This window comes from Okeania sp. SIO2C2 (assembly GCF_010692625.1).
In the GTDB taxonomy this organism is placed as follows: Bacteria; Cyanobacteriota; Cyanobacteriia; order Cyanobacteriales; family Microcoleaceae; genus Okeania; species Okeania hirsuta.
On sequence record NZ_JAAHGM010000011.1, the window covers coordinates 257,922 to 373,264 of the forward strand.

Below are 115,343 nucleotides of genomic sequence, written 5' to 3' on the forward strand. Positions count from 1 at the left end.
TCAAGGGTGTAGGTTTAGTTTTGTCTAAATCTTCTACATAATGAACTGGATACCAAACTTCTTGCCAATCAAAATATTCTGGGTCAGTTCCACCTGCACTTAAAGAGGTATTGTGGGAATTTTTTACAGCGTTAGTAATCATCAGAATGTTAATTGATTTAGTTGAACTACTTAGTTTGACACTCCATGGGTTGAAAACCTTGTGGATTCTTAAATTGACTAATAGAGGGGTATGGAGATTAATGTAAAATTGTGCTTTATCATCCATCAAAAGTACTGTAGCAATACCGTACTCTTATTGTTAGGAGTCAGTAGAGGCAATTCATGTTTGCGGAGCATTCCTCCAGAAATTGCCAGTACAGGAGTTAGGAGGAGAGCAAATATCTGAATAGTTTTGCAGATTATTTTACTATAACTATCTTTTTTGAATTTGGTATAAATTCTGAGAAAAATGTTAACAAATACAATTCTTTCTCTTCCTTGTTCGCTACTTAAAAATGTTAAATTAATTTGGCACAGGTATTTATCAGTATATAATTTTAGGAAAAGACAATGAATTATACAGCAACAATACTTGAAACAAAAATTGCTTTTAAATAAGCTTTGAATAAATATCAAGGAGATGTTAAACACCAGAATGTTAAGGAAAAAATAGAGCAACTTTCTCAACTTAATCCTATAGTAGAACCTACCCATAGCTCCCTTCTAGAATCTCAAGATTGGCTATTAATTAGTGCCCCTTCTTTTCCTCAAGGAGAAAAACTTTCTAATGGTAAATATGCTTATACTCTGGGAAGGTTAGCATTTAATATGTTTGAACCTACCAATTTAAAGTTAGTTATTGATTCTGTTAGACAACCTGTTGTCTTGTTAGGAGAAGGGAAAAAACGTAGCCATGATATTGTAGTTGAGTTTAGTATTATTGATGAATTATTCCCACCATTAAAAGGTATTGTTCGTAATTTAGGTGTTTGTTATCCTGCCGATAATAAAACCTTACAAGTCGAATTTACTGGAGGAACTTTAGCTCCACAAAAGGGTGAAAATTTGTCAATTTGGAAAGATATATTTGGTCAACGATAAATTATCAAAGAAAGGGTTGAAAGAACAATTAATGTCTGTATTTTTAAAGTTGATATTTGGGTTAGTGCCACCCAAAGGCATGAATACAGAAACAGGAGAAATTTCTGTTACAATGAAGCGATCGCCTAAAGGTCGTTTAGAAGTACTTTATTTAGATGAAGAACTTCGCATTACACGGGGAGAAAAGGGAACTGTTCTAGTTTGTGAGCGACAGCATAAATAGTCGATCAAAGCTCAAATTTGAGTATTTAATTTATGAAGATGTCTAATAGATATAGCGCTGCGCGCAGGCAACAGGCAATAGGCAACAGGCAACAGGCAACAGCTCATCTGGGGGAATAAAAAACCGTTTGCGCAAGCATTCCGTAGGAATCATATAAGACTTTTAGCTATTGGACACCTCCTGCAATTTGTAAATATGCCAGCGCACATTGCTATATCTCCACAAAAGAGGGAGTGGTAGGGACGTTCCATGCAACGTCCGTACAGAGTAGGGGGAAAGAATTAATAATTTCTGTGCGATAATTGATTTGATTTTTTATGATTGGAGATGTCTATTGATATAGTCAAAACTCCAGCAACATTTACCGAAAAATTCAGGTATAAAGCCTCTCCTTTAAAGAAGAAACAAGCGGTCGTTTGCGGAGCATTCCCTTAGGATGGGATGGCGAGGAAACCTGCGCCATATCCAATCGACCAAGAGAAGAAAAAATTTTCCCTTTTGCATCAATCCTCTTCTTTTCAAGGAGAGGTAATTGTTAATTATTAATTATTAATTATTAATTGTTGAACTATCCCACTTTTTCACTATTCTGCTTAATCTCTTCAATTAACTGTGACACTTTAGCAGGTTTCATCGCTGCTATTTCTGGTGCTATAGCAGACGGCCAAGCCTTTTTTAATTCTGTCATATTTGCTTGTATGTCCGCACCAATATCAGAATATTTACTCGCCATTTCATCCTCATCTGCAGGGGGACGAGAGTTGGGAGGGTCAACAATAAACATACCGTACAACCCTTTGCTGACATGACGAGTTACTGGAGTAATATGGCAATGATAGAGATGAACGCCAAAAGGTTGAGCGTCAAATTCATAAATGGTTGTTTTCCCATGACGCACTGGACGCACTCCATCTACTTCTGCTGGATGAATGCCATGGAAGTGCATTGTGTGGGCATGACCACCTTCGTTCTCGAAAATTATTCTGACTCTTTCCCCTTCTGTTGCTCTTAATGTTGGCCCAGGCACCCGACCATTATAGTTCCAACTAATAAAGGATACTGCTTGATTTAGTTGTAATTTAGAATTAATTGCTTTAATCTGAAATTCTCGGATTTGACGACCGTTTTCTTGTTTGATAATTCCATAATCAAATTCTCTTAGGGTATTTGTAGGATTTAATTCTATAGTATTGATGGCTGCCCTAGCTTCGAGTGATGATGACAATTTAGGTAGAATATGTTGAGTGGTAATGCCAGCTAAAGTTACTCCACTACCGACTAAACCTAGCTTTAGGAATTGCCGTCTGTTCCAAATTACTGATTTTTCTGGCTCTAGGGGATTAGCCATAATTGTAGAAAATTATTGACAGTTTTTATTAATAAGTTAATAATTACAATATAGTTATTTTCTATTTTTGTCAATAAGTAGGGATAACAGTAATTCTGCTTACCTATATTTATTGATGGATGTCTGCTTGAGGGGATGAGGAGGAATTTTATATAAATAATTATTGGTTAAGCAATGTTATTTTCTAAGGTTGATGGGGAGAGGTAACAAACCTACCCCATCTCTGGTGTTGCTCAGAAAAGCTATTTAGTGCGATCGCATCAAAAAAAATTAGGTTTATAAAAACCGATGCTTAGTTTCTAGAAACCGTTACGACCCCAAACTACCATAGAAATAGAGAAGCCAAACACAACTAAAAGTGAAACCCAGCCTAATGATAAAATATCCATAACCGCATTTAGAAAAAGGTAAACATTTACTGCTTCATAAAACTGATACAAAGCGTCACATAACGTGACAATTTGATGTTTACTTCCTGCTTCTTGTGAGGCCGTCGGCGGTTACTCATCCACAGGCATTGACGGTCAAGCCAACCGCAGATCTAAACTCTATACCTACATTTAAGTCTTTGTCAATCAACATCACAAAAAAGTCTTCAAACCCTGACTGCGTCGTTCCTTGTAGGGAGCGGGATTTCTTCTGAGGTCTATGTCTATATAGATAGACTGCCAGAAATGTTTCAGCCGCGATTAGTGCAGAAGATACAAAGCGTCACCCTCGTTACTACTTGCCTGTGAGAACTAGCGTATTATATCGCGCTCCGTATCGCAAATTGTTAACTAAGTCGAAACTCCAAATCTTATAATATTTGATTTAGGCTATTTTGACTATCAAAAGTATCAAACAGAATAATAATATTAAGTTTATCGCAATTTGCGTATCAATTCAAGTATCTTAACCAGTCTTGAAAACAATAGTAAGATAAGTGAGACAAAAAACTGATGGTTGATACCCTTCGGTGGTAATCAATAATATGATATATGGTCAAATACTCATCAAATTTTACCTTTGCTGAAAGAATAGAATCTCTAAAAGCAGGAACTATAGCTGGTATTTCCCTATTTTTAACCTCTGGGGCGATCGCTTTCGGCAACAGCCTATTTTTGGCCCATAAGTTTGAGTTATTGGCAGATTTAGAAATTATAGCTCTAGGCTGGAATTTTTTGTTTCAGGGCGCGATCGCTTTTATTAGTGGATTTCTGTTTGGCGTGACTTATCGTTATATTATCCGTCAGGATAGCAACCCCCATCTAAAATCTGGAGCAGTTGTGGCCTTTGGCAGTGTCAGGGGTTTGGGAGAAATTGATGTGGGATTAAGTTATGAGGATAGGTTTCTTGATTTATGGCCTTTAATGGTCTTGGGTATAGAAAGTGTAGTGGCTTTTGCTGTGGCTGGCCTTGTTTTGGATTGGAGTATTAATCAAAAGTGGATAAAATCTTTTCCTTCTGTTCCTTCTCTACCTAATGAAGATGAATAAATATTTAGGGCGTTGGTGAATTATTGTATGATATTAACCTTAATTACTTAGGGCTTGCTGATTAAATATAAAAGCATTGACATATAAAGACAAGTGCCTTTTTGGGAACGAAAAAAGTGCGCCTGTTTCAGTCTAAAACGCTCAAAAAGGAGCGTATTTTAGGCGCATAGTTGGGCAGAAAAATCATTCTTACAATTCTTACTCCTACTTCCTCGCTCCCGGTCCATTTCTCCTGTCTCCAGTATAGCTGTCTCCTGTCTCCTACCCCTACTAAAATACTTTTTCAGCAAACCCTACTTAGGAGTCAGGAGGACCGAGTCAGGAGAAAGAAATGTGCTTTTCGGTCAATTCAGTAAAGACAATATCTAATCTTGCCATTCAAATAATTACTCTTAATTTACCTAAATTACTGATTTCATACCTCCAATCACCAATGGCATATTTAGCAATAAAAAAGCGGATAATTTTTGGTAAATAATCACAAAATTTTTATCAAAATAGTTGATATTTTTTCTTTGGTATTAGGAAAAAATTAAGCAATCCGATTGCTCTTTCTTTAATCCTAAATAATATGTAATTTCTGGGCAGATATTCACATTTTTTAGACGGATTGCTATGATGATTTTAGAGATTTATTCTAAGTTAAATTAATCAACTGTAGTCACGCAACATTTTTTTTATTTCCATGTTATGTAACTCTTCTTGACCAATCATGGTGCGAGCATATTCTTCTAAATATATACTTGCGTTTTCTACAATTTGTAAGAAGCTTTTATATAGTTCTAAAGCTTTGGCTTCATGGTTAAGACTTTCCTTTAAAAGGTCTGGTACTGAATGTTGATTTGTTTCTTCAATTGGAGCTACTTTTAATGTGGGATGACCTTCTAAACCTGTTAATATTTCTCCTGCTTGTTGAGCATGAAGTAAAGATTCATTTGCTTGGGCTTGAAAAAATTGTACAATTGGTATGCGATTAGGTCCTGTTACCATTAGGGAGTAGTGAGTATAGCGCACCACCCCTGCTAGTTCAAATTCCATAATAGAGTTTAATAACTCTACAGCTTTTTCTGTATTAAGTTCTATCATTTTACTGTCTCAATTATTAATTTTTTCAGCTTAATTGTCACTTTTGAATTATATACATTTAATCAATAAAATATATTATTTTAACTTTTATTTAAAGAAGCACTCAGCAGTTAGCAATCAGCAATCAGCAGATTTTTTTTGAGACGTTGATAAGGTTGCTTTTACCTTCCCCAAAATTAATTGCTGATAGCTAATAGCTGATGGCTGTTTGCGCAGCATTCCCTGGGAAATGCTTACATTAATTGTCTTCTTCTTCTTCTTCTGGTGATGGGCTGGGTTTTGCAACAGTTATATCATTCTTCACAAAGTCTAATTGTTGAGGACTAATAACTTCTTTGACCGCCAGTTCATTAATATCTTTGTAAGGACGATTTTCCTTAATTTTTTCTGGTAGCTCCGGTATGTTTAACTTGATTGCTAATTTTTTTAAGTCTGAGTCTGAAGCATCATTTATATCTATTTTGCTCATGTTGTCAGTAGCAGTAGATACTGATGAATTTAAACTATTAGGACTAGCGTTAGGATCTACAGTTGGAGTAGTTGTATTTGCACAGGAACTCATGGCAATTAAACTAGCAATGATTCCAGATAAGGATAGAAAACGAAAGTGATTCATCATATTAGTTAAGTAAGTTTTTTGGCTAGTGCTAAGACAATTAAATATTGTAAGGGGTCTCAAAAATATTGACAATTTTTTACATATTAGTTTTTTTTATTTTATCTTTATTAAAGTCATAATCCTATCATCTTATTTTTGATAGTAATAGTTATTAACTCAAAGTTTAAAAGCAATTTTAAATCTTTAAAAGATAAATAATGACAGAGGTGGCTAAAAGTGAATAACGAATGGGTGTGCTATTTGATTTCTCTGGCGTTGCTACTATAACCATCTCTCCACCCTGCAATACTTCTAAGACTTATGGGTAAGGGATAGCTTTGAAAGGGGGAATGCCTTCTGCCTTATTCAAAAAAAATTTTAAAACTTAATTATTATTTTGTCCACATATAGCACTACACAAATAGGTTGGGGAAATTATAAACACTCAAACTCAGTCAGGGATTCCTTCTGACTTCTGACTTCTGACTTCTGACTTCTGACTTGCGCTATATTATTATTTTGTCCACATATAGCACTACACAAATAGGTTGGGGAAATTATAAACACTCAAACTCAGTCAGGGATTCCTTTTGACTTCTGACTTCTTACTTCTGACTTCTGACTTGCGCGTAGCGCTATAATGCCCTCCCCAGGGATTGTTAATTTTTGTAAAAAAGTGTTTACTAAATAACAGAGATATGTAGGTCATTAAGGCCAAAAAAGTCAGCAATATTTGAGAAAAATGGTCACTGGTGTCCTTGAAGAAGGCAGAAGGCAGAAGGTCTAATTGCTTATGGATAGTCTTCGACACGCCACTTGGTGTCTTATATAGCAGAAGGCAGAAGGAAAAATCTGGCGTTGTCTAAGTTTTCAGCTTTTGATCTGTCCTCACCTTTCCTTCAACTGCTATAACCCCGTTGACGGTGGGGTATTAAACCCGCCACAGAAAAGATAATTCTCTGTAAATCAAAATGCCATACCTAAAATTTGCTTACTTTCAAAATCCTATCTGTACAACTCCCGTACAACTGTAAAAGCAATGAAGATGAGAAAACAGCTTTTAATATGGTCAACATTGGCCTTTGTAATCCCTAGCGTTTTACTGAGCAGTTGTCAAACCCAAACAACTGACAATACTCCAGGTACTCTCAAACTTCGTGCCAACGGAGAAGACTTTGTCAGAGAAGGTTTCGTGACTAAAGATGGGTGGAAAGTGACATTTGACCAACTTTACGCGAATTTAGTGGAAGTCACTGCTTACCAAACAGACCCACCCTATAATGCTGAAACGGGAGGAAAACCAGAGGCAAAAGAAAAGGTCATTCTTGCTCAAACTAAAACAGTAGACTTAGCAGAGGGGGATGAAACTGCGGAAGCTATTTTGGTAAGTGAGGTATCTGCACCTCCTGGTCGCTACAATGCCATCTCTTGGAAAATGCCCAAAGCAACGGTTGGCCCTGCTCAGGGTTATTCTCTATTAATTAATGGCACAGCAACTAAAGATGGTCAGACTATACCTTTTACCCTCAAAATTGACCAGGAGCTAGAATTTACCTGTGGAGATTTTGTTGGAGATGAGCGTAAAGGTATTCTCCAAGGTGGAGATACCGCAGAATTGGAGGCAACATTCCATTTTGACCATCTTTTCGGTGATGGTAGTGCCGCCTCAGATGATGAAATTAATACAGGAGCATTAGGTTTTGCACCTCTAGCAGCGATCGCCGAAGGAGGAAAAGTTGAAGCAGATATGGCTACATTGAAAAGCAAACTTTCCCCTGCTGACTATCAAAAGTTAATGGCAATTTTACCCAGTTTGGGTCATGTCGGTGAAGGCCATTGCCATGAGTCATTAGTAAGTCAAAATTAAAAAGTCAAAGATAATTTTTGTCTATTGCCGCTACGCGGAAGTTAAAAGTCAAAAGTCATGCATCGAGTGTGTAATTCTGAGGACACCTCAGAATGTAAGACGCACTCAATAAAGTCAAAAGTATTGATTGGTAAGGCTTTTAGGATTTTGTAACTGGTTAGTTATTTCTGCCATCCTGCACTAGTAATTTATTGGACTTTTAGCCTTGTAAGAAATCTCTTGAAGAAGGAGACAGGAGACAGGAGACAGGAGACAGGAGGAAAATTACATGGGGATTCGCTCCCCCAAGTAATTTTGAACACCCCCGTTGACGGTGGGGTATTAAACCCACAAAGAAATCTCATAAATTAAATTGGGTAATTTAGTAATTCGGGATTTTCTATAAAATAAATCCTATTTTATTATAAATAATGGCAAGATTGCTAAGGTAAAAATTATACATAGGTGAAATATGAAATGGCAATTTGCTATTCCTTTAATATTTTTATCTTCAGTAAGTTTACAGGGAAAAGCCATCGCTCATGGAGTGAAAATTCAACACCAAATTACTCAGGCAATTAAGATTAATGCTACTTACGATACTGGCGCTCCTTTACCTAATGCTTCTGTCACAGTTTATGCTCCTATCGAACCAAATAAAGTTTGGTTAAAAGGCACAACTGATGAGCAAGGAAATTTTATTTTTCACCCTGATTCTTCTCTGTCTGGAACTTGGGAAATTAAGGTGCGTCAAGCTGGTCATGGTGGGCTGGTTAGTATTCCTTTTCAAGTAGATAAATCTAACAATTATCATCATCATAATGTCAGCAAAAATCACAAGTATTTAGCCAATATTTCTAATGATTATAATCCGCTACAAAAAGGATTAATGATCGGTTGTACTATGTGGGGTTTTGTGGGAACTACTTTATTTTTCTGGCGATTTAAAACTCAATATCGACCACAAGAAGAACATTAGAATAATGGTAAGCATTTCCTGCGGAATGCTGCGCAAACAGCTATCAGCAGTCAGCTATCAGCAATTAGTAATGAATAATTATTTCTCAGGTTTGTTTCTGGGACTTTAGCAGTAACTTTTTATTCTTTTTCAATTTCAAAGGTTGCTTTTTTGTTCCTGGGACTTTGGCAGTAACTTTTTATTCTTTTTCAATTTCAAAGGTTGCTTTTACGCAGACCCAAAATTACTAGCTGATAGCTAATAGCTGACGGCTGAATGCTTATAATATTTGACCTTTGTCAGGATAATTTTAAATCTTTAATAATGCACATTTCAGAAGGTATTTTGCCTGCTCAACTATGTATTAGTGGCTATGGGATTACTTCTTTAATTACCTGGTATTCTCTACGCCAAATTAATCGTTTACCAAATCCTAAAGCTAGTATTCCTAAAGCTTCTTTATTAACAGCAGCTTTTTTTGTGGCTTCTAGTATTCATATTCCTATTCCACCAGCTAGCGTTCATTTAGTATTAAATGGTTTGTTAGGAACTGTTTTGGGTTATTATGCTTTTCCAGCTATCCTGGTTGGTCTATTTTTTCAAGCAATAATGTTTGGACATGGTGGTTTAACTACTTTAGGAATTAATGCTTTAATTATGGGAATACCTGCACTTTTGGCTTATCAAATATTTCAGCTACGTCATATTTTAGGAAATGGAATTAAGGAAAATTTATCTATGAGTATTTTTGGATTTATTGCTGGAGCTAGTGCTATTGGAGTTTCTAGTTTAATATTTTTTACGATAATTATTACAAATGTACCTTCTGGGTTTGATACTGTCTTAGAGCAGAGAGTAATTTATGGATTAATGATTTCTCATATTCCTTTGATGGGAATAGAAGGTATTTTGACTGCAATGATTATTAGTTTTTTGCGTCGAGTTATGCCAGAGCTTTTACCTTCTTAGGACTGTTGTTCAGAAATCTATAAAAAGTCAGAGGATACTGGTTTTTAAATTTGAAAATTATGGGTTGAAACTCTTACTAGAGAAGATGATTATGGAAAATAGGTAAGGGAGAAAATTTCACAGGTTATAGCAGAAGGAAGAAGACATAAGTAATAAGGAAAAATCTGGCGTTGTCTGAGTTTTAAGTTTTTGATATGTCCTCACCTTTCCTTCGACTACTATATCCTTCAAATCAATCTTGAATAACTATTAGTTAGTCATTTCAGTTATCAGTTATCAGTACCGACCGCTGTTTGCGCATCATGACCTAGGAAAGCAAGAAGCTTGAAATCTGAAATATTCTCTTTCTCTTGGTCGATTTGATATGGCGAGGAGACCCGTTCTTACAGACCCGCTCCCCTGTTAGCGTTTGCGGTAGCATTCCGGAACGGAAAGCTTTGCGGTAGCAAACGCCATCCCAACCTACGGGAAGCTCCGAAGATAGAACTCCGTTCCGCTGTCGCGAACGACCGCTGTCTTGGTTGATTGGATATGGCGAGGGGACCTCGCCATCCCTCAACCGCTTTTTATCCCCTTAAAAGGGGATACTTGAGGTCAGGACTTTTCGGTGATAGTTAGTCAAATTTTTAACTACAACTTTCTTTTGTTATTTGTTCCTTTGTTTTCAAAGTTAGGTGTTAGATTGAGCAGTAAACTTTTCTCGTCTACAGCTAATAGTAGTTACCATAAGGTATTAGGTAATACCAAGCGTGGAAAAAGCAATGCTATAAAAAAACTGAAAATTATGCCTAAAAAAAACTTCTCCAATCCTATAATTTACCTATTTCGATTTTTTTCTCATTTGTTTATTATACCAAGCGTGAAAAAAGAATACTTAACTTAGGTGACACTTCAATTATTAAGTAATTAACGCAGACTGAATAACTTTTTTGATAATTAGCACGCCAGTTATTGTTAATCATTCTTATGTTTACTACTCCCCCTATTCCACTCCTGGGAGGGGGAGGGGTTAGGGGTGGGTCGCCTACTGCCCCGCTCAAAAAGGAGAGGAGACAATAATTATTAATTGTGGAAAATCTACTACCTAATACCTACTATAGTAATGAAATTTGCTCTAGATGAATATGCCAATTTAAACTCTCCAATACATCGGTGGGATGTGAGATATAAACTTATTGGTTTAATGGCATTAATGTTTGCTTTTGCTACTGTTAAGAATTGGTATTTAATTCCATTAATGCTCTTAGTAACCATTCTGCTTTATGGAGTTTCAAACCTACCTTTATCATTTTTAATTAGTCGATTACGTTATCCAGGGTTTTTTTTGTTAGGAGTAATCGTATTATTACCTTTTTTATCTGGTCAAACAATTATTTGGCAATACGGATTTTTGACAATTCGTCAGGAAGGATGTCTGGCAGTTATATTAATTGTTAGTCGTTTTTTTGCCATTATGACTACTTGTTTAATTTTATTCGGTACAAGTTCGTTTTTAACAACAATAAAAGGGATGAGGCAGTTAGGAATTTCTCCCATTATTACCGATATACTGTTGTTATCTTATCGTTATATTTTTGAAATATCTAATCAACTTAGTATGATGCTTAAAGCTACTAGATTAAGAGGTTTTCAACGAAACAAATTTAATTGGAGAAATTTATCAGTTTATGCTGCTCTTACAGGTAGTCTTTTAGTGCGAAGTTATCAACAAGCAGAACGAGTTTATCAGGCAATGTTGTTGCGCGGTTATGGCAATGTGTTACACAATGAAAATAATAGAATATATTTCAGTTATACAAACAATCTTAAATATAGCTCTGACTCAATATATCTATTCCTATCTCTGATAATTGCTGCTAGTTTTGTCATGGCAGAAATTTTTTTTTACTGTTAATAATTAGTCATTGATCAAATGCAAGACGATTACCCAAAAGCTGGAGTCTATGTTAAAGATTTATTGTTTGAATATCCACAAAATGAACCGATTTTACGGAGTCTTTCATTGACAATTAAGCCTGGAGAAAGAGTCGCTTTGTTAGGACCTACAGGTACAGGAAAAAGCACTTTGATGGAAATTTTAGTAGGCTTAAAAAAACCTGTATCTGGTGAAATTTGGATTCAAGGAATTCTTCTAGAAGAAAAAACTTTATCTCAAGTACGTCGTCAAATAGGTTTTTGTTTCCAAAATCCTGATGACCAACTATTTATGCCTACGATTTTAGAGGATATAACTTTTGGTCCGCTTAACTATGGTTTATCTCCAGAAACTGCTACAGAAATTGCTCATAATTTGTTAGTAAAATTTGGTTTAGAAAAGTATGCAGATCGATCTGTATATGAACTTTCAGGAGGTCAAAAAAAATTGGCTGCTTTAGCCGCTGTTTTAGCATTAAAACCAGAAATTTTAATATTAGATGAACCCACTAATGGTCTAGACCCTTTATGGCGAAAAAATTTAGCTAAAATCATCTTACAATTACCAGTTAAAATTATATTAATTGCTTCCCATGATTTAAACTGGGTTGCTAAAGTAACTCAACGTGCTTTAATTTTGCAATCTGGTCAAATTCAAGTAGATACTTCTACTCAAAATATTATTCAAGATAGTTCAACTCTTGAATACTACGGTTTACCCATTGATTATTAAGAAGGTCTTAGGTAGTAGGTGGTAGGTCTTAGGGAAAAGCATTGGCAGTCCTACAACTCACATTCCGCACTTCAATTTATAACATTAAAAGTAGTAGAAAAATCCGTAACTTGGTAGGTATTTATACTATATAGCTCCTACATTTGACCTTTCTCAGCAGTCAGATTCTCAGGAAAATATTAAGTATAAATACTCAATTACTTACTCCTATTGACCACTATATATAATTGTCTCCTGTCTCCTATTCTTCATATTATATGATGTCCGGATAATTAGTGATCAGAAAACTCTCTCCTTCTTCTCCTGTTCTTCTTCTTCCTTCTTCTTTCTTCCCTCCTGACTCCTGAGGACTGACTCCTGAGGACTCCGTAGTTATCATTTTCTTTGTGGGTTTAATACCCCACCGTCAACGGGGGTGTTCAAAATTACTTGGGGGAGCGTAGACGTGGAGCGGCCCTTCGTTGACTATCCCCATGTAATTTTCCTCCTGTCTCCTGTCTCCTGTCTCCTGTCTCCTTCTTCAATTATTTATCACTGTTCAACCGGACATGATATTATTCCAGGTCTCCCCATCTCCCCACCTCCCCATCTCCCCATCTCCTTCCTGACTTTTAACGATGAAATTTGTGCATTGTTTCCTGATAAAGAAGTAAGGCAAAATCTTTAATAATTTCCTCATTTTTAAAATGATGTCCGTACTTTTTCTTTGCTGTTTCTATGCAAATTTTCATAATCTCGGATGATTCCTCAATATAGTTAACTATCACCTGTTTTTGCTCTTGTTTTGGATGATGATGTCTGAAGTCTGGGTGTATATGATGTCTGAAATCTGAGTTTAAGGGAAATGTAGTTTCTGCAGTTATTTTAATATCTTTTCCTACTGGATGAACTATTTTTTTACCCCTTCTTTTTTGAACTTCTTCAGCAAAACCAGATGAAATTATACCTGCTGGTAGAGCGAAAATTCCTATACCTAAAAATGCCATAGCGGCACTTAATAATTTGCCTACATGAGTCGTAGGATAAACATCTCCATAACCCACAGTTGTTAAAGTTACCACTCCCCACCACATAGTCTCTAAAATGCTAGAAAATTTTTCTGGTTGTGCTTCATTTTCTGCAAAAAACATCAGACTTGAAGCAAAGACTAATACAAAAATGACCACTAGCAATGTAGCTATTAATTCCTCTTTTTTTAGAACTATAACTTTCAGAATGGTACGCAGTGACTCAGAATATCTACTGATTTTAAATAAGCGAAATAAACGCAGTAATAATGTAAATCTTATAAATCCTAAACCGGGAAATAATACTTGTAAATAAAACGGCAAAATAGCGATAAAGTCTATTACGGATAAGGGGGTAATTATATATTTTAGTCTACCACCAATGGGATGACGATATTTAGGATTAATTGTACATACCCATATTCTGATAATATATTCTAAAGTAAACAATACAGTTATCATTATTTCGACTAATTCCAAATCTTTAGAATAAATATCTGAAAATCTGGGAGAAGTTTCTAAAATAAACGCACTGACACTAATGCTTGTTAAAATAGTAATCAGCAAATCATCTAGCAAACTTAAAATATTTTTCTGGTCTGAATATTCAAAAATATAGTAAATTTGTTCTTTCAAAGATTTACGTCTTTTCTCTATCTTCATCATTTTTTTACTAACAAAGTTAATGTTTACATTGATTTTTTTTCTGAATTTTTAAGAAGGGAATATGGAATAACGGTGCGACCTAGCGTCGGCGAAGTGCGTTAGCTCCTTTATCAGAGACTAGAAGTACCTGGTAGTGCATCAAGAGAGGAATCAGGGAAACGGAAGTCAGAAGTCAGAAGTTAGAAGTTAGAAGTCAGAAGTTAGATTTGAGATGACTAAAAACTTTGACAATACAATAGTTTCAGGCAATTATTTAACATTTAAAGTTTGAAACTATTTGTGAAATTCTTAAAGTTAATTGGTATAACCATAGTGGTTTAGGAATTTTTTTTGAGTAAGCATTTTTTTTGGCGCTGCGCTTTTAGAAAAAGAGGATTTATAATAGTTTAATTTTATTCTAGCAATAAAGATTTCCATATTTTTATCTTTTTCTTTTTGGTTTAATACTCCGCCATCTATACGGTTTTTAAAATTGCTTGGGATTTGAGTCCTCATCCACTTTTTCTTTCTTCCTTCTTCAAAGCAAAATGTATTTACTAATAATTTCAAATATTTGATTCAAAATTGTGACTTTTAATACTTATTAATTGATGGCAATAAGTTAAAATATAAAACTGTGTTTTGCCCTTATTATCAGTAGAAAGCGAAGTGCTAAAAGTTAAGCATTCAGCCGTCAGCTATCAGCTATTAATGTTGGGAAAGGTAAAAGCAACCCTTGAAATTGAGAAAGAATAAAAAGTTACTGCCAAAGTCTCCTTCCCCAACCTTACAAGTAATTATTCATTATTAATTGCTGTTTGTGTAACCTTCCAAAGAAATAGCTTACTGCTAATGGCTGAATGCTGACGCTAAAAGTTAAGTTATCTCTACGTTTTTCCACAGAGAAAAAATTAGACTGATAGCTGAGGTGCAAATTTCTATAGTCAGACATTACAACATTTCCTACCATGGCAGTAGGTTGATATAAATTAACCTAAAATACTAATTTTTCTTGATTTACAAAAAAACAATATTTATCAAGTTAGTCATTTTTCAGTTCACCAAAATTATTTAGTATTTCCATGAAAATTAGCAAAAAAATTTTGATGTTAAGCGACTAACTTAATTTTTATAACTCAGTTAAGTAGTAGTGCCAAAAAATTTGTATATATAGCGCTGTGCGCAGGCAACAGCTCATCTGGCAACAGCTCCGGAAGGGGGAATAAATTGCCGTTTGCGCAGCATTCCGAAGGAATAATATAAGACTTTTAGCTATTTGGCCTCTCCTGCAATTTGTAAATATACCAGCGCTCATTGCTATAATTTCCTCTCTAAACGTTACATACAGAGAAGTTCATACACAATTAATTTTGCTGAAATACCTATACTAAACTTTTTCAGGACTTACCTATAACCATCACTTATGGTAGGAGTTAACGGCCGTTATACCAATTTAAAAAAAGAATCCTATACTTAAGTGACACTTCAATTATTAAGTGATTAACAATAACTGGCTAACAATTTTATTGATAATTAGCACGCCAGTTATTGTTAATTATTCTTATGTTTAATTCTCCCCCACTCCCCCACTCCCCCACTCCCCTACTCCCCCGCTTCAGAAAATGTAGCAAATATTTATCAAATTGGTATTAACCCACTACAAATGATGTATAACTTCGTCTTTTGTGTACGTCCTGTTTTCTTTTTGTAGCCTAAAAAATATAGATAAAATATTTCCTCTTTTCTGTAAAAAAACTATTTTTTTATTTATTTAACCGAAAATAAATCTTTTCTTAACCTCCTGGAAATATTTATTTAATGTTCACCCAATAAGATGTCATGGGAATTAGTAAAAATTTCCAATTTATTTATAGAGAAAAGTTGAAAGAGTCAAATAGACATTTCAGCTTGTTCAGACATTTTGATTTAGATTGATTCCTAAAAATCAACTACGAGGCATATTTCTTGACTTTATTTTCATGCCTTAGATAAAATCTTTCTATTTTTTATCAAATTTCCAAATAGAAAATCAATCTAAAACATCAATGTAAATTTTCAGGTGAGAGGAGTATCAAATGGCAGAATTAAAAGGCTTTGCTGTATTACCAGCAGACACATTTGCAGCAGGTCCCCCATCAGGGAACTTCATTAATACAGATAATCGAGAAACACCATTCGATAGTCAACCAGTACAAGGATTTAGTGGCGTTCAATTTGCTCCTGGTAGCGAAGATGGCAGTACTTATTGGTTTCTCTCTGATAACGGTTTCGGTTCTCAAGGAAATAGTGCAGATTATTTGCTCAGACTATATCAAGTTGACCCCGACTTTGCTGGAGCAGAAGATGGTGATACTAGCGTTGAAATTCAAGATTTTATTCAACTAGCAGACCCTAATAATCTCATACCCTTTGATATTGTCAATGAAGATACAAGCGATCGCCTCTTAACTGGAGCAGACTTTGATATTGAATCTTTTGTTATAGATAATGATGGAGATATTTGGATCGGAGATGAATTTGGGCCTTATATCCTACACTTCGATAGTATGGGAATTTTATTAGAAGCTCCTATTGCTACACCAAACCCGATAGAACTCAATACCCTTAACGGTCAAGACCCTCTGGTTATTGCCCACAGAGGTGCAAGTGGAGATTTACCAGAACATACTTTAGCAGCTTATGAAGCGGCGATCGCCGCTGGTGCAGACTTCATTGAACCCGATCTTGTAACTACTTCCGATGGTTTTCTCATTGCCAGGCACGAACCACTGCTAGATGATACCACTAACGTTGCTGAAGTATTCGGTCCGGAACGCCAAAGCACTAAGTTGCTTGATGGTGTAGAAACAACTGGTTATTTTGCTGAAGACTTTACCCTCGAAGAAATCAAACAACTACGCGCCGTTCAATCTCGTGACTACCGAGACATTAACTTTGATGGGTTATTTGAGATTCCGACATTAGAAGAAATCATCGAACTTGTTCAAAGAGTAGAAGCAGAAACAGGTGTTGAAGTTGGTATATATCCAGAAACCAAACACCCCACATTCTTCGATGAACAGGGTTTATCTTTAGAAGAACCCTTAATTCAAACCCTGCAAGATACAGATTTTACCGACCCTGATCGTATTTTCATCCAGTCCTTTGAATTTGCTAACTTAATTGACTTACAAGAACAGTTAGACAATGCAGAACTTGGAGATATTCCTTTAGTTCAACTATATGGAAATACTACTGAAGGAGCTAATCCTGAAGCTGGGTTCTCCTTCCCCTTCGATATCCGTTTTAATGTCGCTGAAGGTAACAACTTAGTAGATATTTACGGTGAAGAATTCATAGATGCAGTAGAAGTTCCTCTCTCTGAAAATACAGTTTATGCAGACCTCGACAGTGCAGAATTTCTAGAAGTTATTGGCAACCTTTACGCAGAAGGTGCAGGACCTTGGAAGAATAACATTCTGTTGCGGGAATCTCTGGATACTCCAGTCGATGCAAACGGAGACGGAGAAGCAGAAATCAGGTCTCAGTTAACAGGAGAAATTACTTCCTTTATTGAGGATGCACACGATGCAGGTTTACAGGTTCACCCCTACACTTTGCGGGATGAAGAACGTTTCCTGACTCTGACCGAAGACGGTACACCTCAAACTCCCGAAGCAGAATTCGAGCAACTCATCGAAATTGGTGCAGATGGTTTCTTTACCGACTTCGCACGCACAGGAGTTCCCGTTCGGGATGCTATTGTTGCCGACGAAGTACGAGCGCCCCAAAATCCTAACCTCAATGATTTTAATACTCTCGACGGCAGCGCACCAATAGTTATCGGACACCGGGGTGCAAGTGGTGACTTCCCAGAGCATACCTTAGAAGCATATCGTTTAGCTATTGTTCAAGGTGCGGACTTCGTTGAACCAGACCTCGTAATTACTTCCGATGGTGTTCTCATTGCCCGTCACGAACCAATGCTAGGCGACACCACCAACGTTGCTGAAGTATTCCCAGATCGTCAAACTACCAAAATTCTTGACGGTGAAGCAGTTACTGATTACTTTGCTGAAGACTTTACTCTTGCAGAAATCAAACAACTGCGTGCCGTTCAATCTCGTGACTTCCGCGACCAATCTTTCAATGGTGAGTTTGAAATTCCCACTTTCGAGGAAGTTATTGAGTTAGTACGAGAAATGGAAGAGTTTGGGTTTGAAGTTGGTATCTATCCTGAAACCAAACACCCTACATTCTTCGACGAGCAGAACTTATCTTTAGAAGAACCTCTAATTCAAACTCTGCAAAATACAGGTTTCACCAACCCCAACCGTATTTTCATTCAGTCCTTTGAAATTCAAAACCTACTTGAGCTGCGCAACGAAATATTACCTGCTCAAGGTCTGGAAGACCTAAAGCTAGTTCAGTTATTTGGTGACATTGAAGATGCCTTCATCAACGAAGGTGGTGGCGGGTTCTCAGTACCTTTCGACTTCGTTGCTAATGCCGAGGAGTTTGAACCCACTGGTATTGATGCAATCACAGATCAGGTCAACTATGCCACCTTCACTGGTAGTGCTTTTACCGTAACCCTTCTAGCTGAGAAAAATCCAGGACCTGGAGCACCTCAAGAGATACTCGATCAGTTTGGCAACCTCCAAGATACTAACCAATTTATTCTACAGGATGCCACCAATCCCGATAACACTGTCGTTCTATTTGCTGGTCCAGACAGCGCACCTAAGTCCATCGAAGTTACTATTAGCGAGGCAGGTGTAGTTGCTATTAATGGTGATGAAGTTGCCAATAACTTTAGTCAGCAAGTTCACTTTTGCCTAATAAACAGCTTGCCCATTGGCGATCCTACCGGATTAGGAGCCGAAAGTTACACCTTTTCAACTAACAATGCTCTGAATCCAGAGAGCGATCCTCAGTTTGCTATTTATTCCGAAGTTGAAAACGAATTCATCATTGCTGCCGAAGAGTTGCCCTTTGCTAATTCCAATCAAGACTTTGACGACATGATAGTTAAAGTTACTGGGATTGAACCTATAGGAGCAACTCAGGCTGATATTTCCTTTAATCCTGAAAGGCTACAACCTCTCCTAGAAACTGCTAATACTCGTGCTATCTACGGCAACCTAGCTGACCTAATTGACTTCTCTAGTGTTCCCACCTACGCCGACCTAGCAAACGCGGAAGTCATTGAACTTATTGGCACTTACGCTGAAGGTTTAGGACCTTGGAAAAACAGTTTCTTGCTCCGGGATGATATAGATACACCCGTTGATGGTGACGGTGACGGTAATGCGGAAATTACCACTCAATTAACTGGGGAGGTATTACCACTAATAGATTGGGCACATGATGCAGGTTTGCAGGTTCACCCCTACACTTTGCGTGATGAAGAGCGTTTCCTTACTCTCAACCCTGATGGTACACCTCAAACTCCTGGAGAAGAATTTGAACAACTCATCGAAATTGGTGCAGATGGTTTCTTTACTGACTTCCCTGCTACTGGCAGCATAGTTGTAGAGCAATTTATTGATGAACCAAATATACGGACTTCCCGTGGTTATGAAGGTCTAGCATTCAGCCCCGATCGCGAAACTTTCTATCCTTTATTAGAGGGTGCAGTTGTTGGCGATCCAGATAATGCCCTCCGGATCTATGAGTTCGATCCTGAGTCTAGCTCTTTCACCGATCTAATTGGTTTCTATCCTACCGATGTACCAGGTCATGCCATTGGTGATTTTACTCCCATCAATAACGACGAATTTTTAGTCATTGAAAGGGATGGTCGTCAAGGAGATGCAGCTGAATTCAAGAAAATCTTTAAGATTGACATTTCTGTAGTTGATGATGAAGGTTTTGTTGAGAAAGAGGAAGTTGTAGACTTACTAAATATTGACGACCCCAACGACCTCAACGGAGATGGTGACACTACTTTTGACTTCCCCTTTGTTACCATTGAGGATGTGTTAGTTCTTGATAAAGACACTATTCTGGTTGCCAACGACAACAACTATCCTTTCTCCATTGGTCGGGGACCGGATATTGATAATAACGAGATTATTCAGATAGACCTAGATGAACCTCTAGACTTAGCACCAGGAATAGGAGTTTCTATTCCTACAGTCAGTATTGACGTTGAACCTGACACTGTTAATGAAAATGAAGAGCAATACTCTTTAACTTTCGACTTAGATGTACCTGCTCCAGAAGGAGGTTTACGGGTAGTTTGGTCAGAAACAAATTCAGATAATGCTCCCGGCGATATAGAATTTCCTCCTGAGTTAACTAATGCTTCTAACCTCGAATCTCTCGACCCAGTTGATGATGAACTGGCACGTTCAGCAATTACTATTGATGCAGGGGCAACTACAGCAACCGTTACCTGGACAACTATTTTTGATGGTGAAGATGAAGATGATGAAACTACAACCATTGAGTTGCAACCAGGAGATGGTTATGAGGTAGATCCAGAAAATCAAGTAGCTCAAATCGTTATTGAAGATACAGATACTGAAGGTATGGAAATTTTAGGTACTCCTGAAGCAGAGCGTCTCAATGGTGGCAATGGTGACGATACTATTGTGGGATTGAATGGCGCAGATACCTTAGTAGGTGGTGTTGGTGACGACGAAATTATTGGTAGTCGTGGCAGTGACTCCCTGTATGGTCAGGATGGTAACGATGTACTTCAAGGTCGTCAAGACAACGATCACCTATTTGGTGGTGATGGTAATGATGTGTTGAATGGTGGTCAAGGTCGCGATCGAATCAATGGTGGTGCTGGCGACGATACTTTAACTGGTGGTGCAAGTATTGACCTCTTTATCTTCAATAGTAATCAAGCATTCGACTCCGATGATTTTGGTGTTGATACTATCACTGATTTCCAACCAGACCTCAGACCAGATGAAGATGGAAACCAAGGCGATCGAATTCTTCTAGATCGCTCAACCTTTACTGAGCTTGATAGTGCTGCGGGAATTGGTTTCAGTGTTGATAGTGATTTTGAAATTGTTAACAATAATGCTGCTGTCAGTAGCTCTGATGCTTTCATTGTTTACAGTGAAGCATCTGGCGGTCTGTTCTACAATACAAGTGATGATTCTACTCAGTTTGCTATCCTTGATGGTGCGCCCACTATTACTGAGGATAATTTCCAAATTAGGTAAGAAGGTAACATCTTTCAAGTAGTAGAGACAAATCTTTACCTTTATTAGGGAGGTTCCATGGAACTTCCCTATATTTATTTTTGAGACAGGTGAGTTTCTTTTTCTAATAACTGAAATACTCTAGCGATCGTCTCTTGAAATGTATTATATCTGCCAGTCTTCAATAATCTTTCTAAAAATTTTTCTTGTTCGGGGGTTAGGGTAATTTGTCTCATAACTCAGTTTTCTCCTGGACGAGCAATAACAATTTTCAACATATATCTATTCCTCATTTATAAATAATATCATGTCCGGATAATTAGTTATAAAAAAACTTTCTCCTTCAACTCCAGTTGTTCTTCTTTCTTCCCTCTTTCCTCCTGACTCCTGAGGACTGACTCCTGAGGACTCCCTAGTTATTTATTTATCACTGTTTAACCGGACATGATATAAATCATAGAATAAGGGCATATCTTGAACATGACCGCACCTACTGCAAATCTTTGACGATGGAAAAAATCTATCAACTACCACTAGCTCACAACCGTACCACTGAGTTTTATATTCAAGCTGTCGCCTAAACTCATAAAATCCCTGGTCTGCACCCACCCCTCTAGCTCCCCTCCTGGGAGGGGATGGGGGTGGATTATGGTTGGCTAACATACCGCTGAGGTTAGAATCTTCTATAACAACAACTCTGTGGTTTTTAGCTAAATATGTTGTTAATTTATGAAGTGCATGTTTGCGGATGTTAGCTACTCGTCTATGTAATGCCCCTATCTTGAGTTGTGCTTTTCTCTTAAGATTCTGCTTGAATTCTTTGTATTGCTTTCTCGATTTTTTCTGCATCTTCTCCTTTACCTTGTTCTTTTAATAAGTCTCTGGCTTTAGTGAGAGATACTAATGCTTCAGGTCGTTTATTTTCCAAATACAATGCTACCCCTAGTTGATAATGAAGCACTGCTAAGTCTGGTTTGAGGCGAACAGCATTTTCAAATTGGGAAATTGCTTCTGACAAATTATTTTGATTGGCTAGAAGACTGCCCAGATTAGCATAAGCTTCTGCAAATTCTGAATCTAATTCAATAGCTTTGCGGAATGCTGCTTCTGCTGATGTCAGGTCTCCTTCCTTGTAGAGTTTCACCCCACGATCGAATTCTTCTTTGGCTTCTACTTCAAGGGCAATAATTGTTGTGTTCGCTAATTGGGTTTGTTTTGCTCTTGGTTTGAGAGTCGAAGCATCAGCTGAAGTAGTGCTGACGAAGCTGAGTATTATAGCTATGGCCAATAAGTTGTACTTAGATTTTTTATAAAACATTTTTAATAATGCTAGTCGTAATAGTTACTTGTTTCAGCATACTACTTATTTTTAGATTTGATCCCCTCTTTGTGAAATAAACCTTAAGAGAACTCCACTTGTTTAAATTTCTGCTTAAGACTTTTGAGAAATTGTCTACTCATCAGAAATTTGTTCAAAATGAGCATCTTTACTCTTGACTGTTATCTAGGATTTCTTTAAGGCAGAAGAAAATTCTCAATATTTGCTCTTTTTATATCTGTGATACGAGAAAAATGATGGCAGTTTTGTCAAATATTTGTTATATTTTGTAACATGATGCGATATTCATATTTATTCTCGCAGTTGTAGAAAATGTATGGCGATCGCTGAATCTAACAAGGCATATTTGGAGCAATCCAGATAAATTTTTTGTATCTAAATTTACTGATTTTACTCTGAAGTAGGCTCAGTGAATAGTTGTTACTATGAATATGGAGTAAAACTATGGACCAACCGATGGAAATGCCACTGGAAAAGCAATTTAGTGTTCGGTCTTTTGAGACTCAGGTACGCCAGATGAGTTTACAACAGGCTCAAGATTGCTTGGTTCAATTATATGAACAGATGTTGATGAGGGAAACTCTTTACCAACAATTTTTAAAACATAAGTGGGGATTAGAATCTAACCCTGATTTTGACTAAAACGGAAGTTGTCTTAGGGACGACCTCTTTCTCTCACTCAGTTTCAAACTAATGAAAGAGAGTTGGGGATCGTGGGGCGTCAACTAATACTGTTTCACTCAACTCAAAACTTAAAACTAAGATTTTATGAGCTAAGAAGTTTAGTTAACAACAACTTTAGGCGATTGATTATTTAATATTAATATATATTATTTGACATTATTTAAGTGTATTGCTATCAATTTGCAATTATTACAAGTATTAAAAACATCATTGAGTGACTAACTCAAAAATTAAGAATACTCAAGAATACTAAAAAATATTAATAATTGTTTATTAATTAGTCTGGTTGACGCTCTATAGTTGCCTCCATAGCACTATTCAAAGAAACACCACTTAAAATCCCGCCAGTAAAATAATATCGCTCTTGGTCTAAGCGTAGTAAAGTTTCAAAGCCACTACGACGTTGGACATCATTTCCCAGTACCCAATAGCGCTGAATAATTGAATTAATGCCCAGCCATCCTTCTCCTTCTATTTTTCCTAGTTCGCTATGCTGAAGAAGAAACGTATAGTGTCGTTCGTCACTGTCGAGACGTCCTCTGTATTGTAAGATAATGTCCTCACGGTCTTGACTGGGAAATATCAGTTTTGTCACCATAGAGAACCAATCTGTACGGTCCCATGTAACAATAGTCTTACCCTTAACAGTAATTAACATTCCATTACGCTCTAGCCAATTTCCTTCTATTGTCCATTGGCCTGATTCTAGTATAAATGTATGAGCCACAGTGCTATTCCTATGCTCCTAATCCTAGCTTCATTGATACGGCGAGGTGGGAGGTTGACAAAAATTACGTTTTGTGCTATATATGCCAGTCAAAAGAGTCAGCAAGATTAGTCCAAAGAAAAAGTCTAATATCTTGATGTTTTGGCTGGTGAAGCATGGGTAAATTGAGTTACCTAGTTCAGTGTTAGCACCATCGATCTATTTTAGACTATCTATACCACTTATGTGTATAAATAATCTAAAAAACAAAGAATTAAAAACTTTAAATATAGGTAGAACTGTCTTTTGTTAGAGTTTAAATTAAAAATTTTTCTCCAACCATCAAACCCTCTTTACCCACAAATAGTAAAAAAAGTAGTAGGGAACAGGGAACAGCGGATCAAAATTTGAAAATTGTGAGGTTTAGGGAAATAATTGATATTACTCTTATATTTTAATTATTTTATTAAATATTAATTATTCGTTACCAATTTTTTTAATGGTTAAATCAAAGGCTTATTTATTTTCGTAATGTCTAATATCAAATTCGTTTATTAACAATTAAACTGTAAAGCCAGCGGTGACTGAAACGGAGGTAGCAGGAAGCAATTACGAAAAAGCTAGGCTGAGAATAGCTAAATTTCATCCCAAACTTAAAGATACTAGAACGGATTTCCTACATAAGTTATCTACTGAAATAATTCGTGAAAACCAAACAATTATTTTGGAAGATTTAAACGTTTCTGGTTTGGTAAAGAATCGGAAATTGTCAACAGCTATATAAGATTTAGGATGGAGACAATGCGAGGAGTCAGTCCTCAGTCCTCAGAAGTCAGGAGGGAAGAAAGAAGGAAGGAACAAAAGTAAAGATAATTTCAGTATTTCTTCGGTACTGTCAGTTCTTAAATTTTATTTATAACTGACCCGTCCGTTAGCGTAGCTCCCCCGGAGGGGGAACATGATATAAGATGATTTTCTCGCAGGGGTGATACCCATTACTTAATCTAGTTAAACATTTAGAGTTAGTCAGAAGGGGATTAGTCTGAAAGTTTCATCTCTTGATTTACCAACGCCGAAATTTAATATCCTTTGCTATTTTTTCTCTACCATCAGCAGAGTAAACCAAAGTTCTATAGATTCCAAATTGGTTCTATTTAGGGTTTGCTGAATAAATCTCAAAAATTTACATAGTAAAGATTTAAGGCATTTTTGATTGGAAATTGTACTTGATTTTGAGCTAAAATACACTCTTATTCCAGGTATCTATAACTGCACACACCATGTACAGACAAGGCAGTCCTCCCTTGGGGAGACCACCCAAAAATATTAGACTTGTCGCTTTATAACTTAAAAAATCCCCAAAAACCTTGTTCTATAAGGATTCTAGCTATTGGAGACTAAAAAGCCTTGGAATGATTGCTCTGTCTAGTTTGGAGCGATTTTTTCCCTCTATTTAGCGACAACTCTATTGATAAACAAACGAAGAAACAAGCTCAGTTAGATGAAAGATTACGGAACCATGTTGAGGGTAAATTTGGGCAAGCAAAAAGAGGATTTAGTCTCGGAAAAGTGATGGCTAAACTTTCTGAAACTTCCACAACTGCGATAGAACTCCGTTCCGCTGCGCGATCGCAATTACTTTTCTAGTAATTAACCTTTCCACCCTCACCGGAAGAGGCTTTTTCTCTTTTTTTGTACTTTTTTGCTCCAAAAACTGTTTTTGCGGTCTATTTAATCATTTCAACTTATAGTTGAATTAATAATGATAAATTTTGATTATGATCAGCTTTCTTTGAATAACAAGTCAACCATTTTCAGGCTTTTGAGCGCAAATCCTATTTAGAAATACAGGGGGAGTATGGGGAGTGTGGGGAGTACAGGGTCTGGTCTGACCCGACGCTGCCAACTTCACGCAAGAGCTGTATTCTCCTTTCGGACTACACTCGCGCCCCATACCCGAGGGTGATGAAAAATCTACCCTTGTCAGCATGGGGTGATGGAGGTGTGGAGCGAGTATTTTTCAACCTGATTGGTGCGCTACCTGGTGCGCTATCGGGCGGTGAGTGCAGTGCGCCCTGCGGGTTCCCAAGGGGCTGTGGGCGGAACCTGCGTCCGCCCGATAGGCACCCCGCCAAAAGTCACGCAACTGCGGTACGCAAATTGTCTCTGTTAGCGTAGCTCCTCCTCCGGAGGAAAGAGATAACCGAAGGGCGCGGGATCGCATCCACTTTTTCCTGTATTGCCTCTAAGTAAGAACCTTTGAGTAACTCAAAAATTTTTACGCACCGCAAAGATACCAAATGGGTTCTATAGTTAGCTAAAGCTATAGCAGAAGTTAGCTAAAGCTATAGTAGATATGGAATTTTATGAGTTTCGTAGACAGCTAGAGTACAAGTGTAAACTATATGGTTCTCAACTAATCATCGCCGATCTATGGTTTCCCAGTTCTAAAACTTGTTCTAACTTTGAAAATGTCAAACAGTCTCTGTGTTGATCAGAGCGTGTATTTCAATCCGAAAACTGTGGATTCATAGAAGATATAGCACTACGCATTCAGGTTAGGACAAGTTAAAATAGATTAGCCAAATAGCTATTAACTTTGAGTTACAGGTTCTTTTTCTTGAGCCAAAAACTTCTCTAATTCTGTCAAAGCATCAGCATCAACCTTAGTCTGCATCGGACAGAATTTTGGTCCGCACATAGAACAAAATTCAGCAGTTTTATAAATATCCGCAGGCAAAGTTTCGTCGTGATATTCCTTAGCTCGATCTGGGTCTAAAGATAACTCAAATTGACGGTTCCAATCAAAATTATAACGAGCAGCAGAAAGTTCATCATCCCTATCTCTTGCTCCCTGACGATGACGAGCAATATCCGCAGCATGGGCAGAAATTTTATAAGCAATTAACCCATTTCGCACATCCTCAGCATCAGGCAAACCTAAATGTTCTTTCGGAGTAACATAACACAACATCGCTGTACCATACCAACCTGCCATTGCCGCGCCAATAGCAGAAGTAATATGGTCATAACCAGGAGCAATATCTGTGACTAATGGACCCAAAACATAGAAAGGTGCTTCCGAACACTCTTCCATTTGTTTCTTAACATTAAATTCAATTTGATCCATGGGTACATGGCCTGGACCCTCTACCATAACTTGGACATCATGTTCCCAAGCACGGCGAGTTAATTGACCTAATGTTTTTAATTCTGCCAATTGCGCTTCATCAGAAGCGTCGTGAGTACAACCAGGTCGTAAAGAGTCCCCTAAACTGAAAGAAACATCATATTTTTTGAATATTTCAATGATGTCATCAAAGTGAGTATAAAGAGGATTTTGTTTATGGTGGTGTAGCATCCACTTAGCAATAATTCCACCGCCACGGGAAACTATACCAGTGATACGACTTCTGACTAGAGGTAGATGCTCGATTAAAATTCCGGCATGGATAGTTTGATAGTCTACCCCTTGTTGAGCGTGCTTTTCAATAACATGAAGAAAGTCGTCAGCAGTTAAATTTTCAATTCTGCCATGAACACTTTCTACTGCCTGGTAAACTGGTACTGTACCGATAGGAACTGGTGAAGCGTTGATAATGGCAGTTCTAATTTCGTCCAAGTTACCGCCACCTGTGGATAAGTCCATAACGGTATCTGCACCGTATTTAATAGACAGTTTCAGTTTATCAACTTCCTTCTCAATGTCGGAAGTGTTGGGAGAGGCACCAATATTAGCATTAACTTTACACCTAGAAGCAATGCCAATACACATTGGTTCTAAATTAGTGTGATTAATATTAGCAGGGATAATCATCCGTCCCCTTGCTACTTCTTCGCGGATTAACTCAGCAGGGAGATTTTCTCGTTGGGCCACAAAGTCCATTTCTTCAGTGATGATTCCCTGACGAGCATAGTGCATTTGAGAGACATTTTTGTGTCCACTACGCTTGGCGATCCATTCTGTCCGCATATATTCATTCCTTTAATAAACAGCTTCCCTCCGCTGGTATTAACCAGTCTCAGGTTCTAAGGGTATTTCTCAGCCTAATATCTAGGCACCCCTAGCTTAGTCTTTTACTATAGCACTTTTTTGGGATTGGATCGAGGGTAATCAAAAAGCCCAGTAGGGTGCGTTAATGAAATGTAACGCACCGTCTATCTAGCCTATTCCAAATATTTCGGTGCGTTTCGCTTTCCTACGGAATGCTGCGTGACATGAATGCGCAGCGAAACGCTTTTCATGTCGCGCAGCGTTTCATGTCAGCAACAGCCGAAAACACACCCTACTGTAGGGTAAAGAGGTTTATCCTAAATAATACCTCATCATTCAGGAAAGTTGTATATTGACATACTCCCGACGTTGCGCATAGCGCGACAACGCAGGATTCTTCAGTCATGAAAAAAATAACCGCTGTTTCGTGTGAGGTGATGTCCTCCCCTTGTGTTGACGTTGATAATAACATGCATACCTCCTAGCTTGTCAAGGGTATAGGAAGGTTTTATTTGTGGAGGTATCCGACTCTTGGCCTTAGCTTTCCCATCCCTCCGCTCCCCTAATAGCTGCCGCACTTGCTCCGCCAACGGGAGAGCGCGGGACTTCCCGCCAGGGAAGTTAAAATTCTTTACTTGTTGATTTATGAAGAATTATTAAATTTAGCAGTTCTATAGAACCCCCGATCGTATCTTTGCACGGGGTATGTGCTTTTGGCTGCCGTTCTCAGAACTCAGTCGGTGATGAAGTCAGGAGATTCAGGAACTAGAATAGGGCCAAAAGCGGATGATACCCCGGGTCTTTCGGGTATCTCTTTCCTCCTCCGGAGGAGCTACGCTAACAGAAACGCTTTGCGTACGGCAGTTGCTTCAATTCGGCGCGGCATCTATCGGGCAGAACCTGCTGAGGCCCACAGCCCCTTGGGAACCCGAAGGGCGTACTGCACTCACCGCCCGATAGCGCACCAGGTAGTGCACCAAGCAGGTTGAAATTTGCTTCCATCTCCCCATCTCCCCATCTCTTTTTAAATAGATCTCAAATGGGTTCTATAGTGACGGTTAAAACAGGCAAAAACAAAACCAGATTCCGGCAAACCACAATCTACCCGACTAAACTACTTTTGAGGCACCTCCATCGGCGAACAAACAAATTGATAGGGGTAAATAGACAATATTGTTGACTTAATTGGTCGGGAAGAATGGAGAGAAGATTAATTTAGCAGAAGTAGGAAACACAGGGGTTGTGAACAGGAAATATAGTTGAGTTATCAAGAATACAAATCATTTTGCACAGGAACTAATTTAATTAAATCAATCCAGTTCAAGAAGCATTTTAAGTCTTTCTAAAACTATAGCTTCTTGTTGACTAATTTTAGGTCCTGTACCAAATATTCCTTCTCCAGAAGCATTAGCTATTTGAGTCGCTATTTCATAGAGAAATTCTTTGTATTCTTGAGCTTCTTTCGGAGTCGCTTTAAGATGAGCGATCGCTACTGCAGCTTTTATTTTTTCTTGTGCATCTTCCAGAAATTCTGTAAAATTTACTGCATTTTCTATCTCATTTATTCGAGTTGTTTTTTCTGCAATATCTACCAACAAATTATGAACCAGTTGATTATCCTGATAATTTAACTTAGCGTGCTTAATTTCTTTGTTAAAAGTAAATACTTCTTTAACAGCCGAAAAAAGTGTAAATTCAGAGGTAATAATTATCATCGAAACTAAAGTAATTGCTTGCAACAATAACTCCCATTCTGAATTTGTATAATCTGCTTTAGTCGTCATTTTTCTGGCTAATATTTTTCAGATTTTCTTGTAGCTCTGATATAGTAAATATTGACTCAAACTGAAGACCTTCTTTTTGATAAAGTTCTCGACCTCCTTGCTCCCTATCTACAAGGGCAAAAACCCGCTCGACTTGATAGCTTGCTTCTCGCAGTCGATTAACAGCTAGCATTGCTGAAGCTCCAGTTGTAACAACATCTTCCAAAACAACTACTCTGGCATTAGCTTCTAGTGAAGGTCCTTCTATATAAGCCATTGTGCCATGTCCTTTAGCTTGTTTTCGGATAATTAAAGCTGGTATTGGACGATTTTCATAAGCTGAGACGACACTAACAGCAGTAACTATTGGATCTGCACCTAAAGTTAAACCTGCTACACCTTGAGTATCTTCAGGTAACATGGATAATAATAACCGTCCAATTGCTAAAGCACCTTGGGGATGAAGAGTAACGTATTTACCGTTTATGTAATAGGAGCTACGTTGTCCAGAAGATAAGACAAAATCTCCTTCGCGATAAGCTAAATTACATAACAAATCGAGTAGTTCTTGTTTGATGATGGTTAAATCAAGAGTAGCTAAGGATGAAATTTGATTTGTCATACTTTTAATTAAAATAGTTCCAAAATACAGCAGATTACACTAAGCGTGAGGTACACCCCGAAGCGGGCAAGATGCCCGCACTTGCATTCATTCAATTCTTAATCTCTGTACCTCATAACTCCCGAAACTGCTATATATAATTTTTTGCCTTATAGCACTACGCAAATAGGTTAGAAAATTTACAAACGCTCAAAGTTAATCAGGGATTACTTCTGACTTCTGTAGGTCACCAATCCGGCGGCTCCCCTATCTGACTTGCGCGTAGCGCTATATAATCTCACTGCTATAATATGACCAATTTAGCAGTAATAATCTACAATAAATCATAAGGTATGGCCATGAATTGGAAAAGCCTTAGTGGCATAATGATTTTTTCAGCGATCGCGACTCTAACATCTGTCCAAATTGCTCAAGCGGGACATCCTGAAGATCCTGTTGGTACATATCAACCTTTTGCAGAAGAGTTTAACGAAGCAAGTCAAAGATATTCTGGTAACTTTTTTGAGAAAACAGAGTTTTTGAATCAAATAGGTCGTTATTTCGGTATATTAAGGTTTCCTGATGAAGCTATTTCTGACGACTTACGCCTAATCAATCAGCTTTATATAGAGGAACAAAGGCGACAGTTTTCTAGTACGCCAGTCATTAGAACTCCTGATTTAGTTAATCCCTATAATTCATCAGTAATGACAGCTCCTCCTTCTGATTCACTGCCTACTTTTGGTGGTAATTAGTTATTTCTCAGACTGTTTTAGATAAAATCCAAGGTAATAGGAAACAGGCAACAACTAATAAAGGAGAAACAGGTTTTTTTATTTCTTTTTGAGAGTAATTAGAATTGGTTGGGAATATATATACTCATCCAATTCTTCCTGTATATTCTTTTTGAGATAGAGCTACAGCAATAGTTGCTGCTTTTAACATTAATTATTATAGCAATTTTCATTAACATAGAATACAGAGATTTTGGCTTAAAGGCAGAAGGCAGAGGGCAGAAGGCAGAAGCAATGCAAGTCTACCTTTGTGAAAACCGCTATAATAATATATAGCAATCCTAAATAGGTCGTGACAAATCAAAAAGTAAATAAAAAAACTGAAACTCTTACCAGTTAAGTGTTCCCAGTTAAGTGTTCCCTAAAAAGCAGTAAGATTTTTGACACGAATAAAATAGGATTGCTATAGATATGTTCAACAATTAATAATTAATAATTAATAATTAATTATTACCTCTCCTTGAAAAGAAAAGGATTGACTAAAAGGAAAAATTTTTTTCTTTTTTCCCCTTAAAAGGGGAGGCGCATACCCACAATTTCTCGGTAAGTAGGTTGCTAGTTTCAGGAGCGATCGCTTCAAAAATCAATATCATATTTTATCTAGCAGGAAAATAACGACTGATAAAATCTATGGGTTTCAAGATTGGAATGCCTTGAAATTCTGAAAAAATCAGTAAATCTAAATCGCCAGTAACAATAACATTAGCTTTAGCAGAAGTCCAAACATTTACATCTAGAACAACTCTCATTGATCAAACTTTCGTTCCCGTCTAACTTCTTTTACCATTTCACTAATTTCTTGAAGAGAAGGTTGATTTGGATCTAGTCCTAATTCTTCAATACGTCGAAACCAATCATTTAAGTCTAGGGGTTGCTGAATTTTTTCTCATATTATTGAGTCTTCTCTAATTGAAATTTTGTAGCAATCACCTGGTTTGATTTGGGGTTGAATTTTTGTTGGTAATTCAAGTTTTCCATCTGCTGTGATACTAGCAATATTATCTGTATCCATAATTTATTATTCCTCATATTAAACTTATAAAATTTGAACTAATGCCATACTTAGGCAGCACTTCAATTATTAAGTAAACAATATAGACATAATCACCTTTTTGATGATTCCCACCCTAGTTAGGGTTTGCTGAAAAAGTATGCATGGGTTCGGGGAGGAGTCAACCCACCCCTCGCCCCTCCCCCTCCCAGGAGGGGAAGTCAGTCGGACTGAGTCAGGAGAAATGGGAATTATAGAGGAGGTAGTTGGATGTTTTGTCCCTTGATTTTTCGGCGTTGCTGAGTGGTAATGATTTTGAGATTAACTTTGGGCGCAAAACATCAGTTTTTCAATTTTACCTTCAGCGAATAGACATCTCCAAGAATCAAAAATCAATATCTATATCCCAAAGAAATTATCAATTCTTTCCCCTCCACGGTCGGGGCCTGCGGGTGGGTTCCCTACTGCCTACTGCCTACAGCAAAGCTGCCTACTGCCTATGGGTGGAGTAGATGTCTAATTATCATTACATTTAAGCAACGCCGATTTTTCTGCCCAACTCTTGCCCAAAATGCTCATGCGCATGAGCTTGAGGCACTAAAAACCAGGCATTTTTTTCGACCCGAAAAAGACTAAAGCCTTTATCTATCAATGCTTTGAGATTTAATCAGCAAACCCTAGTTAGCATTAATTATTATTACCCACATTCCCCACTTCAATTTGTAATGTTAAAAGTAGTATAGAAATCCGTAGCTTGGTAGGTATTTATACTATGCAAATCATCTCAATTACTTTTTTCGTTGATCAAATTCCGAGTAAACAATTAAGCATAAATACTTGCTTGATTGTTTACTCAATCACAACAGCTATGATTTTCTCCTAAATTCTGACTCAGTCCTCCTGACTCCTGATTCGATACTACATTTTGTGGTGCGGAATGTGGGTTATAGCGCTGCGTGCAGGCAATAGGCAACAGCTCCGGAAGGGGGATTGAAGAAGGAGACAGGAGACAGGAGACAGGAGACAGGAGGAAAATTACATGGGGATTCGCTCCCCCAAGTAATGCGTGAACACTCCAGTTGACGGTGGGGTATTAAACCCACAAAGAAAATGATAAAAAGCTGATAATATAAGATTTTAGCTATTGGACACCTCCTGCAATTTGTCAATATGCCAGCGCACATTGCTATATTATGTTTACTTCTCTGTAGGGACGTTGGATGCAACTCCCCCACTCCCCCACTCCCTCACTGCCTACTTATCCTAAATAACCCCTGGGTGTAATCATCCAATTATTGTAAATACCTGTAGATTCATTACCAATCAAAATTACTGTCAACATATCAATAGAAAACTCCAATAATTTATCCAGACTTGTCAAGGTAATTTCCTCATTTTCTCGATAAACAGACCGGACAATTGCTACTGGAGTTTCCGGTTTACGATATTCTAAAAATATCTTCACAGCTTTAACTAATTGTTCTGTTCTTTTCTGGGATTTAGGATTATAAAGTGCCACAACAAAATCTGCCATTGCCACAGCATTTAAACGCTTTTCTATTACCTCCCAAGGTGTTAATAAATCGCTCAAACTAATAGCACAAAAATCGTGCATCAGAGGCGCACCAACTCTAGCAGCAGCAGATTGTAAAGCACTAACTCCAGGAAATACTTCTACTATGGGAATTTTGCCATCCCAACCTGTGGCTCGAAGTTGCTCTAAAACTAATCCTGCCATGCCATAAATTCCACAATCTCCAGAAGACACTACTGCGACGTTTAAGCCAAAATTTGCTAATTCAATTGCTCTTTCTGCTCGTTCTTTTTCTTGAGTAATAGGTAGTTTTTCTATGATTTGCCCAGGATTTAATAAGGGTTGAATTAAGTCAATATAAAGAGAATAACCAATGACAACATCAGCATAACTAACAGCCATTTGAGCTGCAGGAGTCATCTGTTCTAATTTTCCTGGACCAGTGCCAATTAACAATAGTTTTCCTGTTCTTCCTGTATATTCTTTTTTAGATACAGCTACAGCAATAGTTGCTGCTCCTGGTTCGCCTTCTAGACGAAATATTTGCTTACTAACTAATAAATTACTTTCATTAATTCCCTGAAAAGTTGAGGATAAATTGTCGGTATTCTCTTTTGATTCTAAATTAAGATTATCTTTTTCTTTCAGGTTTAATATTCCGTCGTCTACACAGTATTTATAATTGGTTGGGGTTTGATTCCTCATCCACTTTTTACTTCTTACTTCTTCCTTCTTACTTCTTACTTCTTCCTTCTTACTTCTTCTTTCTTCTTTCTTCCTTCTTACTTTTGACTTTTGACTTTTGACTTCTCTTGCCCCTAAAATTGCAGCAGCTTCAGCAACACTAGGAGTTCCTACTTCCTGAGCAACAATCTTAGAAGGAGTAGGTACTTCAACACAGCTTAATAACTCTGAAGGAAAAGTCTGCAAGGGTAAATTTTGTTCCTGACAAAATTCTACTAAACCTATTTCATCAGCTTTAAGATCGATAGTGGCAATTCCAGCGATCGCTCCTTTTGCTAAATGATTAGTTTGAAATACTTGTTGAATAGCAGTTGCAATTAATTTTTTAGAAGTACCTCTTTCACAACCAACCCCTATCCACAAAACTCGTGGATGCCATTGCACTTTCGGTAAATCTGAATCTGGAGAAAACTGGCGCTTAGTAAAACTAATCCAAATTCTGGCCTTGGGAGTAGGAGCAGAGCGATCGCCTATTTCTGGAAATCCAAAATAAAACGGATGATTCTGGGGTAGATGCTCTTGCCATAAGGTCGAACCCACTTCCTGAATTACTTGTACAGTTTCTCCTCTAGCAACTATTCCACTGACTCTATTCCAGTCTCCCTCCCCTTGTTGCCAACCAAAAGGTTTACCCAAAATATCAATACCAGGTAATCCTAAATTATGTGATGCACCTGTAATAACTGGGATGGCGTTCAGGAGGCGGGCGAGTACATTAGTTAGTTTATCAGCACCACCTTGATGCCCACTGCATAAACTAATGACAAATTGACCTGCTTCATCTACAACGACTACTGCTGGATCGCAATATTTATCTTTTAAAAGTGGAGATATTAAACGTACAACTGCACCGCTGGCGAGACAGAAAACTATAGCACTATAGTTTTGCCAAATATTTGCTAGATGATTTTTCAGAGAGTCGGTGTAAATTTCGGCATTGACAGTAGAATTTATTGCCTGTTGACAAGACTCTGGTATCCACAGAGTTGCCCCCATTGTCTGACAAATAGGTTGTAATAATTTTGTTGCTGTGGGAGTTGTGGCGATCGCTGCTATGGGTTGAAATTCTTGGCCAATTAAATTCATGTTTTAGGTATTTGAAATTGGATTTGTTATTTATTCTATGTCCTAAATAACTCGTTCCTTGCTATACCAACATCTTCTCTACAGGGTTTCTATAGCGCTGCGCGCAGGCAACAGCTCCGGAAGGGGGAATAAAAAGCTGATAATATAAGATATGAGCGCAAACCCTAATTAAGTAATTAAAAATAACCGAATAACTTTCCCCGTGTTCCCTACTCAATAGCCAAGTTGAAAAGTTTTTGAGAAATGGTATGGTATTGTATTGGTTGTCCAATTTTTGTCAAATATTGTTGGCCAGTTAAGAAATCTAAAATTTTTATCACAAAAAACACAGAAAAGACTGCTGGGTTAACAAGTTATAACAGTCACTATTACTTTATTTGACATATCAAAAGCTTAAAATATTAGACAACTTAAAATGTAGACCAAGGGCTTTGAGTTTTGTAACTAAAATTACATACAAGTACTTAATTTAATACCCATAAATAACAAGGAGAAAAAAATGAAGAAAAAGATGAAGCAAAAAACAAACACCATTATTTTAGAGATGGGCACGGCTAAAAGTAAAGATATCCGTGATTTGCAGAGAGGTGAAGGTAAGATATCCAAGAACATAGGAAAAATGATCAAACAACTGAAAGCATCAGGTGAAACCCCAGAAGATGCACAACCTGTAATTATAATTGTCAGGAAAAAAAGGGAAAAAAAAGGACTTTTTGACTAAGTAAGCGATCGAATTACAGCAGATTCCAAGCATATGAAGTACAGATATTAATCATTAAATGTTCTTAGTGCGAGCATCTTGCTCGCGCGGGTGTACCTCACCAAAGTGGAATCCGGTGTATCTAGCTCTTGCTATGGGGTAAGAGCTATAGCGCTACGCGCAAGTCAGAAGTCAGAAGTCATATAAAATCCGGTAGCATCGGTGCAATAAGATAGTGAATCAGAATTCAGAATCCAGAAATAGATAGGGCTGGCTGATTAAATTTCAAAGCATTGACGGATAAAGGTTTTAGCCTTTTTGGAGCGAAAAAATTGCTAGCTTTTTGGTATAAAAAGTTCATGCATATTAGTATTGAGGGCAAACAAAGGCAGAACAATCTTGGGACAACTCTTCTTCCTACCTCCTCTATAATTCTCATTCCTCCTGACTCCTGTCTCCTGTATTCCCCTCCTGGGAGGGGGAGGGGCGAGGGGTGGGTTGTCTCCTACCCTCACCCATAAGACTTTTGAGCGCAAACCCTAAATAGATAGTTCTCAAATGGGTTCTATGCTATTTGCTAGTGCTACCCACTGCTGCACGCTTAAATCTTCTGCACGAACTTGAGGATTTACTTTTAACTTTTCTAGTAATGGGAAGAGGCGATCGCGTTCAATAACTGCCTTAAGATTATTCCTTAACATTTTCCGTTTACTAGAAAAACCTAATTTAACTAATGTTTCCATTTGTTTAGGATTATTTGCCTGGGGTTCTATTAATTGAGGGCGTAGTCGTATTACTGCTGAGTCAACTTTGGGTGGGGGATAAAATGCCTTGGCAGGTACATCACAAATAAATTCACAGTTTGCTAAATATTGAATTTTTACTGATAGGGAACTATAAGCTTTTGAGTCTGGTCGAGCGCAGATTCTATCCGCTACTTCTTTTTGTAATAATAAGACGATTAAATCATAACTATTAGCTACAGGTTGGGCAATTGTTCCTAATAGTTTTTCTAGGATTGGTCCGGTAATATTATAGGGTATATTAGCTACAACTTTATTGGGATTTTGGAAAGTAGGAAATTGTGCTAAATTTGTTTCTAAATCTAGGGATAAAATATCTCCTTGTAACAATAAAAAATTTTCTACTCCGCCAATTTTTTTGACTAACTTTTGACATAAATCTCTATCAATTTCTACTGCAACAACTGCAGCAGCTAAGGGTAATAAACGATGAGTCAGGATGCCTGTACCTGGTCCAATTTCTAAGACGCGATCGCTGTCGGATAATTCAGCAGCTTGGACAATTTTATTGAGAGCTTTGTCACTCCTCAACCAATGTTGAGCAAATCTTTTTCGGGGTTGAATAGTCATTTCAGTTATCAGTTATATAGCAGGGAACAGGGAACAGGGAACAGGGAACAGGGAATAGTACCTCTGCAATCAGGGGACTGGAACTGAGGAATATTCTCTTTTTTTATCTTCTTAAAAGATTCAGCACCAGACCCAAATTTTTTTGTCATAATATAGCAACCCTAAATGATTTGTGAAAAAAAACTGTAGGGGTTTGGTCTTTTCATCCCATTTTAGCTTGGGGAAAGGAGACCAAACCCCGTTAGATAAAATGTTACAACCTCTCAGGACTTACACAACTATTTTTGTGTGTTTGCCATAAATCACCAATAATTAGGGCTTGCTGATTAAATCTAAAAGCATTGACTGATATTGGTTGTAGCATTTTTAGGTCTAAAAAAGTGTTAGCTTTTCGGTGGAAAAAGCTCATGCATGCTAGTATTTTGGGACGATTATGGCAGAAAAATCATTCTTACAAAACTTAGCTCCTACCTCCTCTATAATTCCCCGTTCCTCCTGACTCCTAACTCCTGACTCCTGACTCCTACCCTCACCCATAAGACTTTTGAGCGCAAACCCTAATTAAGGTTGAAATATTGAAATGTTGTCAGATAGTAATTTGTCTCAATTTGGCTTTTAAAAATCATCTTAAGTAGACAAGCTTTACTAATAAAAAAAAGTATGTTACAAAACTATGGTCTATAGGGAAAAGGGAGCAAATATTTGTAGCAAATAATTTGAAATTTTCTGGAGACCGAATTTTCGTGATATATATATATATATATATATATATTAAGTTCTCAAATTTATACTTTTCAAGAAATATCACTTTTTTGGATAAAATATTATGTCAATATCCGATCTAGACCAAGAACTAGAAATACTAACTTGTGATGATAAACCACTTTGGGATACATGGTTGTCGATGTTCCACTTTCCTACACTTACTGTTGCAGACGAGCTAGGGCTTTTCTCTTTATTAGACAAAAAGCCTGCAACTGCTGAAGAAGTAGCAACAAATTTGTCTTTAGGGTCTCGTGCTACTGAAGCACTTTTAGGAGTAATGACATCACTAGGTTATCTTGTGCAGTTTAACGGCAAATTCCATCTTACCGAGGTATCACAAAATTTTTTACTTCCTGATAGTCCTTATTATTGGGGAGGCATACTGCATTTTATACGCGATAGTCCTCTATCCCATTCAGCACTTTTAGAGGCATTCCGAAATGATAGGCCTGGTATTTACGGGGAGGAGGATGTTTGGGAAACTCACGAAGCAGATCAAGAAAAAGCTCGGGCTTTCATCAGACACATGCACAGTCAAAGTCTGACTCCTGCTCTTGGTACTGCCTTGAGAGGTGACTTTTCTGGCGTCAAACGTCTTTTAGATGTAGGAGGTTGTTCTGGTGCTTTTTGTTTTGCCTTAGCTCGACGTTATCCCGAAATGCACTGTACTATTTTAGAATTACCAACAATATCTGAAATAGCAAAAGAATATATAGTAGAAGCTGAGTTATCTGACAGAGTAGATACTTATGTGGGAGATTTCTTTCAAGAGCCTTTTCCTTCTGGTTACGATGCAATTTTATTCAGTAATATTTTTCACGACTGGGGATGGGAAAAATGTTTACATTTAGCAAAACAAAGCTTTGAAGCGTTACCAAGTGGAGGTCGCATTTATATAAGTGAAATATTATTAGGGGATGGAAAAGATAACCCTCCAATTGCTACTTCATTTTCAATGTTCCTGTTTTGGGCTACTGAGGGTAAACAATACACTGCTAATGAGTTTAATCAACTTTTGCAAGAAGCTGGGTTTGAAGAAATATCAATAGTTCAAACTCATGTTTATTATTCACTTGTTAGTGCTAGAAAACCTTAAGGAAAGTTAGAAATCAGAAGTTGTTTTTGTAGGGGTTATTTTGAGCAACCCTACAAAAACACTCCACCTGAAAAGGCGAGGTTTTGTACCCAATTATTTTAATAAATTGGGTAGTCGTCAGTAAGCTGTTAAGCATTTAAACCGCAGCTGCTATATACTAATTTTGTTTTGCTCAAATTTAGACTTTTCAAAAAAATAACTTTATTTTGGATAAATAAAATCGTTATGTCAAACTCCGATCAAAATCAAGAACAAAAAATACTAACTTGTGATGATAAACCACTTTGGGATACATGGTTATCAATGTTCCATTTTCCCACACTTACTGTTGCAGACGAGCTAGGACTTTTCTCTTTATTAGACAAAAAGCCTGCAACTGCTGAAGAAGTAGCAACAAATTTGTCTTTAGGGTCTCGTGCTACTGAAGCACTTTTAGGAGCAATGACATCACTAGGCTATCTTGTGCAGTTTAATGGCAAATTCCATCTTACCCAGGTATCACAAAATTTTTTACTTCCTGATAGTCCTTATTACTGGGGTGGTATACTGCATTTTATGCGCGATAACCCTTTGTCACATTCAGAACTGCTAGAGGCTGTCCAAAATGATAGGTCTAGTATTTATGACGAGAAGGGTATTTGGGAAACTCACGAAGCAGATCAAGAAAAGGCTGAAGCTTTTACTAGACACATGCACAGTCAAAGTCTTACTCCTGCACTTGGTGCTGCCTTGAGAGGTGACTTTTTTGGTGTCAAACGTCTTCTCGATGTGGGAGGTGGTTCTGGTGCTTTTTGTTTTGCCTTAGCTCGGCGTTACCCCCAAATGCACTGTACTATTTTAGAATTACCAACAGTATGCGACATAGCACAAGAATATATAGCAGAAGCTGGATTATCTGATAGAGTAGATACTTATGTGGGAGATTTTTTCCAACAACCTTTTCCTTCTGGGTATGATGCAATTCTCTTCAGTAATATTTTTCACGACTGGGGATGGGAAAAATGTTTGCATCTAGCAAAACAAAGCTTTGAAGCGTTACCAAGTGGAGGTCGCATTTATATAAGTGAAATATTATTAGGGGATGGAAAAGATAATCCTCCAATTGCTACTTCATTTTCAATGTGTTTGTTTTGGGTTACTGAGGGTAAACAATACACTGCTAATGAGTTTAATCAAATTTTGCAAGAAGTTGGGTTTGAAGAAATATCAATAGTTCAAACTCATGTTTATTATTCACTCGTTAGTGCTAGAAAACCTTAACAAAGTTAGAAGTCATATCAAATCCGGTAGTATTGGTATAAAAAAATGTAGAAACCGGGTTTGTTTCAAATACCTAGCACTTAAGGTCTACTTCCTACAAACCCGGTTTATTATCATTTTCTTTGTGGGTTTAATACCCCACCGTCAACGGGGGTGTTCACGCATTACTTGGGGGAGCGAATCCCCATGTAATTTTCCTCCTGTCTCCTGTCTCCTGTCTCCTGTCTCCTTCTTCAAAACACTTGAAAGCAAGGGGATTTGATATAGTTGTTTTTGTAAGAAGCATTTTGAACAACCTACAAAAACACTTCAATACACCATTTTAAGCTTGACGCGCCACTACTAATTGCCTATTCCCTTTTTCCTACTGAAGAGATTTCCAAAGATTTTGAATTAGCATTATTTGCTTACCAATTGGGAGATAACGTTCAAGAGACAAAATATTCTGATCATTTTGAAAATCTACAAAATTCTGCTGAAATGCGGCATAAATTTTCAGGTTCATATTTAATAGTTGATCGTCAACAATATTCAAAATTAATTGTTCTTGATTGTTAAAGTTGTCGTCATCCCTAATAATTAATTGACCAGGACGAAGAGCAAAATCACCAGAATAGTCAAATTTCATCCAAAAATCCACTTCTATATTGGGCTGAGTATTGTCTTCGTCAAAATAAATTTTTAAACGCCGTTCCTGAATATCCCATAGGGGATATTCTTTTTTGATTGCAGGATTTTGTCGCATATCAATGTTAGAACGAACATAAATTTTATCTTGAATATTTTCTGCTTGATAAATAGCATTGACAAATGTATTTGTACCACTAACTTCTGGAAGTGACAAATAATTATTAAAATCAATTATTCCTATTGAAGAGAGTAACTGTAAAGCATGAGGCAATTCAAGTAATGGTGGGTCTGTAGTATATGCTAAACCATTTTCTTTAGAAAAATCAATTTCTACTTTATATAAATTAGGAATACTCGAATGATTACTTGAAGTTAGGGAAAGCTTTTGTTTTTTTTCCTTGATAATTTTTGGGATTTCTCACTTAATAAATTTAGGAAAGTCTGAATAATACCACTGAGAAGCTACTGCTGCTTTTATTTCATATTTGTGAATTATTTCTGCGATTTGCAGCATTTCTTGTTTGTTTATTACAATTGGCTTAGGTAATATAAAGTGTTTCACACCAGCTTCGATATATAACATTACTTGTTCATAAACTAATTCTGGCTTTAAAGCTATCTCAATTACTTGTCTGGCTTTTTGTTGGTTATTTAAGTATTTAAAATAGTTATCATGCCATTGACGAAAACTCTGAAATAGATAAGTTTGTGGTTGATTCTGACCTAAAATACTATCAGCAAATAACGAGGAAGTAATTACTGGATCTACAATAGATACTATTTCCCAGAAATATCCATTTTTGGCATATTTAGTTCCAATATAATTTTTTCCGTAACGCCCATAACCAACAATTGTTGTTTGAAAAATTGAAGCTGGATATAAATACTCCGAACTCAGCATAATTTTAAAGACAAAATGATACAGCTAAAAAATCAACTTACATTACAATAATTTCTCGAACTTCCACCAGGAGATGGAGATATTATTTATGAATTTATTGATGGAAAAGCAGTAGCAAAAATGCCACCGAAAAAATTTCATTCTAAATTGACTCGTGCATTATTATATTTAATTGATGAATTGTGCAAAGGCAAAGGAGAAGTCTATCCAGAATTAGCAGTTAAGTTAACAAAAAAAGGAAAAGATTGGATGCCTGTTCCAGAATTATTATATCTTGCTGCTGAACGTTTTCCTGAAGACTGGGAAGAAGATGTCGCTTGTTCTGTACCACCAAATTTAGTCATAGAAATTATTTCCCTTGGTCAAACATTTGGTCAACTCATGGCTGAAGCTAGAGATTATTTAGATGCAGGAGTATTAAGGGTATGGGTTGTTGATAGTAAAGCTAGGAGTATTACAATTTTTTATCCAGATGCACCGCCACAAACTTTTATGGGAAATACTCTATTAATATATTCTTTATTTGAGGGATTAGAATTAACTGCTGGAGAAGTATTAATAAGGGGAGAATTTCCACTAAAATTACTTCCAGTTACAGGGAAAAAAGATGAGTACAAAATTGTACCTCATTATCTGAAAAATTGCTGTAAATTATCACTCCTGACTCTTGACCGCCACCAAAATATTACAATATAAATACTCAAAAGTCGGCATAATTTTAAAGGCAAAATGGTACAAATAAAAAATCAACTTACATTACAGGAATTTCTCGAATTTTCCCCAAGAGAAGGAGATATTACCTATGAAATTATTGATGGAAAAGCAGTAGCAAAAATGTCACCGAAATTTTTTCATTCTAAAATAACTCGTGCTTTGCTTTATTTAATAGATGAATGGTGCGAGGGAAAAGGGCAAGTTTTTCCAGAATGGGCGGTTAAATTAACTCGTCAAGGGAAAGATTGGGTGCCTATAGTTACTAAATCTATAGAAAAATATTCCTTGACTTAGTTTTAATTAAGTGTTACCTTAACGGGGTGAACTACAACACCCTCTATCCCATTGCTAAAAGCGTTTGGGACTGCTTTTCGTAATATGTTTAAACTTCCATTGACATCAGCATTGTATCTGACACCATTTGAAGCTTTATAAAGTCCTCTTTTCACTCGTTTACCACTAAATCCGTGTTTGACACCCTTTTGATAAACTGGTAAGTCGTCCAAGTCTAAAAAGCTAGCTTTTGATGTATAACTTTCTTCATTAATTATGACTTTTATTCCTACTAATTTGCCTTTGTACTTTAGTTGTTCAATTAACTTAAAAAAAGGAATTTGAACAAAATTTTGATTGTTTTTAGGGCCAAGATTTATGCCTTGTTTCCAGTTAGGATTATTTCCTATTACTAAAACTCCTATCTGATTTTTGATCAGATGATTAATAATATACCTGCTAGTCTTATGCAGATAATCGTCAATCTTAAAATTTCTTTTTGTCGATAATCTTTTGATTCTATTACTACTTTTAGTCTTCTTTAATTCTGACTGTAGTTTGCCCTTCTTATAATTATAGAATTGATTAATTGATTTGACTGGTCTGCCGTTAATAATAAAGGGTTGAAAACCTTTTTTATTTGATGTTACAGTAGCCAAATTATTCACTCCCAAATCTACAGAAGCCACATTATATTCATACAAATCTAATTTAACTTCAACGGATTCGTAAACCACTTCTATCACATAGTAATTAAGCTTGGGAATAATTCTCACTTGTTGCAGAGAATCATAATTTATTTTACTGTCAAAAAATAGCTCACTTTTTGATAGTAATATCTTTTTATTTTTTACTAATTGAGGTTTACTAATAGCCTGTTTCGTATAAACTAAAATATTCCTTCCTTTCTGTTTATGTTTATATTTTGGCAGTTGAGGACGGCTTTTAAACTTACTTGGACATTGATTATAAGCTCTTATAGCTTGAAAAAAACTTTGCCAATTTTGATGTAAAAGAATCAACACCTGCTGAGAAACTTTGGCCGGTATTGCTTGATAATCTATTCCCGATTGTAATAATTTTTGAACCTTTTTATAATCTAGATAATTTCCTTTATTAATAAACTCTTGTCTGACTATGTAGTTAGCTATATTGTAAAGATTTTTAGACAAGAAAGCTAGAGCATCAAGTGATTTATAATTGGGATGATTTTTTTTAATAATAGTACGTTCTACTAACTGCATTATCCCTCTTGTAAACATTTAACGAGCTGTTCTGCTTTCCTTTCTTAGTCTAAGATATTTTTAGTTGTTTTCCTATGTTTTTCTATAAAATCAATAAAACTTTACAATACCAGAAATTTTATATGTTTCTTATGAGCGCTTATCTCCAGAATGGATAGCAGATGATTTTTGTCCTGTTTTGCCTGATTTAGTAATAGAAATAATTTCTCCTGGGCAAACATTTGGTCAACTCACAGCTAAAGCTAAAGATTATTTAGATGCAGGTGTATTAAGGGTGTGGGTTGTTGATAGTAAAGCTAGGAGTATTACAGTTTTTTATCCAGATGCACCGCCACAAACTTATATGGGAGATACCCTATTGATAGATTCTCTATTTGAAGGATTAGAATTAACTGCTGAACAAGTATTTAATAAAGCTGGAATTCCCAATACAATTCTTCCCAGTTGATTGATTGTAAGCATTCAGCTATTAGCTAGTCAGCTATCAGCAATTAATAATAAGTAATTAGTTCTCAGGTTTAGTTAGGGGACTTTACCAGTAATTTTTCTTCAAACTCAATTTCAAAGGTTGCTTTTATCTTCCTCAAAATTAATAGCTGTTAACGCAGTTCCTCCGTAGGAGGCTAGCTAATAGCTGACGGCTGTTTGCGCAGCAGTCCGCAGGAAATGCTTACGATTAATTAGTAGTGATGCATTGCAATTATTTTGGTTACGAGGCAGGGCAATAATTTGAATATGCTTATTGAAGGTTGTTCTGTTTTGAACCACTACTATAAGGTATATTATATTCATAGCCTGATTTACACATCTTAATATCAATTGTATTTTTAAAATATTTGGAATTATTATCAACTAACTTGGCTTTTATTAGGCAGTAATGCATGAAATTTTTAGATTGCTTTTTTAGGGTTTCTAACCATAGTTTTTCTTCATCAGATAAAGTTTGGTTCTTATCACAGTACCAATCATAAAAAGAAAATGGTTTTGGATAGATATATGTTAATTCCAAATTCCAAATACCATTTGAAAACAACATTGGTAGTTCCTTTTCAATCGAAGCATGATTTTCATCACCTAATGACATTAAGTATGCTCTATATTCTCCACCAATTACCAAGCGATCGCTTGAACCAATCATACTTTTTCTAAAAATTTCAAGTCCATCTAAACCACCATTACAATAAATCTTTGCCTGTTTACTATTCATTACTGGAACGTATGGAAGACCTGAGATAATTAGGTCATATTTATTATTAACAGAATCATATAGATTTCCAATATTATGTTTAATATTAGAATTATGAGAATTGATTTTAGAATTGATTGTTGCTAGTTTTATTGCTCTAGGGTTGATATCGTAAGAGTCAACTTTAGCAAATTTTTTATGGGCAGCTCTAATTCCATAAATACCACAGCCACAACCTAATTCTAGTAGGTTTAGATTATTGCTATTTGGTAAATAAAATTTTGAACATAACGATACTTCTTCTATGTAAGGTCTAAAAACTTCGTTAGTATTATTGCCTTTCCAGTCACACAAAAAAATATCTCCATCAAATCTAAATATATAGTATTTACTAAAAATTTTAAAACCATCTTTGTATAAGATACCGATCTCTAAACAAGATTTTATGGAGACTAAATCTATACTATTTACATCTACAGGCAGATTTTCATTAAACAACATTGAATAGTTTTCTGGAGCGTTATCGCCGAGGTATATTATTTCATTTTTTACTTTTGAATAGTTCATAGTCTCAGCAAATTCTTCAGTAATATTAATCATAAATTATGTCATATAGTTATATTATGTCTCTTGAGAATACCGACAATAAAAATTTTGGCGTTGGTGAATGATTGTATGATTTAAGGTCTAAAAACTTCGTTAGTATTATTGCCTTTCCAGTCACACAAAAAAATATCTCCATCAAATCTAAATATATAGTATTTACTAAAAATTTTCCAACCATCTTTGTATAAGATACCCCTCTCTAAACAAGATGTTATATCATGTTCGGTTGAATACTTACACTTAGGAGGAAGGAAGGCAGAAGGAAAAGAAAGGTTGAAAGGGAAAAGATTTTTTTATAAGTGATTATCCGAACATGATGTTATGGAGGATAATTCTATACTCTTTACATCTATATACTGATTTTTATTAAACAACATTAAATAATTTTCTGGAGCGTTATCGGCTAGGTATATTATTTCATTTTTTACTTTTGAATAGTTCATAGTCTCAGCAAATTATTCAGTAATATTAATCATAAATTATGTCATATATTTAGATGATTATAAATCTATGCTGCTTTAACAAAATGCAGAATAGTTTCATTCAATTAGGAGTTACTTTAGACATGAATCTATATCACAAATAAATTGTTTTGTAGATTCATTTTGTCAAGTTGAATTATTGGCATAATTTATGCTATTTTTTTCACATATAGCGCTTCCCGTTGTTATGAGGTACACCCGTCGCGGGCAAGATTCCCGCACTACAATATTCTCAACATTTACCCCGTACATCATTTGCCCGAAATCTGCTGTATAACAATCCTAAATTGGTTGTGATAATTTTTATATAGTAGGGAAAGAGATACTTAGGATATTTTTTAATTGCCTATTGTTTGTTAAGTATTTTGTTGGAATTTTTACTATTGTCGTAACCAACTATTTCTTGGCTATAATAGTTAATGTGATTTGTTAAGTATTTTGTTGGAATTTTTACTATTGTCGTAACCAACTATTTCTTGGCTATAATAAGGTGAAAACATGAGCAAATTCTGACTCCTGAGGACTGAGGAATGACTCCTAATTGCCACCAAAATATTGCAACTTAAATAGGTTTAGGTATATTGACCTCCATTGATATTTAATATAGAACCGGTCAGATAATCTGGTGCATCAAAAGCAACATATTTCACAAAATTGGCAATTTCCTCAATTCTTCCTTTTCGTTTAATATGTGTACTTTCAACAGCCTGATTTTGTCTTTCTACAGAAACTCCTTTTGACATTTTTGATTCAAATATGCCTGGATTTATTCCTATTATTACTGCTTTTTTAGAAGAGAGGGATTTTGATAAACTTAAAACTAATCCATTAAGACCTGCTTTTGCAACTCCATAACCTATATCTCTACTGCCTACATAAGCAGCTGCAGAACCTACTATAACGACTCTATTTTGAATATTTTTTGCCAAACATTTTTTTAGTAAACCAATAACAAAATGAGAAGTTCCTATTAGATTAACCTGAATACTTTCATATATTTTTTCTTCTTCAAATACAGTAGAATTAAATGTTGGTTCTGCAAATGTTCCTATACAACTAACAACAAGATGTTTCTGATATTTTTCAACAGGAATTTTTTCTATGGTTTCTCGAATTTTGTTTCTCTCTTTGAAATCACAATCAAAATAATATTTTAAATTTTTATTATTGGTCGTTTGATGTATATCTATTCCGAGAATGTCAGCATCTATATCGTCACAATTAGCAAGAAAAGAACCTAAAGTTCCTTCCACACCTAATATGATTAGTAATTTATTTTTCTGCATTTTTCATTTGCTCCAAATTACTGACAAAATTTTCGACATTTTTTCTAATTATTGTTTGATATTTTTCCAAAGATATAGTTAAGTCAGAAGTATATGTTATAGCTCTGGAAATAGGTATTATTACACCTTTTATTTCCCGACCAAAATTTATTAAAAATTTTTCAATAGTTCCACCTTGACTGCCAACTCCTGGAGCTAAAATAATCGCATTAGGCATAAGTTTTCTTAAATTATTTCCCTCTGAAGGAAATGTTGCCCCCACAACAGCACCTATCGAACTATAACCATTTTTTCCGAGGCTATGTTTACTATAATTATTGACAAGTTCTGCTAAATACTGAGAAATATTTTTTCCATCGACTACTTTATCTTGAATCAATTTAAAACCAGGATTAGAAGTTTTTACTAATATAAATATTCCCTTATTAAAGTTGATAGCTGATTCTACAAATGGCTGTAAACTGTCTTCTCCTAAAAAAGGGTTGATTGTCATACAATCAACGGTTATATCTGAAGTTATAGTCAAACCGTTTTTCAATGTTGTTTTACCTTCTAAATATGCTTTGGCATAAGCTAGTGATGTAGAACCAATATCGCCTCTTTTAGCATCTAGAATAACCAAAAGATTTTTATTTTTAGCATATTCAATAGACTTTGATAAAGCTGTAATACCCAAGGTTCCAAATTGTTCAAAATATGCAGATTGAAATTTGACAGCAGGAATCAGATCGTATGAACTATCAATAACAATTTTTGAGAAATTAAACAGTGCGTTAGTAATAGCTATAGAATTATCCGGTTCCGGTATCAAAATAGTAGGCATCAAATTAAAATTAGGATCGATACCAACAACAATATGGCTTGTATTAGTAATTTTTTCAATGAGGCGATCGGCAAAATTCATAATTTATCCTGCTAGTGGAAAGAGGGAACAGGGAACAGGGAACAGGGAACAGAAAGGAGGAATAATTGATTTTAATGAGTGATTTTTGGAAAAAGGAAAGAGGGAACAGAGAACAGGGAACAGGAAACAGAAAGGAGGAATAATTGATTTTAATGAGTGATTTTTGGAAAAAGGAAAGAGGGAACAGAGAACAGGGAACAGGAAACAGAAAGGAGGAATAATTGATTTTAATGAGTGATTTTTGGAAAAGAGGAAAGAGGGAACAGCGAACAGGGAACAGGGAACAGGAAGGAGGAATAATTGATTTTAATGAGTGATTTTTTGAGATGTCTAATATACATCTTAAATAATAAAATCAATTATCACACTAGATACATCAGTTATTGCCTGCTGCTTACTCCCTACTCCCTACTCTCTGTTTTCTATAGAGGTCTATTTTATGACCAAATTGCTCTTTTTTAGATACTAAATAATTTCGCCATTCTCTTTTTTTACTTATTATTGGTATTCTTTGGTTAACCTTAATTCCATTTTCTTGTAAAAACTTCTCTTTATCAGGATTATTGGAAATTAGTTTTACTTGTTTAATGTTTAAATCCTGTAAAATTAAAATTGCTGAATAATAGGTTCTTCGATCTGGTATTAGATTTAAACGTTGAAAGGCTTCAAATGTTGAACAAGCTTCTCGATCCATGAGTGTATAACTTTTCAATTTATTTGTCCAACCCGCACCTCTACCTTCATGGTGAAAATGGTATATAATCATTCCATTTCCTTCTTTATGAATTATTTCCATCGCTTTTGTCAGTTGCCAATTACAGTCACATCTTTGACAACCAAAAACATCGCTTGTATAACAAGCAGAGTTAATCCTTAGCAATAATGGAGTGTCTGTATTTGTTATATCACCCTTGTAAATAACAGCCTGTTCTGTTTCTATATTTTTATGCTTGATTGTATATCCTCCCATGTAAAATTCTCGTTTATTCTTGTCTCTTAAAAAGACATTTAATTCCTTATTAGTAATTGTGTATTCTGAAAGACTCATATAATTATATTTTTTTATTTTTTACAATCAGTGATAATTTGAGTAAACATTCAGCCGTCAACTATAAGCTATTGGTTTGAGTTTTGTCGATACAAAGCTTTATTATTCAGAAATTTTATCTGACTACAAAAGCCAGTTTTAAAGTCGATATAGCAATTTTTTAATCTGTGAGGTAAAGATATTATAGCGGTTTTCACTCATGTTGACTTGCATTGCTTCTTCCTTCTCTCCTAGATAACTAAAGCCTTCTTCCTTTAAACCCAAATCTCTGTACTCTATAAAACATGAAAAATGCTATAGATCTCCCCTAACCCCCCTTCTTAAGGGGCGAATTTCAAAGTCCCCCTTAAGAAGGAGGATTTAGGGGGATCGTAGGTGTACCTCATCGGTTCGATAATTGCTATATTCATTTCAATCCTCTCCTTAAGGTTGAGGTTTTATTGCTGTTTTTGTAGGATTCTGTCGGCAAAGCTGACCGCTAATAGCTAATAGCTGAATGCTTACTAATTTGACATACTTGATTAACTAAACTAACTGGGTCGCTATCAAATATAACTTGACTATCTGTTTTCTTTTGAAAAAAATCAATCAATAATTTTATACATTCTGTTGCACCTCCTGTATGAGAAAGAATTCCAATTATTTTTTCCATATCATAAGCAATTGAAAACTCATTTATAGTTCCCCATCGCCCTCCAATAATAATAGCTACATCACATTCTGCAACAGAAGATACGTTCCTATACTTAAGACAATATTTTCGCATCTCTTTGTACTTATATTCTTGTGGAATTAACACAAGACTATCGTATAATTCTAAGGCCGTTCCCATAATTGCTATATGTTGCTCCCGACTATAGGCACCAGAAAATCCGATTGAATATCCACCCATAGCTTTAGCACCTTCAACAGCAGCTAGAGGTATACCTTTGCACGCTCCTGTAATAATAGTGTTTCCTGCTTTAGCAATTTCTTCTCCGATCTTTCTAGCTTTATTTGTAATATCTTCCTCAGTATCTATAGAAGCACCAAAAACACCTATTTTCATAATAGATATCTGCATAATTTTGTATTTAATAACAAATTAACAGGAGATTCTAGTGAATTATCAAAATCTTCAAAGTCTCTTAAAGATTATTTAGATACAGGAGCATTAAGAGTGTGGGTTGTTGATAGTCAAGCTAGGAACATTACGGTTTTTTATTCAGATGCACTGCTACAAACTTATATGGGAGATACCCAACTGAGAGATTCTTTATTTGAGGGATTAGAATTAACTGCCGAACAAGTATTTAACAAAGCTGGAATTCCTACTATAAATTAGTTCTAGTTAACTAGGGTTTGCTGAAAAAGTTTTTTAGTAGGGGTAGGAGACAGGAGACAGGAGACAGGAGAAATGGGAATGAGTGAGGAGGTAAGAGTAAGAATTGTCTCAAGATTGTTCTGCCCGACTATAAGCCTAAAATACTAACTTTTTGAGCGTTTTAGATGTGATACCAGGCACTTTTTTCGACCCCAAAAAAGCACTTGTCTTTATATATCAATGCTTTGAGATTTAACCAGCAAGCCCTAAATACTTACTGAATCCTTGACTCCTATTGGCCACTATAATTTTATTCTTACTTCTTATTTCTTATTTCTTATTTATTACTTCTTACTTCTTACTTCTTACTTCTTACTTTTGACTTTTGAGATGATTTCTTATTTATTACTTCTTATTTCTTACTTTTGACTTTTGACTTTTGACTTTTGACTTCGCACAGCGCTACATTTCAGTAAAATGTTTATACAATAAATGATGAATAAATTGATAGCGATCGCCTACTCTTTGCAATAATAAACGACTAGCAGCATAATTGAGAAAACGACGATAATTCCAGGGAATATGCCCATTAAAAAATAGAATAATCCGCAGCACAAAATTTTTTAGTCCGGGCAAACCAAAAAACATCCCAATAATTACACCTCCAATAGCACCAAGAATTAAACCTTGGTATAAATCGAAAACCAAGGTAAAAATAAACCCAAAAATAAACCCCCAAAATAACACACTAATCAAATTAACAATTAACTGATATGCCTGTAACTCGCCGTTAGAATCTAACCAAGCTGGCCGTAGTTTTTCTATTGTAAATTCCTGGCTGTTATCTGCGGCCATTCGTTGTGCTAGCCATGCCAACCATCGTCTTGTCTGTTCCGGCAGTGGTTCCTGACTCTTAGAATACCAATTATAGTTATTCTCTCGCCCTAATTGACGACGAATATAAGCATTTAATAAATATTTTTCTCTTCCCTGTTGAGAAGTAATTCTTCTCCAAGCAGCAATTAAAATTTCCTCATAAGCTAAAGTCATCATACTCAACATTAATGGTATTTCAGCTAAGTTTAATAACTCTGGTTCATCCTGAAGATAATGCCAAAGTTCTCTACTACTAGCTGCTAATAAATAATCTTGAATCTGACCTGTTGTTAAAGACTGTAATAATACAGCAGCATTTAATTTAAACTTAGTCCGACAATTTTTATAAGTGGCAAAACTACTACAAATAACTAAATCCTTTGGTTGCAAATATACTGATAATTTATTAATTTCTTCTAAGCAATTTTTAGATAATTCTGGAGATACTCGATCAAATCCATCTATGAGAAGTGACAATTGTTGATTTTCTAGCCAATTACTAATAACCTTTTCGGGTATCTTGTACTTAAATTTAATTTGATTAACTAACCAATCTGAAATATCCTGATTTTTATCTTGCCATGTCGAAAGGTCTAATAATACTGGAATAGATGTTTTGGGTTCTTTTTCCGCCCGAATTACTAGCTTTCTAGCTAATTCTAGTAAAGTTGTAGTTTTTCCACCCCCAGGATTTCCTAATATAAGTAATTTTCCTTTCATTCGGTCAAAAACTTGAATAATACTTATTTTTGCTGGTAGTTGAAAACTAGGACGCTTTCCTACTTTTACTTCTATATCCCAAGAACGTTTTAATTGTTGGGGTGGTCGCTGACGAACAAGATTAACTATCACTGCATGGTGTAGAGACTGCGATCGCAGTTGCAGAACTTCTCTTTTAACTGTATTTAATAGTTTATCGCGATTTCTTTGCACCTTCGTATATTTCTATTGTTAAATGAGTTAGTTAGCTGTTATCTTAAAATAACTATATAGCAGGGAATAGGGAATAGGGAACAGGGAACAGTGGAAAAAGCTTTTTCTCTGTCTCAGGTTCACCATCAACATAAGTCAAACACCAACTCGTTCCTTTCTATGTTTATAGTTATTTTATCGTTAAAATATTAACAGCATATATCTGTCTTAATAGCTGATAGTGATACCTGTGATAAAAATGCAAATTAGCCAAGAAAGTTAACATAAAATCTAGTTGATAAAGGGGTAAAAATTATGTCATTCAACATGGGACAACTAATCGTTACAGGAATAACTGGCCTTGCTAGTGCTACCTCTGTTGCTTATTTCACAATTCAGTCTGATTTGTCACAATTTACTACTAATTCTTTACAGACACAAAAATTGGATAGCAACCTAGTTTCAGTGGTTCCTAAACATCAACTAAAATCTTCACATTTAACTCCTAATTCCTCAGATTTAGTTAGTCAAAATTCAACTCCAGTTGTGATTACACCACCAACATCGGGGTGTAAAATTCGTATGGCCATAGTAGACGACCCTGAACCACCTCTAAATGTTCGTAGCAGTCCAGAAGTTAGAGAAGGCAATAAAGTTGCTCAACTTAACAATAATACCTTTGTTTCTGTCGCAGATGAAAAATCTGGCTGGCTACGAATTACTAATCCAGTTATGGGTTGGGTTGCCAAGAACCGAACTCGTAGCACTTGTGCCAGAGTAGATGAGACTATTACTTTTTCCCCAGAAAGTGACACAGCTATTGTTAGAGGGGAGATGATTGGTACTGGTAGTCATAACTATCGGGTCAGGATGATCCAGGGTCAGACCATGACTATCAAAAATTTTGGGGATGTATTTCCGGCAATTATTAGTCCTGATGGCCAACTTATGGCAAGGGAACCTAATATTGAAGGTAATGAAAATGAATGGACAGATACTATGCCTATCAGTGGAGTATATACTTTAGAATTAGATTCTAATTTCCGTGGATTTGAATATGAATTTTTAGTAGAAATTAAAGACAACAGAAATTTTTAATACAAATCTCAAAAAAACTGTTGATTTTAGTTCTTTCTTTCTAATACTATACTGAAGTGAGGCTTAAATTATTAAGTAATTAACACAGACTGAATAAATTTTTTGATAATTAGCACGCCAGTTATTGTTAATTATTCTTATGTTTACTTCTCTGTACGAACGTTGCATGGAACGTCCCTACCCACTCCCCCACTCAATAAAATGGGGAATTGTTATCAGAAATTCTGTGCCTTTTCCTAGAGCAGAAATACATTCTAATTCTCCCTGATGATGTTCAACAATAACTTGATAGCTACTTGCTAAACCTAACCCTGTACCTTGACCCACTGGTTTTGTGGTATAAAAAGGGTCAAATATTTGTTTTTGTACTGCTTCACTCATACCTATGCCATTATCAGCTATCCTAATTATTACTTGATTTTTTGCTTCTATTGCCGTAGTAATAGTAATTTTGAGAGGTGGATTGCTTGATTCTTTTCCCATTGGTTGTACTGCATCAATAGCATTACCAATAATATTCATAAATACCTGATTCAGTTTGCCGGGGTAGCATCTTACTTTGGGTAATTGACCGTAATTTTTAACAACTAGCTTCTTGCAATTTACTCTGAGTAATACCAGCTTCTATCTTGATTTCATAAACTTTGATTTTATCCAAGAGTTGTGCGGCTTTTTCTAATACAATGTCAACCAACTTCTCCATTTGCTCAAAATCACCATTCAAGTAGTTAGCTTCTGCCCCTTCTTCATATAATGCCAATGTTAGTTGATATTGAGTAGACCAACTATTTTCAGTCAGTAGATTTATCCCTGTATTAAAATAAGATATTGCTGTTTTATAAGCAGTAGATACTTTAGCCTTGATTCCCGTTTTAAATTTAAATTTGCTAACTCTTCCCTTACTTCTATTTCTGTAATTAATTGCACACCATAATTAAGTTGATTGACAATTTAAAATATTTTTTATTCTAGTTGTTCATCCGCCCTATTGTTTAACAGTAGCATCCCAATTTTTCGATGAGTTTCTTGTTTTTTTTGTTGCGAAATGAGACTATAAGCTACTTGTTAAACCCGGTCGTGGATAAAATGATAAATTGGTGTTTGTAAATCAGTTATTTCACGGAAATGATCGTCGTTTTCTCCCTGATAAAATTTATAGGTTTCGTCCTCTGGCAAAATCAATCTTTCTGATCAAGCACCCCATAAACATAAGGCAGTTTCCGGCAGAGATTTTAGCGAATTTCTTGAGTAATTTGTTTGAGCAATAAAATGTGCTGATATTTTCTCTGTAAACCTTCTATAGCGTCTTGTCGCAACAACTCGCCACCGATATAAGTCGCCATTAACTTTAAAACTTCTATATCTGTTGAGTTCCATTGATTCTTCGCAAAACGACTGGTAAAACTGAGGGTGCCATAAATTCTTCCTGATACAAAAATTTTCGTGCCAAGATAAGATTCTACGCGACGCACAGTATATGCTGGATGATGTCGCCACTGGGAATTTTTAGCAGATCTGATCGCTAGAGGTTCATTGGAGCGCAATACTTCCCGATCGAATGTCTGTTGGAGGGCAAAAGCGTCTCCTTTCGCTATTCCAAATAGGAAATCTTCTGGTAAGTGAGCCGCAATGACCTCATAACGTTCTCCTAAAACTTTTCCTAATAGTCCTATATCCATGCCAAACCGACGACATCCCATCTCTAATAATGCAACTATTTTGCTTTCAAAAGAGTTATCTGCGTTAGTAGTAACTTCATATAGTTCTCTAATTGCTTTTTCATTAGCTTGCAAATTTTCTTGGGTTGCTATCCTCGCAGAAATGTCACTGAGGGTACTTACCATACCAGTAATATTGCCTTTGTTATCAGCTATCAATGTACTCTTCATTTCTACTGAACAATAATTTCCATTTTTGGTTAACCACTTCAATTGATAGCAACCTGCAACTAATTTTTTATTACTAGCAACCAACTCTATATTTTTTGGGGTATTCTCTGCTGAAGAATTTAATTTTTTTCTATCTTCTGGGTGAATGAACTCTAAATAATTTCTACCTAAGCTATTTTCACAAGTAAAACCTGTAATTTTTTTCCAGGTCTCATTTAAGAATATTAAATTACCTGTAGCATCAGTTTTAAAAGCTATATCTTGAATATTATTAACTATTTCGGTGTACTTTTTTACTTGAAATTTTAGTTTTATTTCTGTTTCTTTAAACTGAGTAATATCTATCAAAGTTCCCACCATTCTCACTGGCATTCCCGATTGCCATAATGCTTTTCCTCTATCTAGAACCCATATAAAGCTATTATTTTTGCGTTTTATGCGATATTCTATTCGGTAGAAAAGAGATTTTTTTGCTAAATGTTCTTGAACGGCTGCACTAACTTTTTCGATGTCTTTTGGATGAATTCTATTTAACCATTCATCTATTTTATGGGAAATTTCATCATCTCTGTAACCCAATAATTTTTTCCACTGAGATGAGTAAAATATTTCATTTGTTTTGATATTCCAATCCCAAACTCCATCTTGATTTCCTTCAATTGCTATAACTGTACTTTCTTGTGTTTTGAGATAAACTTTTTCTAAATTTTTCCGTTCTACAGCAGACTGCTTGAATTTTTCATCGATTTTTTGCAGTTGAATAGATGTGTTTTTTATATAATTATGAAAGCGAATTAATGATTGATATAATGATTTAGGTAACAGTATTTGTTGAATTATTTTTGTAGCAGTAATAATATTAGTTATTTTGCCTGTGGGGGTTTGTACAATTAGAGGCAATAGATAATAATTTTTTTTCATTAAACCTAAAGCTACTTCTAGACTGGCCTGAGAACGTACTAGGACTGGTAAAGTATTACAAACTGTCTCAGCTTTAGTTTGATTAAAATCTATTTTTAATACTTGTAGTTGTACTATATCTCTACTGCTAATTGTCCCTAATATTTTAGTCAATTTCTGATTTTGAGATTTATTTTCTTTGCTTTCAGTAATCAGAATATAACTAATATTATGGGTAAACATTAGTTGGGTAATTTGCCTAATTGATAAAGAAGATGCAGCTTGAATAATTTGAGATTCAGGGATTTGTTCTAATTGATTAATTTGGATTAAGTTAGCTGGTAGAGTTAAAGATGAGTCAAAGGTTGTTTTTGTTGCATTATTTTGAGCTTCTAATTCTTGTTTTTGGGATGCGACCTTAGTACCATTTTTATCAATAGATGGTTCACCTTGCCTGTTGGCTATTAATCTTAAACTGTTGTCTTTGATCTGAAGCTGATTGAAAATTAAACTACGGGTAGTCACTAGGCCAATAAGTTCTTCTGCCTCATTAACGATTGGTAAATGGGTGATTTGATGTTTTTCTAGTATTGCTAAGAGAGCAAAGATATCTGGAATTTCCGATAGTTGGGCTGTTATTATGGATCTAATCATTATTTGAGCAATCGGAAATCCACTTAGGGAAGCGCTAATAGAGGCTAGCTGTACTAAGTCTTGCTCAGTAAATATACCTATGATTAGCCCTAAAGATTGTAACTTTGTATCTTGAGATTTGGAACCATTACTTAAGTATTGAGATGTAGTGCGATCGCTTTCTGGAGGTGTTCTGACAACATTAGAAGGAGAGGATGATTCTACAATTAACACACAACTTGCACCTGTAAGACTCATAGAAGTAATTACATCTTCTACAGGAGTTTCTGGTGTAGCAGTAAAAGGACTATAATTAATGGCCTGACTGATGGAGGGAATAAACATTTTGGATGATTCTGATGATGTTTGATCAAAAATATAACAATCTAGAATTTTGTACCGAATAATGCAAGTTCAAAGGTTTACTTTTGTCTGACTGATATAACTTTTCTGTCATACTTACCTCTATTTCCAGAATAATTTTTAACTAGTGCTAATTTCCACATTTTGCAGCTATTTATTATCATCAGGGACTTTGAACCTCTATTAACAACTTGCAAGCTCCAAAGTAACACCTATGAGATTAATCATAGAGGTCTTAAGCCTAGTCTATCTAGGATAATTCTTGTCAAACTAAGAACCAAACAAATTACAATACAGAAATTATCATTAACAATACAAAAATTATCAATTTATCTCAATTTTTGCACGAGTGAGTTTTGACTTCTTTCTGTAAAATATCTACTGTACAACCTGTCATCAACTTCTATTTTGGACAAATTTTCAATTATAGTACTTAAAGTAAGCCTGCACTTGATAGCTTAAATTAATTATGCTGAAGGTTAATGCTGAAAAAATGAAAAAATATGATGCAGAAATTTAATAGTTTTATCTTAATTAAGTTATATCATTTAATTTAAATTTTGTCAATCTATGATTCCCATAGCATTACAGTTCTAAGGAACTTAAAAATAAAGTAAATAGACAAATAATTGTAATCAGTTGAAACTGCAGGAGCGAATATACTGTGACCTTTGAAGAGTTGATTCAGAAAGGAGGCCCTGCCATGTGGCCTCTGTTAGTTTTATCAATTCTGTCCCTCAGTACCATAATAGACCGCCTATGGTTCTGGACAAATCTATTAATTAAGGAAAAACAAACTGTTAGCCGAGTATTAGAAGCCGCACGTCGTGACTGGAGTATAGCGACAGAAATGGCTAGACGCACTCTAAAACAACCTATTGGTCGCTTTCTCTATGCTCCTCTGCGATTACAAAACCCAGAACCTGAAGTGTTTAAATTGGCACTAGAGGCTAGTGCTGATGATGAGTTGGCCTCAATGCGTAAGGGAGATAAATTGCTGGAAGGGGTGATTGCTTTGGCTCCGATGTTGGGCTTACTAGGTACTGTTTTGGGTCTTATTGGTTCCCTTGGTTCGATTCGCCTTGGGGACTTGGGCACTTCTTCAACTGCGGGAGTGACAGTTGGTATTGGTGAAGCTTTAATTAGTACTGCTGCTGGTTTGGTAGTAGCTATTGTTAGTCTAGTATTTTATCGATTATTTCAAAGTTTGTTATTTAATCAGATGAAGGTTTTTCGGAAATCTGGCAATGAATTAGAATTACTCTATCGACAATATTGGCAACAGACGTCTTTAAATAAATACAATTCACCAGATAATAATACTTATTTTCCTCCTACATGGACGCAGAATTCTCATAATTTTCCAGATTCTTTAGAACAGGATACAAAACCAACAGATTCTCCAGCAGAAAGGGATATTGATAGAACTGCAGATGAGCCAGATAATAATTAACGAAAAATATATCAATCATGACAAGATAGCTGATGATTTTTTATAGAAAAGCATCTTGATTTTTTTCAGACTAATTTGTCAATTAGAAGCAAAAATTTTGTGAATGTATTATCTTTATTGATCATGGGTTTAATACCCGACAATCTACAGGGTTTTAATAGGGTTGGTGGGGTTTACATTTCCATTGACCACATTCTCGCCCCTACTACTGACTACTTCTTGAATGTCATTATTGATGATACTTTATACTTTTATTTATTTTTGATCGCAGTCGAAGCAAAGCTTAGGACATTCCTAAATGCTCAAACGAGCGTCAGAGATTACTTCTGACTTCTGTAGGGGCAGCCATTCGCCCCTACTTCTGATTTTCGCGTAGCGCTATATTTTTCTCCAAACAAAAAAACAATGAAACTTAATCAAGAATCTGCCACTGAAGAAGTTAGAATTGAGTTAATACCTCTAATTGATGTAATATTCTGCATTCTAACTTTCTTCCTTTTAGCCGCTTTACAATTAACTCGTCAACAGGCAATTAATGTTGACTTACCAAAAGCTAGCACGGGTAAACCTCAATCACAAGATATGTTACTTGTAAGTGTGAATGAGGTGGGAAAAACTTTTATTGAACAACAAGCTGTGAATGCGGTTGAACTTGAAAAGTTTGTGCGGAGATATCATCAAGTTAATCCTCGCGGAGTCGTTGTATTATATGCTCCTAAAGAAGCAAGATACAATGATGTTGTACAAGTTCTAGATTTATTGCGAGAAGTAGGAGGTGATCGCGTGGCTCTAGCAACTTTACCAGGCGCACCTCAAACAGGTCCTGGTGCTACTAACAATACTGATACTGATAATACTGATTCTTCAGTTACTCCCTCTGAGTCTGAGTCCAAACAACAACCCACTCCAGCAAGGACAGTCAACCCCAATGAATTTCAGTTACCTACTGCTCCTGAGTCATCTACAGATTGAGTATTTTCAAGGTATATTTACTTTTGTTAAATCAACATAGAGAGTTTGTTATTTTAACTGCCAAACCCTAATTTTTAAGATACTCTAAAATACTATTTGCCACATATTCAGCTAACTTCACAGGAACAGCATTACCAATCATTTGTTCTAAATTTGTTTTACATCCTTCCCAGATAAAACCTTCAGGAAATGTCTGTAAATAGCTTCTCTCTATAGTTGTTAATGGTCGAATTTCTGGGGATAATTTGGCTGAGTCTCCTGGATGATTTTGATAAGTTTGAGGAATTGGTCGATTCACTCCTCTGACCGTAGCACTAGGTTCATCAATACTAAATATTGCTCTTCTTTTATAACTTCTGGGATGACGATAATAATGTTTAATTTCTAATTTATCTCCAAAATAATCTTTAACTGTCATCGGTTTTTTTGCCAAAGAAGATTCTAAGTATGGTTCAATTTCTTTGTCTCGCTCTCCATAAATTCCAATCAAAAAAAATCTCTTTCTCTTTTGAGGCACCCCACATAAACTCGCATCAATAATTTTTTCACTAATGCCATATCCAGCAGCTTTAAAAATGTCTTTAGTAATGCGATATTTTGTATAGTTAATAAATTGACTAACATTTTCCATCACAACAATTTGAGGCAAAATATTAGTCACTATTTGAGCAAAGGAAATAGTTAAATTTCCTCTACCTAAATCTTCATTACGCTTACCTGCACTAGAAAAGTCTTGACAAGGAGGACCGCCAATAATTAGGTCTGGTTTAACTTGAATAAAGGTTTGATAATTAAAGTCAGTTTTGCTCAAATCATATTGATAAATTGGGTGATTAAAATTTTGGTGGTATACCTTAATTGCCGGTTCCCAGTTATCAAAAGCAGCAACTATATTAAAGCCTGCATTTTGAAAGCCTAACGACATACCACCACATCCACAGAAAAGGTCAATTACATTGATTTTGTGCATTTATGTTCCAAATAGCAATTTCATTTCAGTAGTAGGGTGTGTGAGCGGAACGAAGTTGAGTATCACGCACCATTTTTCCCATTAGACATCTCCAAAAATCAAAAATCAAATCAATTATCCCACTGTTATTGATCAATTCTTTCTCCTGCTCCCTCTTTTGGAGGAGATATCTAATCGGGGTAGGGGTGCGTTACGCTGTCGCTAACGGCACCCTACTCACTCTTTAACATCTCAGTAGTAGGGTGTGTGAGCGGAACGAAGTTGAGTATCACGCACCATTTTTTCCATTAGACATCTCCAAAAATCAAAAATCAAATCAATTATCCCACTGTTATTGATCAATTCTTTCTCCTGCTCCCTCTTTTGGAGGAGATATCTAATCGGGGTAGGGGTGCGTTACGCTGTCGCTAACGGCACCCTACTCACTCTTTAACATCTCAGTAGTAGGATATGTGAGCGGAACGAAGTGGAGTATCACGCACCATTTTTCTAATTGCTAGTTAATAATATCAGTTTGAGTAACATAGATAGTAGCATCTCTCAATTTCTGTATGAATAAATTTTAGGGGCGAAAAACTATTCACCCCTACTAATTTTTCCTATCTCTCTGTAGAGATAATATTAGCCAATATTTACTTTCACAACTTTATTCTTTTCTGCTTCCGCTTTAGGTAAATGTAGATGCAAAATACCATCTTTATATTCAGCTTTGACTTGGTCATTTTGAACCCGAACTGGTAGAGAAATTATTCGCTGGAAAGCACCATAACGAAATTCAGAACGAGTCATACCTTTTTCCTCAGTTTTAACTTCCTGACGACGCTCTCCTTTAATTGCTACAGCTTCCGCAGTTACTTGTACATCTACATCTTTAGCTTCTAAACCAGGAATTTCGAGCTTTAAATCAATAGCATCATGGTTTTCTTCCATTTCCGCTGCTGGTGTAAATGCTATTCCTTTTTCTTCACCGTTTAAATAAGGAGCAAAATTGTCAAAAACACGATTCATTTCTTTCTGTAATGAATCAATTTCACCCCATGGAGAAAAACGTACAATAGCCATAGTTGTTGCCTCCTAAATAAATGTTTTATCTATGAATTGAATTCGTTGTTGTTGATAATTTTAGTAGAGTTTTGGTAATCAGTAAGTTCGGTTAATTACAGAGATGCGAACGCATTTTTCGTACTTCAGTTTTTCTGATATTTCGCATCTCTGTAGAGATAATATTAGCCAATATTTACTTTCACAACTTTATTCTTTTCTGCTTCCGCTTTAGGTAAATGTAGATGCAAAATACCATCTTTATATTCTGCCTTTACTTGGTCATTTTGAACCCGAACTGGTAGAGAAATTATTCGCTGGAAAGCACCATAACGAAATTCAGAACGAGTCATAGCTTTTTCTTCAGTTTTAACTTCCTGACGACGCTCTCCTTTAATTGCTACAGCTTCCGCAGTTACTTGTACATCTACATCTTTAGCCTCTAAACCAGGAATTTCCAGTTTTAACTCAATAGCATCATGGTTTTCTTCCATTTCTGCTACTGGTTTAAAGGCAATTTCTTTTTCTTCACCGTTTAAATAAGGAGCAAAATTGTCAAAAACACGATTCATTTCTTTCTGTAATGAATCAATTTCACGCCATGGAGAAAAACGTACAATAGCCATAGTTGTTGCCTCCTAAATAAATGTTTTATGTATTGATTGAATTCGTTGTTGTTTCTAATTTTAGTTCAGTCTTGGTAATTAGTAGGTTCGGTTAATTACAGAGATGCGATCGCATTTACCGTACCTCAGTTTTTTGACTACCAAAACTTACCTTGAAAACTCAGTTGAAGTTGTTTTCATTCAACTTGTCTTTAATATAATCTAAGTAAAAAAATAATTGAATTCGGTTCCTTCCTACTATGCGATCGCAATTACCGAACATCTATAATTTTCTGGCAAAAAAATATCGTTGTTAGCGTATATAGAACCCCTGAGTGGCATCTCTAAAAATTTAGGCGTACGCTCCTATTACTTAACTTAAGCATATATCTTTTCTTCAAAAGACATTTCCAATCATCAAAAATCAAATCAATTATTGTAGATAAATCATCAATTATTTCCCCTCCTGGGAGGGGGACTCAGGAGGGAAGAAAGAAGAAGGAAGAAGGAAGAACAAGAACAGGAGAAGAAGGAGAAAGTTTTTTGATCAGGAATTACGCATTTTAATGGATAAAACACTATATATACCATAGTGCTATAGTTTTTATATACTATATGTAGTGTATTTGCGTAAGTCCTGTTTATCAGTAATTATCCGGAGATGATATAATTAACTTCAGAAACCAAAACTTTTTTCTCAAAGGAGTTATTTCACTTAAATATGAGTAATCCAATTCAGGTTTCACCGCCAACCAACGATCTGACTCTGTCAAAAGATCAGACCTTCGCCGAAGTGGTTAAGGTCACGATTCCGAAATTAGGAATAGTCCCTAAAGTCGATGTCTATTTTCTATCAGACACGACTGGTAGCATGGGTCCAGCGATTGCCTCCGTCCAGAGAGGCATGGTAGATATAGTTAACCAAACTCAGGCTTTAGGGTCTGATGTCCAGTTTGGAGTGGGCAACTACAAAGACTTTCCAGCTCCAGATCCTAACAGACATCCCTTCGCCTTCGAGCACCAGTGTAATCTGACTGCCAATATCGCCGACGTTAAAGCAGCAGTCGATACCTGGAGCACGACCCCAGGTAGGGACGTTCCCGAGGCTCAGTTCTATGCGCTAGATCGGGTGGCCGAACCACCAGGTGGCAACATTGGTTGGCGTGCCGATGCCCAGCGGATCATCGTCTGGATTGGTGATGCCGGAGGTCATGACCCTATATGCAAGGCAATCTCCAGCCTAGACTACGACATTACCGAGAAATCAGTCACCGATAAGCTAGTGGCGGAGAAAATTACCGTGCTGGCAATGAGCTTGGAAAGCAGTGGCGCAAGGGACGGGCTTGGATAACCCGATCGAAGGGGTCAGTGATTGGTACCGCAATAATTGCGGCAATCCGGTGGGCGAAGCGGGACAAGGAACCCGGATTGCCAATAGAACGGGGGGCATACTAGTCTCAGGTGTCAGTCCAGATACTGCTGTTGAGCGGATTATTGCTGAGTTAGCAGCACAGATCACCACAATCAGGAACGTGCGCCTAGTAGCGAGTGGTGCGACCGAACCGTTTGTGCAAGCAATCGGACCTAGCGCCGGTTATGGTCCCCTCAGCAGAGATGAAGACCATGAAATTAGCTTCGCCGTTTCCTGGCTTGGCAATGTCGCAGCCGCCACAGATATTCAGGTCTTCAACGGCTCCCTTGATGTGGTCGCCGATGGACAAATCGTTGGCAGCAAGACAGTCAAAATCACAGTTCCTGCCATCATTCCGCCTGGTCCCTATCAGCATATTCCTTTAATCGTGGAGCTTTACGACGGCTGGTTCACCAGCAATTCCTTGGGGGTTGCTCCAGGGCGACGTCTTCTGTTGGGCCAGGATACCCCCAGCCTGGTTCCTTATCATATGAATAACTTCACGAGTTCGTTGAAGATCCGTCCGGGTCCGAACTTCGACCCGAATGCCGACTATGAGGTGAGCTTCTACAACGACCCCGACTATATCGGTGGTCAGTTAGTGCTGGCACCTGGTGAGTATCCGGATCTAAATTTGGGACCAATCAATTTCGGGAACATGATCTCTTCGGTCAAGTTCGACCAGGGTGTGCCACCAGCCCCAGCGGTGAGTCCGATCCCGGTGGTAGCCGAACTCTACAGCGGTGTGAACTACGGAGGAACTTGGAAGCTGATTATATTTGAGGATGTGGACAACCTGCATACCTACTCTGAGTTCAACAACCTGGCTTCCTCGGTGAAGGTATTCAAAGGGCCGAACTACAGGCCAGGAGATAAGATCAGGCTCTACGACCTTTTCAATGGTACTGGTGACTACATCGACCTTGAACCCGGTGAGTATCCGGATCTCCAACAGAGCCACCGCTTTACTAATAGGACCTCATCAACCAAGTTCATCATCGGAGATGGCACAGGGTCTGAACCAGCTTCCCCCGGGTCCATGGAGTACGCCCACATTCCCTTAATCGTGGAACTGTACCAGCATTTATTCACCCCGAGCACGCCTTGGATGGGGGCTCCAGGGCGACGTCTTCTGTTGAGCAAAGACACCCCCAACCTGGCTCCTCCTTATTCTATGAATAACACAGTTAGCTCGTTGAAGATCCGTCCGGGTCCTAACTTTGACCCGAATGCCGACTACGAGGTGAGCTTCTACCGCGAGGCCGACTATATCGGTGGTCAGTTAGTGCTGACGCCTGGTGAATATCCGGATATCCACTTTGGACCAATCAGGTTCGGGGACCAGATCTCTTCGGTCAAGTTCAACCAGGGTGTGCCACCAGCCCCAGCGATGACTCCGATCCCGGTGGTAGCCGAACTGTACGACCTTATAAACTATGCAGGTCGGAAGCTGATTATATTTGAGGATGTGGACCACCTGGGTCACTACTCCCTCTACGACAACCTGGCTTCCTCGGTGAAGGTATTCAAAGGGCCGGACTACAGGCCAGGAGATAAGATCAGGCTCTACGACCTTTTCAATGGTACTGGTAGCTACATCGACCTCGAACCCGGTGAGTATCCGAATCTCCAACAGAGCCACACCTTTGGTAATAGGACCTCATCGACCCGGTTGATCATCGGAGATGGCACAGGGTCTGAACCAGCTTCCCCCGGGTCCATGGAGTACGCCCACATTCCCTTAATTGTGGAGCTGTACCAGCATTTATTCTGGAGAGGGAATCCAGGTATGCGTCTGCTCTTGAGCCAAGACACCCCCGACCTGGCTCTTTATAATATGAGTAACAGAACTAGCTCGTTGAAGATCCGTCCGGGTCCGAACTTCGACCCGAATGCCCACTACGAGGTGAGCTTCTACCGCGACCGCAACTATATCAGTAGTCAGTTAGTGCTGAAACCTGGTGAATATCCGTATATCCACATACCAATGTTATTCGGGGAGTCGATCTCTTCGGTCAAGTTCAACCAGGGTGTGCCACCAGCCCCAGCGATGAGTCCGATCCCAGTGGTAGCCGAACTCTACGACGGTGTGAACTACGGAACTCGGAAGCTGATTATATTTGAGGATGTGGACGACCTGGGTGCCTACTCCCTCTACGACAACCGGGCTTCCTCGGTGAAGGTATTCAAAGGGCCGAACTACAGCCCTGGAGATAAGATCAGGCTATACGAAAATCGCGATGCTAGTGGTAACTACATCGACCTCGAACCCGGTGAGTATCCCAATCTCCAACAGAGCCACTCCTTTGGTAATATGACCTCATCGACCCGGTTTATCAAAGGATAACTGGTCAAATGTTACCTTAAGTCTTTTGACTACATCCTGTGTGTAAGACTTTAGATTGATATAGTCCCCCGCTGTAATCTGTAATTCAGTGGGGGATTCTCACCTTCTAAAAATCTAGACAATCCTAGACACGCTCTTCATCGGTGACTAAAAGCGATTTTTCGACTCACCTGTCCATAAGTCTACTGGCAAAGAAGGTTAATGTTCCGCTCAAGCACATTGAGTTTAGGGTTCCCTCTGGGGTTTTCATCCTTATGAAAAGTCGAGTGCAAAACACTCCATAATCGTTGCTAAAATCCTCTGGTCTTAGCAGACGTATGTAATAATAACACAGATTAATGGCTTAAAAACATAGACATTTTGTAGATATTTGTCTAGGATAGTCTATATTTTTCAGCTCTAGCAAGCAACAGTACAATTGCTGATTCTCAGTTCATCGAGCCTACTTAAAAATTGACCGTCTCCGTTCAAAATCTAGACCTTACCACAGCAATTAGAGCGCACCAAAAGATGCGATCGCATTTCCCGTACTTCAGTTTTTCAACTACCAAAACTTACCTTGAAAACTCAGTTGAAGTTGTTTTCATTCAACTTGTCTTTAATGTAATCTAAGTAGAAAAATAATTAATTCGGTTCCTTCCTACTGTGCGATCGCAATTTCCGTACAAATATATTTTTTGGCAAAACAGGACTTACACATAACCAATATAGATAGGGGTTAACGGCTGTTAACCCCTACAAATGGTGTATTATTTAGTATGCGTGCGTAAGTCCTCAAAAAAAATATGGCTGTCAATTTCTATATGCTAGGAATAACGTCTATTTTGCCGTCGATATAGCAGTCGAAGGAAAGGAACAGATACAGGACTTACGCATATTGACCTTTAAACCACTATATGTAGGGGCGAATGCCATTCGCCCTCACCATAAGTAGAGTCTCTGCGTAAGTCCTGAGATATATAAATTAGACAAAGCAAGATTTTCCTTCTTCTTTCTTCCTTCTGCTATACACAATAATTACCTCAAATTTAGTTTCCTCTGGGATTTTGACAGAACACATATGTATCAAACATCGCTCCCACTAAACTAAAAGTGACAGCAATTACCAAACACCCTTGCCAAGGATGGCCATCACCAAACGTGGCCAAGAAATGCCAAATTTGCCTAACACCAGATTGACCAATTGTCCGTAAACTGGGAAAATGACTAATTAAGGCAAAGCTCGTCCAGCTAACCCCAATTAACAGAATAGGAGTTACAAAGCTAAAGATACTTGTAAGTAACAAAGAACGTAGAAGATTAGGCAAAATATTCATATATGTAAAAATAAGTTCAGTCATAATGCCACTTAGTAGCAAGTCAGCTGATATAGCTAACTTACTTTCTAAGATAGAGAGCGATCGCTCAAAATCACTCAATCTGTCAGAAAACTTCAACGTTGGTTAAACAATCTTGTTGAAGATTGGTAAATTTCTCTCATTAGTTTTGTTTAGTCTTCTAATTTATTAATTTCTATTGAGTAAGATTACTTTTAAGTTAATTTTCGGAGTATGGGGACAACGGATGTTGGCTGCAGCATATTTAGCAGGCCAAGTCTTTTTCCATGTCCTCAAAGGCAAAATTCATCGTCGTAACACCGTTGAGCAAATGGCGATAGTTGGCCCAGAATCATTACTCATTGTCTTACTGACAGCTAGTTTTGTAGGTATGGTATTTACCATTCAGGTTGCCAGGGAACTTGTTTCCTTCGGTACAGCTAATATGGTTGGGGGTATGTTGGCTATAACTTTAACGAGGGAATTAGGCCCTGTATTGACAGCAGTTGTTGTCGCAGGGCGAGTAGGTTCGGCATTTGCAGCAGAAATTGGCACGATGAAAGTGACAGAGCAAATTGATGCTCTATATATGCTGAAAACCGATCCGGTAGATTATTTAGTTATTCCTAGAGTTATTGCTTGTGCTGTAATGATGCCAATCTTAACTTTGTTATGTTTGGTAGCTGCCATATTGGGTGGACTTATGGTGGCAGTTAATATGTATGATATTCCCCAGAGTATATATATTAGCTCTGTCCATACTTTTCTAACTCTTTGGGACTTATGCAGTGGATTGATTAAATCAATGGTATTTGGTGTTTTAGTTGCTGTAATTGGTACAAGTTGGGGTTTAACTACTACTGGTGGAGCAAAAGGAGTAGGCCAATCTACAACCACAGCAGTTGTGACGGCCTTAATATCTATTTTTATCTTTAATTTCTTTCTCTCTTGGGCAATGTTTCAAGGTATTGGTGGAGCGATGAAACAAAGTTTTTGATATTCGGGAGTGGGGGAGTGGGGAGTAGGGGAGTAGGGAGTAGAGAACAGGAATGGTAGAAAATACTTTCTATTTCAATCTGGTTTGAAGAGCCAGATTGGTATCTTATGAGATTTATAATATTATTAATTATGAAAAAAAACTTTTTTTTCCTAGCGCTGCGCTTGTTGAAAAAAAGTGTCCGCGATCAACATTTCATCAATTTATAATTAAGGGTATTTCCCTGTTCCCTATTCCCTGTTCCCTATTCCCTGATTAAATAAAACTATGACTACTGTTTCTACATCCGAAGCAAAACAAACTATCGAACTTGCCCCTAGTTATAAAATTCCTCTAGTACTAATAATTAGTGCATTGCCTTTGGCCTTTTGGCAACCGTGGGTAAGTCTAGCGATCGCTCTATTTGGTCTATTTCTATTATTTCAAACAGCAACTATCCGTCTCAAATTTACTGATACAACCCTAGAAGTATATCGTTCAGAAAAACTAATACGAAGCTTTCCTTATCAAGATTGGCTAAACTGGGAAATATTCTGGTATCCTCTCCCAATTTTGTTCTATTTTAGGGAAGTTAAAAGTATCCACTTTCTACCAATTATTTTTGACCCTAAAACACTAAAAAATTGCCTAGAAAAACACTTACCCTCAAATCAGAATTCAATAGAAGCTTAGTAAATTTATCTTATACCAATTTGAAAAAATAATGCTATATTTAAGTGGTACTTCAATTATTAAGTAATTAACACAGACTGAATAATTTTTTTGAGAATTATTAGCTAGTTATTGTTAGTTATTCTTATTTTTACTTCTCGCTATCAGAGGTTGAATTAAATGTCCCTACCCATTCCCCTATTCCCCTGCAATGCGAAAATGTAGCAAATATTGATCAAATTGGTATAGTAAAAGTTATACATAAATATAGTAATATTACCAATGGATAATTGATAATTAATCCATTCGGTTTAAAGCCTCTCCTTTTAAGGAGAAAAAAGCGGTCGTTAGCGCAGCTTCCCGTAGGGTGGGATGGCGATCTTCGGAGCGGGTCTGCAAGAACGGGTCTCCTCGCCATATCCAATCGACCAAGAGAAGAAATCAGATTTCCTTATATTCAATTCCGTAACGGTTTTAACTAGAGGTAATTATCCATTATTCATTATTCATTATCCATTAATGAATCGTTCCCTTTGAGCTAATATCTACAAAAGCTTAAAGTAGAAAATAAAAACTATTCAGTTTAAAACCCTGAATGAAAATAGCATAAAGTCTTGATAATTTTTTTCTATTATGTACCCAGACGAAACACAATCAGAAGAACAAAAAGACCAATCAACAACAACTTCAAATAATATAAATGAAATAGTTCCTTCACCTTGGGATTTAGATGAAGAGGTTGAGACTCAAGTTACTCCTACATATAAGCAAAGTGTCAAACCCTACAAGTCTACCACGACTCAACCAATAGATGCAGAGTATGTTCCATTAGTTGAAGAAAATTCTACAGATACTCCTAATATCAAGGAAAAATCTACAACTCCCCCAGTTACAGAAATAGATGCAGAGTATGTTCCATTTGTAGAAGAGAATTCTACAGATACTCCTAATATCAAAGAAGAACCTACCACTCCCCCATTTGTAAAAGAGAATTTTACAGATATTCCTAATATCAAAGAAGAACCTACCACTCCCCCAGTTGCAGAAATTGAAACAGAATTAACACCACTAGTTAATGGCCTTCAACAGCAAGAAGAAAATTTGAAGGAGGAAATAGCTACCCTACAACAAACCAAGGCCAAATTACAGCAAGAAGTAATGGCGCAAACTGAGGCCATAGGACGTCTGCTACCTGAAGCTTTGAATCAGTTAGAGTCCCGTAGACAAGTATTGCAAGTAGAAGTCGAAAAACTAGAACGTCGCAAAGAACGTATTCAGAAAGAGATGCGAACTACTTTTGCAGGTGCTTCTCAGGATTTGGCAATTAGAATTCAGGGATTTAAAGATTATTTAGTAGGAAGTTTACAAGATTTAGCTGTTGCTGCCGAACAGTTAGAATTAACTCCACAGATACAGGAACCTCCAACTCCTTCTGTTATAGAAAATTCTCCTCGGTCTGTCAGAAATGCTGAAAATCCCCAATTTGCGGAAATGGGTTTTGAGGAGCAAGCTAGACAAATTCGCCAAATTCTTGATGAATATCGGAAAATGCCAGATTATTATGGCCCGCCCTGGAAATTACGGCGTACATTTGAACCTATTCATGCAGAAAGAGTTTCTAGCTGGTTTTTTTCTCAGGGTGGTCGTGGTGCCCTGCGAACTATGGGTAGTCGCTTGCAAAATATTTTGGTTGCTTCGACAATTGTTTCTGTATTAAGAGATTTGTACGATACACGAGTACGCGCTCTGATACTTGCTAACTCCCCGGAACGTTTAGGAGAATGGCGACGGGGTTTACAAGATTGTCTAGGGATTGACCGCCGTGATTTTAGCCCAGATAGAGGTGTGGCTCTGTTTGAAGATCCAGAGGTATTGGCCCAAAAAGCAGAGCGGTTAGTGAAACAGGGAAAATTACCGATAATTGTGATTGATGATACGGAAGATAAAATTAGTCTCTCAATGTTACAGTTTCCTCTGTGGTTAGCCTTTGCTCCTGAACCTGGAACTCAAAACTCAATAGATAGATTTTGATCAGACTAAAAATGGAAGAAGGAAGAAGGAAGAAAAAATGGATGGGCACTCAAACCCCAACTAATTGTAAACACCCTCTAGACGGTGGGGTATTAAACCCAAAATAAAAAGATAGAAAATTAATGGCTAGATTGATGACTATATAGTAGTCGAAGGAAAGGGCACAGACATATCAAAAGCTTAAAACTCAGACAATGCAAGATTTTTCCTTCTCTCCTAGATAACTAATCGCCTTCTTCCTTCTGCTACATGTCAAAGAAGTATAAATATTTCTGGATTGGAGCAAGCGAAAAGCTAATTCTGAGGGATTCTGGATATAGAAGCAATAATTAGTTATGCTAAATTTGTCCCTCCTATTGATGCTTTTTAAAAGGAATAATTTAATGATTAGCTGGTTATTCTTAAATGGAGTAATATTAATTATTGCCTATTTATTGGGTGCTACTCCTAGTGGTTATTGGATAGGTTCGTGGTTCTACGGAATCGATATTCGCGAACAAGGTTCGGGTTCTACAGGTGCGACAAATGTATTAAGAACCATCGGCAAATGGCCTGCTTTGGCTGTGTTAATTATTGATATTTTAAAAGGGGTATTAGCGATCGCTCTAGTCCGCTATATTTACTCTCTTTTGTTTGTGCAAAACTTAACTATTGCTGCTGGAATACCTGATGTTTATATAGCAAAAGAATGGATGGCAATCTTAGCAGGACTAATAGCTATATTCGGCCATACTAAATCTATTTGGATTGGTTTTAAGGGAGGCAAATCAGTTGCTTCTAGTCTGGGTATTTTGTTAGCAATGTCTTGGGTTGTCGGTTTAGGAACACTTTCTGTATTTGTTGTATTTTTAGCTATTAGTCGTATTGTTTCTCTGAGTTCTATCATTGCTGCTATTTCTGTTTCTGGGTTAATGTTTTTCACAGGTCAGCCACTACCTTATGAAATATTTGCTGTTGCTGGTGGTATGTATGTAATTTGGCGTCACCGTAGCAATATTGAACGACTTTTAGCTGGTAAAGAACCTAGAATTGGGCAAAAGTTATCAACGGAATCTTAGTTGAAGAGTGTGGGGAGTGTAGGAAGATGGAGACCCACCCCTAACCCCTCCCAGGAGGGGAAGATCGAGAGATATTTGGCAATGGTTGAAGATGGAACATTTTTTTATACCGAATTAACCGGACTTGATCAAAACCTTCTTCCTTCTTCCCTCTTCCTTCTGATTAATTGTTGAAATTCTAGTACAGAATGGCGGAAATAACTGATCAGTTAAATCATCCTAAAACAACTACAAATCAATACTTTTGACTTTTAACTTTTGACTTTTAACTTCCGCGTAGCGGCATTCCCCAAATAGCTAACCCCCCACCTCTACCCCTCGCAGCAATAAATTTTTCTTGAATCAAAAAGTAAGCAAAAAAAGCTTGCTTTCCCACACTTTCAGTCGCAAACTTATCTTCACTTTCTTGACCTCCTCGAATATATCCAGAATAGAGTTTTACTCCTAATAACTTGACTGTAATTTTTGTAAAATCAAACGCCAAAATATTTTTTTTATCTATAAATTTTGTCGGACCAGAAAGAGATAGTTTCAAACCAGCAAATTCTACCGTATTTTCTACCCTGCCTATTTCTAATTGCTCAGGTGTTTCAGAAGTATTGAGAGGAGAAAAATAGGAGAGTGAAATTTTTACCCAATTAGGAACATAACGTCCAGCTCCCAGAACAATACCCGCTCGTTTTCTAGTTTTTTTCGTACCAGTAATAAAACATAATTGCCAATTGCCTGATAATTGTTCAATATTGTACTTTTTGTCTTGTTTTTTTGACTGTTTTTCAATTTGAATAAGTGCAGAAACCACAGAATCTGGAGAAGGTTTATTCAGAGAATTTTTGATAACTGAATTAGCTGCTGTTTCTATTGTTAGTAAATCTTCCATAATATTCTTGAAGAATGTTTGAAGTTTTAGATATTATACATATTTGAGAAATAAATCTTACAAAACCATTTTTTGAGGAAAAAATAAGTAGAAGTAGTAGACTGTTTCATCTAATTAATTATAGGATTTTATGTATTCGGTTGGTGTTATACCTGTTTTATTTTTGAATAATCGTGAGAAATATTGAGGATATTCAAAGCCGAGAGCGTAAGCTACTGTTGCTACTGTTGCATTAGAATCTAACAATAAATCTTTTGCTTTATCAAGCAAATGTAAATGAAGATTTTCTATAGCTGTTTTGCCTGTTTCTACCTTTAGAGCATCGCTTAAGTAACGAGGAGTCATGTTCAGTTTATTTGCAATTTCTTCAATTGTTGGAATTGCTTTTCCATAAATCTGATCTTCATTCATATAACGCTCAACTTCATCAATGAATTTATCAAGTAAATTAGAGTTATTTTCTTTACGATGCAAAAACTGACGGTGATAGAAACGATTGGCATATTTTAACAACGTGTCTAGCTGTGAGAGAATAAGCTCTTTACTGAATTCGTCTTGGTTGCTGTGATATTCATATTCTATCTGATCAATCAACCCTGAAATCATCTGTTCCTCTTTTTGCGACAAATGTAGGGCTTCGTTGACTGCGTAGCTGAAATAGTTATATTTCTTGATTTCATCCTTGATCGAATACCCACGGATAAAATCCTCATGGAAAACAATTGTGCGGCCTGTTGATTTTACATTTAGCCCCACAACCTTCACTTCCTGCTTCGGAGCCATGAAAATCATTGTGCCGTTTTTACAGTCATATTTTGTGCGGCCGTAAAAGATTTCGCCGGATGTAATATGCTTGAGTGATACCGAATAAAAATCACCGCTTAGTGTAATATCTCGATCGTCACATTTTGTATCATTTGTCTTGTTGGACGACATACCTACCACAGAAAACAAAGGATGCTCCGGATCTGGAAGTCCTAAAAAGCTGTGGTACTTCGTCAAATTACTGAAATGTATCTTTTTTGTATTCATATTAAATCACCTTATCTTTTTTGAAGTAGATTGCCTAGAGGAGGCATGGGCGATCCACTTCATTTAGCCACATTAGGCCACCACTGGGACTTGCTTGTAGTTAGGCTTTGACTTGTGCGCCACCATGCTTTTTGAAGAACCTGTCTATGGCGTCAATGGCTCCAGAAACAAATTCGTCTCTGTCGTACAGGTCAACATGGGATGCGCCTTCGATTTCAACAAACTCTTTCGGGTCAGATGCTTTATCGAAGAAAGTTTTTGTTAGTGGTCCTGTCATGAGAACACCACTAGCAGGCTCCATCGCCTTTTCACCAATGATGCCAATGTATGGCGTGTAGAGGTAAGGTGCGTAACTTGTCGCATCGGCCAGCATTGGAGCTTCAAGCATGAAGGATGGCGACAGGTGCGAGTAGTTGGGGTAAGTTTCCGCACCAGCACGTTTGATCATGTAATAATCATAACCTTCACTTGGTGTTGCTCCATTCTTTATCGCTTCCGCTTCTGCTCCCATGCCAAGCGCATCAATATATTCGACTACGCCTGTTTCATAAGCTTTTTGACGACCTGCATTTTGTTTAGCGATTAAGGTTGTAACAGTCTCACGATCCATCGCTTCAAAGTAGCTGGCCTTATTGCCCATCATGCCGGACACAGAGGCAATCGCTTTCAAGCGTTTATCTGTCGTGGCAGTCAAAGCCATGTAACCGCCTGATGCACAAACGCCGATGCCAAAGAGGTTGTCACGGTCAACGAAGGGAAGTGTACCCATGAAGCTAACCGCATCGCGGATGCTTTCAATCTTCACAAATGCATTTTCATTGTTACGAATTTCCCCTTCGCTGTCGCCATAACCGATATGGTCAAAAACGATAGTGACATAACCGCGTTCGGCAAGCTCAGGACAGTAAACAGCTCCAGTTTGCTCTTTTACTTGGTTAAAGGCTGACGAAAAGACAATAGCGGGATAGCTACCATTTGAATCAAAACCTTCTGGTGTGTAGAGGTGAGCTGAAAGGTTTAATCCCTGAGATTTAAAGGTAATATCATTTTTTCCAGATTTTAAATTTTGTAATTTCATCATGGTGTCCTGTTCAATTAAGTTTTAAATTCGCTTACATTTACGATATTATCCAGTTATTTGAGATTAGTAAATAAACAAAACTGCAGGATTTGGATACATTTTTGCAACTTATGTTTTAAATGAACAGGACTTAGGCACTGACCTGACAATAGATGTAGGGTCTTGCTCAGTTACGCTACTGCTAACACACCCTACTGGACTTCCTATTCCCTCTATTCCCTAGCGCTACGCGCTATGCTACTTTTTCCGAATAAAATGCGCCCAAACACCTCCATTAGGACCTGCAACTCGATCCATGTAATCATAGGGATAAGTTAAACGAGTACCTTCAGTATCAGAATAACCAGTTAAAGCATTCCCCCAAGGATCGTTAACAATATAACCCTTGTAGTTATATCCGATCGCTGTCAATATATGACCGCTAGCAGTAAAGTCTCCTGCCACAACTACTGGACGACGGTTATTCAACTCATTTTTTACCTCAGACCACTCACGGGTAGTACTAAAACTTGTCTCAAAATCATAAGCACGAATTAACGCTGATAATACACTGTGGTCTGTTTCTGAACCCTGACCATAATTATTAAAACACCATTCCAATAACTCATCTTCTAACTGACCGCCTCAATAAGACCGTACTCCATAATAAGCAAATATCATGGCGATCGATGTTACATTACAAGTAGACCAATAAAACCGAGGGTTATCACGTTGAGAAAAATAGGGTACATTCAGCTCTATATTATTTCTAATGGGATTAAAAGATTTATTCCCACGTTTAAACAAAAAATAACTAGGAAACACATAACCAGTATTACCAAATTCCCCCATTTGTTCGGTCAAAGCAACTTTGAGATGATTTCCCTCTACAGCATAACTATTCACCCCGTATACTCGACCAATAGGTAACGTTACTCTTTCTGAGCGACCTAACAAAAATGAAAACAAAGGTCGCTTTTTTATCACGGTAGTTTCTCGAACCGTCATCGTCATAGCATTAGGATCGTAGAGTATTTCCTCTTCTTGTTTCTTGATTCTAACGTGCTGCCAATAGATATATCCCACTTTACCAAAACCGGGAATAGATTCCAGCAGAGTTACGCGAAAATGTCCTTTAGTGGAAGCATAACCAGTAATTGCCAAAGTCTGACCTAGAGATAATTCTGCTTTTTGATTATCATCAAGTTGAGATGAATCTTCTGGACTACCCTTAATAAAAGTTTTTTGAACTACCAATATTTTAGCGCTGATATAAGTATCTGGAACATCGGTAAAATCAAATAGTAGAAGTTTAGAACCTTTTGTCATTTCAACATAGGGTTCATAAAAATAGCCAAAATTCCCTATCGGTGATATTGCATTACTCAATACCACTTTTAAATGCCCATCAACTAATCCATATTTTTCAACAGTAAAAATTTCTCCTGCGTCAACCCTAACTTTTTGTTGATTATTAAGCTTGGAACTATCTATAGGATATAATTTAAACCAAGTATCCTTGACAACTTTCAATTTAGTATCTTTTCCAGCAGATATTGGTTCTGAACTTACATAAATATTAATTACTTTACTATCAACAACATTTCCCTTACTATCAAGACTTTGTAAGCGTAACCACCGTGTTCCCTCTGTATTAAAACCTCGACTTAATTTGACTTCCCACAAACCAGACTCTGAGTCAAGATTCACTGGCAATGGATATTTATCTTCCGCAGTTACTGTTACAGTTTTTCCTTGACTAGGATCGTAAGTACCCCGAAGAGTTGTACTTTGATTCACCAAAATTTCTGTAGGACCTAAAAATTTGAGTGTGGCAGCAGTAGCAAAAGCTTGACTAGCTTCAGTTAATTGCACAAAATCTGGATAAACGTACCCCTCATTACCAAAGTCGGGTAGGTTTTCTGTGAGTAATATTCTGGTATGGTTATTTTGGTATGTGTAGTTGGAGACACCATAAACCATTCCTTTTTGCAGAATTAATTTTTCATCTGGTTTTAAATATGCTTCGTTTGTTGGTTGCTTTTTGATGACGGTATTGTTGAGGGTTTTCAGAGCGATCGCTGTTTGATTATATTTTACTGTTTCCCCTTGTCTGATAATTTCCACTTTTTGTGGATCGATATATCCTGTATCGCCAAAACCTGGGATAGCTTTAGTTAAAGATACTCGAAAATGACCTTCTACACTTGCATAACCTTGGATAACATAAGTTTCTCCAGAAAAAAGTTCTATTTGTTCATTGGATGCTAGTTGGGAATAAGGTTCCGGTTTAAGTTTAATTTGAGTTCTTTCTTTGACCCATAGTAAGGCTTTATCTGGGGGTGCTTCAGGTAAATTAGCACGATTGAAGTAGAGAATTTTTGCCCATTTAGATAAGTGTACTTGTTGAGAATTAAAATAGCCAAATTTGCCAATGAGTGGAATAGGTGTTGCAAGTTCAACTTGTAGATAGTTATCTACTAACTGATAATTTAGCAGTCGATAAGTTTGACCTGCTGATAGATTTGCTTTTTCTTGAGCAGTTAAATTATCTAGATATTCTAATCTTTCTTGAAAGACAGTATTCGTGAGGGTAATTAATGTTAATGATGGGTAAATATTCGGTTCAGTATTAACAGTAATATTAATTGTTTGCTCAATAACTAAAATATTATTTATATCCGTTCCTTTCAGTCGTAACCAACGATTTCCTGAAGTATTAAACCCTGATTCTAAAATTATGTGCCATCATCCTGTAGCTAGATTTTTAGTAACATTCAAAGTATTTATCTTCTGCTAATAGAGCAATACTATGGATTTGTTCGGGATTAAATTTACTTGTAATAATAGTAGGTTGATTAACTAGAAATTCGGTCGGACCAAGATAGGAAAGGGTATCTTTACTCATAATTTCTATTTATTCTAAAACTAAAATTTACTACAACAAATAAACCTGTAGATAATTCTACAGGTGATGAGTAAAAAAATATTTTTCGGAAAATTTATTAGATACTGAAAATTAGTAGAAATCTCCAGAAAAGAGGGAGTAGGGAGTAGGGAACCCACCCCTAACCCCTCCCAGGAGGGGAAGAATTGATAGTTTCTGTGCGATAATCAATTTTATTTTTTATTATCGGAGATGTCTAGTACAAACTATAGCAAAGAATGGATTGCTGAGGACATAGACTGATCATAAACCGTAAGACAGGGAAATGTTTTTCCCACTGTTCCCTATTCCCTATTCCCTATTCCCTATTCCCTATTCCCTGGCTATAATTATTTTGCACCGATAACTTCTAAAATATCTTGAGCGTGACTACCAGTTTTCACATTCTCATCGACGTGAGAAATGTTCCCTGTGGAGTCAATAATATAGGTGACACGCTTAGGATATCCACCACCTTCAACATCATAAGCTTTTGTGATAGCGCCATCAACATCTGCCAATAGTTGGAAAGGCAAACCATATTTCTCAGTGAAAGCTTTGTGGGAAGCTTCATCATCCATGCTTACACCAAGAACAACCATATCTTTACCTTGGTATTCAGCATAGTTATCTCGGAAGCTTTGAGCTTCTTTAGTACAACCTGGAGTATCATCTTTGGGATAAAAATATAGGACAACTGTTTTGCCAGCAAAATCAGATAAGGAAACGGTGCTGCCGTTGGTATCTTTTACAGTGAATTCTGGTGCTTTAGTGCCAACAGATAATGGCATAGATTTTGTTTTCTCCTTAATAGGTTTACAGTATGGCCTTGTTTTCTTTCTGTTATTTTAAGATATTTTGTGCTTTGAAAAACTTTTTATACCAAATCCGCTTATCAAAAATATTTTATATAATCTAAGATTAAACCTCTTCCTTATTTTCCCCACACCCTATCTCCGCATTTTTACAATTGTGAGGATCTATAAACCGGATTTAGCATTACTTACCCTATAAATTGTTTTCTAAACTACTTAGTAAAAAAAAATCAAGTATTATTTGTATAGCTTATTTTAATGTAATATTATTTGTATCATGAATCAAGATAAAAAAACTTACTTATATGGTATAATGAATAAAAAAAAATAATAACAATGACCTCTATAAAATCTGCAAACTTAATATCACTCCAATACCCTACTAATACTGAAAAAAGGGCGGAAATAGCGCTTAGTTGTAGTCCGTTTAACATCAGCTTATTTGTAACAATGTCGGATAGAAGTGTGGAATTAAAATCAATAGCATCAGAGATAGGCTTCAAAAATGCCTATACTCGTTCGCTTATATCAGAATTAGCTGCTGAAAATTATCTAATGTGGCTCATTCAGGTGGGTGTATTAAGGAGAGAAGTTGATGGACAGGGTATTACAGATGGTTTTCGCCTCACACCTCTGGGCCATAAGTTAGTTAAAAAATATTCTCCAAAGGGAAGTTGGTCTCAACCCTCTGTGAGCGATCGCTTCTATAATTTAATTAATCGTTGGTTTCGACTTCCTATTTAGATGGGCAAAAAATATTCAAGTTTTGAAGAATTCGATCGTAATTTTTTAATCAAACCTCAACTTTATAGTTATAGATTCTGAAATTAAGTGAATATAGATTATTAACTTCAAAAAAATCGCTAATAGCTCAAAATGCTTTTCTTTTGCTCTTACAATATGTTTAATATCAGTGAGGTTCTATGGTATGCAAGATGCCCGCACTTTATAGTTAATATTTGTACCTCATATACCACCAAATATTCTCTCAATTTTTTATCTACCTTATTCGAAAGCTTATATACTTTATCAGCTTGTAAAGTAAAAAAAATACGGCGTTGGTGATGCGTGGCTATGATTGTGCTTTAATAGCAATTTTCTAACTATTAACTGAAAAGCATTTTATATTTCGCTAAATTTAGGTTTAATAGCTTGACTCACCAACGCCAAAAATACTAGCTAGTATTTTACCAAATTCATAAGAAGTTCCATAGAAAAAATTTTAATCAGAGTTGACTGTAGCTCAAGAAAGACTTGTTCATAAATTTCATAATTCTGTGCAGCCTCACATAAAATTGGTATAGTAAAAGATTACACAAAGCTAGCTATATATATTTTAGATTGCAGATAGAAAAATCTTAATTATAATTCCTTTATTACAAACAGCTATGAAAGCAATTATGGTAGTGGGAACTACCTCCCATGCGGGGAAATCTCTGATCACTGCAGCTATCTGTAGAATTTTATCACGTCGTGGATGGAGAGTATCCCCCTTCAAAGGACAAAATATGGCTTTGAACTCTTATGTCACATCTAGTGGTGGAGAGATAGGTTATGCTCAGGCAGTACAAGCTTGGGCCGCAGGAGTTACACCTGCAGTAGAAATGAATCCTATTTTGTTGAAACCTCAAGGAAATATGACTTCTCAAGTTATCCTCAAAGGAAAAGTATTAGATACAGTAGGAGCCATAGATTATTATCAGAAATATTTTAATATTGGTTGGCAGGCTATTAAAGAATGTTTACAACTTTTATCCCAGGAATTCGACATTATAGTCTGTGAAGGAGCAGGTAGTCCAGCAGAAATTAATTTAAAGCACCGAGATTTAACTAATATGCGAGTAGCCAAGTACTTGAATGCGACTACAATTTTAGTAGTTGATATAGATCGAGGTGGTGCTTTTGCTCATATTATTGGTACTCTAGAACTGCTAGATCCAGAAGAAAGAAGTTTAATTAAAGGGATTGTAATTAATAAATTTAGAGGACAGCGATCGCTTCTAGATTCAGGTATTGAATGGTTAGAAAAAAGAACTAATATTCCTGTAATTGGCGTAATTCCCTGGATTGATGAAGTCTTTCCTGCCGAAGATTCTTTAAGTCTTTTAGACCAACGTTCTACTAAATCTAATACTGAGATTATAATTGCAATTATTAAATTACCAAGAATTTCTAATTTTACTGATTTTGATCCTTTAGATGCAGAGTCTAGTGTCAAGATTAAATATCTCAATCCTAATGATGATTTAGGTTATCCTGATGCAGTAATTATTCCTGGTTCTAAAACTACTATTAGCGATTTATTAATATTACAAAAAAGTGGCATGGCAACAGCTCTCAAGGATTACCAAGCTGCTGGCGGTACGATTATGGGAATTTGTGGTGGTTTTCAAATGCTTGGTGAAGTTTTAATTGATGCTCAGGGTTTAGAAGGACAAAGGGGAGAATATCAAGGACTAGGACTACTACCACTCAAAACTGTAATTGCTGCTCAAAAAATTTCTCGTCAGCGACAAGTTATTGCTAATTATCCTCTAGCTAATTTACCAGTAATCGGTTATGAAATTCATCAAGGTAGAACTAAAATTACAAAACCAGATATGGTAAATCCTTTATTTAATGATCGTGATTTGGGATTTATTAATAATAATCAGTCTGTCTGGGGTAACTATTTACATGGAATTTTTGATAATAGTCCTTGGCGTCGTTCCTGGTTAAATCTCTTGCGTAAAAAACGAGGTCTCGAAGGTCTACCAACTGGTGTTGCTAACTATAGAGAACAAAGAGAAATGATGTTGGATTCAGTTACAGATCAAGTTAATCATCACTTAAATTTAAAGTTTATATTTAACTAAAATTTACTGATTAAAATTCACTATAAGCTAACGGTTAATCAAATAATTATTGCTTAATTATGGAAATACTTTTCTTGCCAGATAATGTTACTGTTGAGGCAGAGTCAGGAGAACCTATTCTAGAAGTTGCTGAACGTGCTGGAGTAACTATTCCTACAGGTTGTTTAATGGGTTCTTGTCATGCTTGTGAAGTTGAAATTGATGGTGGTCAAATTATTTGCGCTTGTATTACAGCAGTTCCTCCAGGACGGAAAAAAATGACGATAAATCTGTCTGTAGACATGGACTGGTAATCTTAATCTGGGTGATAGGTTGTAGGTTCTAGTAAAAAATTACGGGGTATAAATAATAGTAATTAATTTGATTTAGCTACTTAATAGAAGTTTAACTCTTTGACTTATATTTATTGTTGTATCGATCTATATAAGTTGCTACTTAAATCCAGCAAAGAGTTTAATTTATTTTTGCTTGTTCCTATTTTGTTTTCAAAATCTAAAATTTTAATGCCGTTACAAGCTTCGTTTAAAATTTGTTTTAATATTCTTAAGCTGTTCGACTGAAATTGGGATTTTTATAGTTGATATTTGATTTTGTTGAGAATCGAAAGTTTCTCAAGGTATTTTTTTAATAAAAGTAATTCTTGAACTTCCTCTCTTTCAGCACCTATTTGAGCATTAAATCCTCCTGTTATACCAATTTTATAAATGTTTGCTACAAATAGGTAGGGTACTTCTTAGAAGTCAACCCACCCCTAACCCCTCCCAGGAGGGGAAGTCAGGAGTCAGGAGTCAGAATGAATAGATTTAATACCAGTTTTTAGGTCATAAATTCTCTTTTTCTCTTGGTGCGCGTTCCCTTGCGACTGGCGTCGTCGCGGGGTCGCACCGCTTTGTCAAAGGTACATTTCCTGCAAAATTTTTTTATTGCACTTATTATTCCTAACATTATTTTTTAAAATTGGTATTATACCTTTAAGCACTTCTTCAAAAGTTGAAATTAAAATTTCCAATCCTTTTTTCTTTGCCTTAATAAAAATAATTTCATTATTCAGCAATTCAAATTTTACTAGAAGATTATCCATAATCATTTCAGACTTAGGTTGTGGTTTCCCCAAATAAATCCGCAACTGTAAAAGCAAAAATACAGTAGATTCCAAGTACATCAAGTACAGATATTAACAATTAAATCTTTGTAGTGCGGGCATCTTGCCCGCGATGGTTGTATCTCACCAAAGCGATGGGTGTACCTCACCAAAGTGGAATTCACTATATCTTAACTACATTTGATTGAAGTAGCTAATTCTAGCCATAAATTACAATTTTTTTTCTTAAAATTGTTATATTTCATTGATTTAAAAGGTGGAAAACTCATCAGCTTGCCTTTTCATATCATGTGCATTGAATAAAATTTTAAACTACTTAAACTATTACCAATTACCCATAATTATAGTTAACTTTTTCAACTTTTTCCTTCTTCATTCTGCTTGACAGCAACAGCATAATCACGAAATCTTTCCATATCTGCCATCAAAGTAGATTCTACCATCCTACCTAAAAATAAATTATCCATAATTTTAATTAACCAGCCAGGAATTCCATAGGCTACAGTTAACCTAACAATACTACTACCATGACGGTCATAAAAACGGATTGCCCCTCGGTTTGGTAAACCATCCACAGATTCCCACTGAATAATTTGATGGGTAACTATTCTCTGAATTCGAGAAAGCCAGCTAAACTCAAAATTACCACTAGCTAATTTCCACTTGGATAAGTCTGGATTATCTTTAAGAACTTCAACAGATTCTATCCACTTCATCCATCGAGGCATTTGTTCTAAATCTGACCAAAGATTCCACACTAAATCAATTGGAGCAGCTACCTCTATCTGTACGCTATGTTCTAGCCAATCACTCATAATTTTTAGGGAGTAGGAAGTAGGGGGTAGTTAGGAAAAATGAAAATTATGAGCAATACGGTTCAGATCAGACCAAAACTCATAAGGTATGAAAACATTATACAAGCTTTTCAGATTACAAGACTGCACAAAAAAATCCTTATCGCAAAATTTCACTACTCAATCTTCTCTGGCTGAGTGCTTAAGAAAATGAAATTATTATTGCTCTATACGCAATAGTAGAAAAATTTCACTATCTATCTCTCCTAGTCTGGTGCTTAAGAAAATGATTTGATTATTGCTCTATACGCAATAGTAGAAAAATTCCCACTACTCATCCCCTCGTCTTGGAGCTTCAGGAAATGAAATTATTATTGCTCTATACGCAATAGAAGAGAAATTTGACTATCCATCTCTCCTAGTTGGGTGCTTCAGGAAATGAATTAATTATTGCCCTATACGCAATAGAAGAAAAAATTCCTCCCACTACCCATCACATCTTGCATGAGCTTCAGAAAATGAATTAATTATTGCTTTATACGCAATAGAAGAGAAATTTGACTATCCATCTCTCCTAGCGGGGTGCTTCAGGAAATGAATTAATTATTGCCCTATACGCAATAGAAGAAAAAATTTCTCCCACTACCCATCACATCTTGCATGAGCTTCAGAAAATGAATTAATTATTGCTCTCTACACAATAGTTGGAAAATTTTACTACTCATCTCCTCTGGTCTGGGTGCTTCAGGAAATGAATTAATTATTGCCCTATACGCAATAGTAGAAAAAATTCCTCCCACTACCCATCACATCTTGCATGAGCTTCAGCAAATGAAATTATTATTGCTCTCTACGCAATAGAAGAGAAATTTGACTACTCATCCCCTCTGGTCTGGGTGCTTCAGCAAATGAAATTATTATTGCTCTCTACGCAATAGAAGAGAAATTTGACTACTCATCTCCTCTGGTCTGGGTGCTTCATAGAATGAAATTATTATTGCTCTGTACACAATAGTTGGAAAATTTTACTACTCATCTCCTCTGGTATGGTGCTTCAGAAAATGAAATTATTATTGCTCTGTACACAATAGTTGGAAAATTTTACTACTCATCCCCTCTGGTATGGTGCTTCAGAAAATGAAATTATTATTGCTCTCTACACAATAGTTGGAAAATTTTACTACTCATCCCCTCTGGCATGGTGCTTCAGAAAATGAAATTATTATTGCTCTCTACACAATAGTTGGAAAATTTTACTACTCATCCCCTCTGGCATGGTGCTTCATAGAATGAATTGATGATTGCGACCTACGCAATAGAAAAATTTCACTATTCATCTCCCTTGCTAGAGTTCTTCAGAAAATAATTTTATTATTGCGACCTACGCAATAGTAGAAAAATTTCACCATCCATCTCTCGTAGCGGGGTGCTAAACCGCAGTGGGAGCATCTTGCTCCCGTGCTAGTTATTCCTTGTTTTCCCTATTTCCTACTGCCTAATTCTATCCATTACCCAAAGTCATATTTCAATTCCTAGTTCCAAATTATATGCAAGTTTAACTTGTTACCGAATCTCTTTTACCTGTAGTCTATTGCCACTAGTAACATCTGCACATCGATCCGAGTTATCTGCACTGCAAATAATTACCTTTTGTAGATTTCCTTGAGCTAAAGTTCGATCCATATGAGCAACTTCAAAACAAAGAATAAATAGAAAAACTGCGATACAGGTTAACACGATAAATTGGGCTTGACGAATAAACATTTGCTCTCGTTGTTATTTATTGAATAATTTTACTTACTAAAACAATTAGCAAATATCTTTACTTAAAATACTTTCAACATTCGCCAAAATTTTCTGAGCAGCTTGCTTTCCAGAAATAGTTGCTCCTTCCATACTGTCAATATAATCCTGTTGGGTATAACTACCTGCCAGAAAAAAGTTAGGCACTGGTGTTTGCTGGTTAGGGCGATATAAATCCATACCAGGTGCTTCCCGATACAAAGACTGAGCTAATTTCACCACACTATACCAAGTCATATTTAATTCCCGCGAAGAAGGAAATAATTCATGGACTTGCTTTAACACATGGTGAGCGATCGCCTCATTATTCTCTTTAATAAAAGGGTCTCCCGGTGTTAACACCAACTGTAATAAAGAACCTTGTCCTTCTCGATAATAATCTCCTGGACTTGTTAATGCTAAATCCGCAAAACAGGAAAAGTCCGCATCTGGAGTATAAAGTAAATTATCAAGACCAGCAGCACGCTCTAATTGCTGACGTTGGTTTTTATCGTGTAACTCTGTCACCCAACCATCAAACCTGAGCTGTACCGTTGCTACTGGTACTGCATCTAATTTATAGATTTTGTCAAACTCTGGCCATTTGCGCCAAGCTTCAGGCAAAATACGCTGAATACCCGGTACATCACAGGCAAACACATAAGCATCAGCAGCAATAGTTTCTTCAGTATCCCCACTAGCGACAACTATCCCACTGACACGAGTTTCCCCATCATTCTCCGTAAACTGAATTTCTCTGACTCGTCTCCTGGTATAAATTTTTGTCCCCCTGGCCTCCAAATATTCAACAATTGGTTTGTGGAGATATTCATAAGGAGACCCTTCCAACATCCGCAACACAGACGCTTCAGTTTTTGCAGCAAATAATTGGAATATTGTCAACATACATCGAGCAGAAATATTATCCGCATCAATAAACCCCAGAGCATAAGCAATAGGGTTCCACATTCTTTTGATGCTTCCATCAGAGCCACCTTGGCCACGAAACCAATCTCCAAAACTAACTTGATCCAAATCGCGAATAGTTTTCATCGCCCCATCAAAATCTACCAACCCTCTAACTATGGGACTTGTACCTAGAGCGATCGCATTTTGTAACTTATCTTGCACAGATAACTGAGATGTGGTAAAGAAAGCTTTTAATCCATTAAAGGGCGCTCCAGTCAAAAAGCGAAAATCTAGCGAACCTGTTTTACCCCCCTTATTGATAAAATTGTGAGTATGTTCTTTGAGGCGGAGATTCTCAAAAGCTCCTACTTTTTTCATTAATTCAAACAGTTGGTAGTAACAACCAAAGAAAACGTGCAAACCCATTTCTACATGATTTCCATCTGCATCTACCCAACTACCAACTTTTCCCCCAATAAACGGGCGAGATTCAAATATTTCTACTTGATGTCCAGCATCGGCCAACTCTACGGCTGTGGCCATACCTGCTAATCCTGCACCTGCGATCGCGACTCGCATTATTTACTTCCTTACTCATTTTTTTTACAATTCTTAATAATTCTACCCCCAAATTTTAAATTTTGACTTAACTAGGGTTTGCTAAATAAGTCTTATGGGTGAGGGTAGGAGTCAGGAGTCAGGAGTCAGGAGTCAGGAGTCAGGATAAATGCGAATTACAGGGGGTGTAGTTGCCAGAATTATCCCTTAATTTTTCTAGCCAACTCTTGCACAAAATGTTAATATGCGTGAGCTTTCTTGACCGAAAAGCTGGCACTTTTTTTCAAAATAATAAGGCTGAAACCTTTATACGCCAACCTTTTGATAGTTAATCAGCACAGCAATAACTAGCTATCAGCTATCAGCCTAAAACCCACATTCCGCACTTCAATTTATAACATCAAAAGTAGTACATGAATCCGTAGCTTGGTAGGTATTGATACTATGCAAATCATCTCAATTACTTTTTTAGTCGATCAAATTCCGAGTAAATAATTATTGCTCTGCTGATTAAATCTAAAAGTCTTTACAGATAAAGGTAAGTGCCTTTTTAAGTATCAAAAAGTGCGAAGTTTTAGGTGGTAATGGTTCAAAAAATTAGGATTTTGCTCAAGAGTTTGGCAGAAAAATCTAGGGACTATTCTTCCTACTATCTCCTGTATAATTCCCCTAACTCCTGTCTCCTGTCTCCTGTCTCCTGTCTCCTACCCCAGCAAAAAGACTTTCCATAAGCAAACCCTAATTATTGCTCTGCTAATTAAATCTAAAAGCATTGACATATAAAGACAAGTGCCTTTTTGAGGTCGAATTGCAGTGCATGGTTTTCAGCTCTTTATGCTCATGCATGGAGCGTATTTTAGGCGCATAGTTGGGCAGAAAAATCTTGGGACAAAACTTAGCTCCTACCTCCTCGCTCATTCCCATTTCTTCTGTCTCCTGTCTCCTGTCTCCTGTCTCCTACCCCAGCAAAAAGACTTTCCATAAGCAAACCCTAATTATTGCTCTGCTGATTAAATCTAAAAGCATTGACATATAAAGACAAGTGCCTTTTTGGGGTCGAATTGCAGTGCAAATTTTTTAGCTGTTTATGCTCATGGATGGCTCATATTTTAGGCTCATAGTTGGGCAGAAAAATCATTCTGACAATTCTTACTCCTACCTCCTACCTCCTGTCTCCTGTCTCCTGTCTCCTTACTCCTACCTCCTGTCTCCTCATTTAAAAAGATACTGGCATTAATTGTAATGGCCCTATCCCCAATTCTTTAGTTGAGAGAAAGCGCACCTCAAACAAAGCCATCATATCCTTAAAATCTGGTTGACCACGAGAAGCACCTGTAATACCCCTGGCAATAATTAAACCACACCAACCATCAGTAGCTTGGCAACGCTTGTCCCATTTTTGTTTAGCTTTCTTGTGTGCTGGGTCATTCTGCACAAATTCACCAAATAAATGAAGCACACCATCATAAGTTTTAAATATGCCCAAATCGTAGCTTGTTTCTTCCATGGGGTCTTCTCCTACATTAAATCCGATACCATGAAGTCCCTCAGCTGCTTGTAAATCATCTATCAATTTAGTTGCTTTTGGCAAAGAAGTTTGAATCAAAACTATTGGTAAACCTTCTCCTAATGATTTAATATCTATTTCTGCTGCCTGGTGTAGTTTAGTATTGTCTCGTAGATATGCCACTGTATCCCAAGGTACCATTCCTAAACTTAAGAAAGAATTGGCCGGGACCAAATCATTCTTCAGCATAGGCATTTCAATTTCTAATTCTTCATCTCCTTCAAGATCGGCCTCGGTAGCCATTTCATATAATTCTTCTGCCACTTCTGGCATAGTGGCCACCTTGACTGAGATTACTTGTTCAGATTCTGGTATCGGGATACGGTAGCGACTATTGATACTAGGAAACTTATTACCTGTCATCTTTTTGCGACAAGAGCGTAAAAAACGATGGAGTGCTTCTATCGCCACTAATGTGGTAACTGCTTCCTCTTCATATAGAACAGACCTTAGACCTTCTAGAGGATGTAAATTACCAAAATTGGCCTGAATTTCTGATGCAGATAAATTTTGGAGGTCAATATCCTCGCTCTCATCCCCTTCCTCGCCTTCTTCTTGAAGGTTGTCGTAAGTGACAAACAAACAATCTTGTCCCAAAAAAGCTTCCTCTAAATTTTCATAAGATTTTTCATAAGCTACTCGTTCCCGAAACCTTTTGAGAGAATCTAAAGAACGATAAAGTAAGATGCCATAGTCCATACCCAACTTACCTAAGACACAGACATATAGATTTTTGATATCCCATTGATTAAGTTCTATGGAAATGATTTGATGCTCTCCTAATATTTCCCATGGTGCATCGTCCCAAACTTGATATGCTTTTTCAACTAAAGCTTCCGCATAGTCAGGAGGTAAGTTAGGAGGACGATTTTCTGCTACTTCCTGTAGTCCTTGAAATATTTCATCAATTAGAGGTAAATCCGGGACATAATCAATGGTAATTCCTAGGTCTTGTAAAACTCCCCTCAGAAAAAATTGAATTTCTCGGTCTTTGACTACTATTTTTTGAGGTCTAATTGTTGGAGCTGGACTTTGAGGATTTTCCATTGCTCGCAGCAGTGTCCGAACAATTGCTTCTGGGCCAATGTCTGATGTCACCATGTCCATTGCTCGTACCATTCCATGAGAGCCATCGACCCAAATAATACATTCATTTGTTGTTTCTGACTCTAACTCTGGGTTAGAGCTTGAGTCTGAGTATATAGGGCGACGATCGCCTTCCCACACACTTGGAACTTGTTGTAATTTTTGTAACCTACGAATTGTTGAAGGATTAAGAGCTGCCATAGACTAAGCCTGTGAAAGTGAAGCAATCGGTAAATATTCTTTCTTTGTTGCATTAAGCCATATTCTTAATGTACTTTGATATACATTTTTCTCTATACAGCTTTGCTAATGTGACGGGAATTTTATTTTCTACTATCTTAATGACTGCTCGGATCAATTGAGCGATGAATCATAATTAACATAAAAATATATAGACTTACTATATAATTCTCTATCTATAATTTTAATAATTTTAACATTATTAACGACAGTCTTTAAGTTTTTGGTACCCATATATTAAGATATTAAACCACAATAAGGCCAGATTTAAAAAAATGATGATTTTTGACTGAGGATACTATTCAAAAAGTATAGTTACAATCTTTATCTAGAAATATAAATATGAAATAGAATATATAAATAGTAAGGAATTACTATTTTAGAGCAATAGTACAAGGAGCTAGAAATAAAAATGACACAAGCTACTCAGTCTCAGCAAAAAGGTATCATGATGAGCGAAGCTGCTTTAGCTCAGGTTAATTCTCTAAGAGAGAAAGAAGGGAAAGACCTGTGCCTCAGAGTAGGGGTGCGTCAAGGTGGATGTTCTGGAATGTCCTACATGATGGATTTTGCTGACCCTAATACTATTAGAGAAGATGATGAAGTTTATGATTATGATGGATTTAAGGTAGTTTGCGATCGCAAGAGTATTCTATATCTCTACGGTTTAGTACTCGACTATAGTAATGCTTTAATTGGGGGTGGGTTTCAATTTAGTAATCCTAATGCAACTCAAACCTGTGGCTGTGGTAGTTCCTTTTCTGCCTAAAATTAATCAAATCAAATCATATTTGTCAGAAGTTATCTAGGTCTAGTCTTTCCTAGAACTTCTGTAAATGCAACTGCTTAATAATGGGCAAATTGGAGAGTAGGGGTACAGTATTAATTGTGCCCCTATCTATGTAAATTGAGTATATTAATGTACAATCTTAAACTTACTTATTATCATTAATTTTTTTTAAGTAGAAAATATCGAATATTATGACTCAGACACCTGAAGAATTATATCAAGAAGGATTAGAAAGATATAAAGCTGGAGAAGAACCAAAAACTTTAATTCCAGTATTTAAAGATATTACAAATCGTTCTCCTAAAAGTAGTAGTAGTTGGATAAGTTTATCATGGTTATATCTATTAGAGAAAAAACCTAAATCAGCTTACAAAGCAGCGAAGACAGGAGTTAAACTTAATCCAGACGATCCACAAGGGAGAATTAATTTAGCTTTAGCAATGCTAGAAATGGGAGAAAAGGGTGTAAGAACTCATGTAGAAAGGGCACAACAAATGATTATGGCTGACTCAGATTGGCTTGAGGAAATTAAAAGTAACATTCAGGATGGTTTTGAGAGAAGAGCTGATTGGCCTAGTTTAAGTCGAGTTAAGAGTTGGTTATTCGATATTTAAGTGAAATATCCCACCATACTTCTTTGAGGGTGGAGCTTCTTACCCTCAAGAACTAACGCTCTTGATACACAGCATTTGAACTGTCTGGTTAGGCGTAGATTCGGACACTTCCTACCCTATATATTCATCAGAAAATTGCCACAAATTATGACAGGTGTTAATATCTCTGTCATGAGCCACATGAAACTCTTCAAATATAAACTATACAGTATAAAAAAGCAGTGTTATAGCATCCATAAACCACTAAAGGATGATAATAAATAGTTTTGAGTTGAGCTGATAACTTTATAGATGAAGCAAAACATTAAAAGCTATTTTTCAAAGATATAGAACTCGCATAAATTCTCAACATTAAATCTTTTTTTCCTTTTCCTAGTTAAACTACTCTTCACTTATTCAAGAAGTTAAAATATATATGTTAAAAAAACTTAATAATTCATATAAAAACTTTATGAGATATCCAAGAAAATCATGTTATGATGTTTAGAACTTTAAGAGATTACTTAATCGCTGTAAATTGAGAACATCCCACATAGAGCATCTAGCTCTACAAACTACCTCTAAATCATCTAGCGAAAACTTGAAGAATGCTAATATTGGCATTACATAAAATTCAAGTTAAAGGTTGACTTCCTAAAGATATTTACTCAAATAATATCATCAAGTTGTCTGCATGAATGAGGATAATGGGAAATTATCTGTACAATCCTAAAACACAGATAAAATGTCTGAATTAATAGCCTATTATGACCTACAGAAATTGCTGAAAGTCAAACAATAACATACACTAAGCAAAAAAAAATGAATAGGTAGTTAAAGCACAAATAAATTCAGAAAAAGATTTTTAGAGTGTGAGGCTGTGCCTAATATACATAAGCAAGTCTGGGAAAATTTAACAACTTGTTTAGTCTTTAGTAAAAATCTCTATATCAGAGAGCCAGACCTAATTTTTAGATAATACAAAGGAGTTGAAATACAATGACAATTAATAACAACAATAAAGAAGTTAGTTTAAAGCCAGAAACTCGTAATCACAAAGGATTTTTTATACAGCAAGGAGATTATAAACTAATGAGCATAGATGAGTCTGGCTGGGCTTTAATTTGTCTAGATGACGCAGTATGTCATTATGTAGATCCAGATAACTTGGAACAAATTAAAGAATTAGTCAAAGAATCCGCAACTGCTCAGAAATAAAAATTTTAACTACCTATAGATTTAAAAATTATTTGATAGAGCTGCCTTAAACTTAAAGGCAGCTTAATTTTTTTTTAACTCCCATGGCGGAAAGTCCCGCGCTTTCCTGTAAGGGAGACTCAGGATGATAGCCATCCATATTACAATAGAAAACAAACAGGGGGAGGGCATCACCTCTGTATAAACCGCAACTCTTTTTTGAGTTGAAGAATCCCGTGGTGTCGCCTAAGCGTACCACCGGGAGTATCTCAAGGAGCTAAAATATTTTTCAGAGCCGACTTAACAGTTGAATATTGATACTCAAAGCCAGAAGCTTGAGTCTGTTTTGGTAAGACTTTTTGACCTTCCAATACCACCACTGCACCATCTCCTAATAACAATTCAATGGCAAAATCAGGTACAGGTAACCAAGAAGGTCGATTTAAAACTAATCCTAAATCTTGACAAAATTCTCCCATTCGTACAGGATTAGGAGAAGTAGCATTGAACTTACCTTCTATTTCCGGGTGGCGCAGAGAATGTAAAATCAAACCAACCAAATCATCAATATGTACCCAAGAAAACCATTGCTTACCACTACCAATAGGCCCACCAGCAAATAACTTAAACGGAGTTAGCATTTTTGAGACAGTACCCCCCATACCAAGTACAATACCAATCCGCAAAATAACCAACCTCACCCCCAAATCTTTTACAGGTTCAGCTGCAGTTTCCCAAGCTCGACAAACCTCAGCCAGAAAATCATTTCCACTATTGCTATGTTCATCAAAAGTTACGGTTTCACTCGTACCATAATAGCCAATAGCCGACCCACTGACCAATACCGATGGTTTAGAATTAGCCTGAGCGATCGCCTCCACCAATTTTTCCGTAGTTACCTTGCGACTGTCCATAATTTCTTGCTTCCGACTAGCATTCCAACGCTCATCAGCAATACCAGCTCCTGCCAGATTAACCACACCATCGCAGCCATCTATAAACTTTTGCCAAGCACCAGACTGTTTTGGTTGGTAGGCAACTATCTCTAAATTAGGGTAAGCTGAGTCAGGAAAAATTCGTTTAGCTTTTTCCGGGTTGCGGGTCAAAACTAATATTTGTTCCCCTTCCGAATGTAAACGCTCTACCAAGCGACTGCCAACAAAACCTGTTGCTCCTGTAATAGCTACTTTCATTACTAAAAAATTTGCCCACAAATACTTAATTTATCCTTGTAAGACATCATATAAGCTGTTTTGCATTTAAACCATATACCCAATTTTTGTCAAAGGGAATATTGAATAGGGAATAGGGAACAGGGAACAGGGAATATAGAATCTAAATACACATCTCCAATAATAAAAAATAACATCAATTATCCCACATAAATCATCAATTCTTTCTCCCTAATTCTTGCCCTCTACTCCCTACTCCCTCTTTTCTCGAGATGTCTAATGATTCTTAGCTTAGTAGGTTGGGTCAAGTACCAGCGTTAGCGCAGCTTATCCACAGGATAAACCCAACCCAAATAATGTTGGGTTTCAATTCTTCAACCCAACCTACTAGACTGATACTAAAAAACTTTACCCACAATATAGTAGCTTGGGTCAAGCACCAGGGAAACCCAATCAAAACCTATAAATTAAATAATGTTGAGTTTTATTTTTCAAGCCAACCCAACCAACCGACCCTACCTAGTCTGCAAAATTAATTTAATATTTGTTACAGGTAGAAAACAGGAAAGAGAAAATATAAACGGATAGTGGATGTTAAAGAGAATTTTGTCTACCTACTTCTACTTATACTTACCTAGTAGATATTAAATTATAAAAAAAATTCTATGAAAAAATCACACTTTCTAATTGCTGGTGCAACCATCATTACAGCAGTCAGTATTGCTACCTATCTTTACTTGAGAAATGTGGCCGCGAAAGTCTCCAACCCTCTGAACAGCGCCCAAATAGTACCTGAGTCGGCAATTATGGCCAGTTTTATTCATCCTAATCAACAAGCTTTGAATAAATTACAACAATTTGGTACTCCCGAAACCAGAAAATTAATTAGCCAGAGTTATGCAGAATTTCAGCAGGAAAATTTAGCAGAAGCTAATATTGATTGGGAAAAAGACATTCAACCTTGGTTGGGAGGAATAATGTTTGCTTTTGTTCCCGCTGAGTCAGGGGAAGATACCGATCCGGTGAATATTTTGATGTTGGTGGGAATTAAAAATAAGTTGGAGGTTTGGAAATTTGCCAATAAATTAAAAGGAGATGAGGAAAATCAAGTTATAGAGAGGAAATATCAGGGGGTGACTATTCGAGAAGTTACTGATGAGAGGGGGAAAACTTTTAATTTGGCAATTTTGGGAGATTATTTAGCGATCGCGACCGTTGCAGCAGCAGTGGAAGATACTATTGATACGTTTCAGGGTCAAGCTTCTTTGGCAATGCAAGAGAATGCTGCTGAAAGTTTACAGCAGAGTGCAGGAGTGGAGAATGCCCTCGCTACTATTTTTATTCCTAATTATAGTCAGTTGATGACGGCATTTACTGATGACTTGCCGGAGAATGAACAGTTGTCTACTGCAAGTTTAGTGCAGTTGGAAAAAATAAATTCTGTGGTGATGGGAATAGGGGTGGATGATGCTGGTTTGCGCTTGCGGACAGTGACTAAGTTGAATTCTCCCTTGCCTCCAGAGCAGACTGAAACAGCATCGGGTGAGGTTTTGCAACGGTTTCCAGCGGAGACGATGATGTCGGTCAGTGGGAAGAATATTAGTTTAGCTTGGTCGCAGTTTGTGGCGCAAGCGCAGGGTAGTGAAGATTTGCAGGATCTGTTGGAGATGGTGAGGAAGACGTTTCAAGATTTAGATTTGGATGTAGATCGAGAAGTGTTTGGTTGGATGGATGGGGAGTTTGCTATAGGTTTAATTGGGTCAAATGAAGGAATATTGGTACAGACTGGCGTTGGTGGAGCGATGATTTTGGAGACTAGCGATCGCTTTGCAGCTAATGGGATGTTGAGAAAGTTAAATAGAGTAGCGATGGAAAAACCTGGTGTGTCGTTGAAGGAAAAACAGGTGGGAGAGATATCGGTGACGGAGTGGCAGATGGTTGGTATTGGTAGTTTTTTGGGGTATGGGTGGTTGGATGATGATTCTTTGTTTGTGGCACTTGGTGAACCGTTGATAGAGGTGATGATGACTATGCCAGATCGTGGTTTAATTGGGAGTGATGATTTTGAGGAAGTCGTGGGGTCTTTACCAACATCGAATCAGGGGTATTTTTATTGGAATATGGAACAGATGATGGTTTGGGCAAATCGTTATCCGTTTGTGAATCTGATGATGCCACGGGATGTGAAGGTTGTTTTGAGTTCAATTCGTGGTATTGGGGTGACGGCGAGTTGGTCGGATGAGTTGACGAATGAGATGGAAATTTTGTGGGTGTTGCAGAAAAAGTAGTCAGTTTGTAGTTTGTCGGGTGCTGAAGCGCGATAGCGTAACGCACCCAAATTATCAAAAGTGATTAAGTGAGTAAAACCTTAAAAGTAGATTTTTTCTAACAGAAAAATCGGACTTCAAGCCTGATTTTAATTCAGGTAATGATTCTTTTTGTATAGATTTGCCAACTTTGTAGATAGTAGTAATTTATAAATTTTATACTGTTCATCCATATCATCTATTTATGGATATGGCAATAAAATTTGGAATTGGCAAAACTAGATTTCAATTTACCTTAATTATCGGCTGAAAACGATTGAAAACTATTTGTTTTTTACAGTTAAATTTGACAAAAGCAACTATTATTTCGTCGTTAAAATAAATATAATTAAAAAAATATACTACTTGGTATAATATGGTATTAAATATTATTAGGAACTACTAACCAAATGTTAGATTGGATTTCTGTTACTTTTTCTCAAATATTAAAAAATATAGATGCTATCATTTTTTATCGTATTGGTGGCGACCAAGGAATACCACTGATTGTACTGTGGCTAATTTGTGGCAGTCTCTTTTTTACTCTCCGAATGCAATTTATTAATATTCGAGCTTTTAAACACGCAATAGATGTTATTTGGGGAAAATACGATGACCCTAATGATGAGGGTGAAGTCTCTCATTTTCAAGCTATGGCAACTGCTTTATCTGGAACTGTGGGGCTAGGAAATATTGCTGGAGTTGCTATTGCTATTAGTTTTGGAGGACCAGGGGCAGCTTTTTGGATGACGATCGCAGGGTTGTTAGGCATGAGTACAAAGTTTGTTGAATGTACTCTGGCACAAAAATATCGTGTAGTTAACCTAGATGGTACAAGCATTGGAGGGCCAATGTATTATATATCAATGGGTTTAGCTGACTTAGGACAAAAAAAATTAGGTCAATTTTTAGGTGGAATGTTTGCATTGTTCAATATCTTAGCTGTCTTGGGCAGTTCCAGCATATTTCAGTCTAACCAGTCTCAAGTAGTTGTTGCTAATGTGATACCTTTTTTTGCTCAACGAAGCTGGGTTTATGGATTAATTTTAGTATTAGTAGTGGGGTTAGTAATAGTAGGTGGTATTCAACGTATTGCTGGAGTAGCTGCTGCCATTGTACCGACAATGTGTGGCATCTACTTTCTGGCAGGTTCATGGGTAATTTTAGCTAATTTTACTGCTATTCCTCACGCATTTTCTACTATAATTCATAGCGCTTTTGCTCCCCAAGCTATGGCAGGGGGTTTTGTGGGAGCGCTAATACAAGGAGTTCGCCGTGCAGCTTTTTCTAATGAAGCAGGATTGGGTTTGGCAGCGATCGCTCATGCTACGGCAAAGACAGATGAACCTGTTCGAGAAGGTATTGTAGCAATGCTAGAACCATTTATTGATACTGTCATTATCTGTAATATGACCGCTTTAGTAGTTATTATTACTGGCGTTTACAATAATCCTGAATTTGCAACTCTCAACGGTTCAGAACTAACTTTAGCCGCTTTTACTACTGTGATTGACTGGTTTCCTGCTATTTTGACAATTTGTATAATTTTGTTTGCTTTTTCTACGATGATTTCTAGTAGTTATTATGGTCAAGTTTGCTGGCAATATTTATTTGGAAACAAGGGTGTGATTATCTATAAAATCTTGTTTTTAGTAGGTATCTTTGTCGGTACGGTTACTAACCCAGAAGCAGTTATTGAGTTTAGTGATGCTATAAAAATAACTCTTGCTTTTCCGAGTTTGCTTGGTGCTTATTTCCTCTGTGGTAAGGTTGCCACAGATCAAGCAAGTTATATGAAGCGTTTACAAGCAGGAGAAATGTTCGATAAATCTCCTTCAAAAGTTATTGGGTGAGAATTTTGAGTATAGCAGAAGGAAGAATTCAATAATTAATAATTAATAATTAATAATTACCTCTCCCTAAAACGGATAGGATTGAATAAAAGGAAAAAAATTTATTCTCTTGGTCGATTGGATATGGTTAGGAAACCCATCCATCTCACCCTACGGGAAGCTGCGCTTTTTCCTACAGAATGCTGCGCAAACATTTTGCACTAGCAAAACGACCGCTTTTTCCCCTTGAAAGGGGAGGCTTGAAACCTGAATTATTTAATTCTTGAATTATTAATTTTTCGGTAAAGAAGGAAGAAGTAAAAATCTTACGTTGTCTCAGTTTTAAGCTTTTTATCTGTCCTAACCTTTCCTTCGACTGCTATAACAATAGTAAAAATATTGAAAATAAATAATTTAGGACTTACGCAGATACGCTATATATAGCGCTCACAACTATTGTCCAATAGTTATTATACTCTATACATACTGCCTTTGCGTAAGTCCTGTAATTAATACTTTCTTAATGGCAGGTAGATGAGAGAAATAATATAATTAATCGATCTTGATTTACTCTATTTCCAGTTTTGAATAATTTCAAATATTAAACTTGACAAACAACTCTGCTATCGCTACTATACTAAATGAAAATATATGTCAACTATTTACATAAATTAATGGATAAAAAATATGAAGATAGGTCAAAACATAATGTAGAGAAAAAAGAGAAAGCATGGGAATTTACATTTCTGGGAGACAGCAACTATATTGAGTTGAAAAAGGAAAACAACTATCACACTCTTAAAAAAAATTATCAACAAGTAGTAGAAACTAACTTTCCACTCACACAAGCAAAACGAGGCGATCGCTTACGTATTGTTACTATCAATGCTATAGATGAAATGGCTCATCGCTTGAAAAAAATGGGGTTGGTAGTAGGAGTTGAGCTAGAAGTAATTAGTAGCAACGCCAGTGGTTCGGTAATTGTTGCAGTAGGAAATCACAATATTGGTTTGGGAATTAATCCTGCTAGCAATATTATTGTCTCTGCCAAAATTATTCATTAGCAATTAAGTAAAAGGTAGAGAGTAGAAGGGAAAACTTGGTCAAATAATAAGCGGATGACATGACTCGCTGTAAGTCTGAGATTATATGCAAAATACAAGAAAGTAATTATCACAATATCTACACAATATCTAAATAATACATCAGAGGTAATCAAAATGAATGTAGCTGATTTGAAAACAGGGCAAATGGCAATAGTTGATCGAGTATTAAATATTGGTCGCGATCGAGGAATTGTTGAGAGACTTGCAGCAATGGGAGTAGTTTCTGATAGACCAGTGCAAGTCTTGCGAGAGGGAAGTTTTAGCGGACCTTTGCACATTCGAGTCGGTTTAAGCACAGAAATAGCTATCCGGTCCCATGAAGCAGAAATGATCGTGATTAAAACAGATGGGGATGAGGAAACAAATTCATCAGTAGATTATGAGATGCTCCCCAAGTCTGTAATGAAGTTAACTAAAGAAGTTAAAGCTCTCTCATTACTGACATTAACTGCCATTGTTATAGTTGTTATGGCTGAAATTTATCAACTTCTGAATCATGGAAATATTGATGGAGGCGATCGAGAAAAAACTACTGCTAATATTGTTTCTAATTCTACTTCACAATTGACGGAAAATGAAAAATTAAAGACGGTAGATACAACTTTATCTGCACCAACAATAGCCGGAAATTCGGAGGCCGTAAATGATAAATCTGATGCCCTTGAAACTACAAATCAAGCAACTATTGAAAATACTATTAATCCCGTAGCAACAACAACTAATTCTGACATCGAAAACGTAGAATCAATAGGTAAAAGAATTACCGACAACAAAGAAATTGCTACATTACAACAAAAACTCTACACTAATATCGATAAAAACTGGAAAAAACCAGTTAAACAAACAACAATTTATCTAGTTAAGGTAGATAAAAATGGAGATATTATTTCTTACGAAGCTTTTAATCAAATAGCAAAAAACCATTTGAGCAGTACACCACTGCCGAATTTAGTTAAGCCTAATTCTACGAATAAAATAGAATGGACTGAGTTTGCTATTTTGCTCTATGCAGACGGTAGTCTAGAGATAGAACCAAAGTAAGTAGTTCATCAATTGATAATGGATAATTACAAGAAGGTTAAAACCGTTACGGAATTTAATATAAGGAAATCTGATTTCTTCTCTTGGTCGATTGGATATGGCGAGGAGACCCGAAGAGTGCAGACCCGCTCCGAAGATCGCCATCCCACCCTACGGGAAGCTCCGAAGATAGAACTCCGTTCCGCTGTCGCGAACGACCGCTGTCTTGGTTGATTGGATATGGCGAGGGGACCTCGCCATCCCTCAACCGCTTTTTTCTCCTTAAAAGGAGAGACTTTAAACCTTTGGGGATTAATTATCAATTATCCATTGTCAATTATCCATTGTAATACCGTTTCACTGAATTCAGATAGGGGAGCAGTCGGATTATCGACGTACAGAAGTCAGAAGTCAGAAGTTAGATTTAATCGACTAAAAACTTTGATAAGACAATAGTTTCGGGCAATTATTTTACATTTAAAGTTGGAAACTATTTGTGATATCCCTAAAGTGAATTTGTATAAGTATAATTAAGATCATTTCCGGATAATTAGTGATAAAAAAACTTCTCCTTTTCCTCCTCTTTATTCTTCTTTATTTGCTCCTGACTCCTGAGGACTCCGTCGTTTATTTATAACTGTTGAACTGGACATGATATAAATGTAAAATGTCATGGCGACTGGAACGGAGTGAAAGGTTTGCGGAGCATTGCGGAACGGAAAGCAATCTCAATTACTTCTGGAATTTCCAAATAGTTTCCATTTTACTAATTAGGGTTTGCTGATTAAATATAAAAGCATTGACATATAAAGACAAGTGCCTTTTTGGGAACGAAAAAAGTGCGCCTGTTTCAGCTCTTCACGCTCATGCATGGAGCGTATTTTAGGCGCATAGTTGTGCAGAAAAATCATTCTTACAAAACGCCCGCTCCTACTTCCTCGCTCCCGATCCATTTCTCCTGTCTCCAGTATAGCTGTCTTCCCCTCCTGGGAGGGGGAGGGGCGAGGGGTGGGTTGTCTCCTACCCCTACTAAAATACTTTTGAGCGCAAACCCTAATTATTTATGTCTATCTACTTAATACTAAATCCGAGCAATAGGATATTTATTAGGAGGATAAAGCAGAAAGGTTAGAAAGTATAACTCATATCAAATCCGGTAGAATTTGTGTAATTAGATTCATAGTTTGGAGACCCATCCCTAACCCCTCCCAGGAGGGGGAATGTGGGGATATTGATAAAGATTTGGCAATGGCGCTCAGATGGAACATTTTTTGATACCGAATTCAGTGGATTTGATCTCAAAAGTACTTTTTAATAATCGGATTGAGTATAATTTAAGTAATTTAACTTTTTTATAGCAGTTCTATTTGGGTTTAGAAAAAAATCTCTTATAGTAAATAAAAATCAATGAGAGTTTTATACTTTGCAGTCTATTTTTGGATTGTTAATCCTGCATAAATTTCTATATTTTCATTTGTGCAGCATTCTATAGAAAAGAAAAGCAGAAGAGAGAATTTTTGAGGCTTTATATCATGTTCCCCCTCCGGGGGAGCTACGAATTGCGGTTGAATACTTATAAATAAATGTTGTGAGGAGTCAGGAGGACCGAGTCAGGAGGAAATATTGGAGAAAAAGAGGAAATATTGGAGAAAAGTAAAGACAATTTCAGTATTTATTTGATACCGTCGGTACTGTCAGTCCTTAAATTTTATTTATAACTGACCCGTCCGTTAGCGTAGCTCCCCCGGAGGGGGAACATGATATTAGAGCTGATTTATCACCATAAGTATTCAGCTTTTCAATATTTGTCGAACGCTTTAATTTTCTGCTTTTTTTGCTTTATATAAGCCCTCGAAATATTTTGGAAAAATCTCCACAAAAACTTAAAGACTTCTAAAAATAATCCCTAATTTTCATAATTTATGTTTATAATAAAGCCATAAAAATATCTCACTAACTTTAAGATAAATAATAGGTAAGATAATGACTTGTCATACCGCTACAACTACAACAACAATCTCAAAATCTAAAGCAACAAAAAGAGTTGCTTTAATTGGGATGCCAAATACTGGAAAATCAACATTTTTTAATCGGATTACTGGAGTTTCTGCTCATGTGGGAAACTGGCCTGGAGTAACAGTCGATCTCTTGCAAGCTAACGTCAAAATAAATGATGAAACAACTGAATTTGTAGACCTACCAGGAATTTATAACTTTAACGGTTTTTCCGAAGATGAAAAAGTTGTTCAAACATTCCTAGAAAATTATGCCATTGACTTAGTATTAGTTATTATTAATGCTGCACAAATTGACCGTCAAATTCGACTGCCATTACAGATAAAAGCCTTGGGTTTACCAGCAGTTTTGATGCTCAATATGTCAGATGAAGCAAAACAATATGGAATTCAAATAGATACAGAAGAATTATCAAAACGATTAGAAATGCCAGTGTTTCTAATTAGTGCTAAATATGGCAAAGGCTATATGAATGCCTACATGGCAATTTCTGAAGAGTTAAAAAATGTAGAAAATTACGTCAAATTAAATAATCTCACATCTTGGATAGAAGCACAGGAAGATATTTCTCTGAGTGATATAGATACAGTCTTAAATGGTGCTGTACTTATGCCTTCCCAAATGGCACAAAACTTCACAGCTCAAGTTGACAAAATACTCCTTCATCCTGTGTGGGGTTTACCCTTATTTTTCTTAGGAATGTTCCTTGTTTTTTGGGCAGTTTGGAACATCGGACTTCCCTCAATAGACCTGCTCGAAATAGTTGTTGAATGGGTACAGTCATCAATTGTTGAACCTCTAGCTCAACTTTTTCCAGAGATAGTTCAAGACTTTCTTATTAATGGAGTTTGGGCAGGGGTAACTACTGTTGCTTCTTTTGTGCCATTAATTATCGTATTTTTTATTATTATGGCAGTACTAGAAGATAGTGGTTATCTATCACGTTCCGCTTATTTAATGGATGCCTTTATGGCCAAATTAGGTTTAGATGGACGTAGTTTTGTACTGCATATAATGGGGTTTGGTTGTAATGTACCAGCATTAATGGGAACTAGGGTAATGCGATCGCCCGCTTTGCGACTATTAACCATGTTAATCATTCCTTTTGGTTTATGTTCGGCACGACTGCAAGTATTTGTATTTATCATTGCTGCAGTATTCCCGAATGGCAATGGGGCGATAGTTTTATTCTCTCTATATATCCTCAGTTTTCTGGTAGCTATTATCACCGCAGCATTATTTCAAGGGGTATATAAAAATGAAGAACCTTTCATTCTAGAACTACCTCCTTATCGTTTCCCTACATTAAAACAAGTATTACTGAGAAGTTGGGGAGAAGTTAGAGAATTTTTAGTCAGAGCATCAGGGTTTATTACTGTTGGTTGTATTGCAGTTTGGGTGCTTACAAGTTTACCACCAGGTGCAACAGGATTAGATACAATTGGCGGTAAAATTGGTCAATTTATGAGTCCAATCATGGACCCAATTGGGATTAATCCTTATTTAACATTATCCCTATTTTTTGGCTTTATTGCTAAAGAAATAGTAATTGGTTCTTTAGCTGTTATTTACAGTATGAGCGAACAGAATGTTAGTAGTAATATTGCTGAGACAGTTACTTTTATTCAAGGATACAGTTTCTGTATTTTTTGTTTACTTTATACCCCATGCTTATCTACTTTAGCAACTATAGTTAAAGAAGCAAAATCATGGAAATTTTCTTTACTTTCTTTAGTATTTCCATTAGTTTTAGCTTGGGTTTCTAGTTTTATTTTCTATCAAGGAGCTTTGGCTTTAGGTTTCTGAAATAAATGTTAGGTGAAAATTAGTTTATATAGCAATCCTAAATGATTTGTGAGATTTTTATAATAGTTAAGATTGAGGAAAAACCTTGAAAATTCTGACTCGGTCCTCCTGACTCCTGACTCCTAACTACCACAAAAATATTACAATTGAAATAGGATTGCTATAGCTCTATCTTACACTTTTTGGTAAATGCTATATACATACAGCAGTTTCCTACTTTGTGCAGTACATATATTTATTTTTAGGGAATAGGGATTAGGGAGTAGGGAACAGGCAAAAAATATTCACTCTTAAGCTGTACCAAATTAATCACCGAATCTGCTGTAAGTTGTGGGAGTAAGTTAAAAATCTACTCCTACTTTTGCTTTTGTATAATACCTAATACCAAATTGATAAATGTTTGTTATACCAAATTCACGCAAAGGCAGTTACATCTTAATTTGTGATTTCTTCTTGAAAGAAAAAATTATAAATTCCATAAATTCTAAAATTTCCACCTTTTTTCCTCTTTAATATTTATGTTTTTCTTTCTCTGTTCCCAGCTCCGGTGTTCCCAGTTAAGTGTGTCCTCACGCTTTGCAATATTTTATGAAATTGGTATTACAAATAGCTAGACTATTTTTTAGGAGTCAACGGAATTCAAAAGTCATGTATTCAAAAGTTAAAAGTTGAGACTAAGGTATAGCACTACGCACAATTTAAAACTCAAAACTCAAAACTCAAAAGTAATCCCTGACTGAGTTTGGGCATTTATAAATGTCCGCGCCCTTTGCTTCGACTGCTATAAGCATTCAGCCGTCAGCTATTATATCAAATCCGCTTAAACAGTTATAGATTGGTTAAGTCTTTAAGAGTCAGCTAGGGGAACCATCAGATTGGCGACGTACAGGAGGAGAGAGAATCACAAAGATGAGCGTATTTATGACGATTAGAGAATTTTTTTATGTCCAATTCCCCCGGATTTGATATTAGTCATAGCGCGATTAATTTATTGTCAGCCAGAAGTGGAATTAGTATTGATAGTATTGAGGGAGAATTAAAAGTATAAATAAAATAGATAAAAAGCTCAATTCCTAATCTTAGCAGTTATTGCCGTCATACCTGAGAGCTGACCAACGAGCTAGTTGTTAACTCCGCATTCCGCAGGAAATGCTTACAAACTAAGATTGTATGAATTGAAAACTTTATTTAAGTAAATTGGTATCAACAATTAAATCTTTCTCTCTAAGTAGAATGTAAATCCCTTGTTGATTCGCAAGGGGCAAATTTTGTTTTTTGTAGTTCTATGTTACATTTAGTATTAAAGCTTGAAATTATATTTTAGATATAATATAGTATTAAGATCTTGGAGAAGATAATAACAATCAATTAATAAAAAGTAATGATAATGAATTTATCGGATTTAAAAACAGGGCAAATAGCAATAGTCGATCGAATTATCAGCAGTGACGATACAAGAAGAATTGTTCAGAGACTAAAAGAAAAGGGAGTAGTTTCTAATAAACCAGTGCAAGTCTTGCGGGAAGCCAAATTTTCTAGTCCGTTGCATATTAGAGTTGGTTCAAGCCAAGAAATAAATATCCAACCTGAGGAAGCCGAAATGATAATTGTGAAAACAGATATTTCAGCTAAAGATATGAACCCTGACAGTACAACAGAATTAACCGAACAAGTTAAAACAGCATCATTAGTTTCATTAACTACTATTATTCTAGTTGTTATTTCTGGGTTTTATCGCATCCTGATTACTAGAGATATTTATCAACAAAATGAAGCCAAAGTTGTAACTAATGTTGTTTACAACTCAAGTTCAACAAAGACAAAAAATCAAAGATTAGAGACAGTAGATAAAAGTCAAGTTCAACCAACAATGGTCGGAAGTATTGAGACAGTAAATAAGAAATCTGAATTTCCAGAGAAGGCTGGGGAAAAAAATAATCAAAATACCAACAACCATGTAAAAGCAACAACTAATTCTCCACCCCAAAATATAGAGCCAATAGCTAAAAAGATTACCAACAAAACAGAGTTATTAGAATTAAAACAAAAACTATACAATACTATTGATCAAACCTGGAAAACCCCCATAAATATAACTTCAATATACCTAGTTAAAGTAGATAAAAATGGGGCGATCGCTGCTTACGAACCGTTTAATCAAATAGCAACAGATAATCTGGAAAAAACACCTATACCCAGTCTAGTTAATTCTGACGCTACTACTCAAAAAGAATTACTCAAAACAGAGTGGGCTGAGTTTACAGTTTTATTTTATGATAATGGTATTTTAGAGGTACAATCACAGTAATTTAACTTCCCTACTTTAGTTTCGCTGAACGTTTCATGTCTCGCAACTTTTTGTAGGAAAAGAGAAGGTATTTTGGCGTTGCTCAAATGTAATGGTAAGTAGGTGAAGGTAAAATTGAAAAACTTATGTTTTGCATTGATACTTAATCTAAAAATTATTACCGTTCAGCAACACCAAAAATCGAATATGGACATAAAATTAGACTATTTGTATGATTAGAAACAGTAGTTCTAATAACAGCTTAATAACTTATTGACGCTCTCACCGTTAAATCAAAAATTATAACGGGAGATTCTTGTCTCCCAGATTCGTAAGCTTGGTAACAAATCAAATAAATTGAGCTGTACCCCCGTCAGATCATCTGCACAAGCTTTCTTGCTCCGTCTTTACCCTGAGGAAATCTCAGCGCAGGCGGTACACTTTTCTCTAACCATGCTGGATTAATTTGCAAGCGCTCAATTAACTTACTACTTTGAAATTCATAAGGTGCCGTCTGCGTGGGTTCCCCGCGCAATTTATACGCCCCGTCTCACCGTTAAATCAGCGCGATTATAACGGGAGTCCTCTTTCAAGATTTTTGATAGAATTACTTAACTATATTGCATAATTATCTAAAATAATAAATATGGATCAGTCAAAATGTATAGGCAAAGTCTATCTAGTAGGGGCAGGACCGGGAGACCCGGGACTACTGACACTCAAAGGCAAAGTGCTATTAGAACAAGCAGACGTCGTTATCTATGATGCTCTCGTCAGCTGTCCTATCCTTGCAATGATTAACCCCAATGCAGAAAAAATCAATGCAGGCAAACGTCGCGGTCGCCATTCCCTACCACAAACACAAACAACTCAACTGCTAATTCAAAAAGCTCAAACTCATGCAGTGGTAGTACGTTTGAAAGGAGGCGATCCCTTTGTTTTTGGTCGTGGTGGAGAAGAGATGGAAGACTTAATTCAAGCAGGAATACCTGTAGAAGTTGTTCCGGGTGTCACCTCTGGTATCGCTGCACCTGCTTATGCAGGTATTCCTCTTACCCACAGAAATTATAGTTCCTCAGTTACCTTTGTCACAGGTCACGAAGCAACAGGAAAATATCGAGCAAATGTAAACTGGCAAGCGATCGCCCAGGGTTCAGAAACCATCGTAATTTATATGGGAGTTCATAACTTACATAATATTATCGCAGAACTTATGGTCGCCGGATGTTCCCCAGAAACACCCATTGCTTTAATTCAATGGGGAACTCGTCTCGAGCAAAAAGAATTAATTGCTACTCTCGAAACTATTGTAGAACAAATTGAAGCAACTGGGTTTCAAGCACCAGCTATTGCAGTTATTGGTGATGTGGTTAATTTACATCAAATATTAGGTAGTTATCAGCATTATATCATGTGAGGAGTCATTTCAGTTATCAGTTATCAGTTATCAGTTATCAGTTATCAGTACCTCTCTCTGGCTAAAGTCAAAAGAATTAAGATTAATATCATACACGCGCTTTACCAACGCCTAAGATTTCTACAGGACTTACGCAAATTATTAGACAATACGCTATCCGTAGAGGGTGAATGCCATTCGCCCCTACTAGATATAGCGGTTATGCGTAAGTCCTGTTCTATTTAGGGCTTGCTGATTAAATCTAAAAGTATTTACAGATAAAGGTTTTAGCCTTTTTTGGGTCGAAAAAAGTACCTGGTTTTCAGCTCTTCACGCTCAAAAAGTTAGTATTTTAGGCGCATAGTTGGGCAGAAAAATCATTCTTACAATTCTTACTCCTACTCCTACTTCCTCGCTCATTCCCATTTCTCCTGTCTCCTGTCTCCTGTCTCCTGTCTCCTGTCTCCTGTCTCCTACCCTCACCCATAAGACTTTCCATACGCAAACCCTATTTATTTTAACGAAAGAAGTCAAATACCTAATGAATACATCTTCACTTTCACTCCCGAAAAATCATCTAGTAGCACTCATTCTTGCTGGTGGTAAAAGTTCTCGTATGGGTAAAGATAAAGCCTTAATTCCTTGGCAAAATATACCTATGCTAAAAAGAGTTTATCAAGTAGCGAGTGAATGTACAGAAAAAGTTTATATTATTACTCCTTGGCCAGAAAAGTATCAGCATATTTTACCTACAGAATGTGAATGGTTAACAGAGATTAAAACTGAAGGACCTTTAGTTGCTTTTACTCAAGGATTAGCTCAAATAAATAGCGATTGGATTTTACTATTAGGGTGTGATTTACCTCTGTTGAACTTAGATATTATTCAAACTTGGGCAACTCAGTTAAACCAACTTTCCCCTGAAATTTTGGCTTTAGTTCCTAAAACATCTCAAGGGTGGGAACCATTATGTGGTTTCTATCGGCAACAGATAAAAGTTGAATTACAAAAATATATTGACCAAGGCGATCGCTCCTTTCAAAGATTACTGACTCGAATACCAGTTCAACCATTATCTATTAATACTCAGATAGAAAAAATGTTATTTAACTGTAATACTCCCTCAGATTTACAGTAGTTTTAACCTCTAGAGTACGACACGCCGCTTCATTTACATAGAAAAATTTGGCATCATAACCCATTAAATAAATTGCATCCGCAGCTTTGTCTAAGGAAAAATGACTAAGCTTCAAAGCTTCCTCAACTTGTTTGCGTTTGGTAATATTATTAAGAGTTCCCGATGTTCCAGTTAAATTTCCCTCTGGATCGAAATTAGTTTGAACAAATGCTTCAATCCAACAAGACCCACGTTCTTTAGTAAGGTAGCGCGATTCTATATTTTCATTTTTACTATCTTGACCATCTATATAACTTTGAAACTTATTTAAGGTTTGGAGGCGATCGGATGGATGTATAAAATCTGAAAAGTTCTTTCCTAGACTTTCTTCTACTGTAAAACCTGTCATATTTTCCCAAGCTTTATTGAGAAATATCCATTTACCTGTAGCATCTGTTTGAAAAATTACTTCTGCAATATTATCAACTACATAGCTATATTTTTCCTCTTTTTCTAGCAGTGCAGTTTCTGTCTTTTCCCTTTCTATAATCTGCTGTTGTAAGTCTAACAAATTTTCTCTAATTTGACTGGCCATTTGATGCAGACTACCTTGGATAATGCCTATTTCATCATTACTTTGGGTCTGATTATTTTCCTCTAATTTTCTTTTTGTCAGTGCTGTAGCAAGCTCAGTTAATTTTTGTAATGGAACACCCACCTTTCGCTGAAACAAAATTATTATTACAGTCACTAGCACTCCACTTATAGTCATCGAAATAGCTAAAGTTCTGACAGCATTTTCAGATAATTCTGTTCTAATTTCATTTACTAAAAAACCTAATCTTGCTTCTCCAAGATATTCACCATTATTAATAATTGGAGAACTTACTTCGTATATATTATCTTTTTCTTTAAGGTGATTAATAATATTGAGAATATGATTTTTTTTCAAGTTATGTATTTTGACTTCCTTGGCGGTGGTTTGGTCTTCTAGATCGACTTGAGATTCGAGGATAATTCCTTGTCGATCTATGGCAGCGCTGTAAATAATATTGTCATCATAAACTGCACGTTTCATAAATATTTGTAAGGTGCTGAAATCTGACTTTACAATTGCTTCCCCACTTATCGTACTTAAAAATTGGGCTTCATTTTCAGCTTTTTTTCTAGTTTCTCTAACTACAATTTTAAGTTTTTTCGGATTAGGACTATTTCTGCTACTAGGTTTATACTTATTAATAAAATACTTGTAATTACCAAATATGGGACAGCAATACGACTTTTCCACCAAGTATGTATATACTTTTGATTATTATCCATTTATTATTTCCTATGTACTAAACTTATTTATATTTTAAGTGAATCAAAAGTTTAGTCACTCAAGTTTTTAATTGATTTTTTTTAGTTTTAGCTAGTAAGTGAATGATACTTTGGTACTGATTATTAATTATTAATGAGGATACAGTATTTTTTTTATTTTCTATCTCTTGATAGATTATCGCCAACTGAGAGTTACACCGCTGTTCCCTAAAATCAAAAACTTTTGTACCTTATCTATTTAAGACGCAGAAATGCTACATACCAATCCATGCATAATTGGTAAAAAATTCAAAAAATCAAGTCTGAAACTCTTGTCCCAGATGAGTTTTTGCCTTTTATAGAATCTTTTTCACACTACTGCGTTGTAGACTGCCACCTGATATTTCTTTAGTATTATAGATGCTCTCACTATTTATACCAAGCGTGAAAAAAGAATGCTTAATTTAAGTGGTATTTCAATATTATTAAGTATTAAGTAATTAACACGCTAAGTAAATAACTTTTTTAATAATTGCACGCTAGTTATTGTGAATTATTCTTATCTTTACTTCTCCCGTACTTCCTCTCCTGGGAGGGGGAGGGGCGAGGGGTGGGTCTCCTACTTCACAGGGGTAGGTTTTTTATAATTGTGTCTTAGGGTATGGGAAGAGGGGGAAGTGTGGGGAGAATTTTTGCCCATTTTTTGTATAAAAAATCACACTTTTTCTTAAGATTTTCTACTGAATAGAAGCGATCGCGTCAGCGGAAGGTCGTTCTATCGCTCACCCCAATGCTTAAAAACCTACCCCTGTGAATGGTCTCCTACTCCCCCGCAATGCGAAAATGTAGCAAACATTTATCAAATTGGTATTATTGGGCCTAGACTGAAAACTCTATCATCATATTTATAGCAAGCAACAAGCAACAGGCAAAAGGCAACAACGGCGCAACCCCGCAAGGTACGACAGACGCACCTGGTAGCACACATCTGTCAGGCAAAAGTGGGAAAGACATTGCCTAGTCTAAGATTCATCATCGGCATAAGTCGTAACCACTCTGGCTATTGCTATAGTTAGTAAATTGTTGGACTTATAGCACTACACAAATAAGTTAGGACATTTTCCCACTCCCCTACTCCCCCACTCCCCCACTCCCTTTTCCTAAGCAAAAAACGTACTGCTATATAGCAATGTGCGCTGGCATATTTACAAATTGCAGGAATTGTCCAATAGCTAAAAGTCTTATAGCAATGAGCGCTGGCATATTTACAAATTGCAGGAAAGGCCAAATAGCTAAAAGCCTTATATTATTCCTTCGGAATGATGCGCAAACGGCAATCTATTCCCCCTGTTGCCTGTTGCCTGCGCACAGCGCTATATATTATAAGCAATTTATTCCCCCAGATGAGCTGTTGCCTGTTGCCTGTTGCCTGCGCGCAGCGCTATACCTGGAAAACCACCCTTGGCCAGAGAGAAAACCGAACTAGAGAAATAGCCTACACTAATAACTACAGTAAACAAAATAGCAATTCATTTTCTATGCCTCTATTAAGCGAAAGAACCTTAGAAGTTGGACAACAATTAGAAGGCTTTGAGGTAAAAGCCATTACCCCCCTCAAGCAACAGCAGATGGTGGCATATCAACTGGAGCATCTGAAAACTGGTGCCAAATTGCTACACCTCTACTCAGAAGATGCGGAAAATCTGTTTTCCATTAGTTTTCCTACTCCTCCGCCAAATAGTACAGGAATACCCCACATTCTAGAACATTCTGTTTTAGCAGGTTCAGAAAAATATCCTGTACGGGAACCATTTTTTGAAATGCTAAAAATGAGTCCGGCAACTTTCATCAATGCTATGACTGGACCTGACTGTACTTATTATCCAGTCTCCAGCAAAGTCAAACAAGACTTATTCAACCTGGCAGAAGTATACTTTGATGCAGTATTTCATCCTCTGCTGACTGAAAACACATTCAAACGGGAAGGCCACCATCTAGCTCCTGCCGACCCAGAAAATCCTCAAGGCGAGCTAAAATTTACTGGGGTAGTCTATAATGAGATGAGTGGTGTCTTTTCAGACCCCGAACAAAGGTTAGATAGTATTGCCAACCGGATTCTATTTCCTGACAACATCTATGGCCTCGAATACGGAGGCGACCCAAAAAATATTCCCGAACTAACTTACGAAGATTTCCGGGAGTTTCACGCCAACTATTATCATCCTAGTAATTCTTACTTTGTATTCTATGGGAATATTGCCACTCCAGAATATCTAAAATTTTTGGCTGAAAAGTTAGATGTTTTTGAACAACGGAAACCCAACATCAACATTACTCCTCAGTCTCAATGGAGCGAACCCCGTTTCCAAGAAGATTCTTATCCTATTAGTGCCGCAGACTCGCCAGAAGAAAAAACTTATATTATGCTCAAATGGTTGGTGGGAGATAGCACCAACTCTGATGAATGGGTTGCCTTGGATCTTCTCAGTCGAATACTGTTGGGAAATGAAGGGGCACCATTAAAAAAGGCGATCGTTGAGTCTCAAATAGGTCAAGACTTACTAAGGTCTGGAGTAGACTCTGTCGGTAAGGAAACTACTTTTCATATCGGTATTCAAGGTAGCGAACCAAACCGTGGTGAAACATTCAGTCAGTTAGTTATTAATACTCTTACAGAACTTGCAGAAACCGAACTTGAACCTAATCTTGTGGAAGCAGCTTTCCAACAAGCAGCATACCAACATCAAGAAATTGCCAGTATGTATCCTTTGCGGATGTTGTTCCGGGTGATGCAAACTTGGATTTATGGTAACGACCCGTTAACGTTTTTGCAGATCGGCGATCGCCTCGTTGAATGCAAACAACGTTATCTTGAAAACCCTAGTTATTTCAACAACCTCATCCGCGAAAAGTTACTCAACAATCCCCACCGTTTAACTTTAATATTGAAGCCAGATCAAGAATGGCAATCTACTTATGACCAAGAAGTAGCAGCACAAGTGGAACAGGTACGTTCTCAACTGACTCCAGAAGAGCTAGAGCATATAGCTAACGAAGCAGAAGCACTAGAAGTAGAGTCAGGAACTCCCAACGATCCAGAAGCAGTAGCTAAACTGCCTCAACTACAGGTAAGCGACTTACCGCCAAAACCAGATGATATTCCTACTGATGTCGAACAGATTGATGGTGGAGTAACATTATTACGCAACCATGTGTTAGCAAATGGGGTAAACTATTTACAACTAGATTTCAGCCTGCGGGGATTGCCTGAAGATTTGTGGTTGTATGTACCTACTTATATAGATGCTTTGCGGAAGTTGGGTGCTGGGGATATGGATTACGAACATATTGCCAGACGCATTGCTTCTTATACAGGCGGAATTAATTTTAGAAGTCAGTTGCGGACTCACGCTCAAGACCCTTATCGTCCTATACATGGATTTCGTGTTACTCTGAAAACCCTTGACGAACAACTAGAGCAAGCATTAGATTTATTGCGAGATTTGATTTTTGCAGTCAACCCTCGCGATACAGCTAGACTACGAGATGTTGTTAATCAGTCTCTGGCTCAATGTAGTTCTGATTTGGTTTACAATGGTATCTACACAGCCATGTTGCGAGCTAGTGCTGGCATGACAGCAGAAGCTAAAATTAGCCAAGTTATTAACGGTTTGCCTCAATTAGAGTTGCTGAATAAAGTATGCGATCGCTTTGATGAGCATGGGGCAAATTTGATGGCTAAAGTCGAAACTATCCGCGATTATGTTGCGAATCAACCTTTAACTGCTAGTTTCACTGGTTCCGACAATGGTTATGAGGTGGTGAAGAAAACCCTCTCAGAGTGGAGTCAGCAGCAACAGCAACAACCAGGAGAGAATTTTGCTAGTCGCTTCGATCCTATTTACAATCTACAGGAAGGTTTGGCAGGCCCTGTACAGGTAGCTTATTGCGTTCAGACTATGCCTGCTCCTCACTTCAGCCATCCCAAATCACCATTGTTAGCATTGGGCGCTCATTTGTTGGGTTTGGGTTATCTATTCAGTGAAATTCGCTTGAAGGGTAATGCTTACGGTGCTGGATGCTCTTACAGTGGGTTAGGAAAGGTTATTTCTTTGTATTCTTACCGAGACCCTCATGTTAGTCGCACTCTAGAGGTATTTGCTGGTTTGATAGATTATATCAAAGATTTAGATTGGACTCAGACTGATGTTGACCGAGCTATTATTGCTACCATTCAGGATGATTCTCCAGTATTACGTCCAGAGATGTCTACAAGTTTAGCCTTAGAGCGTTATTTGATAGGGCAAACTACTGAAGTACGAGAGGAACGTTATCAGCGATCGCTCAATGCTTCGGTAGAGGATGTTAAGCAAACTTTGTTAGATGTATTTACTTCAGGCATGGAGCGCAGTAACATTTGTGTCATGTCTTCTCGCGCCAAATTAGAAGAAGCAAACCATCAGATGGAAGAAAACACATTGGAAATTTCTGACATTATGTGATTTCAGAATAGTTAGATAAAATCAATTTTGTGGAATGGGCATTTGCCCGTTCCCCGTTCCTGATATTTTCACCGCAGGCAGGATACCCAACCAAACGAGAAAAAACATTAAAACTAGCAACAAAAAAAGGTTTTCCACTATATATAATATAGAACCCCGAAATAAATTTTTTCATCAATTGCTAGGTTTAAAAAGTAAGATTAAGAACATAGCTAGTCTGAAACGAAAATTAAAGAAGTTAAAAAACACAGAACGTTTACATATTTGTTTTGGTTCAGCAAACCCTATTTAGGGCTTGCTGATTAAATCTAAAAGCATTTATAGATAAAGGTTTTAGCCTTTTTAGCTCTGGAAAAAGTACCTAGTTTTTAGCTCTTTATGCTCAAAAAGTCAGCATTTTGGGCAGGAGAGTAGCCCAAAAATTACTCCCCTACTCCTTAAAAAAGACTTTTTCAGCAAACCCTATTTAAGGCTCAACATAATTTAGCAGAAAATTGATATAATATCATATCAGGGTAATTAGTGATAAAAAAACCTTCTCCCTTTAAACCTTTCTTTTCCTTCTGCCTTCTGCCTTCTGCCTTCTGCCTTCCTTCCTCGTTCCCTGTTCCCTTCAATACTAAAATTTGTAGCAAACATCCATCACGTCTGGTATTATTCACTATTTGATGCAATAATATTTCGGCACTATGAGCGATAATACTGTCCTGTTATGCCCGAAATTCCCCAATTTCC

General features: G+C 36.7%; 98 protein-coding genes, 2 pseudogenes and 1 riboswitch (2 of these 101 cut by a window edge). Of the genes and pseudogenes, 47 read left to right on the top strand and 53 right to left on the bottom strand.

Going from position 1 to position 115,343, the window contains the following annotated elements; genetic code table 11:
• Positions 1–142, bottom strand: the start of a protein-coding gene (locus F6K18_RS11905) for a Rieske 2Fe-2S domain-containing protein (RefSeq protein WP_287521034.1). 1,268 nt of this gene lie to the left of the window's left edge; 142 of the gene's 1,410 nt are visible here — the first part of the coding sequence; its start codon is at positions 140–142; its stop codon lies off the left edge, out of view.
• A 461-nt stretch (positions 143–603) separates the two neighbouring features.
• Between F6K18_RS11905 and F6K18_RS11910 the strand changes: the two genes are divergently transcribed.
• The gene (locus tag F6K18_RS11910; RefSeq protein WP_287521035.1) at positions 604–1,083 is read left to right on the top strand and encodes a hypothetical protein; all 480 of its coding nucleotides are present in this window, start codon (positions 604–606) and stop codon (positions 1,081–1,083) included.
• Positions 1,070–1,306 carry a PAP/fibrillin family protein gene (locus F6K18_RS11915; RefSeq protein ID WP_287521037.1) on the top strand — a complete coding sequence of 79 codons (237 nt, stop codon included), beginning with the start codon at positions 1,070–1,072 and terminating at the stop codon, positions 1,304–1,306. Before F6K18_RS11910 ends, F6K18_RS11915 begins: the two co-directional genes overlap by 14 nt.
• Positions 1,307–1,874: 568 nt before the next feature.
• Here the strand turns inward: F6K18_RS11915 and F6K18_RS11920 are convergent.
• Together F6K18_RS11920 and petN are read right to left on the bottom strand one after the other, a co-directional pair.
• On the bottom strand, positions 1,875–2,654 hold the full coding sequence (locus F6K18_RS11920) for a multicopper oxidase domain-containing protein (protein ID WP_287521039.1): 780 nt from the start codon (positions 2,652–2,654) through the stop codon (positions 1,875–1,877).
• Between the two features lie 299 nt (positions 2,655–2,953).
• The gene (gene petN, locus F6K18_RS11925) at positions 2,954–3,043 is read right to left on the bottom strand and encodes a cytochrome b6-f complex subunit PetN (RefSeq protein WP_124144543.1); all 90 of its coding nucleotides are present in this window, start codon (positions 3,041–3,043) and stop codon (positions 2,954–2,956) included.
• Positions 3,044–3,634: 591 nt separating this feature from the next.
• Here petN and F6K18_RS11930 point away from each other — a divergent pair.
• The gene (locus F6K18_RS11930) at positions 3,635–4,132 is read left to right on the top strand and encodes a hypothetical protein (protein WP_287521040.1); all 498 of its coding nucleotides are present in this window, start codon (positions 3,635–3,637) and stop codon (positions 4,130–4,132) included.
• Positions 4,133–4,290: 158 nt separating this feature from the next.
• Here F6K18_RS11930 and F6K18_RS11935 read toward each other — a convergent pair whose 3' ends face one another.
• The 3 genes from F6K18_RS11935 to F6K18_RS11945 all read right to left on the bottom strand — a co-directional run bounded on the left by F6K18_RS11935 (position 4,291) and on the right by F6K18_RS11945 (position 5,837).
• Positions 4,291–4,422, bottom strand: a complete 132-nt coding sequence (locus tag F6K18_RS11935; RefSeq protein ID WP_287521041.1) for a hypothetical protein — start codon at positions 4,420–4,422, stop codon at positions 4,291–4,293.
• A gap of 361 nt (positions 4,423–4,783) precedes the next feature.
• Positions 4,784–5,218, bottom strand: coding sequence for a bacterioferritin (locus tag F6K18_RS11940; RefSeq protein ID WP_287521042.1), 435 nt, complete (start codon positions 5,216–5,218; stop codon positions 4,784–4,786).
• 238 nt (positions 5,219–5,456) lie between these two features.
• Positions 5,457–5,837, bottom strand: a complete 381-nt coding sequence (locus tag F6K18_RS11945; RefSeq protein ID WP_287521044.1) for a helix-hairpin-helix domain-containing protein — start codon at positions 5,835–5,837, stop codon at positions 5,457–5,459.
• Between the two features lie 1,054 nt (positions 5,838–6,891).
• Here F6K18_RS11945 and F6K18_RS11950 point away from each other — a divergent pair.
• The 6 genes from F6K18_RS11950 (at position 6,892) to F6K18_RS11975 (ending at position 12,236) form a co-directional block, all read left to right on the top strand.
• On the top strand, positions 6,892–7,683 hold the full coding sequence (locus F6K18_RS11950; protein WP_353735058.1) for a DUF4382 domain-containing protein: 792 nt from the start codon (positions 6,892–6,894) through the stop codon (positions 7,681–7,683).
• 219 nt (positions 7,684–7,902) lie between these two features.
• Complete coding sequence (locus F6K18_RS11955; protein WP_287521046.1) at positions 7,903–8,034, top strand: hypothetical protein; 132 nt, start codon at positions 7,903–7,905, stop codon at positions 8,032–8,034.
• 100 nt (positions 8,035–8,134) lie between these two features.
• Positions 8,135–8,641, top strand: coding sequence for a carboxypeptidase-like regulatory domain-containing protein (locus F6K18_RS11960; protein ID WP_287521047.1), 507 nt, complete (start codon positions 8,135–8,137; stop codon positions 8,639–8,641).
• A 303-nt stretch (positions 8,642–8,944) separates the two neighbouring features.
• On the top strand, positions 8,945–9,589 hold the full coding sequence (cbiM, locus tag F6K18_RS11965; protein ID WP_287521048.1) for a cobalt transporter CbiM: 645 nt from the start codon (positions 8,945–8,947) through the stop codon (positions 9,587–9,589).
• 1,102 nt (positions 9,590–10,691) lie between these two features.
• Positions 10,692–11,483 (top strand): cobalt ECF transporter T component CbiQ, encoded by a 792-nt coding sequence (gene cbiQ, locus F6K18_RS11970; RefSeq protein WP_287521050.1) that lies wholly within the window; start codon positions 10,692–10,694, stop codon positions 11,481–11,483.
• Between the two features lie 18 nt (positions 11,484–11,501).
• Positions 11,502–12,236: an energy-coupling factor ABC transporter ATP-binding protein gene (locus F6K18_RS11975; protein ID WP_124154431.1), complete on the top strand. Its 735-nt coding sequence runs from the start codon at positions 11,502–11,504 to the stop codon at positions 12,234–12,236.
• A gap of 253 nt (positions 12,237–12,489) precedes the next feature.
• Here F6K18_RS11975 and F6K18_RS11980 read toward each other — a convergent pair whose 3' ends face one another.
• The 3 genes from F6K18_RS11980 to F6K18_RS11990 form a co-directional block, all read right to left on the bottom strand.
• Positions 12,490–12,615: a hypothetical protein gene (locus F6K18_RS11980; protein ID WP_287521053.1), complete on the bottom strand. Its 126-nt coding sequence runs from the start codon at positions 12,613–12,615 to the stop codon at positions 12,490–12,492.
• 232 nt (positions 12,616–12,847) lie between these two features.
• Entirely contained in the window at positions 12,848–13,909 is a 1,062-nt protein-coding gene (locus F6K18_RS11985; RefSeq protein WP_287521055.1) for an ion transporter, read from the bottom strand.
• Between the two features lie 294 nt (positions 13,910–14,203).
• A complete protein-coding gene (locus tag F6K18_RS11990; protein WP_287521056.1) occupies positions 14,204–14,458 on the bottom strand; it encodes a hypothetical protein in 255 nt (84 codons plus the stop codon).
• A gap of 1,505 nt (positions 14,459–15,963) precedes the next feature.
• On the opposite strand from F6K18_RS11990, the gene F6K18_RS11995 reads away from it, so the two are divergent.
• Positions 15,964–21,054, top strand: a complete 5,091-nt coding sequence (locus F6K18_RS11995; RefSeq protein WP_287521058.1) for a glycerophosphodiester phosphodiesterase family protein — start codon at positions 15,964–15,966, stop codon at positions 21,052–21,054.
• Between the two features lie 74 nt (positions 21,055–21,128).
• Here F6K18_RS11995 and F6K18_RS12000 read toward each other — a convergent pair whose 3' ends face one another.
• The 3 genes from F6K18_RS12000 to F6K18_RS12010 all read right to left on the bottom strand — a co-directional run bounded on the left by F6K18_RS12000 (position 21,129) and on the right by F6K18_RS12010 (position 22,351).
• Positions 21,129–21,269: a hypothetical protein gene (locus F6K18_RS12000; protein ID WP_287521060.1), complete on the bottom strand. Its 141-nt coding sequence runs from the start codon at positions 21,267–21,269 to the stop codon at positions 21,129–21,131.
• Positions 21,270–21,453: 184 nt separating this feature from the next.
• On the bottom strand, positions 21,454–21,882 hold the full coding sequence (locus F6K18_RS12005; protein ID WP_287521062.1) for an RNA-guided endonuclease TnpB family protein: 429 nt from the start codon (positions 21,880–21,882) through the stop codon (positions 21,454–21,456).
• Entirely contained in the window at positions 21,833–22,351 is a 519-nt protein-coding gene (locus F6K18_RS12010) for a tetratricopeptide repeat protein (RefSeq protein ID WP_124144534.1), read from the bottom strand. The genes F6K18_RS12005 and F6K18_RS12010 overlap by 50 nt, the downstream gene beginning before the upstream one ends.
• 465 nt (positions 22,352–22,816) lie before the next feature.
• Here F6K18_RS12010 and F6K18_RS12015 point away from each other — a divergent pair, with 465 nt between their 5' ends.
• On the top strand, positions 22,817–23,014 hold the full coding sequence (locus F6K18_RS12015) for an NblA/ycf18 family protein (protein WP_124144533.1): 198 nt from the start codon (positions 22,817–22,819) through the stop codon (positions 23,012–23,014).
• A 319-nt stretch (positions 23,015–23,333) separates the two neighbouring features.
• On the opposite strand, the gene F6K18_RS12020 is transcribed toward F6K18_RS12015, so the two are convergent.
• Positions 23,334–23,783, bottom strand: a complete 450-nt coding sequence (locus F6K18_RS12020; RefSeq protein WP_287521063.1) for a hypothetical protein — start codon at positions 23,781–23,783, stop codon at positions 23,334–23,336.
• Positions 23,784–24,342: 559 nt separating this feature from the next.
• Between F6K18_RS12020 and F6K18_RS12025 the strand changes: the two genes are divergently transcribed.
• The 3 genes and pseudogenes from F6K18_RS12025 (at position 24,343) to F6K18_RS12035 (ending at position 26,256) form a co-directional block, all read left to right on the top strand.
• Positions 24,343–24,546 carry a transposase gene (locus F6K18_RS12025; protein WP_287521064.1) on the top strand — a complete coding sequence of 68 codons (204 nt, stop codon included), beginning with the start codon at positions 24,343–24,345 and terminating at the stop codon, positions 24,544–24,546.
• A 680-nt stretch (positions 24,547–25,226) separates the two neighbouring features.
• A pseudogene (locus F6K18_RS12030) lies at positions 25,227–25,465 on the top strand (transposase); the annotation flags it as partial.
• Between the two features lie 653 nt (positions 25,466–26,118).
• The gene (locus F6K18_RS12035; protein ID WP_375341316.1) at positions 26,119–26,256 is read left to right on the top strand and encodes a zinc ribbon domain-containing protein; all 138 of its coding nucleotides are present in this window, start codon (positions 26,119–26,121) and stop codon (positions 26,254–26,256) included.
• 99 nt (positions 26,257–26,355) lie between these two features.
• Here the strand turns inward: F6K18_RS12035 and thiC are convergent, their stop codons facing one another.
• The 3 genes from thiC to pyrE all read right to left on the bottom strand — a co-directional run bounded on the left by thiC (position 26,356) and on the right by pyrE (position 30,141).
• Positions 26,356–27,735 carry a phosphomethylpyrimidine synthase gene (thiC, locus tag F6K18_RS12040; protein ID WP_287521065.1) on the bottom strand — a complete coding sequence of 460 codons (1,380 nt, stop codon included), beginning with the start codon at positions 27,733–27,735 and terminating at the stop codon, positions 26,356–26,358.
• Between the two features lie 8 nt (positions 27,736–27,743).
• Positions 27,744–27,838, bottom strand: a riboswitch (TPP riboswitch).
• 1,228 nt (positions 27,839–29,066) lie between these two features.
• Positions 29,067–29,540 (bottom strand): hypothetical protein, encoded by a 474-nt coding sequence (locus F6K18_RS12045; protein WP_287521067.1) that lies wholly within the window; start codon positions 29,538–29,540, stop codon positions 29,067–29,069.
• Positions 29,530–30,141: an orotate phosphoribosyltransferase gene (pyrE, locus tag F6K18_RS12050; protein WP_287521068.1), complete on the bottom strand. Its 612-nt coding sequence runs from the start codon at positions 30,139–30,141 to the stop codon at positions 29,530–29,532. The genes F6K18_RS12045 and pyrE overlap by 11 nt, the downstream gene beginning before the upstream one ends.
• 332 nt (positions 30,142–30,473) lie before the next feature.
• On the opposite strand from pyrE, the gene F6K18_RS12055 reads away from it, so the two are divergent.
• Complete coding sequence (locus tag F6K18_RS12055; protein WP_287521070.1) at positions 30,474–30,875, top strand: hypothetical protein; 402 nt, start codon at positions 30,474–30,476, stop codon at positions 30,873–30,875.
• Between the two features lie 635 nt (positions 30,876–31,510).
• Here the strand turns inward: F6K18_RS12055 and F6K18_RS12060 are convergent.
• The 3 genes from F6K18_RS12060 to cobJ form a co-directional block, all read right to left on the bottom strand.
• The gene (locus F6K18_RS12060; RefSeq protein ID WP_287521072.1) at positions 31,511–31,663 is read right to left on the bottom strand and encodes a hypothetical protein; all 153 of its coding nucleotides are present in this window, start codon (positions 31,661–31,663) and stop codon (positions 31,511–31,513) included.
• Between the two features lie 137 nt (positions 31,664–31,800).
• On the bottom strand, positions 31,801–31,926 hold the full coding sequence (locus tag F6K18_RS12065; RefSeq protein WP_287521074.1) for a hypothetical protein: 126 nt from the start codon (positions 31,924–31,926) through the stop codon (positions 31,801–31,803).
• Positions 31,927–33,163: 1,237 nt separating this feature from the next.
• The gene (gene cobJ, locus F6K18_RS12070; RefSeq protein ID WP_287521075.1) at positions 33,164–35,269 is read right to left on the bottom strand and encodes a precorrin-3B C(17)-methyltransferase; all 2,106 of its coding nucleotides are present in this window, start codon (positions 35,267–35,269) and stop codon (positions 33,164–33,166) included.
• Positions 35,270–35,768: 499 nt separating this feature from the next.
• Here cobJ and F6K18_RS12075 point away from each other — a divergent pair, with 499 nt between their 5' ends.
• Positions 35,769–35,990, top strand: coding sequence for a hypothetical protein (locus F6K18_RS12075; protein WP_240038905.1), 222 nt, complete (start codon positions 35,769–35,771; stop codon positions 35,988–35,990).
• A 314-nt stretch (positions 35,991–36,304) separates the two neighbouring features.
• On the opposite strand, the gene F6K18_RS12080 is transcribed toward F6K18_RS12075, so the two are convergent.
• The 3 genes from F6K18_RS12080 to F6K18_RS12090 all read right to left on the bottom strand — a co-directional run bounded on the left by F6K18_RS12080 (position 36,305) and on the right by F6K18_RS12090 (position 37,879).
• The gene (locus tag F6K18_RS12080) at positions 36,305–36,505 is read right to left on the bottom strand and encodes a hypothetical protein (RefSeq protein ID WP_287521076.1); all 201 of its coding nucleotides are present in this window, start codon (positions 36,503–36,505) and stop codon (positions 36,305–36,307) included.
• An 18-nt stretch (positions 36,506–36,523) separates the two neighbouring features.
• Positions 36,524–37,342, bottom strand: coding sequence for a 16S rRNA (adenine(1518)-N(6)/adenine(1519)-N(6))-dimethyltransferase RsmA (rsmA, locus tag F6K18_RS12085; RefSeq protein ID WP_287521078.1), 819 nt, complete (start codon positions 37,340–37,342; stop codon positions 36,524–36,526).
• Between the two features lie 414 nt (positions 37,343–37,756).
• Positions 37,757–37,879, bottom strand: coding sequence for a hypothetical protein (locus tag F6K18_RS12090; protein WP_287279536.1), 123 nt, complete (start codon positions 37,877–37,879; stop codon positions 37,757–37,759).
• Positions 37,880–38,168: 289 nt separating this feature from the next.
• Here F6K18_RS12090 and F6K18_RS12095 point away from each other — a divergent pair, with 289 nt between their 5' ends.
• Positions 38,169–39,203: a methyltransferase gene (locus F6K18_RS12095; RefSeq protein ID WP_287521080.1), complete on the top strand. Its 1,035-nt coding sequence runs from the start codon at positions 38,169–38,171 to the stop codon at positions 39,201–39,203.
• Between the two features lie 225 nt (positions 39,204–39,428).
• Positions 39,429–40,463, top strand: a complete 1,035-nt coding sequence (locus tag F6K18_RS12100) for a methyltransferase (RefSeq protein WP_287521081.1) — start codon at positions 39,429–39,431, stop codon at positions 40,461–40,463.
• 364 nt (positions 40,464–40,827) lie between these two features.
• On the opposite strand, the gene F6K18_RS12105 is transcribed toward F6K18_RS12100, so the two are convergent.
• Complete coding sequence (locus F6K18_RS12105; RefSeq protein ID WP_287521082.1) at positions 40,828–41,307, bottom strand: hypothetical protein; 480 nt, start codon at positions 41,305–41,307, stop codon at positions 40,828–40,830.
• A gap of 204 nt (positions 41,308–41,511) precedes the next feature.
• Complete coding sequence (locus F6K18_RS12110; protein WP_287521084.1) at positions 41,512–41,994, bottom strand: Gfo/Idh/MocA family oxidoreductase; 483 nt, start codon at positions 41,992–41,994, stop codon at positions 41,512–41,514.
• 63 nt (positions 41,995–42,057) lie between these two features.
• Here F6K18_RS12110 and F6K18_RS12115 point away from each other — a divergent pair.
• Positions 42,058–42,690, top strand: a pseudogene (locus F6K18_RS12115) (Uma2 family endonuclease); the annotation flags it as partial.
• A 33-nt stretch (positions 42,691–42,723) separates the two neighbouring features.
• On the top strand, positions 42,724–43,002 hold the full coding sequence (locus F6K18_RS12120; RefSeq protein WP_287521085.1) for a Uma2 family endonuclease: 279 nt from the start codon (positions 42,724–42,726) through the stop codon (positions 43,000–43,002).
• A 2-nt stretch (positions 43,003–43,004) separates the two neighbouring features.
• Here F6K18_RS12120 and F6K18_RS12125 read toward each other — a convergent pair whose 3' ends face one another.
• Positions 43,005–44,225: a transposase gene (locus F6K18_RS12125; protein ID WP_287521086.1), complete on the bottom strand. Its 1,221-nt coding sequence runs from the start codon at positions 44,223–44,225 to the stop codon at positions 43,005–43,007.
• Between the two features lie 106 nt (positions 44,226–44,331).
• On the opposite strand from F6K18_RS12125, the gene F6K18_RS12130 reads away from it, so the two are divergent.
• On the top strand, positions 44,332–44,673 hold the full coding sequence (locus F6K18_RS12130; protein ID WP_353735066.1) for a Uma2 family endonuclease: 342 nt from the start codon (positions 44,332–44,334) through the stop codon (positions 44,671–44,673).
• 291 nt (positions 44,674–44,964) lie between these two features.
• Here the strand turns inward: F6K18_RS12130 and F6K18_RS12135 are convergent, their stop codons facing one another.
• The 5 genes from F6K18_RS12135 to F6K18_RS12155 form a co-directional block, all read right to left on the bottom strand.
• The gene (locus tag F6K18_RS12135) at positions 44,965–46,011 is read right to left on the bottom strand and encodes a methyltransferase (RefSeq protein WP_287521087.1); all 1,047 of its coding nucleotides are present in this window, start codon (positions 46,009–46,011) and stop codon (positions 44,965–44,967) included.
• 1,060 nt (positions 46,012–47,071) lie between these two features.
• The gene (locus F6K18_RS12140) at positions 47,072–47,785 is read right to left on the bottom strand and encodes an SDR family NAD(P)-dependent oxidoreductase (RefSeq protein ID WP_287521089.1); all 714 of its coding nucleotides are present in this window, start codon (positions 47,783–47,785) and stop codon (positions 47,072–47,074) included.
• Positions 47,772–48,689, bottom strand: coding sequence for an orotidine-5'-phosphate decarboxylase (gene pyrF, locus F6K18_RS12145; RefSeq protein ID WP_287521091.1), 918 nt, complete (start codon positions 48,687–48,689; stop codon positions 47,772–47,774). Before pyrF ends, F6K18_RS12140 begins: the two co-directional genes overlap by 14 nt.
• A gap of 394 nt (positions 48,690–49,083) precedes the next feature.
• Complete coding sequence (gene ribA / locus F6K18_RS12150; protein WP_287521093.1) at positions 49,084–49,737, bottom strand: GTP cyclohydrolase II RibA; 654 nt, start codon at positions 49,735–49,737, stop codon at positions 49,084–49,086.
• Positions 49,738–50,215: 478 nt separating this feature from the next.
• Entirely contained in the window at positions 50,216–50,800 is a 585-nt protein-coding gene (locus tag F6K18_RS12155) for a hypothetical protein (RefSeq protein ID WP_287521095.1), read from the bottom strand.
• A 96-nt stretch (positions 50,801–50,896) separates the two neighbouring features.
• On the opposite strand from F6K18_RS12155, the gene F6K18_RS12160 reads away from it, so the two are divergent.
• Complete coding sequence (locus F6K18_RS12160; RefSeq protein WP_287521097.1) at positions 50,897–51,061, top strand: hypothetical protein; 165 nt, start codon at positions 50,897–50,899, stop codon at positions 51,059–51,061.
• Between the two features lie 441 nt (positions 51,062–51,502).
• Here F6K18_RS12160 and F6K18_RS12165 read toward each other — a convergent pair whose 3' ends face one another.
• Entirely contained in the window at positions 51,503–52,849 is a 1,347-nt protein-coding gene (locus tag F6K18_RS12165; RefSeq protein ID WP_287521099.1) for an NACHT domain-containing NTPase, read from the bottom strand.
• 294 nt (positions 52,850–53,143) lie between these two features.
• Between F6K18_RS12165 and F6K18_RS12170 the strand changes: the two genes are divergently transcribed.
• Positions 53,144–53,926, top strand: a complete 783-nt coding sequence (locus tag F6K18_RS12170) for an SH3 domain-containing protein (protein WP_287521100.1) — start codon at positions 53,144–53,146, stop codon at positions 53,924–53,926.
• 177 nt (positions 53,927–54,103) lie between these two features.
• On the opposite strand, the gene F6K18_RS12175 is transcribed toward F6K18_RS12170, so the two are convergent.
• The 3 genes from F6K18_RS12175 to F6K18_RS12185 all read right to left on the bottom strand — a co-directional run bounded on the left by F6K18_RS12175 (position 54,104) and on the right by F6K18_RS12185 (position 57,693).
• Complete coding sequence (locus F6K18_RS12175; protein WP_375341317.1) at positions 54,104–54,448, bottom strand: sensor histidine kinase; 345 nt, start codon at positions 54,446–54,448, stop codon at positions 54,104–54,106.
• 58 nt (positions 54,449–54,506) lie between these two features.
• Positions 54,507–54,686 (bottom strand): hypothetical protein, encoded by a 180-nt coding sequence (locus F6K18_RS12180; RefSeq protein WP_287521102.1) that lies wholly within the window; start codon positions 54,684–54,686, stop codon positions 54,507–54,509.
• A gap of 472 nt (positions 54,687–55,158) precedes the next feature.
• The gene (locus F6K18_RS12185) at positions 55,159–57,693 is read right to left on the bottom strand and encodes a PAS domain-containing protein (protein WP_287521103.1); all 2,535 of its coding nucleotides are present in this window, start codon (positions 57,691–57,693) and stop codon (positions 55,159–55,161) included.
• A gap of 721 nt (positions 57,694–58,414) precedes the next feature.
• Between F6K18_RS12185 and F6K18_RS12190 the strand changes: the two genes are divergently transcribed.
• On the top strand, positions 58,415–59,164 hold the full coding sequence (locus F6K18_RS12190; RefSeq protein ID WP_375339390.1) for a MotA/TolQ/ExbB proton channel family protein: 750 nt from the start codon (positions 58,415–58,417) through the stop codon (positions 59,162–59,164).
• Between the two features lie 405 nt (positions 59,165–59,569).
• The gene (locus tag F6K18_RS12195) at positions 59,570–60,136 is read left to right on the top strand and encodes a biopolymer transporter ExbD (protein WP_287521105.1); all 567 of its coding nucleotides are present in this window, start codon (positions 59,570–59,572) and stop codon (positions 60,134–60,136) included.
• Positions 60,137–60,203: 67 nt separating this feature from the next.
• Here F6K18_RS12195 and F6K18_RS12200 read toward each other — a convergent pair whose 3' ends face one another.
• From F6K18_RS12200 to F6K18_RS12210, 3 genes are all read right to left on the bottom strand, one after another.
• Positions 60,204–61,106, bottom strand: a complete 903-nt coding sequence (locus tag F6K18_RS12200) for a DNA cytosine methyltransferase (RefSeq protein WP_287521107.1) — start codon at positions 61,104–61,106, stop codon at positions 60,204–60,206.
• 621 nt (positions 61,107–61,727) lie between these two features.
• Complete coding sequence (locus F6K18_RS12205) at positions 61,728–62,168, bottom strand: Hsp20/alpha crystallin family protein (RefSeq protein WP_287521109.1); 441 nt, start codon at positions 62,166–62,168, stop codon at positions 61,728–61,730.
• A 164-nt stretch (positions 62,169–62,332) separates the two neighbouring features.
• A complete protein-coding gene (locus F6K18_RS12210) occupies positions 62,333–62,773 on the bottom strand; it encodes an Hsp20/alpha crystallin family protein (protein ID WP_287521111.1) in 441 nt (146 codons plus the stop codon).
• A gap of 700 nt (positions 62,774–63,473) precedes the next feature.
• Between F6K18_RS12210 and F6K18_RS12215 the strand changes: the two genes are divergently transcribed.
• Positions 63,474–64,103, top strand: a complete 630-nt coding sequence (locus F6K18_RS12215) for a hypothetical protein (RefSeq protein ID WP_287521112.1) — start codon at positions 63,474–63,476, stop codon at positions 64,101–64,103.
• Positions 64,096–66,510: a hypothetical protein gene (locus F6K18_RS12220; RefSeq protein ID WP_287521113.1), complete on the top strand. Its 2,415-nt coding sequence runs from the start codon at positions 64,096–64,098 to the stop codon at positions 66,508–66,510. Before F6K18_RS12215 ends, F6K18_RS12220 begins: the two co-directional genes overlap by 8 nt.
• A gap of 1,028 nt (positions 66,511–67,538) precedes the next feature.
• Here the strand turns inward: F6K18_RS12220 and F6K18_RS12225 are convergent.
• The gene (locus F6K18_RS12225; protein WP_338043227.1) at positions 67,539–67,946 is read right to left on the bottom strand and encodes a hypothetical protein; all 408 of its coding nucleotides are present in this window, start codon (positions 67,944–67,946) and stop codon (positions 67,539–67,541) included.
• 79 nt (positions 67,947–68,025) lie between these two features.
• Between F6K18_RS12225 and F6K18_RS12230 the strand changes: the two genes are divergently transcribed.
• The 4 genes from F6K18_RS12230 to plsY all read left to right on the top strand — a co-directional run bounded on the left by F6K18_RS12230 (position 68,026) and on the right by plsY (position 72,563).
• Positions 68,026–68,823 (top strand): MlaE family lipid ABC transporter permease subunit, encoded by a 798-nt coding sequence (locus F6K18_RS12230; RefSeq protein ID WP_287521114.1) that lies wholly within the window; start codon positions 68,026–68,028, stop codon positions 68,821–68,823.
• Positions 68,824–69,090: 267 nt separating this feature from the next.
• Entirely contained in the window at positions 69,091–69,495 is a 405-nt protein-coding gene (locus tag F6K18_RS12235; RefSeq protein WP_287521116.1) for a DUF3119 family protein, read from the top strand.
• A 1,026-nt stretch (positions 69,496–70,521) separates the two neighbouring features.
• A complete protein-coding gene (locus F6K18_RS12240) occupies positions 70,522–71,505 on the top strand; it encodes a DUF3086 domain-containing protein (RefSeq protein WP_353735068.1) in 984 nt (327 codons plus the stop codon).
• 383 nt (positions 71,506–71,888) lie between these two features.
• On the top strand, positions 71,889–72,563 hold the full coding sequence (gene plsY, locus F6K18_RS12245) for a glycerol-3-phosphate 1-O-acyltransferase PlsY (RefSeq protein WP_287521118.1): 675 nt from the start codon (positions 71,889–71,891) through the stop codon (positions 72,561–72,563).
• A gap of 265 nt (positions 72,564–72,828) precedes the next feature.
• On the opposite strand, the gene F6K18_RS12250 is transcribed toward plsY, so the two are convergent.
• From F6K18_RS12250 to F6K18_RS12270, 7 genes are all read right to left on the bottom strand, one after another.
• Positions 72,829–73,443 carry a hypothetical protein gene (locus F6K18_RS12250; protein ID WP_287521119.1) on the bottom strand — a complete coding sequence of 205 codons (615 nt, stop codon included), beginning with the start codon at positions 73,441–73,443 and terminating at the stop codon, positions 72,829–72,831.
• Positions 73,444–73,557: 114 nt separating this feature from the next.
• Positions 73,558–74,475, bottom strand: a complete 918-nt coding sequence (locus F6K18_RS12255) for a helix-turn-helix transcriptional regulator (RefSeq protein ID WP_287521120.1) — start codon at positions 74,473–74,475, stop codon at positions 73,558–73,560.
• A 100-nt stretch (positions 74,476–74,575) separates the two neighbouring features.
• Positions 74,576–75,556, bottom strand: a complete 981-nt coding sequence (locus tag F6K18_RS12260; RefSeq protein WP_287521122.1) for an alpha/beta hydrolase — start codon at positions 75,554–75,556, stop codon at positions 74,576–74,578.
• Between the two features lie 237 nt (positions 75,557–75,793).
• Positions 75,794–76,156, bottom strand: coding sequence for a C39 family peptidase (locus F6K18_RS36570; RefSeq protein WP_287287968.1), 363 nt, complete (start codon positions 76,154–76,156; stop codon positions 75,794–75,796).
• A 24-nt stretch (positions 76,157–76,180) separates the two neighbouring features.
• Positions 76,181–77,662, bottom strand: coding sequence for a hypothetical protein (locus F6K18_RS36575; protein ID WP_353735059.1), 1,482 nt, complete (start codon positions 77,660–77,662; stop codon positions 76,181–76,183).
• A 640-nt stretch (positions 77,663–78,302) separates the two neighbouring features.
• Positions 78,303–78,443 (bottom strand): hypothetical protein, encoded by a 141-nt coding sequence (locus F6K18_RS36580; RefSeq protein ID WP_287277328.1) that lies wholly within the window; start codon positions 78,441–78,443, stop codon positions 78,303–78,305.
• Positions 78,444–78,811: 368 nt separating this feature from the next.
• Complete coding sequence (locus F6K18_RS12270) at positions 78,812–79,252, bottom strand: peroxiredoxin (RefSeq protein ID WP_287241555.1); 441 nt, start codon at positions 79,250–79,252, stop codon at positions 78,812–78,814.
• 360 nt (positions 79,253–79,612) lie between these two features.
• Here F6K18_RS12270 and F6K18_RS12275 point away from each other — a divergent pair, with 360 nt between their 5' ends.
• The 3 genes from F6K18_RS12275 (at position 79,613) to F6K18_RS12285 (ending at position 82,424) form a co-directional block, all read left to right on the top strand.
• On the top strand, positions 79,613–80,020 hold the full coding sequence (locus tag F6K18_RS12275) for an Npun_F0494 family protein (RefSeq protein ID WP_124146494.1): 408 nt from the start codon (positions 79,613–79,615) through the stop codon (positions 80,018–80,020).
• A gap of 644 nt (positions 80,021–80,664) precedes the next feature.
• Positions 80,665–82,131, top strand: coding sequence for a cobyric acid synthase CobQ (gene cobQ, locus F6K18_RS12280; protein ID WP_287521125.1), 1,467 nt, complete (start codon positions 80,665–80,667; stop codon positions 82,129–82,131).
• A gap of 59 nt (positions 82,132–82,190) precedes the next feature.
• A complete protein-coding gene (locus F6K18_RS12285; protein WP_124146492.1) occupies positions 82,191–82,424 on the top strand; it encodes a 2Fe-2S iron-sulfur cluster-binding protein in 234 nt (77 codons plus the stop codon).
• A gap of 599 nt (positions 82,425–83,023) precedes the next feature.
• Here the strand turns inward: F6K18_RS12285 and F6K18_RS12290 are convergent.
• From F6K18_RS12290 to F6K18_RS12305, 4 genes are all read right to left on the bottom strand, one after another.
• Entirely contained in the window at positions 83,024–83,245 is a 222-nt protein-coding gene (locus F6K18_RS12290; protein WP_287521127.1) for a hypothetical protein, read from the bottom strand.
• A gap of 344 nt (positions 83,246–83,589) precedes the next feature.
• The gene (locus F6K18_RS12295) at positions 83,590–84,048 is read right to left on the bottom strand and encodes an SRPBCC family protein (RefSeq protein WP_287521129.1); all 459 of its coding nucleotides are present in this window, start codon (positions 84,046–84,048) and stop codon (positions 83,590–83,592) included.
• A gap of 1,788 nt (positions 84,049–85,836) precedes the next feature.
• Positions 85,837–87,297 (bottom strand): 9,9'-di-cis-zeta-carotene desaturase, encoded by a 1,461-nt coding sequence (zds, locus tag F6K18_RS12300; protein WP_287521130.1) that lies wholly within the window; start codon positions 87,295–87,297, stop codon positions 85,837–85,839.
• Between the two features lie 1,195 nt (positions 87,298–88,492).
• On the bottom strand, positions 88,493–90,130 hold the full coding sequence (locus F6K18_RS12305) for a DUF6930 domain-containing protein (RefSeq protein WP_287521131.1): 1,638 nt from the start codon (positions 90,128–90,130) through the stop codon (positions 88,493–88,495).
• Between the two features lie 451 nt (positions 90,131–90,581).
• Between F6K18_RS12305 and F6K18_RS12310 the strand changes: the two genes are divergently transcribed.
• From F6K18_RS12310 to F6K18_RS12320, 3 genes are all read left to right on the top strand, one after another.
• On the top strand, positions 90,582–90,938 hold the full coding sequence (locus F6K18_RS12310) for an iron-sulfur cluster assembly accessory protein (protein WP_124146486.1): 357 nt from the start codon (positions 90,582–90,584) through the stop codon (positions 90,936–90,938).
• Positions 90,939–91,150: 212 nt separating this feature from the next.
• Positions 91,151–91,573: a hypothetical protein gene (locus F6K18_RS12315; protein ID WP_287521132.1), complete on the top strand. Its 423-nt coding sequence runs from the start codon at positions 91,151–91,153 to the stop codon at positions 91,571–91,573.
• Between the two features lie 978 nt (positions 91,574–92,551).
• Positions 92,552–92,770 carry a hypothetical protein gene (locus F6K18_RS12320; RefSeq protein WP_124146484.1) on the top strand — a complete coding sequence of 73 codons (219 nt, stop codon included), beginning with the start codon at positions 92,552–92,554 and terminating at the stop codon, positions 92,768–92,770.
• Positions 92,771–93,018: 248 nt separating this feature from the next.
• Here the strand turns inward: F6K18_RS12320 and F6K18_RS12325 are convergent, their stop codons facing one another.
• Positions 93,019–93,942: a TIGR01777 family oxidoreductase gene (locus F6K18_RS12325; protein WP_287521134.1), complete on the bottom strand. Its 924-nt coding sequence runs from the start codon at positions 93,940–93,942 to the stop codon at positions 93,019–93,021.
• 644 nt (positions 93,943–94,586) lie between these two features.
• Here F6K18_RS12325 and F6K18_RS12330 point away from each other — a divergent pair.
• The 7 genes from F6K18_RS12330 to cobA all read left to right on the top strand — a co-directional run bounded on the left by F6K18_RS12330 (position 94,587) and on the right by cobA (position 107,711).
• Positions 94,587–96,209 carry a DUF3352 domain-containing protein gene (locus F6K18_RS12330; RefSeq protein ID WP_287521136.1) on the top strand — a complete coding sequence of 541 codons (1,623 nt, stop codon included), beginning with the start codon at positions 94,587–94,589 and terminating at the stop codon, positions 96,207–96,209.
• 428 nt (positions 96,210–96,637) lie between these two features.
• Positions 96,638–98,080 carry an alanine/glycine:cation symporter family protein gene (locus tag F6K18_RS12335; protein WP_287521137.1) on the top strand — a complete coding sequence of 481 codons (1,443 nt, stop codon included), beginning with the start codon at positions 96,638–96,640 and terminating at the stop codon, positions 98,078–98,080.
• A 653-nt stretch (positions 98,081–98,733) separates the two neighbouring features.
• The gene (locus F6K18_RS12340) at positions 98,734–99,123 is read left to right on the top strand and encodes a FeoA family protein (protein WP_287521138.1); all 390 of its coding nucleotides are present in this window, start codon (positions 98,734–98,736) and stop codon (positions 99,121–99,123) included.
• A gap of 156 nt (positions 99,124–99,279) precedes the next feature.
• Complete coding sequence (locus tag F6K18_RS12345) at positions 99,280–100,206, top strand: FeoA family protein (protein ID WP_287521139.1); 927 nt, start codon at positions 99,280–99,282, stop codon at positions 100,204–100,206.
• A gap of 1,962 nt (positions 100,207–102,168) precedes the next feature.
• Positions 102,169–104,007, top strand: coding sequence for a ferrous iron transport protein B (gene feoB, locus F6K18_RS12350; protein ID WP_287521141.1), 1,839 nt, complete (start codon positions 102,169–102,171; stop codon positions 104,005–104,007).
• 1,381 nt (positions 104,008–105,388) lie between these two features.
• Positions 105,389–106,315 carry a FeoA family protein gene (locus tag F6K18_RS12355; RefSeq protein ID WP_287521143.1) on the top strand — a complete coding sequence of 309 codons (927 nt, stop codon included), beginning with the start codon at positions 105,389–105,391 and terminating at the stop codon, positions 106,313–106,315.
• 625 nt (positions 106,316–106,940) lie between these two features.
• Positions 106,941–107,711 carry a uroporphyrinogen-III C-methyltransferase gene (cobA, locus tag F6K18_RS12360; RefSeq protein WP_287521144.1) on the top strand — a complete coding sequence of 257 codons (771 nt, stop codon included), beginning with the start codon at positions 106,941–106,943 and terminating at the stop codon, positions 107,709–107,711.
• A 331-nt stretch (positions 107,712–108,042) separates the two neighbouring features.
• Here the strand turns inward: cobA and F6K18_RS12365 are convergent, their stop codons facing one another.
• Entirely contained in the window at positions 108,043–108,189 is a 147-nt protein-coding gene (locus F6K18_RS12365; protein WP_287521145.1) for a hypothetical protein, read from the bottom strand.
• A gap of 42 nt (positions 108,190–108,231) precedes the next feature.
• On the opposite strand from F6K18_RS12365, the gene F6K18_RS12370 reads away from it, so the two are divergent.
• Positions 108,232–108,828, top strand: coding sequence for a molybdenum cofactor guanylyltransferase (locus F6K18_RS12370; protein WP_287521146.1), 597 nt, complete (start codon positions 108,232–108,234; stop codon positions 108,826–108,828).
• Here F6K18_RS12370 and F6K18_RS12375 read toward each other — a convergent pair.
• Positions 108,797–110,095, bottom strand: coding sequence for a PAS domain S-box protein (locus F6K18_RS12375; protein ID WP_287521279.1), 1,299 nt, complete (start codon positions 110,093–110,095; stop codon positions 108,797–108,799). The genes F6K18_RS12370 and F6K18_RS12375 overlap by 32 nt on opposite strands.
• Positions 110,096–111,524: 1,429 nt before the next feature.
• On the opposite strand from F6K18_RS12375, the gene F6K18_RS12380 reads away from it, so the two are divergent.
• Positions 111,525–114,608 (top strand): insulinase family protein, encoded by a 3,084-nt coding sequence (locus F6K18_RS12380; RefSeq protein WP_287521147.1) that lies wholly within the window; start codon positions 111,525–111,527, stop codon positions 114,606–114,608.
• A 473-nt stretch (positions 114,609–115,081) separates the two neighbouring features.
• Here the strand turns inward: F6K18_RS12380 and F6K18_RS12385 are convergent, their stop codons facing one another.
• Positions 115,082–115,270: a hypothetical protein gene (locus tag F6K18_RS12385; RefSeq protein WP_287521149.1), complete on the bottom strand. Its 189-nt coding sequence runs from the start codon at positions 115,268–115,270 to the stop codon at positions 115,082–115,084.
• A gap of 50 nt (positions 115,271–115,320) precedes the next feature.
• Here F6K18_RS12385 and F6K18_RS12390 point away from each other — a divergent pair, with 50 nt between their 5' ends.
• On the top strand, positions 115,321–115,343 hold the 5' end (the start) of the coding sequence (locus tag F6K18_RS12390; protein ID WP_287521151.1) for a hypothetical protein. It continues 1,015 nt past the right edge of the window; 23 of the gene's 1,038 nt are visible here — the first part of the coding sequence; the start codon lies at positions 115,321–115,323; the stop codon falls past the right edge of the window.

Excerpts from the sequence above, each read along its gene's own strand:
- F6K18_RS11920 (WP_287521039.1), bottom strand. The coding sequence starts at position 2,654 with ATGGCTAATCCCCTAGAGCCAGAAAAATCAGTAATTTGGAACAGACGG.
- petN (WP_124144543.1), bottom strand. The coding sequence starts at position 3,043 with ATGGATATTTTATCATTAGGCTGGGTTTCACTTTTAGTTGTGTTTGGC.
- F6K18_RS11930 (WP_287521040.1), top strand. The coding sequence starts at position 3,635 with ATGGTCAAATACTCATCAAATTTTACCTTTGCTGAAAGAATAGAATCT.
- F6K18_RS11940 (WP_287521042.1), bottom strand. The coding sequence starts at position 5,218 with ATGATAGAACTTAATACAGAAAAAGCTGTAGAGTTATTAAACTCTATT.
- F6K18_RS11945 (WP_287521044.1), bottom strand. The coding sequence starts at position 5,837 with ATGATGAATCACTTTCGTTTTCTATCCTTATCTGGAATCATTGCTAGT.
- F6K18_RS11960 (WP_287521047.1), top strand. The coding sequence starts at position 8,135 with ATGAAATGGCAATTTGCTATTCCTTTAATATTTTTATCTTCAGTAAGT.
- cbiM (WP_287521048.1), top strand. The coding sequence starts at position 8,945 with ATGCACATTTCAGAAGGTATTTTGCCTGCTCAACTATGTATTAGTGGC.
- cbiQ (WP_287521050.1), top strand. The coding sequence starts at position 10,692 with ATGAAATTTGCTCTAGATGAATATGCCAATTTAAACTCTCCAATACAT.
- F6K18_RS11975 (WP_124154431.1), top strand. The coding sequence starts at position 11,502 with ATGCAAGACGATTACCCAAAAGCTGGAGTCTATGTTAAAGATTTATTG.
- F6K18_RS11980 (WP_287521053.1), bottom strand. The coding sequence starts at position 12,615 with ATGATAACTACGGAGTCCTCAGGAGTCAGTCCTCAGGAGTCAGGAGGG.
- F6K18_RS11985 (WP_287521055.1), bottom strand. The coding sequence starts at position 13,909 with ATGATGAAGATAGAGAAAAGACGTAAATCTTTGAAAGAACAAATTTAC.
- F6K18_RS11995 (WP_287521058.1), top strand. The coding sequence starts at position 15,964 with ATGGCAGAATTAAAAGGCTTTGCTGTATTACCAGCAGACACATTTGCA.
- F6K18_RS12000 (WP_287521060.1), bottom strand. The coding sequence starts at position 21,269 with ATGAGACAAATTACCCTAACCCCCGAACAAGAAAAATTTTTAGAAAGA.
- F6K18_RS12005 (WP_287521062.1), bottom strand. The coding sequence starts at position 21,882 with ATGCAGAAAAAATCGAGAAAGCAATACAAAGAATTCAAGCAGAATCTT.
- F6K18_RS12010 (WP_124144534.1), bottom strand. The coding sequence starts at position 22,351 with ATGTTTTATAAAAAATCTAAGTACAACTTATTGGCCATAGCTATAATA.
- F6K18_RS12015 (WP_124144533.1), top strand. The coding sequence starts at position 22,817 with ATGGACCAACCGATGGAAATGCCACTGGAAAAGCAATTTAGTGTTCGG.
- F6K18_RS12035 (WP_375341316.1), top strand. The coding sequence starts at position 26,119 with ATGGAATTTTATGAGTTTCGTAGACAGCTAGAGTACAAGTGTAAACTA.
- thiC (WP_287521065.1), bottom strand. The coding sequence starts at position 27,735 with ATGCGGACAGAATGGATCGCCAAGCGTAGTGGACACAAAAATGTCTCT.
- F6K18_RS12045 (WP_287521067.1), bottom strand. The coding sequence starts at position 29,540 with ATGACGACTAAAGCAGATTATACAAATTCAGAATGGGAGTTATTGTTG.
- pyrE (WP_287521068.1), bottom strand. The coding sequence starts at position 30,141 with ATGACAAATCAAATTTCATCCTTAGCTACTCTTGATTTAACCATCATC.
- F6K18_RS12055 (WP_287521070.1), top strand. The coding sequence starts at position 30,474 with ATGGCCATGAATTGGAAAAGCCTTAGTGGCATAATGATTTTTTCAGCG.
- F6K18_RS12060 (WP_287521072.1), bottom strand. The coding sequence starts at position 31,663 with ATGAGAGTTGTTCTAGATGTAAATGTTTGGACTTCTGCTAAAGCTAAT.
- F6K18_RS12065 (WP_287521074.1), bottom strand. The coding sequence starts at position 31,926 with ATGGATACAGATAATATTGCTAGTATCACAGCAGATGGAAAACTTGAA.
- cobJ (WP_287521075.1), bottom strand. The coding sequence starts at position 35,269 with ATGAATTTAATTGGCCAAGAATTTCAACCCATAGCAGCGATCGCCACA.
- F6K18_RS12075 (WP_240038905.1), top strand. The coding sequence starts at position 35,769 with ATGAAGAAAAAGATGAAGCAAAAAACAAACACCATTATTTTAGAGATG.
- rsmA (WP_287521078.1), bottom strand. The coding sequence starts at position 37,342 with ATGACTATTCAACCCCGAAAAAGATTTGCTCAACATTGGTTGAGGAGT.
- F6K18_RS12090 (WP_287279536.1), bottom strand. The coding sequence starts at position 37,879 with ATGGGTGAGGGTAGGAGTCAGGAGTCAGGAGTTAGGAGTCAGGAGGAA.
- F6K18_RS12095 (WP_287521080.1), top strand. The coding sequence starts at position 38,169 with ATGTCAATATCCGATCTAGACCAAGAACTAGAAATACTAACTTGTGAT.
- F6K18_RS12100 (WP_287521081.1), top strand. The coding sequence starts at position 39,429 with ATGTCAAACTCCGATCAAAATCAAGAACAAAAAATACTAACTTGTGAT.
- F6K18_RS12110 (WP_287521084.1), bottom strand. The coding sequence starts at position 41,994 with ATGCTGAGTTCGGAGTATTTATATCCAGCTTCAATTTTTCAAACAACA.
- F6K18_RS12120 (WP_287521085.1), top strand. The coding sequence starts at position 42,724 with ATGGTACAAATAAAAAATCAACTTACATTACAGGAATTTCTCGAATTT.
- F6K18_RS12125 (WP_287521086.1), bottom strand. The coding sequence starts at position 44,225 with ATGCAGTTAGTAGAACGTACTATTATTAAAAAAAATCATCCCAATTAT.
- F6K18_RS12135 (WP_287521087.1), bottom strand. The coding sequence starts at position 46,011 with ATGATTAATATTACTGAAGAATTTGCTGAGACTATGAACTATTCAAAA.
- F6K18_RS12140 (WP_287521089.1), bottom strand. The coding sequence starts at position 47,785 with ATGCAGAAAAATAAATTACTAATCATATTAGGTGTGGAAGGAACTTTA.
- pyrF (WP_287521091.1), bottom strand. The coding sequence starts at position 48,689 with ATGAATTTTGCCGATCGCCTCATTGAAAAAATTACTAATACAAGCCAT.
- ribA (WP_287521093.1), bottom strand. The coding sequence starts at position 49,737 with ATGAGTCTTTCAGAATACACAATTACTAATAAGGAATTAAATGTCTTT.
- F6K18_RS12155 (WP_287521095.1), bottom strand. The coding sequence starts at position 50,800 with ATGCAGATATCTATTATGAAAATAGGTGTTTTTGGTGCTTCTATAGAT.
- F6K18_RS12170 (WP_287521100.1), top strand. The coding sequence starts at position 53,144 with ATGTCATTCAACATGGGACAACTAATCGTTACAGGAATAACTGGCCTT.
- F6K18_RS12175 (WP_375341317.1), bottom strand. The coding sequence starts at position 54,448 with ATGAATATTATTGGTAATGCTATTGATGCAGTACAACCAATGGGAAAA.
- F6K18_RS12185 (WP_287521103.1), bottom strand. The coding sequence starts at position 57,693 with ATGTTTATTCCCTCCATCAGTCAGGCCATTAATTATAGTCCTTTTACT.
- F6K18_RS12190 (WP_375339390.1), top strand. The coding sequence starts at position 58,415 with ATGTGGCCTCTGTTAGTTTTATCAATTCTGTCCCTCAGTACCATAATA.
- F6K18_RS12195 (WP_287521105.1), top strand. The coding sequence starts at position 59,570 with ATGAAACTTAATCAAGAATCTGCCACTGAAGAAGTTAGAATTGAGTTA.
- F6K18_RS12200 (WP_287521107.1), bottom strand. The coding sequence starts at position 61,106 with ATGCACAAAATCAATGTAATTGACCTTTTCTGTGGATGTGGTGGTATG.
- F6K18_RS12205 (WP_287521109.1), bottom strand. The coding sequence starts at position 62,168 with ATGGCTATTGTACGTTTTTCTCCATGGGGTGAAATTGATTCATTACAG.
- F6K18_RS12210 (WP_287521111.1), bottom strand. The coding sequence starts at position 62,773 with ATGGCTATTGTACGTTTTTCTCCATGGCGTGAAATTGATTCATTACAG.
- F6K18_RS12215 (WP_287521112.1), top strand. The coding sequence starts at position 63,474 with ATGAGTAATCCAATTCAGGTTTCACCGCCAACCAACGATCTGACTCTG.
- F6K18_RS12235 (WP_287521116.1), top strand. The coding sequence starts at position 69,091 with ATGACTACTGTTTCTACATCCGAAGCAAAACAAACTATCGAACTTGCC.
- plsY (WP_287521118.1), top strand. The coding sequence starts at position 71,889 with ATGATTAGCTGGTTATTCTTAAATGGAGTAATATTAATTATTGCCTAT.
- F6K18_RS12250 (WP_287521119.1), bottom strand. The coding sequence starts at position 73,443 with ATGGAAGATTTACTAACAATAGAAACAGCAGCTAATTCAGTTATCAAA.
- F6K18_RS12255 (WP_287521120.1), bottom strand. The coding sequence starts at position 74,475 with ATGAATACAAAAAAGATACATTTCAGTAATTTGACGAAGTACCACAGC.
- F6K18_RS12260 (WP_287521122.1), bottom strand. The coding sequence starts at position 75,556 with ATGATGAAATTACAAAATTTAAAATCTGGAAAAAATGATATTACCTTT.
- F6K18_RS36580 (WP_287277328.1), bottom strand. The coding sequence starts at position 78,443 with ATGAGTAAAGATACCCTTTCCTATCTTGGTCCGACCGAATTTCTAGTT.
- F6K18_RS12270 (WP_287241555.1), bottom strand. The coding sequence starts at position 79,252 with ATGCCATTATCTGTTGGCACTAAAGCACCAGAATTCACTGTAAAAGAT.
- F6K18_RS12275 (WP_124146494.1), top strand. The coding sequence starts at position 79,613 with ATGACCTCTATAAAATCTGCAAACTTAATATCACTCCAATACCCTACT.
- cobQ (WP_287521125.1), top strand. The coding sequence starts at position 80,665 with ATGAAAGCAATTATGGTAGTGGGAACTACCTCCCATGCGGGGAAATCT.
- F6K18_RS12285 (WP_124146492.1), top strand. The coding sequence starts at position 82,191 with ATGGAAATACTTTTCTTGCCAGATAATGTTACTGTTGAGGCAGAGTCA.
- F6K18_RS12295 (WP_287521129.1), bottom strand. The coding sequence starts at position 84,048 with ATGAGTGATTGGCTAGAACATAGCGTACAGATAGAGGTAGCTGCTCCA.
- zds (WP_287521130.1), bottom strand. The coding sequence starts at position 87,297 with ATGCGAGTCGCGATCGCAGGTGCAGGATTAGCAGGTATGGCCACAGCC.
- F6K18_RS12305 (WP_287521131.1), bottom strand. The coding sequence starts at position 90,130 with ATGGCAGCTCTTAATCCTTCAACAATTCGTAGGTTACAAAAATTACAA.
- F6K18_RS12310 (WP_124146486.1), top strand. The coding sequence starts at position 90,582 with ATGACACAAGCTACTCAGTCTCAGCAAAAAGGTATCATGATGAGCGAA.
- F6K18_RS12315 (WP_287521132.1), top strand. The coding sequence starts at position 91,151 with ATGACTCAGACACCTGAAGAATTATATCAAGAAGGATTAGAAAGATAT.
- F6K18_RS12320 (WP_124146484.1), top strand. The coding sequence starts at position 92,552 with ATGACAATTAATAACAACAATAAAGAAGTTAGTTTAAAGCCAGAAACT.
- F6K18_RS12325 (WP_287521134.1), bottom strand. The coding sequence starts at position 93,942 with ATGAAAGTAGCTATTACAGGAGCAACAGGTTTTGTTGGCAGTCGCTTG.
- F6K18_RS12330 (WP_287521136.1), top strand. The coding sequence starts at position 94,587 with ATGAAAAAATCACACTTTCTAATTGCTGGTGCAACCATCATTACAGCA.
- F6K18_RS12335 (WP_287521137.1), top strand. The coding sequence starts at position 96,638 with ATGTTAGATTGGATTTCTGTTACTTTTTCTCAAATATTAAAAAATATA.
- F6K18_RS12340 (WP_287521138.1), top strand. The coding sequence starts at position 98,734 with ATGGATAAAAAATATGAAGATAGGTCAAAACATAATGTAGAGAAAAAA.
- F6K18_RS12345 (WP_287521139.1), top strand. The coding sequence starts at position 99,280 with ATGAATGTAGCTGATTTGAAAACAGGGCAAATGGCAATAGTTGATCGA.
- feoB (WP_287521141.1), top strand. The coding sequence starts at position 102,169 with ATGACTTGTCATACCGCTACAACTACAACAACAATCTCAAAATCTAAA.
- F6K18_RS12355 (WP_287521143.1), top strand. The coding sequence starts at position 105,389 with ATGATAATGAATTTATCGGATTTAAAAACAGGGCAAATAGCAATAGTC.
- cobA (WP_287521144.1), top strand. The coding sequence starts at position 106,941 with ATGGATCAGTCAAAATGTATAGGCAAAGTCTATCTAGTAGGGGCAGGA.
- F6K18_RS12365 (WP_287521145.1), bottom strand. The coding sequence starts at position 108,189 with ATGGAAAGTCTTATGGGTGAGGGTAGGAGACAGGAGACAGGAGACAGG.
- F6K18_RS12370 (WP_287521146.1), top strand. The coding sequence starts at position 108,232 with ATGAATACATCTTCACTTTCACTCCCGAAAAATCATCTAGTAGCACTC.